Below are 115343 nucleotides of genomic sequence, written 5' to 3'. Positions count from 1 at the left end.
CTGCAGGATGAGCAGGCGACTCGTTGTTGTCGTGGCGTGCTCGGTGTTGATGTTCTCGGCGGGATGCAGCGGATCCAAAGCTCAACACTCCGGCGCAGGCGCGCGCGCGGCCGAGCGGCCGCCGGGAACCTCGCGTACCGATCCGGCCAGCGAGCCGGCGCCGGCGGGAACTATGACCTTCCGCTACGAGGACGCCACCACCCCCGAGGCGCAGAGTGGTCGCCAATTGATGTCGGGTGCAAAGGTTTTGGAGAGTGTCGCCGCCCACGTCAACGACACCTTGAACCTGCCGCACGAGGTGGGGGCCGTCGGCAAGCAATGCGGAGAAGCCAACGACTACTGGGATCCCAACGTCAACGAAATCCAACTGTGCTACGAGGACATTGCGCAGAGCCAACAGCGGTTCGCCAATGCCGGCAACCCCGATCCGGCGCAAGCCGCCGTCGATGCGACCATTTCGGGGTTCTACCACGAACTCGGTCACGCGACGCTGAACATCTACGAGCTCGCCTTCACCGGGCGCGAGGAGGACGTCGCCGACCAGCTGTCCGCGTTCGAGCTGCTGGCCCCCGGCGCCGACGGGAAGGCATACCCCAACGGCGTCCGGATCGCCATGGACACCGCCCAGGACTGGAAGTTGAGCGCCAAGGATGCCGGTGACGCCAACGAACTACCGTTCTGGGACGGGCACTCGATGGACATCACCCGGATGTACAACTGGGAGTGCTGGATCTACGGGTCGGACACAACGGCCAACGCCGGCATGGTCACCTCCGGCGACTTGCCCGAAGACCGCGCCGGCAATTGCGAAGAGGAATTCCAGAACATGTCCAGGGCGTGGCAGCAGATGTTGGGGCCGCACCTGAAGAAACCGAGCTGAACGCGAGATTCATGCACTGTTCAGGCGGTGGTGGGCCCGCGCTCGGCGACCGCACATCCCAGACCGTTTCTCTCACGGTATGCGGGTGGTTCAGGTCGCCAATTTCTACGGGCCCCGGTCCGGGGGGCTGCGAACGGCGGTTGACCGGCTGGGTGCTGAATACTGCGCCACCGGTCACGAGGTCTTCCTGGTGGTCCCGGGACCGCGCGCCGAGCGCAGTCGGCTTGACAGCGGTGTTGTGCGAATCATGTTGCCGGCCATGCGGCTTCCGTTCACGGGTGGCTACCGCGCGATCATGCCCGCGCCGGTGCGGGCGTTGTTGGTTGGACTGAACCCGGACGCGCTGGAGGTTTCCGACCGGCTCACCCTGCGCTGCCTGGGACGGTGGGGGCGTGCACACGGCGCCACCACCGTGATGATCTCTCATGAGCGCCTGGATCGCCTTGCGGGCCAGATCCTTCCGCGGCGAACCGCACAGAAATTCGCCGACTTCGCCAATCGGCGCACCGCCGCCGACTACGACACCGTGGTGTGCACCACCGAGTTCGCCCGCGAAGAATTCGACCGCATCGGCGCGACCAACACCGTGACCGTGCCGCTCGGTGTCGACCTGCGGACCTTTCACCCGCGGCGACACAGCGCAGACCTCCGGCGTCGATTCGCCGCGCCGGGTCAGCTCCTGCTGGTGCACTGCGGGCGCCTGTCGGTGGAGAAGCGCGCCGATCGCAGCATCGACGCGCTCGCTGCATTGCGCGACGAGGGCGTCGACGCCCGATTGGTCATCGTCGGTGAAGGCCCGCTGCGGGCCCGGCTGCAACGCCAAGCTGCCCGCCTGCCAATCGAATTCACCGGCTTCGTCGGCGACCGACATGTGGTGGCGGCACTGCTTGCCACCGCCGATGTGGCTTTGGCTCCGGGCCCGCACGAAACCTTCGGGCTGGCCGCCCTTGAATCGCTGGCATGCGGCACCCCGGCAGTGGTATCACGCACCTCGGCTCTGACGGAGATCATCACCGCCGATAGCGGAGCGTTGGCCGACAACGATCCGCTTGCCTTCGCCGGCGCGGTCCGTGACCTGGCCGGCCGGCCGGAGCGCCACCGTCGGGTGTGCGCGCGGCACCGGGCCGAGGTGTTCACCTGGCAACGATCGGCGGCGGGCATGCTGACGACATTCGGCTGAGCCCAACTTCTTCACCACGTTTGCTCGGCCGCCCGTATGAGCACATGGTTGACCGCGACACGGCGAGCCCGAGTGACCATGTAGACGACCGCGTCCGCGACGTCATCCGGTCGCAGTTTGACCATCTCGGCGGTCTGCCGCTCCACCGCCTTCATCGACCGTGCGTCCAGATGGGAAAAGATCTCGGTGTCCACGATGCCCGGTGCCACCACGCCCACCCGAACCCTCTTGCCGACAAGTTCCTGGCGCACCGATTCGCTGAAGGCGTTCACCCCGAACTTGGTCAGCGAGTAGACCGCGGTGCCCGGCCGGGCCACCCAGCCGGCGGTGGAACTAATGGTCACCAGATCAGCCACACCGCGCGGAGAGTCAGCCGCAGCGGCGACCAGATGCGGCAATGAGGCCCGCGTGACATACAGAACTCCGTGTATGTTCACCGCGACCAGATCGTCCCAATCATGCAGCACCGCTTCGGTTGCCGCCCCGGTCCGGATCAGTCCGGCATTGTTCACCACGGTGTCCAGCCGGCCCAGTTCGTTGACCGCGCGCTGCACCGCCGCCGACGCCTGGTCGGCATCGCGGACGTCGGCCACCAGGGCAAGCGCGGTTCCCCCGGCACCTTCGATCGCATTCCGCAGTTCGTGCAGGCGATCCGCCCGACGGGCCAGTAACGCTACCGCGGCACCTTGCGCGGCAAGCGCTTCCGCGGTTGCCGCGCCGATACCGCTGCTGGCACCGGTCACCAACGCGACGGTGTCGGCCAGTATCCCGGTCATCAGGGTTTCAGGCGCCCCGAACGGCTCAGACGCCACTCCGGCGGGAAGTTGAGGTCGTTGTCCTTGACGACATTGTTGAGGCCCTTGCCGAAAGTGTCTTCGGTGAGGTCAACGTCGTTGTCCTGGTCGTTGGCGATGAGCGGCAACATGCCCTCGACCATCCCGGTGAGCAGACTGCCGAAGTACTCGCCCTTGTGCTGCTTGTAGAGCTCGAGGAAGGTCTTCTGTACCGCGACGGTGTCGGTCGGCCGGCACCGCGCGCATGCCAGCGCGTACTTCGCCGTCTCCTCTTCGAGTTTGTCGCGCGGCACGACACTGTTGATGAAGCCGCATTCGTACATCTCCTTGGCACTGAAAGGCCGCCCGGTGAAAAGCATCTCGGAAAATTTTCGTATGCCCATGGTCTCGGCCCACCACCACAGGCGCGGCCCCCAGCCCACGTAGCGAAACGCGGGGTGCCCGAACAGCGCGTCGTCTGAGGAGATCACCAGGTCGGCGTCGCCGGCCTGATAGAAGTGCCAGCCGTAGCAGTAGCCCTTGGCCTCGATGATGCTGATCTTTCGAAGTTCTTGCAGTGGCCGGTTTCCCGAACGAGCCTTGGCGTAGAAGTCGGTGACGGTGGACAGATAGCGGTAAGAACCTCCCGGCGGATACTTGACCTCGTCGTCGTTGATCGCCAGTTCGTGCAGCAGCGGCATCCCAGGGTTCTCCAGCATTCCGCGCTGTTCGGGCAGGTCTCCCCCACTACCGAAATCTTCACCCTCGCCCCGGATCACCACGACCTTCACCTCGTCGTCGACGTTGCATTTGTGGATCAGGTCGGCGTAGTTCTGCCGCATGCCCAGCGTGGTGGAATTCTGCGCGTCGGGGCGGTCGAAGGTGATGTAGGCGATTCGGTTCTTGACGTCCTTCTCGAACTTGATGTACTGCTCGGCATCCCTTTTCAGCTCTTCGTAGTCGTATTCAGGCATGTGACTCTCTCCCTCGTTGAGCTAGCTGCCCGCAACGATCGGAAGCGGGTAATGAGATCCGATATCGGTGCCCAGCCATTCACTATCCCGGGTTGCCGGTCAGGTGTCCTCTGTTCGGGCTCTTCAGTATTCCGCCGGCGATGGCCGCCAAGATCCTGTCGAGTTGTTCTGGGCTGTCGATGATCCGGTCGCCGTGGGCGAACCGCAGCAGCAGGCCGTTGATGAAGGTCAGGGTGACGTTGCTCAGGTCTTCGACCACAGCGGACTCCAGCTCGGCACCTCGGGGCATCAGCTGAACCAGAATCTCGCGGTGCAACTTGGTGAACGCCTCGGTGCCGTGCGCCAGGGTAGCGGCCAGGGCCGGGTCCCGGGCGGCCTGCATCGTCAGCTCGTACCTGGCCCTGGTTCGGGATAGCTCTGGCTCACAACCGGATTGAATCACCACTTGCGACAACAGCGATGGCGAACGGCGGCCCTTGGCGGTATTGGCGGGACGTGCGTTGTCGGCGACCGACTGTAGGTTCGCCAGATCCAGCTCGGCCAGCCGTTCGGCCACGGCGAACAGCAGCGCCGATCGGGTCCGGAAGTAGAACGACGTGGTCCCGTCCGGAACACCGGCCTTTCGGTCGACCTTGAGGTGGCTCAAACCCTTGGCGCCGTCGTCGGCCAGCAGTTGAATTGCCGCGTCGCACAGGTCACGACGGCGTTCAGCCGGGTTGGGCTTGCGTCGTTTGTCCACGGTCAACCCCTCTCGGGTCTGGCCATCGACATTACTCTATATGTGTAGTGTCAGGCTAGCCACGAGGGCCGGCGTTCAGCCGTAGACCCGTGCGTAGAGCGCCTCGATATCAGCCGGTTCGGGGATCAGTGGATTGTTGGCCGGAGAGCCGGACGCCACCGCTTGCCGAGCCATCAATGGGATCAGCGATTGCCAAGCGGCACTGTCGATGCCGTAGGCCCTCGGGGTGGGCACGTCGAGGTCGGCGCACAACGCGCCGAGGGCGTCGACGAGCGAACCGGCGGCAATCTGGTCGCTCGTCGACGAGTCCGCTACCCCGTAGGCCCGGGCGCAGTCGGCGTAGCGCCCCGGCGCGCCGGATACCGAGAAGGCTGTGACCGCTGGGAAGAGCATGGCGTTGGACAATCCATGTGCGACGTGAAAGTGGGCCCCGATCGGTCGGCTCATTCCGTGCACCAACGCGACGCTGGAATTGGAGAACGCCATCCCGGCCTGGGTGGCGGCCGCCATCATCCCCGCCCGCGCCTCGACATCCGCGCCGTCGCGGTACGCCCGCTTGAGGTGCGTCGCGATCAGCGTGATCGCCGAAAGTGCCAGCCCGTCGCTGATCGAATTGGCACGGCGGCTGACGTATGCCTCCACCGCGTGCGTCAGAGCATCGACCCCGGTGTCGGCGGTCAGTCGTGCCGGCATCGTCATCGTCAGTTCGAAGTCGACGATTGCGGCGATCGGCAGGAACGACGGCCCCGGGCACAGCATCTTCTCGTTCGTTTCGCTGTCGCTGATCACTGCGAATTGTGTTGCCTCCGAACCGCTTCCCGCCGTAGTAGGGATCGCGATGATCGGTAGGGCGGGGCCGGCGTAGCTGCTCGGGGCCTTGAACCGGCGCATCGGCCCGGGTTGTAATGCCAGCACCCCCAGCGCCTTGGCGGTGTCTATCGGGCTGCCTCCGCCGAAACCGACGACGCAATCCGCGCGGTGCTCGATCAGCGCTTGCACACCGGCCTCGAGCGAGGCGGTGGTGGGGTCGGCGACCGTGCGGTCGAACAGCGCTGCTGCCTTGCCTGCCTCGCTCAACAGGCCCATCACCCGGTGCGCACCGCCACTTGAGGTGAGGTACGGGTCCGTGACCACCAGCGGCCGCTGCACATGCAGCGCATCGATCACAGCGCCCAAGTCATTGAGCGCGCCACCGCCCATGCGAATGTGCCGGGGAAATGCGGCGGATATCGGCATTCGTCACTTTCCGGTGATCTGGGCCGCCCGTCGCGGCAGTAATTCACAACACTACTGCCGGTGGCCGGAGCGACCCAGTCGCCCGATCAGGTGCAGGGAATGCCGTGCGGGCCGCCGATCCACTGTCCCGGCGGGGATTGCCCCGGGCAGAACTGCTTGATCTGCCCCGGTGCGGGACGCCAGGTGTTGTCGTTGATCCGGGGCACCGGCGGTCCGGGCGGACCCGGGATGCTGGGCCCGGGCTTGGCCTCAGCGGGGCCGGCAGCGGCGCCCAGCGCACCCACGCCGAGGGCACCCGTCATCAGCGCCGTTCCGATGAGCTTCTTGATGTGCATTACGTTGCCTCCTCTTCTCAGCGCGGCCAGCGCCACTTCAGCGCCTCACCCGCGAACTGAGGAATATCAGCGAGAGAGGGAATACCCAATTTTACCGGCCGTCAATCAGGGGCTCCTTGTAACCTGCGACACAACATGGACCAACTCGGCATCGGCTACCTGAGCGTTCTTGGGCTTCCACCTGCGGAATTCGCGGACGTCGCCGCCGCCTTGCGGTGCCGTTTCAGCTAGCTGTTTGCGCGGGGAGCTCCGCTGGCACCGTTAGGCTATCCCCCGTTCTCGCTGATAAAGGGTCATGCGCTGCGCCACAATCTTGTCGCGGCGCTGAGGCATCACGACGTCAGCATCACTCTGGGCGACGACTTCCTGGTGATCCCCGGGTGACATGTCGCGCGGGTGCCGCCGATCTCGACGTCGTCGCTGAACTCGCGATTCCCCGGATCAACGTGGTCAGCCTGGATACCGACCTCGGGCGCACCTTCGATGAGTTCGCGGTATCGGCTGAGCTTGCCGCGCAACGCGGTATCAGCACGGTGTGGAACCCGTACCGGGCCTAGCCGTGGCCGACATCCCCACCGCGCTGGCGGCGGTACGGCACGTGGGCCGCTCCGACTTCCGGCTGCTCATGGACACCAAGCATGTGTCGCGATCCGGCTCCACCCCGGCCCACATCGCGGCGATCGATCCCGGGCAGATCGGCTACGTCCAACTCAACGACACCACGCGCCGGCCGCGCAGCGCCGACTACTTGGAAGAGGCGATGTACGAACGTTTGTCTCCTGGCGAAGGTGAGCTTCCGTTGTGCGACATGATCCGTGCGTTGCCGTCGGACCTGGTGATCGAACTCGAAGTCCCGCGGCGATCGCTGGCGCTGGCCGGTGACAGCTCGATCGACCGCCTTTGGCCGTGCGTGGCTGCGGCGCGCCGGATGCTGGCCGACGCCGCCCGCTGATCATCGGGTCGGCTCGCGCAGCGGAAGTCCTGCCGCGCGGTAGATTTCGTCGATGACGGTCATGTTCTCGACGGCGTCCTGCGCAGTCGTCTTGACCGGCCGCCCGCGCAGCACCGCGGCCACGAACGCGTCCAGTTGGTATGCATACGATGCCCGGCGCCCGAAGCGCTCCACCCTGTGGCCGTCGGCGGATCTGACAGCCAAGCGGTGAAAGATCTGCGGCACAACCGGATTGAGAACTCGCAGCTCTCCCTCACCGCCGATCACCGTGGCGCTCATCCGCAACAGGTCCGACGACCACATCGAGGTGCGGACACGTCCGGTATGCCCACCGTCGAACCGCAACTCGGCCGTCATCGCGCGGTCGACCCAGGGATCGCGTAGCTTCGCCCGCGCCGATACCACCTCGGGTGTGCAACCGCCGAACATGCGCACCATGTGCACCGCGTAGCAACCCGCATCCATCGTCGCCCCACCGGCCAGCGACTAGTCGTAGCGTATGTCGGAGAACTTGGGCAGCGGGAAACACATGGCCGCCTCGACATGTTGCACCGGCCCCAGTTCGCCCGAGGCGATGATCTGCTCGATGCGCAGGGCCAGCGGATGATAGCGGTAGTGGAATGCCTCCATCACCACCTGGTCGGATTGCGTTGCCAAGACGGCGATTTCGCGCGCTTCCGCGGCATTGGCGGTGAACGGCTTCTCGCACAGCACATGCTTTCCCGCGGCCAGCGCGGCACGCGTCCAGCGACCGTGCAAGCCGTTGGGCAACGGGTTGTAGACGGCGTCGATCTCGGGGTCGTCGATCAAGTCCTGGTAGCTGTGGTGCACACGAGCGATGCCGTGTGCAGCCGCGAACGCGTGTCCGCGAGAGACGTCGCGGGCCGCGACCGCGGCGACGACGACCTCGCCGTTCTCCTTAGCGGGTTTGACAAGCGCCAATGGCGCGATGCGCGCAGCGCCCAGAATGCCGATCCGGACCTGTGGCCGTTCGCCAGACATCGCTCGACGCTAGCAGCGCCGGGCGAATTCAGGGGCGTGCTCTGGTCGAACCCCGACCCCGATGAAGTACGCCGGCACCAGTGAGAGCCACGGCAGCCGCTCCAGCACCCGCAGTAGGGCCGCGGGCGGAGCGGGGTCCTGGCCGCGGAACAGCGGCCTGAGCAACCCTCGTTGCAGCATCCGCTGCACGAATTGAGTTACGGCGGTCGGAAATACGCGGCGTCTGCGGACAGCCGCCAGATCATGATCGGTGACGTGGTGGCGCCGTAGCGGTTCGGCCAGAATGGTTGCCGCCGCCACAGCATCCTGCACCGCCAGGTTGATGCCGACGCCGCCCATCGGCGACATCGCGTGGGCGGCGTCGCCGATGCACAGCAGGCCGTCGCAGTGCCACCGACGTAGTCGATTCACCTTCACGTCGAGGTGCTTGACGTCGTCCATGGACGCCAGCGCCCCGACCGACTCGGCAGCCTCGGGCACCAGCGCCGCGACGTCACGGCGGAATGCCTCGATGCCCTGCGCCCGCAATTGCGCGTCGGTGCCTTTTCTCCCGATGTAGGCGATCTGGAAATAACCTTTCCGCGGGATGACGGCCAATGCCTTGCCCGGACCCGTACGCGGCAGGAAGGAGAACTCCGTCTCGTCGTGACGTGGCAACTTGAACCACCACACGTCGAACTTGGCCGGATAGTCGTGGGCGCGTAGACCGGCGGCCTGCCGAGCGATCGACCAGCGGCCGTCGCAGGCGACGGTCAGTTCGGCATGCAGTTCCCCGGGGCCGTCGGTGCCCTGATAGCGAACCCCGGTGACCCGACCGCCTCCCCTGAGCAGGCCGGTGACCTCGGTATTCATCCGCAGGGTGAAAGTCGGCTCGGCAGTGGCGGCCTCGGCCAGCAAGTTGAGCAGATCCCACTGCGGCACCATGGCGATGAACGGGTGGGGCTGGTTCAGTCGCTCAAAATCGATGTAAGTGATCGAGCGCCCGTTCGATTCGAAGGCCGCCTTGCGGACCTCGTTGAACGGCAGCCGCGAAAACGGCTCCCACAGGCCCAGTTCATCGAGTAGCTGCATGGTGGAGCAGTGCACGGTGTCGCCACGGAAATCGCGCAGAAAGTCACCGTGTTTTTCCAGCAGTGTGACGTCCACGCCGGCCCGGGCCAGCAACAGCCCCAGGACCATGCCGGCCGGGCCACCTCCGATGATTGCGCACGTCGTCTTGTCGGCCATTCGGGCAAGCATAGGGCCGCATTCAGCGGGCGGTGGCCGGGACCGCGCGAGTGTCGATCCGTCAGGTGAGGAGCTCGGAGAACGCTGTGCCGATCTGTTCTCCCTGAGATGAAGACCAGCATCTCGACACCGCCGGCGACGGCGAGAAGCGCCACGTCGGCCGCGATCGGATATCCGATTGCGTTGATGAGCCCGATCGGATCACCGTGGAGAGCTTGCTGGATGCCATCCAAATAGAGGTTGATGTTGTAGACCGGCGCAGTGGTAAGGAGGGTATTGACCACATCTGCGGTCGGCAGCAATGTTCCATAGCTCACCGCCGCGACCTCGGTGATCGTGTGGGTTACCTTGGTGCCTGCAACCTGAAAGCCGTCGATGGAAATCGCGGGGGTGGACGGGCGTGACTCGTTGCTGGATGGCGCGGAGGAGCTGGGCGCCAACAGGCTCGGAAGATCCGGCGCCTGCAGTCCGAGATGGGCGATGTAATAGGCGAAGTCACCGATGCCCTGTTGGGTCGCGACGGCGAAGGCGTTGAGCAGGGTCTGCGGCGCAACGTCGGGGACCAGCCCGAACGGGGGCGCGACATTTGGCGGAGCCGTCGAATAATCAAATCTTGGATCGCCATAGCCCAGGTTGACGATCACCCGCAGATTCGGCTGGACGAGGTCGGCGAGCGGATCGCCGAGGACGGGTACGGCCCGCAGCGGTTCCAGTAGCGGCAGGTTCTCGGTGGCGATGAGGTAGTACTCGGTCATCGTGGGACCGACGGTGTTCGTCAAGGGATGGCCGCGTCGATTTGCTGCGGGGTTAGGAATAAATAGTTTGAATGCACGTAGTTGGCTCCCAGCACTGCGTTCAGCACCGACAAGACGTTCAGCGGGTAACGCGGAAATCGGCGATGCCGTCGTACTCGAGGGTGTAAATCCTGGTTGGATACAGATTGTCGGGCGTCGGGAGGCGGACGCCGCACCGCGGCCGGAGCGGCGGTCTATAAAGGGACTATTTGGCAAACGATCCGATTTGTCAACTCGCAGACTTGTGTGAGAATAATGAACATCACCTCGTCAATGAATGTGGCGTCCCGTTGATGTCCACGTATTTGACAAATGCCGCTCTGCTGCTGGTGCTCGAGCCCTTGGCCTGGCTCTGACTCATCGTGCTGCGATCCCGCGGCGCGATCAGCCGACCAACAACGACAGTGCGTCACCGATCTGCTGCGCGGCGACCGCCACGGTCAGCACCTCCAGGGCTACCGCCATGGTCGATAGCGTGATGCTCGCCGCGAAGGGATATCCGACCGCGTTCACCAAACCCATCGGGTCGCCGTGAACTAGTTCCCTGATTCCCTGCAGGAACAAGTTGAAGCTGTATGACGGCGCGGCGGTCAACATGGCATTGAACAGGTCGGCAGTCGGCAACAGCACCTGGTAACCGGCCCCGGAAGCCGTCGAAACAGCGACGGCGACCTCCGAACTCGCGTCCTGCATGCCATCGATGACGCCGTCGATGGAGATCGCGGGATGCATGCGATCGCCGCCGGAGGACACCGGCCTGTTCAGCAGGCTCGACATGTCGAGCGCGGGAACCTCAAGATGAGTCATGCCATAGCCGAAGTCGTCGATGCCCTCCCGAGTTCCGGCCGCAAGCGCCCGCAACACCGCGCCGGGATCGATCTCAGGGAACACACCGAACGGAGTCGGCACGTTCGGCGGAGAAGTCGAATAGCCGTAATTCGGGTCGCCGTAGCCGAGATTGACGATCACCCGCAGATCCGGCTGAATGAGGTCGGCAAGGGGGTTGCCGAGGACCGGCAACGCGCGCAACGGCTCCAGCAGTGGCAGGTTCTTCGTCGGAATCATGTAGTACTGAGTCGTCGTCGGGCCCCTCGTGTCCGTCAGCGGTATTGCCCCGGCTATCTGCTCCGGGGTGAGCAGCAGATAGTTCTGGTGCAGGTAACCCATGCCGGCAAGGGCATTCAAGGTCGACACGATATTGAGCGGATACCGCGGGAAGTCGGCTACGCCGTCGTACTCGATGGTGTAGACGCGGGTCGGGTACAGATTGTCAGGCGTTGCGCCCGGGCTGGTCACTCCGAGGCTGGGCACAGAAATCCCCGGAAAACGAGCGGCAAGCCCGCCGTTGGGATTACCCGGATCACCGACGAGGGTGAACGAAACCTGTCGAGGCGTAGGTGGATTGAGCGACGTCGCGAGCTTCTTCATTTCGATTGCGGCAACGGTGGCGCTCTGGGAGTAGCCGAAGATCGAGACGTTGTCGCCCGCAGCGACGTGCGCCCGAACTGCGCTGTCCAGGATCTTCACGCCTTGGGTCACCGACGCATCGAACGTCAGGCTCTTGATTCCGACGACAGGGTAGAGACCTTGTGGAGTGAAAAGCGACCGCAGGCTGGCATCGGGGGCAATGTCTCGGATGAAGAGATCGAAGGACCGCTGCACGTACCAGGGCGACGGGGCCGGAACGCCGCTGCTCCCCATGACCTCGGCGATAGTCTGCGCTTCGGCGGCGCCGCGGGAAGCGCTCGACCCGGAACCCGCGGATGTCAGGGTATTAAGTGAGGTCTGCAGTCGCTGCCGCCACGGGCCCAATTCCGCTATCAACTCGCTGATTCCGGCGTGGTAGGCCACCATCGCGGTCGCATCCCGAGCCCACATCTCGTCGTACAGGGATTCAACGGCCGCAATCGCCGGAGCGTTCTGTCCGAAGAGATTCGACGCCACCAGTGATACTGCCGCCGAGCGGTTCACCGCCACGATCGTCGGATGCACCGCCGTGGCCAACGCCGTCTCGAACTCTGCGGCAGCAGTTCGCGCCATGGCCGCCGCCGCATCGGCATGCGCCGCAGCGGTCCTCAACCAGCAGCGGAACGGTATGGCGGCGGCAGCCATCGCCACAGCTGTCGGCCCCTGTCACGCGCTGGTGGCTAATCCGGTGATGGTCGACTCGAATGAGGCTGCCGCGTAGGACATTTCGGATCCGAGTGCGTCCCAGGCAGTTGCCGCCGCGAGCATGGGAGCTGCGCCCGCGCCGTTGTACAGTCGCGCGGAATTGACTTCCGGGGGGAGCGCCGAGAAGTTCGGCAACATCGTCTTGTGGCCTTCGTGAAGCGGGACGGTACACAAACGGCCGCGCTCCCGCCCAAAGCTGTGTGGCCGGCTTTCGGGCGGGAGCGCGGTGTCAGAACGCTAGCCGCCGATGTGGGACCAGCCGACGGCGGGCTGACCGACGGGCACCGCTTGGGCTCCCGGCCCCTCATATTGTTTGGTGCATCCCGCCAGCGCCGCCGCAGCGAACAGCGCCGCTGCTACCGCAGCCACCCCGCGGGCGACACGCTTGTTCCCAATCCCCCTCATTCGATGGTTCCATTCTTTGTTGGGTTTCGAGAAGTAATGCGTGACGATGATAACCATATCGCGTCATCCATAAAAAGGCTTCGGAGAAACTTGATCAACCAATCGTTCAATGGCGTTTCAGAGTCGCAATCGGACTAGCAAACGTCGCGGACGACTCAGCGAAGATGTACTGAAATCACTTCGTATGCCAGATGATTCAGCAACATTACGCAAATTCAGACCGCCGTGAGAGACAAAGCGGTGCGACCGGATCGGCAGTAAATTAATTGGACGCATGGACGTGTATTTCATTGACACCGCCAGCCGGGTATCCGCGAACAATTGTCCTTGTAAATGCGGTTGACAATTGCTAGTCAGACGATCGTGGTGGCGAGTCAATTCGCGCGGTTCCGGCGGGGTGCACGTGCCATCCGCCGGGGATGGCATAACCTAGCGGTCGCAATGTTTTAGTACGACGGGGAGTCCATCCCGCATGACAAGTAGGTGATCTCGTGACAATGTCCGGACGAGTTGCTCCGACGCGGCCCGCCCACGGCAATCAGCTCCGGGCCGAGCGGACACGCGCCCAGGTGATCGACGTGACAGTTCAGATCGTGCTCAGCGAAGGCATCGCCGCGGCCAGCGGACGCCACATCGCCGACACCGCGGGCGTCACCTGGGGCGTGATCCAATACCACTTCGGTGAGCGCGACGGCCTGTTGATGGCGGTGGTGGACCTGGGCTTCGACGAGTTGCTGGACGCGTTGAACTCACTGCCTGCCCCGACGGACACAACCACGACGCGAGAGCGGGTCGAGTCGGCCGTGACCGCTGCCTGGCAGGCCATGTCGACACCCACCGCGCGTGCGGCGACGGAGATCCTGATCGGTACCCGGGCCACCCGCGGAGCGTCCACGGATGAGCACGTCACGCGCCTCGGCAAGGCGTTCAACACCCTGATTGCCGGCATCAACCGCGATCTGGGCCCGACACAGAACGCGGCCATCGCGGAGCTGATGCTCACCACGCTGCGCGGCATGATCGCCAGACAGCTGTTTACCCACCGGCCCGTCGACACCACCAGGGAACGTCGACTGCTCGTCGACATCGTCAGCAACTACCTCGACACAGCAGGGACATCAGGTTGATGACCGAGACGATCCAGGCGCTTCTTCGCCGCCGGCAGTCGGATTCCGCGATCGCGCTGAAATGTGATGGGCGGCAATGGACTTGGCGTGAATACCTGACACGGGCAGCGGCGCAGGCGGCGGCGCTGCTGGGCAGCGCCGACCAGGCCCGCCCGATGCACATCGGCTCGTTGCTGGGGAACACCCCCGACATGCTCGTCCAGATGGCGGCGGCCGGTCTAGGCGGATATGTCCTGTGCGGACTGAACACCACCCGGCGAGGCGAAGCGCTGGCCGCTGACATCCGCCGCGCGGATTGCCAGATCATCGTGACAGATGCCGAACACCGCGCGCTGCTGGACGGGCTGGACCTGCCCAACACGCAGATCTTCGACACGTCGACATCCCCGTGGGCCGAACTCGTCGCGGGCGCCGGTCCGCTGGTCCCGTATCGGCAGGCCGAAATGATGGACCCGTTCATGATGATCTTCACCTCCGGGACGAGTGGGAACCCCAAAGCCGTGCTGGTGTCACACCTGATGCCGGCATTCGCCGGGATCAATTTGGCCGAGCGGTTCGCCCTGAGCGAGCGGGACACCTGCTATGTCTCGATGCCGCTGTTTCACTCCAACGCGGTGGTCGCGGGCTGGGCGCCGGCGGTGGTCTCCGGTGCATCGATGGTGCCGGCGAAGTTCTCGGCGAGCAATTTCCTCGCCGATGTCCGCCGCTACCAGGTCACCTACATGAATTACGTCGGCAAACCACTGGCCTACATTCTGGCCACCCCGCGCCGCCACGACGACGCGGACAACACGTTGCGGGTGGCTTTCGGCAACGAGGCCAACGAGAAAGATATCGAGGAGTTCGCGCAGCGCTTCGGAGTACAGGTCGAGGACGGCTTCGGGTCCACCGAGAACGCCGTCATGGTGTTGCGCGAACCGGGCACGCCCCGCGGCTCGATCGGCAAGGGGGCCGTCGGGGTCGCCATCTACAACAGCGAGACCGTCACCGAGTGCGAACTTGCCCGATTCGACGAGCACGGTGCGCTCAGCAACGCCGATGCCGCGGTGGGTGAGTTGGTCAACACCACCGGATCGGGTCTGTTCACCGGTTACTACAACGATCCGCAGGCCAACGCCGAACGCATGCGCCACGGCATGTACTGGTCGGGAGATCTCGCCTTCAAAGACGCCGAGGGGTGGATCTATCTTGCCGGACGCACCGCCGACTGGATGCGGGTGGACGGCGAGAACCTCGCGGCAGCGCCGATTGAGCGAATCCTGCTGCGCCACAGCGCGATCAATCGCGTCGCGGTCTACGCCGTGCCCGATGAACGGGTGGGCGACCAGATCATGGCTGCTGTGGTGCTGCAACAGGGAGTCCCGTTCGACCCCGAATCGTTGGAATCCTTCCTCGCCGCGCAAGCCGACCTCTCCCCCAAGGCCCGTCCCCGATACTTCCGAATCTCAGCAGATCTGCCCAGCACCGCCACGCACAAAGTGCTCAAGCGCCAGTTGATCGCCCAAGGAACCGCCGTCGATGCGGACGATGCGCTCTGGGAGCGCGACGAACGCGGCACGGCGTACCACATCAGGTCCCAGGCTGGCCGTTGACGAGGCGATGCCGGACGATGTCGGCATGACCGACTCCAGCGCGACCCGAGTGGCCGTCTACTTCGACTTCGACAACATCGTGATCTCGCGCTACGACCAGGTACACGGTCGCAACTCCTTCCAGCGAGACAAAGCCAAGGGCCTGGACAAGGACCGCCTCCGGGCAGCCACCGTAGACCTGGGCGCGATCATGGACTTCGCGTCCTCGTTCGGCACACTGGTGCTGACCAGGGCGTACGCGGACTGGTCGGCGGAGGTCAACGCCGCCTATCACGGACAACTGGTCGGCCGGGCCGTCGACCTCGTGCAGCTGTTCCCGGCAGCCGCCTACGGGAAGAACGGCGCGGACATCCGGCTGGCCGTCGACGCGGTCGAGGACATGTTCCGGCTACCCGACCTGACACATGTCGTGATCGTGGGCGGCGACTCCGACTACATCGCGTTGGCGCAGCGGTGCAAGCGTCTGGGCCGCTATGTCGTCGGTATCGGCGTGGCGGGCGCGAGCAGCCAGTCCTTGGCTGCCGCCTGCGACGAGTTCGTCACCTACGACGCGCTGCCCGGGATCTCGACCACCATGGCGAACCCGCCGCCCAAGAAACGTGCGCGTCGCGCGAATTCCGGTGAACCCGACGACGAGCCGCCGGGACCCGACCCGCAGGTCGCCGCGACCGGGCTGCTCGAGCGCGCGCTGCGTATCGGGCAGGAAAAGGACGACGTCGAGTGGCTGCACAATTCCGTGGTGAAAGCGCAGATGAAGCGGATGAACCCGTCGTTCAGCGAGAAGTCGTTGGGATTCAAGTCGTTCAGTGACTTTCTGCGGTCCCGCAACGATCTCGTCGAGCTCGACGAGAGCACCACGACGCGCATGGTGCGCCTGAAGAACTAACGGCCGATCTCACCGAGGATGCCGCGCTCGATGCTGGTTCGGGTGTTGTCGGGCAGCACGATCAGGCCATCGAGTTCGGCCCGCGCCAGTTGATATGCGTGCTGGCGTTCCTGGGTCGTTGCGGCGGTGTCGGCGGCGATGCGCAGCAGATTCTGTGCCCGCGCCAGTCGCTGCCTTTCCTCTTTGGAGAAGTCGCTGTTGCGCCTGCGCATCGCCTCGGCTTCCGCGGTGTTGAATGCGGTCACGTAATCTTCCACCGCTTCGAGGTACTCGCGCGCCGCGTCGCGATCATCGAAAAGGTCTTCGGCCCGCAGCGGGCGGTGCAGGTCAGCTCGCAATTTGGCGCGGTGGAAGCGGGTGGTCAGCGGCTCGCGCATATCGGTCATGACCGGGAAGTCCAGCAGCCGGGTGGCATCGAGTTCGTACTCCAGCCAGCGGGCATCGGTCTTTTCATGAGCGTCTATGGCGCGCTTGATCGCCTGCCAGTGGGCCGCGGGGTTTCCGGGTGCCGACGGCCGCGCCGGCGCGCCGGAGATGCCGTCCGGCGAATCAGCGGGTCCCGCTGTCCGCCGGTTCATGGCCGAGATCGCCTTGATGCCGGCCGCGATCAAGCCGATCAGCGGCAAGGCCAACAGCAGCAGTTCGACCAACCGGAACAGGACACCCACGAACGCCAGGATGCCACTGATTTCTCAGCGCTTGTCGATCTGGCCGGCGGCGATCTCATCGGCCGCCTTCGCCGCAACGCCCCCGACCAGGCGGGAGGCCAGTTCAGGCACGTTGGCCGCGAACCGCGCCAACGCGCGCTGTCGCAGCGGCGCCACGGTGACCTCGCCTCGGTTGCGTTCGATCGCGCTCACCACCGCGGCCCCGACCTGCTCGGGTGTCCCGGTGCCGATCAGCGGGGGTGCCGAAGCACCGGAATCGGCGAACATCCCGGCGCCACCGATCGCTCCCGGGCTGACGACCGAGACGCCGATCCCCACGGGCCGCAGGTCGTCGCGCAGGCATAGGGCGAAACCACGCAGACCGAACTTCGTCGCCGCATAGAGCGACGCGCGCGCCGTCGCGGTCTTGCCGGAGATCGACGAGATGTAGACGAAGTGCCCCGATCCGCGTGCGGTGAATGCCGGGATGAGCTCCCGGGTCATCTGCACGGGCACCTCGAGATTGACCCGCAGCGCCCGGTCGACCTGCTCGGCGGTGAAACTGTCGAGCTTGCCCGAGGCCGGCAACGCCGCGTTGGCGACCAACACGTCGATCGGACCGGCCTCGGCCAGCAGCGCAGGGCCCTCCCCGGGCTGCGCGAGATCGCTGACGATCGTCCGGTGCCCGCTGCCGGGCAGCGAGGCCACCAACTCGTCGAGTTCCCGGGGTTTACGGGAACTCACGATCAGCCGCGCTCCGCGCCCGGCGAGCGCCTTGGCCATCGCTCTTCCCAGACCGCCGGTCGCACCGGTGAGCAGAACAGTCTTACCCGCTAAGTTCATTGGCAAGACGGTAGTCGAATCGTGAGGGTCATGACGCGGCGGCGGCGTCCGGCAGCCCATAGCGCATCGCCCAGCTTGCCGCCGTCCACGCGGGATTCCGGTGCAAACCCATGGCGCGGTTGATCGCGGTGGTGACGCAATGTGGAGCCTCGAGCAGCAGCATGTGCCCGGCGCCGGGTTGCTGGACGTACATCGCCCCGGGGATCGCCGCAACCAGATCCCGGGCATGAGCATCCGGGGTGGTGATATCTGCGCCGCCACTGACGACGACGGTCGCGGCGTCGATGGAAGGTAGTGCATGGTAAACGTCGTATTCGCCGAGATTGAGCAGGAAACCGGCTGCCGTCGCGGGTGCCACGGCGCGGGTCGATTCCGTTGCCAGGGAGGCGAATCCGGTATGGCCGATATCGCGGCCGCAATACCTCGCCAGGGCCGCGCGCAGGGGGCGTATCACACACCGGATGGTGGACTCCGTCGGTCGTCGCGGCATGCGGTTGACGAGATCGAACAACACCCGCGCGGTCGGACTGGCCAAAAGGCGACCCAGCCCCCGCTCCGATATCCGGCCGGCCGCGGCAGCGACCAGGACGAGGCTCTCCGGCTGCACTGGCCGTGCGGCGGCGGGCAGGCTCAGATACGCCAGCGCGGTCATCCCGCCCAGGGAATGGCCCGCCAGGGTGACCGGCCCGGTAACCCGCAATGCCTGAAGGACATCGGCGAGATCGGCGGCCAGCCTCTCGACACGATAGGTGTCCGTGGGGGCGCCGGTCGAGCGGCCATGGCCACGGTGGTCGTAGGACACGATGCGCAACGCACTGCCCCACCGGCTGGTCAACTGCCGGATCTGAATGGCCCAGCTGTCCTGGGTCAGGCACAGGCCGTGCATGAGAACCACGGTGTGCAGCGGCTGACGCCGGCCGTAATCACGGACCGCCAGCCGCACCCCGTCGCGCGTCAGCACCGATCGTTCGGTGTAATTCGACTGTCCCACAGTAGCATTCGGATCGGGCACGGTGTACTCCTGACGGATGTCCTGGTCGGGCAGATGGTTGCCCGCTGCTTGTCGCGGTTGAAGTTACGGGCCTTCGGTGGTTGCCGCGCTCTTGTGCGCAATAGCCACGCAAGAGGTGATCTGCAGGTTTTGCGCGTTGTGCGCAGGGCCATACGAACAGGTGGACGATGTATGGTGATGCGAGCTGACCTCCGGACAACGAGGTGTGCCACCATGGACGATGCGCGCAACAGTCAGGAGATTCAATGCCGAACCGGTTGGCCGACAAAGTCGCTCTCATCAGTGGCGGGGCCCGGGGCATGGGCGCATCCCACGTTCGGGCACTGGTCGCTGAAGGTGCCAAGGTGGTGTTCGGCGACATCCTCGACGACGAGGGCGCCGCCGTTGCTGCCGAAGTCGGCGATGCGGCGCGTTACCTGCACCTTGATGTCACCGATCCCGCGCTGTGGGACGCAGCTGTCCAGACCGCCCTGACCGAATTCGGCCGGCTCGACATTCTGGTGAACAACGCCGGCATCATCAATGTCGGAATCCTCGAGGAATACGAGCTTTCCGAATGGCAGCGGATCCTGGACATCAACCTCACCGGCGTCTTTCTCGGTATCCGTTCGGTCGTCAGGCCGATGAAGGCCGCGGGCCGGGGGTCGATCATCAACATCTCCTCCATCGAGGGACTGGCCGGTACGATCGCCTGTCACGGTTACACCGCAACAAAATTCGCGGTTCGGGGTCTGACCAAGTCGGCCGCCCTGGAGCTCGGTCCCAGCGGGATCCGCGTCAATTCCGTCCACCCGGGGCTGATCAGGACACCGATGACCGAATGGGTGCCCGAGGATATCTTCCAGACCGCGCTGGGCCGCATCGCCGAACCGCAGGAAGTCTCGAACCTGGTGGTGTACCTCGCCAGCGACGAATCCAGCTACTCAACCGGATCGGAGTTCGTCGTCGACGGTGGCTGCGTCGCCGGTCTCGGCCACAAAGACTTCTCCGCGGTCGACACCGCTGAGCAGCCGGATTGGGTTACCTGAGCGCGTCGCGCAGATGCTGGCACTGACTGGCGAAGAACGACAACGAAATCGGCGAGCTAGGCGCGAGCAGGTCGAAGGCATGGAACGCTCCGCCGGCGATGTGTTCGTGCACATCCACGCCCGCACCGCGCAGGCGCTGCGCATAAGAGACGCATTCTTGATAGAAGAGGTCGAGGGTTCCGACCCCGATCCAGGCGGGCGGCAGCCCCGATAAGTCGGCACGCCGTGCCGGCACCGCCTCCACGGGGTCCGCCCCGGCCAGATACCACTTCCAAGCCAGCTGATTGTCCCGCTCGCTCCACATAATGCGTTTGCGGCCATCGGGTTTCGCGCCGGTGCGGTCATCGAGCATCGGATAGACCAGCAACTGGAACACCGGCCGCACGTCTCCGCGGTCGTGTGCGCGCTGGGCCAGCGCGGCCGCGAAGTAGCCGCCGGCGCTCGCGCCCCCCACCGCGATCCGGGCCGGGTCGACCCACGGTTGGCGCTGTAGCCACAGCAGGGCCGCGTAGCAGTCGTCCAGCGGAACCGGATAGGGATGCTCGGGCGCCAGGCGGTGCTCCACCGCGACCACCGCCACCCCGGCCAGGTGGGCGAGCTTGCGGCAGTACCGATCCTCCTGCGCGGCACCGCCCATCACGGTTGCGCCGCCGTGGATCCACAGCAGCGCGGGCGCCGGTCCGGGCAATGCGGCCGGCCGGTGCACCCGCACGGTCACGTCCGCGTCGACCGCGGCCACCGGCACGTCGCGCTCCCGTCCGGTTACGGCCGCCAGCCTCATCAGCGCGCGGGGAACCCCCAGGCCACGATGCAGCCCGTATCCCCGGGGCAGGATTCGGGCAATCGGGCGCAGGCCGGGGTCGACCGCTTGCCGCGCGGTGAACGCGTCGGCGGGAAACTGATTGCTCATCGCCGTCGACCATACATTCGCCGGTAGTCGTCGGTCCGTGGGAGCAATGGGCCACCGGTAACCAAGGCCACCAGATTTAGGGACTGAAGTCACTAGAGCCGGCGGGCGTGCCGTGACGAACATGGTGACGTGACTGCCTTCTCTGCTGTTGGGAACTTACCGATTTCCACTGTGACCGGCGATCCGGTGTCGCGCGTTGCCGCCGACGCGAGCCTCGCCGACGCCGCGCGAGCAATGGTGACCGACAACGTCGGCGCGATGGTCATCGGCGACGGCGACAAGCCCGGCGCGCTGGTGAGTGAACGCGACATCGTCCGCGCGGTGGCGGCAGGAATGGACCTTGCTGCCGTCCGGGCCGTCGAGGTGGCCAGTACCAAACTGGTGTGGTGCGATGCCGACGCGACCATCGACGAAGTCGCGAACCGGATGATGGAACGCTACATCCGCCACATCCTCGTGGAACGCGACGGCGAACTGGTGGGCATCGTCTCTGCCCGCGATGTGCTCGGCGTCTACTGCTCGGAAGCCGAACTCGACAACAGTTAGAACGCGTCGGGATCCCGCTGCACCGCGGCTGGCACCGGGTGCCGGTAGAGCCGAGACGCGTTCTCCCAGGTTAACTTCCGGATCACGTCGGCCGGCAGGGCGCCGATCTCCTCGTGGACGGTCTGCTGGGTGTGCGGCCACGTCGAATCGCAGTGCGGATAATCGGCTTCCAGCATGATGTTGTCCACCCCGATGCGCTCGTACTGCACGAATGACGACTTGTCCTCGACCGCGCAGAACCAGAAATTGCGCTTGAATACCTCCGCGGGCGTGAGTGTTTCGCCCAAGGCGCGCCAGGTGCCGTACATCTCGTGATAGCTCAGCATGTGATCCAGGCGGTCCAACAGGCCGGCGACCCAGCCGATCCCGCCTTCGGACAAGCAGATCTTGAGATCGGGGAACCTGCTCGGCAACCCCGAGTACAGCCAGTCCACCGCGGCCGAGATCGCGTAGGCGAAGAACAGCACTCCCTGCACATCGGGCGGCGCGTCCGCCGTGGTCGACGGCGACGAGCCGGAGGAACCGATGTGCAGATTGACCACCGTGCCGGTCTCGGCACAGGCCGCCATCATCGGCTCCCAGTGAGCCGAATGAATGCTTGGAAATCCCAGCATCGCAGGGTTTTCGCTGAACGTCATCGCGTGGAAGCCGCGCTCGGCATTCTCATAGATCATCTTCGCGCCCAGCTCGGGATCCAGCAGCCAGGGCAACTGACAGGGAATGATCCGGCCTGGATACGCCCCGGCCCACGCTTCCAGGTGCCAATCGTTCCAGGCGCGGACCGAGGCCAGTGCGAGCTCCCGGTCGTTGGTCACCTGCTGCAGTCGCTGGCCGGCGAATCCGGGCAGGAACGACGGGAAATTCAGCGAAGCATAGACACCGTTGAGGTTCATGTCGCTGATCCGGTCGTGGATATCCCAAGCACCCCTGCGCATTTCGTCGAACCGGACGGGTTCGAATCCGTACTCCGACACCGGCCGCCCCACCACCGCGTTGAAGCCGACGTTGGGCAGCACCTGCCCGTCGTACACCCAGGTCTGGCCACCTTCGGCGGTGTCCACCACGGTGGGCGCGCGGTCGGCGAATTTGCGTGGGAGACGCCCGGCGAAGGTATCCGGCGGTTCGACGATGTGGTCGTCAACCGAGATCAAGGTGTAGCGGCGGGCGGCCCGGGGCGGGTCCGGCAGCAACGTGACCGTGCGTTGATCGCCGGTCTTGGCGGTGGTGAAGTTGAGGTCGGCGGCCAATTCGTCGATCGATTTCATGCCGGGTCTCCTTACTTTGACGAGCAGACGCAAAAGCCCGCCGGAGCGTCCGCTCCGGCGGGCTTTTGCGTCTGCTCGCGGGGGCTAGGTGAGCACATCGGGGTCGGCCTTGATCGTCATCCGCGCCGCGCCCGACCAGTACACGTCGGCGGCGCGCTCGATCAGCGAGGCCCGCATGCCCACCATGTCCGACCACTTCATCCGCGACGGTTCGGCACCGGTCAGCATCACGTCGTAGGCCAGCCGGCACACCCTCTCCACTGATGCCGCCCGGTATACGGCTTCGGGCAGGGTACGGCCGGTCGCAATGACACCGTGATTGGCCAGCAAGGTCAAATTCGCGCCACCGATGCGGGCCGCCAATTCGGCTGCGCGAGAGGGCGTATCGATCTCACCGTCGTATGCCTCGACCAGGCACATGTCGTCCAGGAACAGTGATCCGGTCTGATGTACCAACTCGGGAAGCCGGCCGAGCGCAGCCAGCACACAGACGTAGTAGGGGTGGTTATGGATGACCACCCGGGCGTCCTCGCGGACGCGGTGCAGTTCGGTGTGGATGTGGATGGCCGGCGTGACATCCCAGCGGCCCCGCACCACGCGGGCATCGGCGTCCACCTCGCAGATGTCCGACGCGGTCAGCTCCTGCCACCACAGGCCCCAGGGATTGACCAGCATGTCGGTCTGGCCGTCGCGCTGCCACGTGATGTGCCCGGCCAGGTTCTCGGCGAAACCGATCGAGGCCAGGTGACGAAACGCCACGGCGAGCGCCTGCTCGTCAGACAGGTCCGCCCCGATCGGCGGCACTACCGACGGCGCCCACACCTCCAACCCGCCGCGCCGCGCCCGGGGAGCGTTCATAGGCCGGCCTCCATATCGGCTCGAAGATTCTTGCGCAGTTCACCTTTGGCGACCTTGCCGCCCGACGACCGGGGCAGCTCGTCGACAACGATGAGCCGCTCGGGCAGCAATTCCTTGGAGACCCCCAGCGCCAGTAGATGATCGACGAGTTCGGGCAGGTCGAGGGTGCGGGCATCGACGAGTTCGGCGTACAGACAGACTCGTTCACCGAACACCGGATCGGGCATCGGCACCGCAGCGGCCAACCCCAGCGCCGGGTGCGTCATGGCGGTGTCCTCGACCTCGGCGGCACTGATGTTCTTGCCGCCCCGCACGATGAAGTCGGACGTGCGGCCGGTGACGCTGAGGTAACCGTCCGCATCGATCTCGCAGAGGTCGCCCATCCGCATCCACCCGTCGCGGGTGAACAAGCTGTCGTGGTCGGTCCCCCCTTCCAGCCCGGTGAGGTAACCGAGGCTGGTCGCCGGACCCCGGCAGGCGGGTTGGCCGCACCCGCTCTCCGTCACGTCGCGATCGCCGTCGAAGAGGCGAACCTGCATCTCCGGGACGATCCGCCCGCCGGTGCGCAGGCGGCGATCCAGGGTGTCGTCCAGCGTGGTGCCACTGAGTAGGCCGGTTTCGTTGGAGCCGTAGAACTGCAAAATCGTGGCTCCGGTGAGTTCCTCGAATGCCGAGGCCGACCGGTACGGCAACGATTCGCCACCGGTGAACACCACCCGCAGTGAGCTCAGGTCCGTCTCGCGGACCACCGGGTCGGCCATCAGCATCGTCAATTGCGAACTGACACAGAATAATACGGTGATCCGGTGCCGTGCGATCGCCTCACACGCCGCCTTGGCGGTGAATCGCTGCAGCAGTACCGTGGTGGCTCCTAGATATATCGGGCTGGTGTGGCTGGTCCAGATTCCGAAGCCGAACGGCATCGGTACGACGGGCAGGAAGATGTCCCCGGATGTGAGCAGCCCGTTGGCAACCGCCTTCTGGTGGAAATAATGCCAGCGGTTCTGGGTGTGCACGACGCACTTGGGCAGCCCGGTCGTGCCGGATGTCGAGTTGATCAGGAAGACGTCGTCGGGACCGAGTTGTACCTCGGCGCTCGGTGGCGCCGGCGCCGCGTCGACGTCGAGGCGAAGCGCCGCACCCACACCGCTGAGCTTCTGCACCGCTGTCGACAGCGCCGCGGCCACCTTCGCCGCGGCAGCGCTGCGATCCTGATCGGTGATCAGCAGTGTCGGTTCGGTGCTGCGCAGCAGGTGATCGACCTCGCGCGTGCCGGCGCGAGCGCCGATGCCGACGACGACGGCACCGCAGCGTTCGACGGCGACGAACAGGACATGGATGGCGGCGGTGTCACCATGCCAGACCGCGACCCGGTCACCGCTGGTGACACCCCACCCGGCCAGCTGACCGGCCAGCGCGTCGGCCGCTGCGTCCAATTCGGACCAGGTCAGGGCGCCGACGGGATGGTCGATGTAGGCCATCCGGTCCGGTGATCGCCGCGCGTTGGCGCGAACCGCGTCCGACAGCGTCGTATCCGTCCACCAGCCCGCCGCGCGGAAAGCCGCCGCATCCGCGCCCGTGAACGCCGGCGATCGCAAGATGCTCAGTGCGCTGGCGGTCATAACGGAATGATAGGAAAGCCGGCGATGACGCAGGTCACCGGCTGCTGCCGGGCCACCGCGCTGACCAGCATTCCAAGAATCCTTGGAGAACCTTTCAAGGGTTGCTGCCGATCCTGATATCGCCCAGCATCCGCCCGGGCGCAGACCGACTTCAGGAGTCCAGCGACCGTCATGGCCATTGTCGATTCACCGACCCACTACCACCCGCACCCGCCGAGCGGCTTCCGCGACCAACCGAGGCGCCACCCGTGGGAGATCGCACTGCTCGTCCTGGTGATCGCTTCCAGCGTCGTGCTGTATCTGATCGCGTCCGCGGTGGTGCTCTCCGGCAAAGCCAGCCTGCTGTGGCTGTCTGTGCTGGCCACGCCGCTCGTACTGTTCCTCGCCCGCGGGCTGAACTATGGGCGGCAGCGGACGAACGGCGTGAAGATGTCGCCCACCCAGTTCCCCGAGGGCTATTGGCTGGTCGTCGAGGCGGCCCAGCGGTTCGGCCTGCCCGAGGTGCCGGATGCCTACGTCGTGCTTGGCAACGGCCAGATCAACGCCTTCGCCAGCGGGCACGGCTTCCGCCGCTACGTCGTGGTCTACAGCGACCTCTTCGAGGTCGGCGGTCAGGCTCGCGATCCCGAGGCGCTGGCCTTCGTCATCGGCCACGAGGTGGGCCACATCGCGGCCGGCCACGCGTCGTATTGGCGCCAGCTCAGTCAGCTGGCCATGAAAATTCCGTTCCTCGGACAGGCCCTGTCCCGATCCATGGAGTACACGGCCGACAACTACGGCTATGCGTTCCGCCCGGAAGGCGCCCGCCGTGCCATCGGCGTGTTGAGCGCGGGCAAATACCTATTGCGCTGGGTCGACTTCGACGGCATGGCCGACCGCGCCGGCTCGGAGACCGGCTTCTTCGTGTGGCTGTCCAACGCGCTGGCGTCACACCCGGTGAACACCTGGCGCGCATCGGCCCTGCGCAACCGCGCGGTCGCGGGCGCCTTGTTCTTCCGGCCCCGGCAACCGGCGCCGGCACCGCAGTGGCCAGCACCCGCCCACTCCCCCTGGCCCAGGTAGGTGCGCCCGGCAATGAAGACGAAAGTCGTCGTGCTGCTGGCCGGCTGGGCCGTCGCGGTGGTGCTGCTCCTGCACTACGTGATGCTCAGCCGGGCCGGCCTTCCGGGAGGCTGGATGCTCTACCTCGGCCTTCCGGTCACCGCGGCCGGAGTGCTGTTCGCGCTGCTGCTGGCGAACGTCGGGTCAGAATGGGAGACCAAGACCCTCAGCGGTGGTCAGCCGCTCTTGAGGCGGATCTTCCAGCGCACGAAGCTGAGGTAGAAAATGCTGAGCACCACCAGCATCGCCATGTCGAACGTCCACGCCCCGGCCGTGTGTTTCCAGTGCGCATCCTTGGGGACCTGCGGCACCGGACAGAGTTTGGTCAGGTCGATGGTCGACGCCGATGTGGCGAAACCCCACCTCGCCGGGGTCACCCACGACATCTGATCCAGCCCGAAGCGGTTCGTCACGGGAATCATGCCGCCGGAGAACACCAGCTGGGACATGACCGCCACCACCAGCAGCGGCATGATCTGCTCACTGGTCTTGGCCAGCGACGACAGCACCAGCCCGAGCATGGCCGAGGCGACGGTCGTCGCCGCGATGTCCACATACAATTCCAGAGCTGGACTTCCCAGCACCACGGCGCTGGCCTTCGGACCGGGCTTGCCGAGTAGCGCGATCACCGTCACGATCGCGGACTGGACGAGCGCCAGGATGGTGTAGACGCACACCTTGGCCAGCAGGTAGGCGGTGGTAGACAGCCCGACCGCCTGCTCGCGCAGGAAGATCGCCCGCTCACCGATGAGGTCGCGGATGGTCAGCGCCGTCCCCATGAAGACCGCTCCGACGTTGAGCAGCACCAGAATCTGCGCCGGCTCGGTGGGTGCGTCACTCGTCAGTGGCGGCGCGTTGAATCCGACGTCGCCGGGCACCGACATGGACAACGAACCCATGATGAACGGCAGTATCGCCAGGAAGATGAAGTAGCCGCGGTCGGAGATGATCAGCCGTAACTGCCGTCGGGCAATCGTGGAGAACTGCCGGACCAGGCTGGTGTGCGCCGCCTCGCCCAACTCGGCGGGTTTCTCCGTCGGTGGTACCGGGGGCGGCGGACCCGTCTGCGCCAGATACCGGGCCTTGGCACCATCCGGGTCTTCGGCCACCGAGCTGAAGATGTCGGCCCAGTTGGTGGTTCCCATCGACGGACCGATCTGGCTGGGTGGCCCGCAGAACGCCGTCTTGCCCCCGGGCGCCAGCAATAGCACCTGGTCGCAGACGTCCAGGTAGGTCAGCGAGTGCGTGACCACCAGCACCACGCGACCGGCGTCGGCCAGCTGGCGCAGCATGGTCATGACCTGGCGGTCCAGGGCCGGGTCCAGGCCGGAGGTCGGCTCGTCGAGGATCAGCAGTGACGGCCCGGTGAGCAGCTCCAGCGCCACCGAGGCACGCTTACGCTGACCGCCCGAGAGCTTGTCGACTCGCGTCTCGAGGTGCTTGGTCATCTCGAGTTCCTCGAGCACCCGGGCAACCACCTGTTCGCGGTCCTCTTTGGTGGTGTCGGGTGGCAACCGCAGCTCGGCGGCGTACATCAGCGCCTGCTTCACCGTCAACTGCCCATGCACCACGTCGTCCTGCGGGACCATACCGATCCTGCTCCGCAACGAGGCGTACTCGGCGTGCACGTTGTGTCCCTCGAACGACACGGTGCCGCTGGTCGGGTGCGTGTATCCGGCGACCAGTTTGGCGAAGGTCGACTTGCCGGCACCGGAGGGACCGATGACGGCCGTGAGCATGCCCGGCCGCGCGGTCAGCGAAATGTTGTCCAGCAGGGTCTTGTTGCCCTCGATCGTCCACGTCACGCCGCGGACGTCGAGACCGCCGGTGCGAGTCTCCAGCAGGCTCTCTTCACGGCGGGACAGCGCGCCGTTGGCGAAGACGAGGTCGATGTTGCCGATGGTGACCACGTCGCCGTCACGCAGCATCGCCGATTCGACCCGGGTGCCGTTGACGAACGTGCCGTTGATGCTGCGGTTGTCGCGGATCTCCGTACCGCCAGGGGTCGGGATCAGCGTGGCGTGGTGCCGGGAGGCCAGCACCTCGGGGATGACGATGTCGTTGTCGTCGGCGCGCCCGATCTTGACCGCACCGGGTGGCAGGTCGCCCGCCTTGCCCGGGCGCAGGATCTTCATCATCGAGGTCCGGCTGCCCGCCTCGGCGGTGCGACCGATCACCGGGGGCGGCTGTTGTTGCGCCGAGGACCGGTAGATCTGCGGTGCCGGCTGCTGCATCGGCTGGGGGCCCGACGGGTAACGGGGCTGCGGACCCGACGGTGGCTGGCCCGGGGTCGCTGCCGGCATCCGCGCGGTGGACGGATGTTGTTGCGGGGGGCCGCCCCAATTGGCGCCGCTCGGCGGCCCGCCTTGAGCTGGAATGGGTCCGCTGGGTCGCGACGGGATCGCCATGGCAGTCGTCGCCGGGGGGCGTCCGACCGAGCCCTGGTTGCGCCGGCCGACTTCGAAGTCGAGCGCCGGTCCGTCCGGGTTGCCGATGTTGACGCGCTGACCGTCCTGGATGTCGACGACCGGCACGCGGCGGTTGTTGACGTACAGGCCGTTGAGGCTGCCGTTGTCGATAGCGACCCATCGACCCTGGTCGTAGCGAAGCAGGAGGTGCACGCGCGAAATCAAAGGGTGTGCAACACGGACATCCGCGCGCAGATCACGGCCAATGACGACGTCGTGGCCTGCTGCGAAGGTGCGTTCGGCTCCGTCGTACCGCACGGTCAGCACAGGCGGGGCGGCTGTTTGAGTCATCGCAACCAACTTTATCGGCAGGGACGCCAACTAAAGAAGCAGGACGTCGTATGTAGCCGGGCGGGTAACCGGGCGGGGCTCGTCAGCCGCACGCGGTGGCCCCCGAAGCCGCTGCGAACGCTGACATTTCGATCTGCTGAGTTCTATCCTTCAATCCGCTGGCGCATCCGGCCGAAGGAGAGAACTTGACCACCTTATCCGACGATCTGCGCACCTTGAGCTACGAAGCGTTCGTGTATTTCTACCCGCTGGTCACCATGGACGTCACCCGGTTGCAGGCGTTCAACTCGGCACCCGGCTCGCGGCCCGGTTTCGGCCCGCCCAACCAGTTCTCCCACTTGCGGGCGTTCCCGCCTGCGGAGTTCCGTTCGGTGGTGCGGCCGAACTTCGACACGCTCTACTCGATCGCCTGGCTCGATCTGAGCAACGGCCCGGTCAGCCTGCACGCCGACGACACCGACGATCGCTTCTACATGCTGCCGATGCTGGACATGTGGTCCGATGTGTTCGCCAATCCCGGCAAGCGGACCACCGGCACCGGACCCCTCGATCTGGTGATCATCGGGCCGGGTTACACCGGGCAGCAGGCTGCGGGCGCAACCGCCATAATTGCGCCGACTCCCTACGTCTGGCTGATCGGTCGTACCCAGACCAACGGTCCGGACGATTACCCCGCGGTGCACAAGATTCAGGACGGCTACCGCATCACCGGCCCGCAGTCTGCGATCGAGCCCGATCCGAACTACGACGTCAACACCGAACCGCTGAAAATAGTCAACGGCATGAGCGCCGTCGACTATTTCTCCTATGCCGCCGAACTGCTGCGGGTCAATCCACCCCATCCGACCGACTTCTCCATCCTCGCCCGGCTCGCCCTGCTCGGCATCCGATGCGGCGAGCCGTTCGACGCCCAGCGATTCAGCGCCGAGCAGCTGGTGCAGATCGAACAGGGCCGACACGACGCCCTGGCGGACATGCTGGCGGCGGGCCCCCGGCTGGCGGCCAGCGTGAACGGCTGGATCAGCCTCGGCGAGGGCATGGGGGTATACGGCAACAACTACTTCCGCCGAGCGGTGGTAGCCCTGATCGGTCTGGGGGCCAACCCGCCCGAAGACGCGGTCTATCCCCTACTGGGCGCCGATGCCGACGGGAGCCCGGTCACTGGTGACAACGACTACGTCATCCACTTCGACGCGGGCAAGCTACCGCCCGTGGACGCTTTCTGGTCGATCACCATGTACGACGCGGACGGATTCCAGGTGGCCAACGAGCTGAACCGGTTCGCGATCGGCGACCGCGACCCACTGCGTCACAATGACGACGGCTCGCTCGACATCTATATCCAGCACGAGAACCCCGGACCGGAGCGGGCGGACAACTGGCTACCCGCTCCCCGCGGCCCCATTGGAGTGACAATGCGGCTGTACGCACCCCGGCCGGAGGTCATCACCGGCCGCTGGTCCGCGCCGCCGGTTCGCCGGGTCTGACACGCCGCACGCGAATATGCTGTACGCCCACCGGAAGGAGATCTGCATGCGCCCGCAGCACCTGAGTTCCTGGCGGCGAACCGGCGGTGCGATCGCCATCACGGCGCTCGCCATCACCGCTGCGCCAGAGGTGTTCGCCGCCATCACGGTGCCATCCGGAGCGGCGGTGGCCGATGTGTGCGTCAATGCCGGACGGCGCATTTCGGTCAGCGGATGCACCAACATCGCCGACGCCGTCGCCCCCTATGCCCCACCGCCCACGGACTACGCGCCATTGCCGGAGGACTACCCGCCGCCCCCGCCGCCGGCCCCGAACATCAACGTGTGCGCGAACGTAGGCCGGCGCATCAGTGTCAGCGGGTGCGTCTAGCTCCCCTTTCAGGGCCGGCCGTTGCCGCGGCGGATTTCCTGCAGGCACTGCAACCGGGTCTGCCCGGTTTGTTCCATGCAGACGCGAACCGGCGTCTCCTGCTCACTGGGCGCCGGCGTCTCATTCGGTTCGAGAGTGGCGCTGACAGTCGGGCTGGCCGCGGTGCCTTCGGTCAGCGACCAGATGCTGGTGTTCGTGCCCTGGATCATCGAGCAGTAAGCCGTCGCGCCCGTCTTCGTGGTGCCGAGGCTGCCGAGCGGGAAACAGTCGGCGCCGATTGCGACGACCGGGATCTCCGGAGCGGACGTCACGGTTGGGGCGACCCCCGCCCCCGTGGTGGAAGCCGGCACCGAGGTGCTCGCCGGCGGTTGCGAGCGGGGCGTCGCACGCTCTTCCTGATCCGCACGCAGGTACTCCTGGAGTGCGAAGACGACCGCAACGACCAGCAGGATCCCCAGTAGCGCCGGCACGATGACAGCGGGACGCAGCAGCGAGCGCTTGGACGCGGGCGCTCCGGCGGCGGACAGGGACAGGCTCGTCTCGTCTGGATCTCCGGCTCCGCCCAGGTTGTGGCTGAGGGCACGCGCAAAATCGATGCAGCGCAGGTAACGATCCTTGGGGTCCTTGGCGAGCGCCTTGGCGAAGACCGGGTCGAGATTCGACAGTTCAGGACTGCGCTCGCTGATGGCGGGGGGCGAGGCGCTGAGGTGTTGGCTGATCACCACCGCAGGATTGGTGTGCTGAAACGGAGGCGAACCGGTGAGCAGCTGATACGCCGAGGCGGCAAGCGCGTACTGATCGGCCCGCCCGTCGAGGTCGTTGCCCATCAACTGCTCGGGCGCCGCGTAGGCCACGGTTCCCACCGTCATGTTGGTCGCGGTCAATCCCGTCGATTCCCCCACCAGACCCGCGATGCCGAAATCGGCCAACAGGATCCGCCGGTCCGGTGAGTCCGGTTGGGCGATCAGGATGTTCGCGGGCTTGACGTCGCGATGCAGCAGCTTGTGCAAATGCGCATAATCGAGCGCCTCGGCGACCGCGGTGATGATCTCGACCACTTCCGGGCCGGGCATCCCGTTCGGGTAGCGCTCCTCAAGCAACTCCCCCGCGTCGGTGCCGTCGACGTAGTCCATGTCGATCCACAGCTGACCGTCGGCCTCGCCGCGGTCGTGCACCGCGACGATGTGCGGGTGCCACAGCGTGGCCGCGGTGTCGGCTTCGCGGTGAAACCGGTCGCGGTACTCCGTGTCGGCCGACACCTCCGCCTTGAGGACCTTGAGCGCGTCCTGGCGGGGCAGCCGGGGGTGCTTGGCCAGATAGACCTCACCCATCCCGCCGGATCCCAGCCGCTTGATGACGGTGTACCCGGCAAACGTCGATCCTTCGTCGAGCGCCATGGCCGCATAGTAGCCCGCACGACGATCCCGGAAACCGACGATGGGCCTGTGCACGGACATGCTTGGCGTTTTCACCGCCGGACAACGGGTAGTTTGGCGTCCATGCCCGAGCGCGACGACACCTTCCCCGACGACGTGCCCATCGCCGACGCAGCTGAACAGCTGCGGTCAACGGTGGATTCGCCCGAGGATGACGAATATGCGGGCCAACCCGGCGAGTTGCCGCTGGAAGCGAGTCCTGCGGACTGGCAGGAGCAGCAGGAAACGGTGGTGATCGATGACGAGTTGGAGGCATCCGACTGAGTTGCCGCGTCGGGCCGCCGCAGGCACCCTCAGCTAACAACCGTCTGAGCGACCGCGGCGCGTCGGGTGTCGTCGGGTGGCGCCGAACAAGTCCGGGCTGTAAATGAGCCGTCAATGTCTGGTAAACACCGCGCCGCCCGCGTCGCGGACAACGCCGACGAGAGCATAGATTCGAGGAGGCCGGTGATCAGAGGGGTGCCCGGACCAGTCCCACCACTAGGAGGCGTCATGCCGACAATCGAGACGCGACTCCGCCAGCAGTTGCGCAACTACGCCGTCGAATTGCGTCAAGTGGCCTACACGCTGCCGAACGGAGTCGGCGAGCACGATTTACTTCGGCTGTCCGACCAGATGCGGGCCGCGGCAGATCAGGTGATCAGCAAACGCGCTTAGCGCTGCGCGGACGTGGTCGCAGGCCGTCCGGCCGAGCTGTTGCGGGAGTACCGCGCAACTGGTCTACCGCGATCAGCTGACGGTGACCGGGATCCCATTGAGAACGCCGTTGCCCGACGGCTCGTCGACCAAGGTCGGCGGGGCGAGCACGTTGGTGTTGACCCCTGGTGAGCTGTTGGCCACCGACAACCGGGTCCCCGGCTTACCGTGACCCCAGCCGTGTGGCATCGACACCACCCCCGGCTTGATCGCGTCGGTGATCTCGACCGGCACCTTGATCTCACCGGACTCCGACTTGACGGTGACGATGTCCTCGTCGGTGACGTGGCAGCGCGCCGCATCCTGCGGGTGCATCAGCAGCGTGCAGCGATCTCTGCCCTTCATCAGCGCTGGCACGTTGTGCAGCCATGAGTTGTTCGACCGAAGGTGCCGGCGATTGACAAGCACCAGTGGATCGGCAGGGCGGTGCAGCCGCTCGGCCAGCCTGGACAGATCGTCCAACAGGTACTGCGGTGCGAGCCTGATCTTCTTGTCCGATGTGCCGAGAATATCGGGCAGTTGCGGCACCATCGGGCCGAAGTCGATCCCGTTCGGGTTGACCTTGAGCCGCTCGAGGGTGAGGCCGCCCGGGTTATCGCCATAGCGGTCGCCGAAGGGACCCGTGCGCAAGGTCAGGTCCAGCATCCGCTCCGGACCGCCGTGATCATAGAGCCGGCGGATGGTCGCGCCGTCCAGCCCCTTGGTGAACGCCAGATAGTCGAAGAAGCCGTCGTCAATCGCGGCGACGTCGACATCCTCTGCCGGAGTGCCGGTGCACAGTCCGGTCAGGCGGATCAAGATCTCCCACTCATGCGGCCGCTCACCCGGATCGAACACCGGGGCGGAGTAGTTGGCGAAGCTGCGAATCGCGAACTGCAGCAACAGATCATCGTGATGCGGCTGCTCGAGAGGTGACAGGCCAGGCAGGATCACATCGGCATGACGAGTGGTCTCGTTCAGCCAATTATCAACGGAGATCATGGCGTCCAGCATCGGCAGCGCCTCGTCGAGCCGGTCGCCGCCGGGCGAGGAGAGCACTGGGTTACCGGCGATTGTGATCAGCGCCTTGAGCTGTCCCTCCCCCGGCGTCGCGATCTCTTCGACCATGCACGACACCGGGACCTGCCCGAGCACCTCCTTCGCGCCGCGCACCCGAGTGTGCCAGCGGCCGAACTCGGGCGCGCCGTCTTCGAGGCCCGGCAGTGACTGGGTGGTGATGGACCAGGCCGCCGGCCGCGGGAACATCGCGCCGCCCGGAGTGTCGAAGTGTCCGATCAGGATATTGACCACGTCGACCAGCCAGCTGGCCAGACTGCCGAATTCCTGATTGCACAGACCAATACGGCCGTACACGACCGACTTACCGGTACCGGCCAGTTCCCGGGCCAACTCCCGAATGCGGTCTTCGTCGATGCCGGTGACGGCGCTGACCCGGCGCGGCGGCCACTCCGCGGCGACCCTGCGCATGGTCTCCACGCCGTCGACGTGGGGACCGGGCGCGACCAGATCCTCATCGAACAGTGTGTGAGTGACGGCAAGCAGCAGCGCCGCGTCGGTGCCGGGCACGATCGGTAACCACTCATCGGCGTGATCGGCAGTGCGGGTCCGTACCGGATCGATCACAATCACCTTGCCGCGCTTACGAATCGCGTCGATCAGCCCCATCACATTCGGTGCCGCCAGCAGTGAGCCCTGTGATGCGGCGGGGTTGGCGCCCATGATGACCAGCAGGTCGGTGCGTTCGACGTCGGGCACCGGGAAGTTCCACCAGCCGCCGTACATCAGGTGTGACGACAGGTTCTTCGGCCACTGGTCGACCGTGCCCGGCGAATAGGTGACCGGGATGCCCGACATGCCCAGCAGCACGCCGGCATACCGGGCCAGCGAGAACGAGTGTGCCAGCGGATTGCCGGTGTAGGCCGTGACGGCACCGATCCCGTGTGCGCGGATCACCGGTGTCAGCAATTCGGTGCAGCGCCGAAAGGCGACGTCCCAGCCGACCTCCTGCCACTGCCCACCGACCTTGACCAGCGGCTGGCGAATCCGGTCGGGGTCGTCATGCAGAGCCGCCAGCGAAGCGCCCTTCGGGCAGATGTGCCCGCGGCTCCACACGTCTTCGCGATTGCCGCGAATGCTGGCGACCTTCCCGTCCTGAATCCGAACATCCAAGCCGCACATCGCTTCACACAACGGGCAGGTATGCAGATACCTGCCGTCACCCACGCTCGTCATCCGCATAGCTTATTGCGCTACGGGCGGTAGCGGAAGTATCGGCCGAGCAGGCCACGGTGCAGCGGAGAGGCCGCGGCGTCGATGCCCGGGTGGCAGATTCAGTTGCGCTACCGGCGCCCCCTCTACTTTCCCATCTGTTACGTTGAATTATGGGTGTAGCTCATTACGTCCGCTTGAAGAGAGAGAAGTTTATATGACACAGGGCACTGTGAAGTGGTTCAATGCGGAGAAGGGCTTTGGTTTTATCACCCCTGACAGCGGCGAAAAGGATGTGTTCGTCCACTATTCCGAAATTCAGGGGGGTGGCTTCCGTTCTCTTGAGGAAAATCAACGAGTTCAGTTCGACGAAATCACCCAGGGGAACAAGGGCCCACAGGCGGTCGGCGTAACCGCCATCTAGCGGCAGACCACGAAACCTCCGGACTGAACGAAGATCTTCCCGCGTTTCAGCTTCCGGAGTTTTTGTGGCGCAACGCTTCTGGTAATCGCAAAAAGCTCGTCTGCTAATTGGACCAAGCACCATGGCAGTCGGCATCGGTGCGGTCGCTCGCTCGCGACATCCGCTGGGCCGCCGATAGAGTAAAGTAATTGTTGTCGGGCGATTTCCTGTGAGCGACTGCGCTCGACGGAACAGGAAAAACATGCCATCTAAGTCAACACTTCGCACGCCCTACGACGTCCGCGTGAATCTTGTCGAGGAAACGCTCAAAAAGAACTCGTCGCTGGACGAGGACGCCGCGCACAAGCTTGCCGTCGAGGTACTTCGTGCACTGAACTCGATCCCGGAGACGATTCGCTGATCTGGCCGCCAGGCCCCTCGATGGATGGCGAAATGCCTTGATTGGCAAGAAAACCGGTGCACGCTCTCGCCGGCAAGAAGCTGTGCCGACATACGTGAAGCGCCGGCTGAGCCAGCAGCGCATGTCGCCGATTGACGCTTCGCGCCAGCAGCGCCGACTCGGCAGGGTCGCAGAATCGGCCTAGGTGGTCCGCGAGCTGCGACGCCACCGGTGTATCGCGGCAATCGCTGTTTTGAGGCCACGACGGCGCCCTGTCGCTGGGTCGTGTCCGGCGAAACCGGCTCCCAGTGGCGCGAACATCTGCTCGCTGCGGGTCTCCGGAGCGTCGTCGGCCGTGTCGCGCAAAAAGTGGTCAGGCAGAGACAATTTGGCAATGGTCCGCCACACCTTTGCGTACTGCATCAGGAACGAACCCGTGGTGTAGGGAAGGTCGTACTTGTCGCACAGCTGCCTGACCGGCACCGAGATCTCGTGCAGCCGGTTGCTCGCGAGGTCCGGGTACAGATGATGCTCGATCTGGTAGCAGAGGTTGCCGCTCATGAACCCAAGCACCGGGCCTGCCGCAAAGTTGGCGCTGCCCAGCATCTGCCGCAGATACCACTGACCTTGCGTTTCCGCGGTCATGTCGGTCTCCGCGAACTTCTCTGCGCCGTCGGGGAAGTGCCCACAGAAGATCACCGCATTCGCCCACACGTTGCGAATGAGGTTCGCGACCAGGTTGGCCTTGAGGGTCGATCGGTACGTCGCCGCGGGCGAGAGCGAGGTCAGCGCCGGGAACGCGACATAGTCTTTGAAAACCTGCCTGCCGGCCTTCACTGCGAACTCGCGGATCAGTCGGACCGTCAACTCACGCTCGGGGCCGCCTTTGAACGTCTTGCTGAGTTCTATGGGCTGCAAACCGATTCCCCATTCGAATCCGAGCGCGAGGACGGCGTTGAACAGCAGGTTGCCGATGTTGCGCCGCTGCCAGGGTTGGTCGCGGGTCACTCGCAGAATGCTGTAGCCCACGTCGTCATCCAAATCGAGGATGTTGGTGTACTTGTGATGCTGGAAGTTGTGGGTGGATCGCCAATGTTTCGACGCACCGCTCATGTCCCACTCCCACGTCGAGGAGTGAATCTCAGGGTCGTTCATCCAGTTCCACTGGCCGTGCATGACGTTGTGAGCGATCTCCATGTTCTCGATGACCTTCGCCAGACCTAGTGTCACCGTTCCCGCCCACCAGGCCGGACGCTTCGAGCTACCGGCCAGCATGAGTCGGCCCGCCACGTCGAGGAAGCGTTGTGCGGCAATCGTGCGGCGGATGTAGCGCGCGTCGCGTTCCCCAAGCGAATCCTCGATGTCCAGCCGGATCGCGTCCAGCTCAACACCCAGATTGTCGATATCCGTGTCGGTCAGGTGAGTGAAGGCCGCGATGTCGGTGATCGCCATGATTTCCTCTTCGGTGGGGTTCAGATCCAGGTCGCCCGGCCGTGATCGCACCCACTAACCGCATCGGCGAACAGGATCCACGAACTCGTGGCTGTAACGACTGCAGGACAGGGACGGTCGGTGCACTACTGCTTCATTGCGGTGTACCGGGCCGGTGCACGAAGGGCGGGCGGAATGATGCATCCTGCCTGCCCGGAACGGCGTGAAAGGAGTGTGCGGCGTTAGCAACTGCTCATCAAGTTCGGCGGCGTACAGCTGAACTTTCTCCGCACTGGCTGACGTACTCAGCAACTACCACGCTACACGCCGGGAGCGCGCCGAACTCGTTGACGACCGCCCGCCGGCCCAGATCGTTACCCGAGGGGATTTCGAATGCTGTCACTGCTAGCTGCGTCCAGGATGAGCATGGCGGCGGTGTTGCGGTCGGTGCCCGCGGCATCAGTCAAAGCATCGAATTCGCGATGAGCGTGCGCCGGCGTGTGGCCGCGACTTATCAGCACTCCGATGGCTTGGTTGAAGGCGGAAGCCGCGCGCAGCCCTATCCCGGCATGCGACTCCTCCACCACCCTGACGTCACGATCGAGCGCGAAGGCGCTGGCCGGCCGCCCGGTCAGCCACGCCAGATCCGCAGCGAGGTCGACAAATGATCCCGGCGTACCCGCGTATAGGACGAGGTCGACCGACGGCGATGCCCGGCCGCCACCCCCACCAGGCATTGTCATCGTCAGCGAGGCGCGGACGCCTCCGGCTGCACCGTCGGCCAAAGTGGTGAATGTGAAAGGTGGCTCCGCGGCATCGACAGTCAAGCCCAGACCGAGGTAGCTGGAAACGGCCGCTTCGACCTCAGTGGCCAATCGGAGGACATTGCACAGCACGTCGGACCCGGGCTCATCGAGAGCGGCGGTGAGGATGTCCAAATCGGCGGCCAGAGCCGAAACGATCTTCATGACGGGTGCTCCGCCGGGCGCTCCCGAGCGCTGGTCAAACCTACCGGTGCCAACGCAAGCAAGTCGCGTGCGCGGTGGGGAATCCGCGATGCAAGCCAGGACCCGTCGCGTCGATCATCACCCCAACGTCCAACCTACGCTGCCGGCGCCTCGTGGTCCGTACGCCAGCGATGTACCGGCCCCGGTAGTCTCGCAACCCATGCAATACCGGATGCTGCAGAGGGCGCATCGACGGTGATGCTGCCCATCGGCGATAAACGGCCCCGTCTATCGTGAACGCTCCGGCGGTCGGCCCCAGCACCTGGTTGACGCGCAATGTGTGGGTGTTGTCAGCGGTTTCGTTTCTCCAAGACACCGCAAGCGAACTCCTGTACCCGCTGCTGCCGATCTACCTCACCGCCGTTCTCGGTGCCCCGCCGGCCGTCGTAGGAGCCGTCGAAGGCGCTGCCGAGGGGGCGGCGTCGTTGTCGAAACTGACGGCGGGTCCACTCGGCGACCGCTTTGCGCGGCGGCCTCTGATCGCGGCGGGTTACGGCATGGCTGCGCTCGGTAAAGCCATCGTCGCGGTCGCCGGTGCATGGCCCGGGGTGCTGGCGGGACGCGTGGTCGATCGAATCGGTAAAGGTGTTCGGGGCGCGCCGCGCGACGCACTCCTGGTGGCCGGAATCGACGAGTCCAGCCGCGGTCGCGTCTTTGGCTTCCACCGCACCATGGACACCCTCGGCGCCGTCCTCGGACCCCTCATCGGGCTTGCCGGATATGAGTTCTTCGACCACAGCATCTCGCCGTTGCTCTATATCGCGATCATTCCCGCCGTCCTGAGCGTGGCCCTGGTCGCGTTGGTGCGGGAACGTCCAGCACCGGTTGAGCGTTCGGACAGCCAGTCGCGGGCGGCTCGCCTGCGTGAACTGCCGGGTCGGTATTGGCGCACGGTTGTCTTCCTGACAGCTTTCGGCGTCGTCAACTTTCCCGATGCCCTAATCCTGTTGCGCCTCAAAGAAATCGGATTCTCGGTCGCTGAAGTGATACTGGCCTACGTGGGGTACAACATGGTGTATGCCTTGGCCAGCTACCCGGCCGGCGCACTCGCTGACCGCATCCCCAGGCCTGCGGTGTTCGGGATCGGCGTGGCGTTCTTCGCCGGCGGCTACCTCGGGCTCGGACTCACCACCGACAAGGTCGCCGCGTGGCTGATATTGGGGCTGTATGGGCTATTCACGGCATGCACCGACGGTGTCGGAAAGGCGTGGATCTCTGGACTCGTCCCGGCCGACCTGCAGTCGAGCGCCCAGGGCATCTTTCAGGGCATGACCGGATTCGCGATTTTGTCGGCCGGCCTTTGGGCCGGTCTGCTCTGGGGGGCCAATGGCCGAGTTCCGCTGCTCCTCTCAGGAGCTGTCGGCGGCTGCATTGCGGCGTTGGTGCTCCTACAGTCCGTCGGGGGCTGGATACGCACTAAATCCTCTGGTGCAGTGAGTAATTGATTGACAGTGGCGCGCATCACCGCGAGCCAGGTCCATCGGGGCCGGTGAGAGTCGCGGTTATGCCGGGAAGCAACAGATCGAGGAAGCGGTCTAGCTCAGCGGCGCCGTCGTAGGACGCCAGCACAGGTGCCAGCGCACGCAATTGCGGGAATTCGCCGATAGTGAGTCGGTGCAGCCCGAGCCGCAGTACATCGTCGTTTTCCTCCGGTCGCTCAACCACCTCTTGCAACTCGTTGAGAATGTGGCCGTAAAGGTAGCCGAACAGCACTCGGTAGATGTGCAGTGCATCCTCGCCGGTGAAGCCGGCAGAGGTGAGTAGCGCGAGGACATCCTCCAGTGGCCGCAACATTCCCGGTGGTCGCTGACCGAGTGGCGTGACCAGAGGCCGAGTCACCAGTAGCGGCACCACGTTGGGATGCGCCAGGGCCAATTGGCGGAAGTCACGGGCCACGGCGCGCAGTTGGCCGGCCCAGTCCGGGTCGGCAGTGTCCACGGACAGCTCGGCGAGCACTGTTTCGACGACGCCGTCAAGCACCGAAGCTTTGTTAGGAACATGCCGGTAGAGCATCACCGGATCTCGGCCTACCGCTTGACTCAGGCGGCGCATCGACAGTCCGTCGACACCGTCTCGGTCCACGATCTGCAGCGCAGCGTGCAGGATCGAGGACCGGTTCAGCTGGCCGTTGCCTCGGCCGGCAGCCGCCGCGTCCGCACCGTCAGCTCCGGTGTCAGGCTCGATCGACCGTCTTGTCATACCTCGGCGCTCCCTGTCTGGCTCGATATAGCGGCACCCGATCCTAAGTCAACACTGACAACTAACACCAGCAGTCATCATTTTTGGTCAACAGTGTTGACACCGTCCTCCGCTGCGCTTCTAATGGACTTAAGCACTGCAATCGGAGACTTCGACATGATTGTCATTATTGGGTTGGTGGTATTTCTCGCCGCCGTGATCGTCGGGTTACTCGGCGTGCTGAACAACGCAGGACCCGCACACCCGTTGAACGAGAGCTTCTCGGTGTTGGGCTACCACGTCACCGGGTCAACGGGCACTTTGTTCCTCTTCGGGATAGTGATCGGCGCGCTGGCGATGTTGGGTATGAGCGTGTTGCTGGCCGGCGCCCATCGCACCGCGGGCCGCGGGCGCGACGCTCGCCGCGAACTCAAAAGATCGCAGCGCGAAGTGGAATTTGTGAACCGAGACCGCGATTTTCAGAACCGGTCCGCCGCGGCCGCTGACTCGACGATGGACTCGGAGTTGGACACGACCCGACCGGGGAGGATGAGGGGTGCCCTCCTCGGTCGCCGGTCGTCAGACCGAGAGCAGGCGGCCCCACAAGCTGGGGGCGGACGCCGTTAGGGTGTCCGCAATCCTTCGCCAACGCAAAAGAATTCAGGTAATGCCATGATCGTTTTGGGAATCGTCCTTATCGTCCTTGGGCTCCTACTCCCCAGTGTCGCCCCCACCTTCGCCTTCGCCCATCTCGTTGTGGTTGTCGGCGTCATCCTCCTGGTTGTAGGGCTGATACTGATGGCGCTGGGACGGATGGGCCGCGCCGTCGGCGGCCGTCGTCACTACTACTGACCGGCACTTCATCCTGGCCGGCACTCGCTGCCGCGCCAGCAATGTTGTTCTAACGCGTTGCGCGACAACGGGTCTGCTCCGGTGCGTCGAGCGCACGCGACGCCGCACCGGCTAGCCGCCGCCTACGTCCGAGCACCGGCGTCGCCGACTACCCGCCCACGGCCAGCCCAATCAGGGTGAGAGCAATTTCTCAGAAGCCGCGGAGCCGCGACGAATCCAGGTAAAATCGGTGATTGGTTGATAGTCCAGCCGGCCCGGAACACCCTGTCCCTCCGGCGACAGGGTGAGAGTCATTCGCTCGCAGCCGGGCACTTCGGTGATCTCCGCCTAGGAAGTTCCCCCAATATGCATAGTGCCGATCGGACTGTCACGCAGCACATCAAAGCAGGGCCTGTCTTTGCCGGAAGGACGCCGACGGTGCCCAAGCGGTCCCGGATGCGGCTGAACTCGGGCACCGTCTCTTTTACGAAGGCCGGAAGCGGACCCGCCGTGCTACTCATCCACGGTCTGGGCAGCACGAGTCAAACCTGGCGGCACCTCCTCCCGGGACTGGCACGCACGCATACGGTTATTGCCCCCGATCTTCCTGGCCATGGCCGGTCAGGTCCCCCGGCCGGTGGGTTTTCGCTGGGAGCTCACGCGTGCACGATGCGTGATCTGCTCCTCACGCTGGGCTTTTCCCGGGTAAGTATCATCGGTCACGGACTCGGCGGCGGTGTCGCGCTGCAGAGCGCGTATCAGTTCCCGGAGCGTATCGAGCGTGTCGCCTTGATCAGTGGTGGCGGTCTCGGCGCCGACGTCGCTCCCATCCTGCGGGCGGCCGCCCTCCCGGGTGCCGACAAGGTCGTCGCCGCACTCAGCGCCGTTCCAGCGGGTTTGACTCAGCGACTGTTCGCCATCCTGCCGATACTTATCGGACACTCCGATGGCAACGTGCTCGCCGGCACGTTGCGCCGATTGACCGACGATTACCAACGGCAGGCGTTCCTGCAGACGGCACGCACAATCACCGACTGGCACCGGCAGTCGATGGGCGCACATTGCCAACTGGGTCTGCTCAGTGAGGTCCCGATGCTGTTCGCCTGGGGTGCCGATGACAAGGCCGTGCTCCCGATACACCATCGCGCCTTCGCCCGCCGCGTCCGCCATGCGATCACCGTTGAGATTGCCGACGCGGGGCACTACCCACACGAAACCGCACCGGCCCAGGTGCTCTCGGCGCTCCAGACGTTCTTGGCCGCGACCCAGCCTTTCCGCTACGTCGAAGATCACTGGGTTCGACGACTCGTCTGCGCCGAGCCGATTGGCGTCGGCCCCGAACCGCTCCGAAAAGCGCCCGCATCCGACGAACTGGTGACGACCTGATGGCCATCACCAACGTAGCCGAGTACGCCCATTTGAGCGCTGCGGATCTCGAGGCGCTCGCCACCGAGTTGGACGCGATCCGCCGTGACGTCGAGAATTCGCGCGGCGCCGACGACGCAGCTTACATCCAGCGCGCGATCGTGTTTCAACGCTGCCTCGATCTCGTCGCCCGAGCGCTGATCGGCGGCAGTCGCAGCAGGGCAGGGCTGGCTGTCGGCACGCTGGCACTGGCCGCGGCAAAAAGCATCGAGAACATGGAACTGGCCCACAATATCGGCCACGGGCAATGGGATTGGATGAATGACCCTGAAATCCACTCCACCACATGGGAGTGGGACATGGTCGGGCCGTCCTCCCAGTGGCGGTATTCCCACAACTACCGGCATCACGTCTTCACCAACGTGGTCGGCGTCGACGACGACCTCGGGTACGGGGTACTCCGGGTTGCCCGCGACCAGCAATGGAAGCCCAGCAATCTGCTGCAGCCGCTACGACATCTGTTGCTGGCGGTCACTTTCGAATGGGGTATCGCGCTCCACGATCTCTACTCCGAGCAAGACCGCTCCGAGACCGACGCTCAGAAGTCCGCGCAGACTCGGCGCCTGCTTCGCAAGATCGTGCGCCAAGCGGGCAAGGATTACCTGCTCTGGCCCGCGCTCTGTGGGCGGCACTGGAAGCAAGTCCTTTTCGCCAACGCGTTGGCCAACCTGTTCCGTAATCTATGGGCCTACACCGTGATCTGTTGCGGCCATTTCGCCGATGGCGCCGAGAAATTCACGCCTCATGCACTTGAGGGTGAGACCAAGCCGCAATGGTATCTGCGACAAATGTTGGGTAGTGCTAACTTTCGCGCCGGCCGGGTGATGGCATTCATGAGCGGGAACCTTTGCTATCAGATCGAGCACCACCTGTATCCCGACCTGCCCAGTAACCGCTATGCGCAGATCGCCCGGCGGGTAGAGACGATCTGCACGAAGTACGACCTGCCGTATACCACTGGATCGCTGGCCCGCCAGTACCTGCTCACCGTACGCACGATCGTCAAACTCGCCCTGCCGGATCGATTCCTGCACGCCACGTGTGATGACGCCCCAGAAACCTCGTCCGAGAAGAAATTCGTCAACTCCGCGCAGCGACCAGGTCTGCGCGACAACCGAAACGAAGCATTACGCGGACTCGCGAGCACAATAGGCAAGCGCAAACCTCATCAACGCCGCGTCGCCAGGAGGCGTTGGCAATTGGCCGCGGTGATCAGCTGAGCCGGGCGGCCGCACTACTGCATGGTCCCCTCGCTACTCCCCCGTGCTGATTGCCCCACCTTCGGAATCCCACCTCGAGTGTGCCGCGTCCTTAGCTTTGCGGCCGGCGTCCCGGCGAACTCCCGCCGCGCGGCGCATGCCGGCAAGAATTACCTGGCGACAGGTCAAGTACGGGCGGTCGGTAGCCGTTGGCGTCGATCCGCCGATGGCGGCTTGATCCGCGCCAGCAGGCTGTTCTGTGTGCGTCATAGAGTCTTCCCTCTGCCCGCTGAAGCGGGCTGGTGATTGTTGTGTGTAGTCCGACGGGCACTGTCGAACGGGCCCGCCTAGTGGCGGATTGTCTTGCTGTTGCGCCGACGGCCGCTCATGGGGTCGTTCCCTGACTTCTGATGTTCCAGCTGTCGGATCAGCTCGCGTTTGACTTCGCCCAACGCGTGGGTGATATCCGGATTCTCCGCGACGGCGACCAGTGGCGGATGGCCGGGCAGACACGTGCGTAGCGTGACACGCTGCTCCTTGCCGCCGCGATTCTGCAATGAGACGTCCACATCGATGTCCCGAGCATCCCATCGTCCCAACAGATGCGGCGCGAGCGTCGACAGTGTCTGCACAATGTGCTGGCCTTCGCGCGCCTTGAATCCAGCGCCGACGTGGAGGACATTCTGCGCGAAGACATTTTGCTGTTCGTCGGCTTGCTGTTCGTCGGCTTGTGGTTCGTCGGCAGGTGTGTTCATGGTGTGTCTCCTTGGGGTGGTCCCCGTGCCAGAGTCGGCGGGCGCCGATCGGATCCCACTTCGGAGGAATAGGCGGAATGTCGATCTCACAGGGGTTTGCAGATGAACTCCGCCAACGGCCGAATTCCGTATGGCTTCAGTCAACGCCCTTATCCGCGTTATGTCAACACTGTTGACCAACGGCGTTCGCGGCCGGTGCGCCTGGGAGCTGATCTTGGACGGAAATCATTGCCGCACAATCGACAAGCGCCGGGTGTGCTGCATCGTCGAGAGCACTGCCAGCGTCGCCTCCGCGCCTTGGTTCTGGTCCACGCCGTCGGCGAGCAGTGCGTCGAACCCGCCGCCGGTCTCCGGGTCCCACATGAGCTGTTGCGCGTCATTGGCACCGGAGAACCAGGCCGCGGCGGCCAGGATCCCGTCGCGCCAGATCGAACCCTTGTCAACAGCGCAGGCACGCGCACACGCGTCGGCCAGCGTGGACACTTCGATCGGGCGCTGATCAAACGCGGGCCGAAGGTCGGCGGGGCCTCGGCCGGCCGCCGGGGTGGGCGATAGATGCCCCCCTGCTGTCTCGTGTCCAAGCAGCCAACCCAGCAGATCCAAGCCCTGGTTCAGCAGGGTCGAATCGCCGAACGTGACAGCCGCCGCGATGATCGCCTCCGGGATCACCGCGTTCGCGAAAGTAAGTCGCGGCTCAGGCCACGGCCAGGCCGCATTTCGCTTCGGCGCGGCTGCCGCGGCGGCGTAGTCGGTGAGAAGTTCACGAGCGGGGCGGTGCCCGGGGTCGACGGACAGGAGTTCGGCGGCGCCCAACGCCGCGAACGCCATCGACCGAGGCCGGGGTGCTCGCACCTTTGCCGCACGTTCGAATTGAATGACAGCCAATCGGCGGATCAGCCCGACGTCACTGTGCGCCGCGGCAGTTCCCAGTCCCCAGATGCAGTGCCCCCAGGCGTCCCCCACCGAGGGCTCATCCTCCCAACGGCCCTTACTATCCATCCGGTTGCGGCAGGGTCCGGCGTAGGACTGCGCATCGTTGAGGAACTGCATGGCAACGCGCGCAAGGCCATTGACCGCCCCACCAGAGTCGGCCTCTCGAGAAGCCACGACGAGCATCCGGGCCATATCGTCGGTGCGGTAACCATGTTGGGTGCAGGGTACGGCCAGACAGGCACGGTGGACCGCGCCGCGCCGGTCGGTCAGACGCGACAGGTGGTCGAATCTCGGCTCCGGTGGGGACATGATCATTGCAGCGCTGGCCGTTCGGTTAGTAGTGGGCGCTGCCGCAAGAAGCGGGGCGATCGAGGGGTCGGAATCTGTCAAAGTTATTCCTGGAGCAGGCTGTCACCGGCATGTCCGGCGCGAGCGACTGCTCTGTGAAATCAGCGGCGGACGGCTGACGTCAGTCCGGACTGGCTGGATTCCCAACCACCTTTGACGTTACACCCGGTCACCGCTTACCGCGGATTGAGCAAAGACCGGATGAACGCACGCCGCAGACAGACCTAGGACCCCTCATAACGCAAACTTTCTGGCGGCAGCACCGCTTTCCGACTCGTTACACCGGGTTATCGGGATCAGCGCGTGAATGAGCGTGCGCGCGGCGCACGGCTTGGTCAACAAGCTGCCGCGCCACGTCAGCCAACTTCCGGTGCTCGGATTGGCTCATCACCCGCAATTGTGCGAAAGCCTCGTCAGCGGTGCGTCCCGTACGTCCGCGGATGATTCCGATCGCCTGATCGATCACGGGACGGGTGGACAGCGCCGTCTGCAACTGAACGGAGAGCGCAAGGGCGTCCGAGAGGATCTGCGCGTTGTACACGGCGACGGCCGCGGGTTTGGCGAACAACTCACCGAACTCAGCGGCATGTTCATCGAAAACGTCTCTGCCGTAAGCATATACATTGATCGCCCCGACGACCCGATCAGGGAGCAACAGCGGCAGCGACAGCGCGCTGTGCACCCCCAGTCTGCCCACCCGCGGACCGAATCGCGGCCACATTTTCTCCCCGCCCAACGAACCGGAACGGACGGTGCGACGTTCCAGCGCTGCGGTGATGCAGGGCCCCTCGTTGACGGTCACGTATTGAATTTCATCGATTTCGGCAACGAAGGGAGCGCTGGCCGCCAACGCGGCAACCATGTTGTCCGCTTTGTCCACGTTCAGCAACGTGACTCCGGCGCCGTCGGCCCCCGGGATCGCGCGCACCGCGAACGCCGCGACCTCCGCCAGCAACTCAGGCAATCGGCGATGGTTGGTGACCAGGCTCGCGAGGCTGGCGATCGCCTCGCGCAGATCGGTGTCGTCGGGACTGAGTTGCTCCGACCTCAGCGGGGCTCCATGAGGGCTGTCGGTGAACTCCACTACGCCGGTACCTGCTCCATAATCTCTTGGAACCCGCACTCTCGGTGACCCCAGGCATATTTCGGGACACACCCGCCGCGAGCTGATTCCCATCTTAGAAGGAACATGAGCGGCCATGCCAACGGCAAGCTCGGCCGATGCTCCTGCCGTCGACCGCGCCAGGCTCTTCACCTGTGCGGAACCCGCCAAACGGTGTAGTGTCAAAGCTGCTGAGAATCTCAGCTGGTTCGGGATAGGTTTCAGCCGTACGCTGCGGAACCTCAGGGGTAGTTGGACCCCGCGCCCTGACACGTCGGTGATCGTCCATATGACTGGATCACTATGATAGAAAAGCTTTTTGACACTGCGGCCCAGCCCGGTCGCGCGACTTTCGCCGTACCGAACAGCGGGCGGCACGATACCCAACTGGCGCGATGGGACACCCACCGGGCGAAGTCGTCGGTCACCATCGTCACGGCCCGAGGCGAAATCGACGGTTCGAACGCAAAGGCACTCACCAAGTACCTACTCGCCGAGATGCCACAGTGCCGCTCGCTCATCCTCGATATTAGCCGCCTGGAATTCTTCGGTGCCGCAGGATTTTCCACGTTGAAGGCGACAGCGGATAGCTGTACGGAGGCTGGAATACGGTGGGCATTGGTACCTAACGCCACCGTCGCAAGGGTGCTAGACATCTGCGATCCGAAAGGCTCGCTGCCGGCCGCCGATACCGTCGATGCGGCCCTGATCCTCATCCGGCATCTGGTTCCGATGCCGCACATCGGCAACCGTGACAAGGTATCGGTGTGACATGTGGTACTGGTGACGTGGGGTAGCGGCCTGATAACCGCTCCCACGAACCGGGTGATCGCGACCATCCACAATAGCGTCGAGGTGCTGCGCTACGGAGGTCTGAAGACTGGATCTCTTCCGTCACCGTTCCAGATCGTCCAGCGGTGTGAAATGTACCGGCTGAGAAGGTACTTCCCCGACACCGTCAACCAATCCGCGCGGCCGCCGGTAATACTTGTTCCGCCGATGATGATGTCGGCCAACGTCTTCGACGTCACCACCGACCAAGGCGCCGTTGGGATATTGCACGCCCTGGGCCTGGATCCGTGGGTGGTGGATTTCGGCTCTCCAGATCGTGAGACCGGTGGCCTCGAACGCACGTTGAGCGATCATGTCGTCGCGTTAAGCCGGGTCGTCGATTCGGTATGCGAACGCACCGGGCGGACGGTGCATTTGGCGGGCTACTCCCAGGGTGGCATGTTCTGCTATCAAACCGCGGCCTACCGCCGTTCCGAAGGCTTGGCCAGTGTGATCACGTTAGGAAGCTCGGTCGATTCGCTCAGCGGCCTGCCGTTCGGGATTCCCGTAGCCTTGGCGGGCCGTGGCGCACAATTGATTGCCGATCATGTCTTCAACCGTCTGTCCGTATCCGGATGGATGGCCCGCACCGGGTTTCAGCTTCTGGACCCCGTCAAGACGGTTCGGGCACGATGGGACTTTCTGCGACAACTCCATGACAGAGAGGCGTTACTGCCCAGAGAGCAGCAACGTCGGTTCCTTCAGGTGGAAGGCTGGGTGGCGTGGTCGGGGCCGGCGGTCGCTGAACTGTTGCGGCAATTCGTGGTTCATAACCGCATGATGGCCGGTGGCGCGGTGATTGATGGCAGGTTGATCACACTCGCCGAAATCACCTGTCCGGTACTTGCTTTCATTGGTGAGATCGACGACATAGGCCAGCTCGCGTCGGTGCGAGGAATCCGGCGCGCCGCACCTCGTGCCGAGGTTTCCGAGATAGTTTTGCGCGCGGGTCATTTCGGGCTCGTCGTGGGATCTACCGCAGCCAAACAGACCTGGCCCACCGTCGGCGAATGGATTCTCTGGCAGGAGGGCCGAGGACCCAGGCCCGCAAGCGTGCATCGGATGGACGCCACCCCGGGCGGCGAGATCGATGGCGCGCCCGGGCTTTCCTCGCGGGTGGCTCACTCGGCGGGTGTGCTGGCCGATCTTGGCGTCGGAGTGGGCCTGGGGTTGGCCGACGCTGTGACCGGAGCAGCGCGCAGCAGCCGGGAGATCGCGGGTGCGGCCGTGCGAACACTGCCCCAACTGGCACGACTCGGAAGGCTGCAGCCCCATACCCGGGTGTCCTTGGGCGCCTTGATGGCCGAACAGGTGACCAGAGCACCCGAGGAAGAATGCTTCCTCTTCGAAGATCGGGTCCTCACCAACAAGGCCGTTGATCGACGCATCGACGAGGCGGTGCGCGGACTCATAGAAGCCGGAATCCGCCAGGGCACCCACGTCGGTGTGTTGATGGACACCAGTCCCGACGCGGTAACCGCGATCGCGGCGCTCTCGCGGTTGGGCGCCGTGGCGGTGCTGCTACCCCCGGATGCCGACCTGGCCACTGCCGTGCGACTGTGCGAGGTGGTCGACATTGTCACGGACACAGGTCATCTGGTGGCTGCCGCCGCGACCGGTGCCAGGGTCCTGGTCCTCGGTAGTCGTGCCACAGACGTCGGGCGAACGGTGCCGGGGCGCGTCGTCGAACTGGGCCGCCCCGACCAGCCTCGCGCACGGCCGCCAAAGTGGTATCGACCCAACCCTGGCAAGGCGAGCGATCTCGCCTTCGTGTTCTTCAGTACGACCGCGGGGCGCGCAATGGTCAAGGAGGTCACCAATCATCGATGGGCACTGTCTGCCTATGGCACAGCCACCGCCGCCGCCCTCGACCGCGGCGACACAATCTATTGCCTGACGCCGTTGCACCATCCCTCATGCCTGATGGTCGGCCTCGGCGGCGCGATCGCCGGCGGGTCGCGCATCGCCTTGACACGCGGCGTTCACCCGACACGGTTCGCCGACGAAGTCCACCGATATGGCGTCACGGTGGTGAGCTACACCTGGTCCATGCTGCTGGAACTGGTAGAGGCCGCGTCGCCTGAACTCGCTGAACATCACCCGATCCGCCTTTTCATCGGTTCCGGCATGCCAGTTGGTCTGTGGCGAAAAGTCACCAAGCGATTCGCGCCGGCTCGGGTGCTGGAGTTCTACGCCTCGAGCGAGGGGGATGCCGTGCTGGCCAATGTCACTGGCACGAAGATCGGGGCCAAGGGGAGGCCGCTGCCCGGCAGTGCCCAGATTCGGCTCGCGGCCTACGATCCGGCCACGAGCCTGTTCATCCAGGATGACGACGGGTTCGTACGCGCTTGTGCCCAGGATGAGATCGGCGTGCTGATGGCGAAGCCGCGCTCCGGGCTCGATGCCGCACATGTGTCGATGCGCTCGGTCTTTGCTCAGGGTGACACCTGGATCAGCACAGAGCATTTGTTCCGCCGCGACGGCGATGGCGACTACTGGTTTGTCGACAACCGGAATACCGTGATCCATTCGGTGCGCGGACCCGTCTTTTGCCAGCCGATTTGCGACGCGCTCGGCAACATCGCCGCGATCGAACTCGCCGTGGTCTACCCCGTTGCCGGTGATACCCACGACCTCGCCGTCGCTGCGGTGACCCTTGGCAAGGGCGGCATCCTCACCGCGGAGCTGCTGACCTCCGCGTTAAGCGGCCTCCCCCGGAATGAGCGTCCCGCCATCGTCCACATTGTCGACCGGCTAACACTGACGCCCTCATACCGCCCATTGTCAACCGTTCTGCGCCGGGCCGGACTGCCCAGGCCGGGGAAGAAAATCTGGTACCACGACCTCATCAGCGGTCGCTACCGACGATCCCAAGTCACATCTGGCCAAGCCACCCCGTCCTCGCGTTCGTGAATTCAGGCTGCCCCGCGAGCGCCCGCGTTTGTGCGACAACACGCCGTTGCAGTTGGCTTGCCGCGGACTCCGGCACTGCCGCTTTTCGGATTCGATTGGCGCTCCGGACATATCGCTATCGGTCAACTCGCCCATCGCCGAGCAGTGTGCTGCACGCCAGTGAAGTCCGGCAAATCATCCGAGCGCGGGCCCGCTTACGCTATCCTTTGTCCCGGTTGACTCCCCAGCCTCCCGGAGGTGTCCGGCGGCGACTTTTGGTCCCTGCCGTCCCGCCTCCGCCCTCCCCGGTTTGCCGACGATTGTCGGCGTGTGCAGTCGGATCTCGGACCGACTCGGACGGAGTCCCATGCTCAGGGCGTCAGGGTGATTGCCGCAATTTTTGTCGAAATTGGCCCGTTTCCATGCCGTGTGGCACGTGAATGCCTGCCCCCATCGCGGCTTCGGTATTCGACACGATTGTCGCAACGACACCAAATATGCTTTCCCAAAGGGATTTTCGCGTCAGCACCGGTTGTCCGCGTGCGGCGATCAAGCAATTCACAATCAACGGTGCTCCCGCTGTCGCGCTCAGCGCTGCACGGTCGGAGCACGATCGAGGCGCGGTCACGTCGAGGCTGAAGGAACGACCATGAGCAGATTCACCGAAACCATGTACGCCACCGCTCAATCGAGTTCGAATGGCCTCATCACCGGAGAGCCGGACTGTCCTGTCCGGCATATGTGGGGCGAGGTGCACGAGCGGGCCCGCCAGATCGCGGGCGGCTTGGCCGCCGTCGGCGTCGGGCCTGGTGATGCGGTCGCGGTCCTGGCCGGCGCCCCGGCCGAGATCGCTCCGACGGCGCAGGCCATCTGGATGCGCGGCGCCTCCCTGACCATGTTGCACCAGCCCACCCCGCGCACTGATCTGCGACGCTGGGCCGCCGAAACCACCTCCGTCATCGAGGTGATCGGTGCGGCGGCGATCGCGATCTCGGACCCGTTCATGGCCGCCGTGCCGTTGCTGTCCGAGCTGGGGCTGACGGTGCTGGTGATTTCCGAGCTTCTCGACAGCCGCCCGATTGATCCGGTGGAGACCGGCGATGACGACCTAGCGCTACTGCAGCTGACGTCGGGCTCCACCGGCTCACCCAAGGCCGTCCAGATCAGTCATCGCAACGTCGTGTCCAACGCGCAGGCGATGTTCACCGGTGCGCGAATGAATATCGACACTGACGTGATCGTGAGCTGGTTGCCCCTGTTTCACGACATGGGCATGGTCGGATTCCTCACCGTACCAATGTTCTTCGGCGCCGAGCTGGTGAAGTTCACGCCACTGGACTTCCTTCGCGACAACCTGCTCTGGGCCAGGCTCATCGACAAATACCGGGGCACCATGACGGCCGCGCCGAACTTCGCATACAAGATGTTCGCCAGACAGCTTCGCACGCAGGCCGCCGCCGGCCAGTTCGACCTCTCCAGCCTGCGCTGGGCACTGTCGGGCGCCGAACAGGTCGAGCCGGCCGATGTCGAAGACTTCTGTAAGGCGGGACGGCCATTCGGATTGCGGCCGGAGGCGATGCTGCCCGCGTACGGGATGGCCGAAACGACCCTCGCGGTGTCGTTCACCGAATGCGACACGGGACTTCTGGTCGACGAGGTAGACGCGGACCTTTTCGCGGTACTGAACCGCGCCATTCCGGCCAAGAGCGGTAACACTCGTCGGTTCGCCACGCTGGGGCGTCTGCTGGACGGAATGGAGGCGCGCGTCGTCGATGAATTCGGCAACCTGCTTCCCGACCGGGGCGTCGGGGTATTCCAGTTACGCGGAGAGCCGGTGACGTTGGGCTACTCAACGATCGCCGGTTTCGTGTCGGCCCAGGACGACCAGGGCTGGTACGACACCGGCGATTTGGGTTATCTCACCGAGGCGGGGCGCGTCGTGGTGTGTGGCCGAGTAAAGGACGTGATCATCATGGCCGGCCGAAACATCTACCCGACCGACATCGAACGTGCCGCCGGTCGTGTCTCGGTCGTCCGGCCCGGGGGTGCGGTGGCCGTGCGCCTGAATAGAGGCCACGCACGCGAGACATTTGCTGTCGCTGTGGAATCCCGCTGCTGGCAGAACCCGGTCGAGGTGCGACGGATCGAACAGCAGGTGGCCCACGAAGTCGTTGCCGAGGTCGATGTCCGGCCACGCAACGTCGTCGTGCTCGAGCCAGGGATGATCCCGAAGACTCCCTCGGGCAAGCTGCGGCGGGCCACTGCGTCGGTGCTCCTGGCCTGAGCTTGCGGACGTGACCGCGGAGTAGATTTGTCGCTTGATCGACGGTGCAAGCAAGGAGAGATCGTTGGCAGAGTTCGACGCCCAGCCCGGTCGCGAAACAGCGCCGCAGCCCGAACTCTCCCCTGCCCAGCTGGAAGCAGACGAGGCCGAACTCTATGCCGGGCTTCGCGGAGTGGCCGGGTTGGTGGCCGGCGGCCACGGCGTGATCGAACTGCTCGGAGACGTCGCGCAGTTCGCTGCGCAGGCAATTCCGGGTGCCGACGGCGTGGGTGTCGCCCTGGTCGATAATCAGCATGCGTTATCCAGCATCCGGACCTGGGCGGCCACCGAGATGCTGGTTCACGACATCGACACCGTTCAATACGAAGAGCTCAACGAGGGGCCGTGCCTGACCTGTATGCAATCGCGGCGGCCCGTAGTGAGTGGGTCACTGGGCAGCGACAGTCGATGGCCGCACTTCGGTGGCCGGGTAGCCCGGATGGGAGTCCACTCTGCCCTGGCGTTGCCGTTGATCGTCGGCGATCACGTGATCGGCTCGATCAATGCCTATGCCAAACGCCGGGACGCTTTCGGGGAACACGCCGTTCAGTTGGGTTCGCAGTTCGGTAGACCTGCCGCGGTATCGGTGTACAACGCGCAGTTGTTGGCCAGCGCGCAGGAGCGGACGATGCGGTTGAAGCGGGCGCTGGACAGCCGCTCTGTGATCGATCAGGCGATCGGCATCCTTCGCAGCCGGTCGGGCGGCAGCGCGGGTGAGGCGTTCGACCGCCTCACCGAAATGAGCCAAGCCCAGAACGTCAAGCTGCACACCCTGGCCGAGCGACTGGTCGAAGAAGCCGCGCGGCGCGCCCGCGCACGGCGGACCTGAACTCGTTACTCCGTTGGGGCCGAGAGTATTTCGGCTAATCCCACGATGATCAGCGGCCGGGCATCCCGATCGGTCATCAACCTGCGCGCCAGGTTGCTCAGGTGCTCGCCGTTGGCCCGCGCGTACGTCCGCATAAGCTGAAACGCCTCCTCGACAGAAATATCCAGCATCTCCCGGAGTAAGCCTTTCGCCTGCTCGATAACGACCCGGTTGGTCAGCGCGGAGCGTAACTGCGGTAGCACAGTGACGGGGGTGGGTGGGTGTTCTTGGAGTATGGCGACACAGGCGATGTGGGTGAGGGTCTGCCCGACGAGCAAGTCGGCTTCGGTGAGCTCGCCGGGACGGGTACCGAACAGATTGAGCGCCCCCAGAACGGTTCCAGCCGCGCGCATGGGGACCGCGTGAACGGAGGCGAAGCCAACCCGGATCGCGGCCGGAACGAATTGCGGCCACCGGTCGGCTTCCTGCCGAAGGTCGGCCACTGACACTCGTTCACCGGTGGCGTAGCAATCCAGGCAGGGGCCATCGTCGGCCAGTAGCTGGAAGAGTTCGAGTTCGCGGGCCTGCTCCGAGGTGGCGGCCAGCAGGCGGAGCTGGTGCAGGGGGTCCACGAGCAGGATGCCCGCCGCGTCGATATCGAGCAAGTCGGCGCAGTGTTCGGTGAGGTCCGTTAGTAGATCCACGACGTCAAAGTCATCAAGCAGACTGTCAACCAGCGAAACGACGGCGTCCAGCACGCGTGTTTCCCGGGGAATATCGGTCACGTTTGCCTTCTTCCTGAGTTCTTCCCAGAGTGCACGTCGCGCATCAGTCGGCCTCCAGCCGCAACCGGCGGTCGAGGATGTCGCGCGCGACGTCGGTAGCGCTGCGGCCCGTGGCGTAAGCGTGGGCGCGCAGCCGAACCAGCGCCTCGGCGGGCTCAACTCCCAACTGGGCGACGAGCATTCCCGTGGCCTGGCTCACCTCTGCCCGGCTCAGGTTGTTCAGTTCGGCCCACGCGTTGCTGCCTGGATCGGCCATGCCGGCCTGGATGTCGTCGTCCAGGAGATCCAGAACGGGGACGGCCGCGAGTTCGGCGGCGACGGTTGCGCCGGTCAAGTCGTTTTGCAGCAGTTGACCTGGCCGCATGCGGAACAGGTCCAGGGCGCCGATATATTCGCCTGCTACAAGGACGGGTAGCGCATATACGCCCCTGATTTCATGAGCCAGCATGGCTGGCCCGTACGCAGGCCAGCGCGACTCTTCTGGATCGGCGAGGTCGCAGACCAGGACCGGCGAACGCCGCGCCACCGATTCCAGGCATGGCCCCTCGCCGAGGGTGAACTGCAACTCGTCGTAGATGCGCGCGCTCCTGCCACTGGATCCCAGGGTCGCACTGTTCACACCGTCGAAGACAAGCGAAATCGCCGCTGCATCAACGTCTAGGAGAACTACGCACGCCTCGCACAGGCGGTCAGCGGCTTCGACTCCGTGCCGGCCGTCGACGGCCGCGAGGAGTTCCTCGTAGATTTCCACATCTAGCCGAACGGAACCCGCGGCGACAACGTCATGCCCCCACCCTGTCACTAATTCGGAGATATGACGAACGCTACCGGACTACCACGGCCGGTGAATCGCCGATTCCGCCGATTCGCACAGCATCGATGACTATCGGACATCGGCTGTATCTTGTTACGCATCAATAGGTTACGCGCCTTCGGCCGCTTTGCGTACCCGCGATTCGTAGCCCGAGCGCGCGTCAGCGTCCAGCGTCCGCAGGACACGCTTGCGGGTGAGGCGACCACGTACCGCGGCAACCAACCGGTCCGGGACAGTGGCGGCAGCGGTCTCATAGACCCGCATCCAGCCCGGAACCGCGACGACCGCGCGTCGGTGGGCGCATGCCGCAACGACCGCGCGAGCGATGTCTTCCGGGTTGACGGTGGGCAGCATGCCACCGAGCTTCACGCCGGCCGTCAACTCGGTGCGCACGGCGCACGGCAATACAACGGAGACCGTGACACCCGAACCGGCGAGCTCATCACGCAGGGCTTCGCTGAACCCAACGACCGCGTGCTTGCTTGCACAATAGGTAGCCAGTCCGGCCGCGGGCACCTTGCCCAAGTAGGAGCTGACATTGACGACGTGGCCGCGGCCACGCGCCAGCATGCCTGGCAGGGCAAGCTTGGTGCCGGTCAGCACGCCTCTGGTATTGATGTCGAGTATCGCGTCGGTGACCGCGTCGTCTTCACCGACGAAGGCGCCGGCCGGCATGATGCCTGCGTTGTTCACCAATATCGCCAGCGGGCTCCCGGCCGCATCGACGGCATCCAGAAATGCGGCGAATGATTCCCTGGACCGTACGTCCAGACCCAGTCCGTGCCCGCCGATCTCAGCGGCGGCAGCGTCGGCCAGGTCGGCGTCGAGATCACCGATGAAAACGCGAGATCCTTTGGCCGCAAAGGCTCTTGCGGTGGCCAGTCCGATGCCGCGCGCGCCGCCGGTGATGGCCACGGCAGCACCGCTGAGCCGGATCGGCGGCATCGTCAGGATCCGTATGCAAGTTCGGCGACCAGGTGGGTCGTCCGCGGATCGTCACGCACGCGATCTACCACCCGGCGGACATCGCTGACGATCATCGTCTTCAGCCTCCCATCACTCACCTGCTCGGCGCTTGCGGCAGCCCCAACATATGCCTGGCCAACTTCCCCCGGGTGTACGCAACGCCGGCTACGGCGAACACGAGCGATCCGAGCGCGACGCCGAGAAAATCTTGGCCGCCAGGTTTGAAATGCTCGAGGCCGGGCACTTCGTGGCCAGACCCGGGTAGCGCAGCGCGGGCCGGTTTGTCGCGCGTTCATGCTTCAGTGAACATTAGTTTTCGTAAGTGCTGACGTGCTGATGCGTAAATACGAAGTAATACAACTTGTTTGCTTGTATGTAGAAGTTTGAGTGAACAGTTGTGTACCATTTAGACATGGCAGAGCGCGGCGCACAGCCTCAGGTACCTCGAGGCCGCAGATGGTTCCTGCGGGCGGTGCGGCAATTGTTCAAGCCGCTGCAGCCCGACGATTACATCGAGATGATCAACCCCCTGTGGACGACGAAGGAGCTGCGCGGCAAAGTCGAGCGGGTCGAACCGCAGGGGTCCGAAGCGGCGAGCGTTCTCATTCGGCCGGGTTACGAGTGGCCGGGCCACAAGCCCGGGCAGTACGTACGGCTCGGACTGGTGATCGACGGCGTGTACCACTGGCGCGCGTACTCGTTGACCTCGGATCCGGAACCCGCAGACGGCTTGATCAGCGTGACGCCCAAGAATGTCGACGGCGGTGTCGTCTCGCCGTATCTGGTCGAGAAGATTCAGCCCGGAGAGTTGGTCCGGCTCGGCGAGATCGAAGGTGTGTTCACCCTCCCCGAGCCGTTGCCCGCCAAAATGCTGTTCATCAGCGCCGGCAGCGGCATCACGCCGATCATGAGCATGCTGCGCAGCCTCGATCGTCGCGACGAGGTACGTGACGTGCTGGTAATCCACTCGGCCCGGACCCGCGAGCAGGTCATGTTTCTCTCGGTACTAGAAGATCTCGACAGCCGCCATCAGGGAATGCGCCTGGACCTGCGCCTCACCTCCGACCGGGGTCGGCTCAAGCCGGGCGACCTGGATGAGATATGTCGGGACTGGCGAGATCGCGAGTCGTTCTGCTCGGGGCCGGAGGAAATGCTTGATGCGCTGATCGAACACTGGGAGAACAACGGTGATCCGGATCGTCTGCACTACGAACGGTTTCAGCCCAAGATCGGCGGTGACGCCGCAGCCGGTGAGGGTGGCGAAGTCCGCTTCCTAGAGAGCGACAAGAGTGCCGAATGTGACGGCGGCACATCAATTCTGGAGGCCGGCGAGAAGGCCGGTCTGGAACTCGCATTCGGATGCCGAATCGGCATCTGCCACACCTGCACGGGGACGCTCAAATCGGGCAAGCTGCGTGACCTGCGCTCGGGTGATGTCACCGAACCCACCGGGCAGGACGTCCGGATCTGCATCAACGCCGCCGAAGGCGATGTCGAACTCGAACTTTGATCGAAAGGAAGCGCAGTGACCTCAACTCTGCAACGTATCGAAAACCCGTTCGCCCATCTGGGAGAGCAGGAACGGGAGAAAATCGGAAAAGAACTCGACGCCATTCATGATGAGGTGTTCGCTGATCTCGGCGCACGCGACCGCCAGTACATCAAAACGGTGATTTCGGTGCAGCGGCAGATCGTGGTGGTCGGCCGCGTGCTCCTACTGGCCTCGCGATCGCGGACCTCGTGGATCCTCGGCACTGCGTGTCTAGGCATGGCCAAGATCTTGGAGAACATGGAGATCGGCCACAATGTGATGCACGGCCAATGGGATTGGATGAACGATCCCGATATCCACTCCTCCGTGTGGGACTGGGACACCGCCTCGACGGCGGAGTCGTGGCGGCATTCGCACAACTTCATTCACCACACCTATACCAATATTCGTGGCAAGGATAAGGATCTCGGCTACGAGATCATGCGGATTGACCCGAACCAGAAATGGCGCCCGGCGTATCTGGGTCAATTCTTTTACAACGCACTGCTCACCGTGTTGTTCGAGTGGGGCGTGGCGGTGCACGACATGGACATCGACGCCATCCGCTCCGGTGAGAAGCCCTGGTCTGAGGTGCGGAAGGATCTCAAGGGCATCGGCGTCAAGGCCCGCTCGCAGGTCATCAAGGACTACATCGGCTGGCCGTTGATCAGTGCCGGTGCATTTGCCTTGGTACAACTGGCTTCTGGCGGTCGACTCGACCAGCCGGCGGAGTCCCGCCTCGCGCGCCGACTACGGAAGATATCGCGCGGAGGCCGACTCGGTGCCACGGCAACATTTTTCGACAAGACACTGCCCGGTGCCGAAAGCACCTACCTGCGTACTCTGGCCGCTGACGCGCTGGCCAACGTCATTCGTAATGTGTGGGCGCACGCCATCATCTTCTGTGGCCACTTCCCCGACCAGACCTACACATTCAGCCCGGAAGAAGTCCAGGACGAATCGCGCGGGGAATGGTATCTCCGTCAGTTGGTCGGCGCGGCCAACATCGAAGGCAGCCCGCTGTTCCATGTGATCAGCGGCAACCTCGGATACCAGGTGGAGCATCACCTGTACCCGGATATGCCCAGCAGTCGGTATTCGGAGATCGCACCGAAGATCAAGGAGATCTGCGAGCGCTACGAGCTGCCCTATAACACCGGGCGTTTTTCGAAGCAGTGGTTCATGGTGCATCGCACCATCTTTCGGTTGGCGTTCCCGGGCGGCAAACCCCGGCCGAAGCCCGGACCCTACCGCAGTGCCGACCGGTCCACCCCCGACCAGAGATCCAGTGAGGCGAGCCGGTACCGCGAGCGAGTGCCCGCCGAGCACCCCGACGCCGGCCCCGAGCACGAATCAGGCGGGGTCGAAGTGCAGCCGCCGCCACGCGGCAAGGACTGAACCGGCAAGCACTGAACCGGCAAGGACGCCGGCCTCACGCGAACAGTGTGGGGTCGGCGTCGAATACCGATATCGGCTCCACGATCACACCGTTGTCCTCGACGTAGCGGTCCCACAACGCGACGAGTTCGGAAAGTTTGTCAGGATGCGCGGCGGCCAGATCATGGATCTCGCCCGGATCCGCCGACAGGTCATAAAGCTGCCAGGCGCCGGGACCGTACGGCGCGGGTAGGTGCAACGCCTTCCAGTCACCCTGGCGAATCGCGCGGCGGCCGAACAACTCCCAGCCGGTGCCGGTCTGCTCGTCGTGCACGCTGCCCGCCGCACCCGAGAGATACCCCATCATGGAGCGGCCTTGCATCGGTTCCACCTGGCGGCCGCGGTAGCTGGCTCCCGGATGCTCGACGCCGGCAAGTTCCAGCACGGTAGGCGCGATGTCCATGGCGGTCGCGAATGCCGTGCCGATTTCACCCTGGCGCCCGAAGCCCGGCCAGGTGGCGAAGCCGACCACCCGGATACCGCCCTCGGTGGTGAAGGCCTTGTGCAGCCGCGACGGAGCGGTGGCGGCCTGGGCCCATCGCGGCCCGTACCAGATGTAGGAGGTGGGGCGGCCGAGGTTATCCGGGCTGTTGTCGCAGTACTTTTCGATCTGCGCGGCGATCTGGGGACCACGCAGCGGCATCGCCTCGACGATCGCGCCCTCAGCGCCATTGTCGGACAGGAAGATCACCACCGTGTTGTCCAATTCGCCCGTCTCGGCCAGATAGTCGACGACCCGGCCGATGTTCCAGTCCATCCGGTCCACCATCCCGGCATAGACCTCCATGCTGCGCGCCGAGCGGGCCCGCTCATCGTCGGTCATGTCGTCCCACTCCGGGGCGCCGTCGGCCACCACAGGATGCGCCTCGACATCGGGTGGGCACAGCCCCAGCCGCTTCATTGCGGCCAGCCGCTCTTCGCGCAGCACGTCCGGACCGGCATCGTAGCGGCCGCGGTAGGCCGCGATGGATTCGTCAGGTGCCTGCAACGGCCAGTGCGGGGCCTGGAACGGCAGGTACGCGAAGAACGGTCGCTCGTCATCGGCGGAACGTTCGCGCAGATAGCGCAGGAGTGTGTCGGTGTAGTAATCCGAGGAGTAGAAGTCCTCACCGACGGTGACGAATTGGTCGTCTTCGGTGTAAAGCGTCGGCACCGAGAGGAATCCGGCTCCGCCACCTCCGTAGTGGCTGGCGCCTGCCGGCAAGAGCGCGAACGAACGCTCGAAACCGCGCGCCCACGGCGACCTTTCGATGGTGGCGCCCAGATGCCACTTGCCCGACATCAGCGTCAGATAGCCCGCGTCGCGCAACAACTCCGGCAACGCAACCACCCGGTCGTTCAGATACCCTTCGTAGCCCGGTGCACCCTGAAAGCCGGGGACGGCCACCTCCAGCATGGTGCCGATGCCGGCGACATGATGATCGGTTCCGGTCAGCAGCATCGCCCGCGTGGGCGAGCAGGCCGGCGCCGAGTGGAAATCGGTGAACCGGATCCCCTGATAGGCCAGCCGGTCCAGATTTGGGGTCTTGATCTCACCGCCGAAGGCGCCGAGATCGGAGAAGCCGAGATCGTCGGCCACAATCACCAGAAAGTTGGGTCGCGTCACCTGGAGCATCCTGTCAGCTTCGGCACAAGATATGACCATGGCACAGGCTTATGGGTTGTTGACGGGTCGTGTCGCGGTAGTCACCGGCGGAGCCGGCGGCATCGGCGCGGCCACGTCGCGGCTGTTCGCCGAGCACGGCGCCCGAGTCGTCATCGCCGACATCGACGACGAGCGCGCGCAGCGCACCGCCGACGAGATCGCCTCCTCCGGTGGGACGGCGCGGGCAGTCGCCACCGATGTTCGAGACGAGGAACAGGTCGCCGCGCTCGCGGCTACGGTGCGCGACCGCTACGGCGGTATCGACGTGCTGGTGAACAACGTCGGGCACTGGGTCCGGCATCCCGGCAGCTTCGCCGGTACCGACCCGGATCTGTGGGACGAGCTGTACCGGGTGAACCTCCACCATGTCCTCCTGGTCACCCGGGCTTTCCTGCCGATGATGATCGCTCAGCGAGCCGGCGCGATCGTGAACGTCTCCTCCGTCGAGGGACTGCGCGGCTACCCGGAGGATCCGGTCTACGCAGCGTTCAAGGCGGCCGTCATCCAATTCACTCGCAGCTTGGCGGTGCAGGTCGGCGGTGACGGTGTGCGGGTCAATGCGATCGGTCCCGATGTCACCGAATCGCTGCAGGTGCCCTACTCACAGTGGCTCTCCCCCGACGAGCAGAGCCGGTGGCCGCACTGGGTGCCGGTCGGACGCATGGGGCTGCCCGAGGACCAGGCCCGGGTCATTCTGTTCCTGGCCTCGGACCTGTCGTCATTCGTCACCGGCCACACGATTCCGACGGATGGCGGGACGGGTGCGGCGGGCGGATGGTTCCGTTCGTCGCGACGCTCCGGGCGGGACTGGACCAATCGCCCGTTCGACCCCTAACCGAGTCCCTAACCCAGCGAAGTGTGCATCAACATCACGTCGTATGCCGACCACAGCGACAGGTTGAAGTACACGTCCTTGCCCGTCGTCCAGGGATGCATCATCGGTGCATAAACGCCGCCCGGCATCTGGAAATTCGACACCAGCAGGTGCTCCGGGCCGTAGGGCCCCTGCGGGGTGGGCGCGGTCCGGGCCACCACGTCGTTGGCGCCGTTGGTGTACATCACCAGGTACTGCTTGAGGTAGGTGTTGTACTGGGCCGACATCTCAGCGACCGGGCCGGGGATGACCGGAGTCGCCGCCGACGGCTTGTTCGGCACCCAGGAGTTCGAATCGCCGTTCCAGTACTCGTATTTCGTGAGGTCCGGAATGAACCGCGGCTGCACACGTGACAGGTGCGCCGCACCGCCGCGCCCGTTCGGGGTGCCGAAGGAGTACAGGTAACCGTCGCTGCCCTTGAGATAGGCCCCCATCTGGAAATTCTCGTTGCCCTCGACGTACGGAACCCGCGCAGCGTCGGGACCGTTGGCGCGGATGGTGCCCGGGTACACCGACCAGGTCTGCCCGTTGTCGGTCGACATTGCGACACCGGAGTAGTTCGTCCACCATTCGCCGTCGCGACCCCAGTCCTTGATGGACATGAAGTTGATGTACTGCGTCTTGCCGACGGAGATAGCAGCTGTTGGGATGATTCCGGTCTCTTCCCTGGCGTACTTGATGCTGTTGATGACCTGCCGGGAGAAGCCGGGCTGCTGGGTCGGCGAACCGGCGTACCTGTTGCTGGGGTCGCCGGCGGCCACGTGCAGTCCGTGGGACAGGTCTTGGTCGTTGCTGCGGAACAACACGTTGTAGCGCCACTGGTCACCCTTGACTGCGCAGTAGCCGAACGTGTCACCGAAGGCCATCAGCACCTGGTGGTTGGCGGGATCGCCGTTGTCCCAGAGGATTCCGAGATCGGTCCCGGAGATGCCGAACCGCTCGAGGGTCTTGTTCGGGCCGTCCGGTCCGGTCACCCATTCGACCAGCGAGGTGTTGGAGCCGCCGAGGGCGCCGTCGGCGTCCGGTGACCCGGCCGGCGGTGCCGGCGCCGGAGCCGGTGGTGGAACGGCCGCCTCCGGCGCCGGGGCCAGCTGGTCGGCCGCAGGCTGCTGCCCCGCAGCAGGCGGAGCCGGAACCGGGGGTGCGGGATTGGCGCCCGGGACGAGCGCCTGCTGTTGCATCGGCGCGGAGTAGCGCTGTCCCGGTTGCAGCACCCGCTGCAGCGGACCGAGCCGGGGCAGCGGTGCACGGTCGTTGGCGCCTCGCGGCCGCTTGTTCATCGGGCCGAGCACCTTGCCCCCCGGATTGGTCACCACCGCGTTCGCCGGAGGCGGGACGTTCGCTTCCGGGGCGCTACACGGCAGCGCATGCGCCTGCGGGGCGAGGCCGGGCACGAGGCCGATCGGAAGGATGAGTCCGACAGCGGCCGTCGCTGCCAGCGATACCGAAACAAAGCGAGGAATCGCCGACATGTCACACCTTTCCAGCGGCCGGACGTGAATTGACGTCCGCATGGGTTGATGTGACGATAGTGAGCAATGAGGTTCTTGTGACCGTTGAGCAGTCAATAGGTATGCGTCCGTGACCGTGTCGCAACCCGCTCCGGAATCCCGAAAGCAACGTTGACCGAGCCTTTTTCGGCCTAACGCGCCAGACCGCGCAGACTGAGAGCGATCTCATGCTTAACCCGGGGTGGCAACGGATATACAGAGCCCGACCGCCGATGTTCCCAGTTCGGTCAATCCGTCGAAGTCAGGAGGCACGGTGGTTAATGTCAGCACAGAGCAGGGCGCGACACCGGATAGCACGAACGGATCGGGCCGCCCCGAAGACCGCCCCGAAGTGTGGCCGGGCAAGGCATACCCGCTGGGATCGAGCTATGACGGGTCCGGCACGAATTTCGCGGTGTTCAGCGAGGTGGCCGAGCGGGTCGAGCTCTGCCTGTTCGACGACGACGGCACGGAAACCAGAATCGCGCTGCCGGAAATGGACGGATTCGTCTGGCACGCCTTCCTGCCCAGCGTCCAGCCGGGTCAGCGTTACGGGTTCCGGGTGCACGGCCCCTACGATCCCGCCAACGGCCACCGGTGCAACCCGAACAAGTTGCTGGTGGACCCGTATTCGAAGGCGATCGACGGGTCATTCCAGTGGGACCAGTCGTTGTTCAGCTACAACTTCGGCGATCCGGACAGCCGCAATGACGAGGACTCCGCGGCCAACATGCCCAAGTCGGTAGTGATCAACCCCTACTTCGACTGGGGCGTGGACCGCCCGCCCGGCCATGAGTACGCCGACAGCGTCATCTACGAGGCGCACGTCAAAGGCCTCACTCAAACCCATCCCGCGATCCCCGATCGGATCCGCGGCACCTATTCGGCGATCGCGCACCCGGCGATCATCGAGCACCTGACCACCCTGGGAGTGACGGCGATCGAGCTGATGCCGGTGCACCACTTCGCCAACGACTCCACGCTCATCGAGAAGGGGCTGTCGAACTACTGGGGGTACAACACAATCGGGTTTTTCGCTCCCGACTTCAAGTACACAGCCAGCAACACACCCGGTGGCCAGGTCCAGGAGTTCAAGGCCATGGTACGGGCGCTGCACGAGGCGAACATCGAGGTGATCCTCGATGTCGTCTACAACCACACCGCCGAGGGAAACCACATGGGTCCCACGTTGTCGATGCGCGGCATCGACAACGCGGCCTACTACCGGTTGGTCGACGACGACAAGCAGTACTACATGGACTACACCGGCACCGGAAACAGCCTCAACGTCGGTCATCCGCACACGCTGCAGCTGATCATGGATTCGCTGCGGTACTGGGTCACCGAGATGCATGTCGACGGATTCCGCTTCGACCTGGCCTCCACCCTGGCGCGCGAGTTCTACGATGTGGATCGGCTGTCGGCGTTTTTCGAACTGGTGCAACAGGATCCGATCGTCAGCCAGGTGAAGCTGATCGCCGAGCCGTGGGATGTCGGGCCGGGCGGCTATCAGGTGGGCAATTTCCCGCCGCAGTGGACCGAGTGGAACGGAAAGTTCCGTGACACGATCCGCGATTTCTGGCGCGGCGAGGACGCAATTCTGAGCGAATTCGCCTCCCGGATAAGCGGATCAGCCGACCTCTACGAGCACACCGCACGCCGGCCGGTGGCCTCGATCAACTTCGTCACCGCCCATGACGGCTTCACCCTGCGGGACCTGGTGTCCTACAACGAGAAACACAACGAAGCCAACGGCGAAGACAACAACGACGGCGAGTCGCACAACCGATCCTGGAATTGCGGGGCCGAGGGTCCGACGGACGACCCGGAGATCGAATCGCTCAGGGCCCGCCAGCAACGCAACTTCCTCGCGACAACAATCCTGTCGCAAGGGGTTCCGATGATCTGTCACGGAGACGAACTCGGCCGCACCCAGAACGGCAACAACAATGGCTTCTGCCAGGACAGCGAATTGACCTGGATCGACTGGGACAACACCGACAGTGACCTCATCGAGTTCACCCAGACGGTGGCGGCGATCCGGGCCGCACACCCGGTCTTCCGCAGGCGCCGTTTTTTCACCGGAGCCCCGGTGCGCCACCGCGGGTCCGAAGGTCTACCGGACATCTCCTGGTTCCGGCCCGACGGTTCGGAGATGAGCGACGAGGACTGGGACTCCGGCTTTGGCAAGTCGGTAGCGGTCTTCCTGAACGGTCAGGGGATCCCGGGCACGGATACCCGGGGGCAACGCATCACCGATGACTCGTTCGTGTTGTGCTTCAACGCTCACCATGAGCCGATCGAATTCGTTCTTCCTCCGGACGATTTCGGGCCGGGTTGGACCGCCGTGCTGGACACCGCGACCGGCACCGGAGAGGTGCAGACCGGTGATGCGCTGCCTCCGAAGGGCAAGATCACGGTCGAGGCCCGCGCGGTGGTGCTGCTGCAGCAGACCCAGCACGACGAGTAACCGGAAGGCGCCAGGGACCTGTTCCCCGAGGCGCAGACCGGCAGTATGCTCAGGCCGCCAATTGCGGCAGGCGCGCCGGGGAGTCGCGGATTGCTTGCAGATCAACGAAACAAGCAAGAAGGACAGGTTATGCGCTCCCTCACCGCAGCCGTCTGCGTCACCGCCGCCGGGATACTGGTCGCCGCATGCGGTGGCGACAACGACCACGGCACCCAGTCAACCGGGTCGGCGAGTTCGGCAACGAGTTCGTCCAAGCCACCGATCGCGCAGGCAGCGCTGGCCAATTCGCTGCTTACCCCCTCAGAGATCGACAGCACCCTGGGCACCATGGGGATGGCGATCAAGGACAAGTCCGACAAGCTGGCGGACGACGGCAACAAGCAGTACCCGCAGGGCTGGAAATGGCCCGCCGAATGCCTCTACGCCTACGGCCCGGGCGAGAACCCGGTGTACGCCGGCAGCGGGTTCACGGCGGCTCTCGGTCGCGACGACAGCGCCTCCCCGGCCACCCCGGGCTCCAAGGATATGGACCCCGAGGCTGTGCAGTACCTGGTGGTGTTCCCGTCGGCGACCGAGGCGAAGGCATTCTTCGAGGCGTCGGCCAAAGCCTGGCCCGCCTGCGCGGACCGCACCCTCGTCGTGCCCGCCGACCCCGGCGGTGCTGAGATCACCTGGAAAGTGGGACAGGTGAATTCGTCCAACGGCGTGCTGACCACCACCATCTCGGTCAGCACCACAGACAACGGCACGCCCGTCGGCGGCGCCTGCCAGCGGGCGCTGACCGTGCGCAACAACGTGGTGATCGACGTCAGCGGCTGTGGACCGAAGGACCCGGGCGACGCCGGCGTGAAGCTGGCCACCCAGCTCGCCGGCAAGGTCGAAAAAGCTTAGCTACCCCAGCAGGGGCCGGATGTCCACGTGGAAGCTGCCGGGGCCCGCGGTCGCGAACAGTCGGTCCCCGGCGGCGACCGCGAGGTTGATGACACCGTTGAACGCCTTGGCTCCGGCGCCGTTGGCGGTGACTATGGCAAAGTTGCCGCCCGCCAGTCCCCCGGACTGGTCACCGGCCAACGCGACGTTGCTGCCACCGGCTGTCACGGCGATGTTCAAGACACCGGCCCCGCCGGCCCACACGTCGTGGTTGCCGTCGCCGACCACGGTGGCGATGTTGGCGAAGTTGACCGGGCCATGGCCGCTGGCCGCCACGAGGTTGTTACCCGAGCCGACGACGGTGGACACGATCGCGAAGTTGGCCGGTTGATGTCCACGGACCGTGACGCCGGTGTTGCCGTCGCCGACAGCGGTGGCGACACCACCGACGCTCAGCCCAGCAACACTGGCTGCGACCGTGCTGTTGTTGTTGCCTACCGCGGTAGCGGCGACGGCGATGTTGCCACCCACGCCCCCGGCCGTAGCCGCGACTTCCGTGTTGCCGTCCCCGATCGCCGTGCCGAGGGTCGCGATGTTCGCGCCGACACCCGATGCGGTGGCTGAGACTCCGTTGCCCGCTCCGGCCGCGGTGGCCAGGGTCGCGTAGTTCTGCACACCCGTTGCCGACGCGGTGGCGGTGTTACCGCCACCGATGAACGCGGTCGCCACCGTCGCGATGTTGCCGGCGCCGTTGGCGGTGGCCGAGACGGCGTTGCCGTCGGAGATGGCGGTGCCGAGCGTGGCGATGTTCCCGCCGATGCCCACGGCCCTGGCCACGGCCGCGGTGTTGTTGTCACCGAACACGGTGGCCAAGGTGGCGATATTGCCGCCCGCCCCACCGGACTCGACCACGCCGCCGGTGTTGCCGTCGCCGTACACCGTGCCCAGCGTGGCGATGTTCTCCACGCCGAAGGCGCTGACCTTCATCGAGTTGCCGTCACCGATCACCGTCGAGGCGACCGGCACGTTGCCCACACCGGTCACGTCGACGGTGGCTGTGTTCTGGTCGCCGATTGCGGTGGCGATCGAGACGATGTTGCCCGAACCGGTCGCACTCGCCGACACCGCCGCGTTATTGTCACCGATCACGGTGCCGAGCGTGACGATGTTGCCGCCGACACCGATCGCGTGCGCCCCGGTGAGGGCGTTGCCGCTGCCGAACACGGTAGCCAGGGTGGCGATGTTGCCGCCCACGCCGCCGGCCTCGGCCACCACCGCGGTATTGCCGTCCCCGTAGGAGGTGGCCACCGTGGCGATATTTTCCACCCCGAACGCGGTGGCGACCAGGCCGCTGTTGTCACCGATGCCGGTGGCGATGGTGGCGATGTTGCCCACGCCCGTCGCGCTGACTTTCGCGGTGCTGTTGTCACCGAACACGCTGGCCAGGGTGGCGATGTTGCTGCCACCCCCGCCTGCCTCGGCAGAGACTTGAGTGTTGCCGCTGCCGATCGCGGTGGCAAACGTCGCGATGTTGGCGCCCACGCCTGGCGCGCCGGCGCTGACGCCGTTGTTGTCGCCGATGGCGGTGGCGACGGTGGCGATGTTCTCCACGCCGAACGCGTCGACCTTGGCGGTGTTGTTGTTGCCGATCAGGGTGGCGATGTTGGCGGTGTTGCCCAGTCCAGTCGAGCTGACCGCCGCCGAGTTGCCATCGCCGATCACGGTGGCCAGCGTCGCGGTGTTGCCACCACCGCCGCCGGCTGAGGCGGATACCTGGGTGTTGCCCTCACCGATCGCGGTGGCGAAGGTGGCGACGTTGAGCCCGACACCGGGCGCGCTGGCCGCGACATTGTTGCCGTTGCCGTATGAAGTGGCGACGGTGGCAATGTTCTCCACGCCCAGGGCGCTCGCCGAGGAGGTGTTGTTGTTGCTGAACAGAACGGTGGACAGGGTTGCGGTGTTGCCCGCTCCCAGCGCACTGGCCTGCGCCGTGTTGTTGTCACCGAACACTGTGGCCAGCGTGGCGATGTTGCCGCCCGCGATGCCGGCGTCGGCATCGACCTTGGAGTTGCCCTGGCCGATGGCGGTGGCGATGGTGGCGGTGTTTCCGCCGACGCCCTTGGCCTCGGCGGAGACGTTGTTGTCATGCCCGTAGGAGGTGGCCAGGGTGGCGATGTTTCCGACACCGATCGTCTCGGCCGCCGAGTTGTTGTTGTTGCTCAGCAGCACCGTGGACACGCTGGCGATGTTGCCGGCGCCGAACGCGCTGGCTTTGGCGGTGTTGTTGTCGCCCAACGTCGTGGCGACGGTGGCGATGTTGCCGCCGGCGCCGCCGGCATCGGCGCTGACCTGGGTGTTGCCGTTGCCGAACGCGGTGGCGATCTGTGCGGTGTTGGCCCCGACCCCGACGGCGCTGGCGCCCACCCCGTTGTTGTTGCCGCCCGAGGTGGCGACCGTGGCGATGTTGCCCGCCCCGATCACCTTCGAGGTGACCGTGCTGCCGTTGCCCAACGAGGTGGCGACGTTGCCAATGTTGCCGGCGCCGAGCGCGCTGGCCGCGACGGTGGGATTGTCGGCGCCGAACGCGGTGGCCACCGTGCCGATGTTGTCGGAGCCGCTGGCGTCGGCCGAAACGGCGGTGTTGCCGCTGCCGCCGACAGTCGCGACCGTGCCGATGTTGTTGAGGCCGAAAGAGCTCGCCTTGACGCCGTTGTTGTCGCCGAACAAGGCGGTGGCCACGGTGCCGAGGTGACCGCCGCCGGTCGCGTTGGCATTGATGGTGTTGTTGTTGCCGATGACGGAGGCCGCGACGGTACCGAGGTTGCCGCCAACTCCCGTTGCCGTTGCCGCGACCGCGTTGTTGTTGCCCAGCGCGGCTGCCACCACTCCCTCGTTGCCGCCCGCGCCACCGGCGGCGGCAAGCACGTTGATGTTGCCGCTGCCGGCGACCGCCGCCACGACGGCGTTGTTCTCGACGCCGAACGCGTCGGCCGACACGTTGGTGTTGTTGCTGCCGAAGACCGCGGAGACGATGCCGGTGTTCTCCACGCCGGTCACCTTGGCCGCCACGCCGTTGTTGTTGTTGCCGAAGGCGGCCGCGACGGTGGCGTTGTTCTGCACACCCTCGGCCGTAGCTGAGACAATGTTGTCGTTTCCGAAGGCAGCCGCGACCGTACCGATGTTGCCGACGCCGATGGCGTTGGCGAGCACAGTGTTGTTATTGCCGAATGCCAGCGCACCGGTGCCGATGTTGACCGCGCCGGTAGCGTTCGCGATCGAGTTACTACCGATTACCCCGGCGATGTTGAGCACGCCGCCGGTCGCTGAGGCACTGCTCCCGCCGCCGAAAGCGAACGCGATATCGGCCAGATCGGCGCTCGCCGAACTGTTGGCGCCGCTGGCAACGGCCAGGCCGCCGAAAGTGGTGTTGGCATGGGCGGTGCCGGTCTGTAGCAGTTGCAGCCCGAAGATCGAGATGCTGAAATCCACGCTCGCGCCCGGCAGAGCCAGCGCCTGCTGCCACGGTGCCAACGCCTCGGCCACCGCCGATGCCCCGGCGTGGTAGCCCGCCATCACGGAAACGTCCTGGGCCCATAACTGTTCGTAGACGGCCTCGGTGGCCGCGATCGCGGGTGCATTCTGGCCGAAGAGATTCGAAATCACCAGCGCGACAAAGTCATTACGATTAGCCGCGATGAGTGCCGGATGCACAATCGCGGCCTGCGCGGCCTCGAAGACCGCGGCTGCCGCCGCCGCCTGAACCGCGGTGCCCGCGGCCTGTGCCGCAGCCGCGCTGAGGTAACTTCCGTAGGGAACGGCCGCGGCGGCCATGGCCGCCGACGCCGCACCCTGCCAGGCGCCGCCTACCAGCCCCGAGGTGACCGCGCTGAACGACGATGCCGCGGACTGCAACTCGCCGGCCAAACCCTCCCATGCGGTGGCCGCTTCCAACATCGGCCCCGGACCGGCACCGGAATACATCAGCAGCGAGTTGATCTCGGGGGGCAGCACCGAAAAGTTCATCGAACCTGTCCATTCTCAGCGTCTGGGCTCATTGGGCCGACCGTCGCTCGCAACAGGAGCGGCCGCCGGACACTACACCGCTCCACAGTCGCTCACCGGTGGACTGAGTCGACCGCTTCGCGCGCCACTACCCACCATGCACGCGCCTCCCGCCAACCAAGATTGAGCAACCACCGGAAACAAACTGAGCAGCTTGGCAAGCAAAAACATAGCTGGCAACCGCCGAACCTGCGCTGGATTTCGCCAAATGAAAATCGACTTTCGCTGGAAGCGTTGGAGAACGGGCGGATTCGGGAACACGGGTATCAACAACCGGACGAGAACAGGACCGCTATGAGCGCAAAATCCAAAGCCCTTTACCTTCCGCTGTCGATGGCCACCAGCGTCACCGGCGGCCTGCTGGCCGGCGCCCTCTTCAGTCAAATCTGGAAACGCGTCAGCGACGACGACCAGGCACCGCCCGACCCTAAAGATCTGCGCAACTCCGCCCGCAGCGCATTGATCGGCGCGGGCCTGCAGGGACTGATTTTCGGAGTGGTCAAGGCGGCGGTCGACCGGGCGGGCGCCCGCGGTTATCGAGCGGTCACCGATGAGTCCCCCGCACCCTGATGCGGGCGGTGGCCACGCCGGTAGAACGTGTTACAGTTTGCCGACCGTGGCCGGCAGCCTGGGTCGACCGGGCACTGCGCTGAAGGAGACCCGGATGACGCGCGCTCACCCAATAGTGCTGTGGCAGCAATGAATCCGGTTTCATGACGGCGGCGATGGGCAAGACGCGATCGCTGGCGCTGGTCACCCTCGCGTACCTGGTGGCAATCGGCGCGGCCGCCGCCTGGTTGGTCCGGGGCCCCGCAACCGGCCGGCTGTGGCTGGACACCTTGATCGCCGACGTGGTGGCCACCCTGGTGGTGTTCGTCTTCAGCCGCCTCTACCGCAATTCGAGTTTCTATGACGCGTACTGGAGCGTCATCCCGCCGCTGCTGGCGTTCTATTGGTGGAGCCAGTCCGGGCCGGGAGTAGACCAGCTGCGTTGTTGGCTGGTGGCTGCGCTGATCACGGTTTGGGCGGTGCGTTTGACCGCAAACTGGGTATATGGATTCCCCGGTCTGCACCACGAAGACTGGCGATACCCCATGTTCAAGGAACGCGCCGGGCGATGGGAATTCGTCGTCGACCTGATCGCCATCCACCTCATTCCCACGCTGCAGGTGTTCGCCGCGATGTTGCCGGTGTATGTCTGTGTCACCCGCCCCGGCGCAGGGCTGCGCTGGCTCACCTTCGTCGCCTTTGTGGTCGGACTGGCCGCAGTCATGCTCGAACTCGTCGCCGACGTGCAGATGCACCGATTCGTTCGCGAGGCAAGCGCCGGCACGGCGATGGACCGCGGATTGTGGAGTTGGTCGCGGCATCCGAACTACTTCGGTGAGTTCGGCTTCTGGTTTTCCCTCGCCTTGTTCGGAGTGGCGGCCGCTCCGTCGGATGCCTGGTGGTTGTTCGCCGGAGCGGCGGCGATGCTGGCTATGTTCCTCGGCGCCAGCATTCCGATGATGGAGCAGCGCAGTTTGCAGCGCCGGCCGCAATATCAGCACGTCGTCGATCGGGTCTCGCGATTCGTGCCCCGGCCACCGCGCAAAGCGGCGGCATGAACCCCCGTCGGGTGGTGATCGCGGGTCTGGGCGACGTCGGCATACTGACCGCAATCCACCTGGCGCCGCATTTCGAGGTAGTCGGAATTTCTGCCAAACCCGGTTTGGTCAGTGGCCAGGAACTCGGTGTGCGGCTCGCTCGCCCCGACGACTGGGCACGGGATTACTGGATTCCTTTCGACCGATTCCGCAAATTGGACCGGGTACGGACGGTGCAGGCCGAAATCACCGGAGTCGACCTCGATGGGCGGACCGTCTTCGGGCGCCTCAAGGACGGCACGACGATCGCCGAGCCGTACGACGCGCTGGTCATCTCTACCGGTGTCAGCAACGGCTTCTGGCGCCAGCCCTGCATGCAGTCATCGGCTGAAATCGGTGCCGGCCTCTACGCGGCACACGAGCGGCTCGGCACGGCCAAGTCGGTGATCATCGTCGGTGGCGGCGCGGCGGCGGTGAGCAGTGCTGTCAACCTGGCCACCACCTGGCCTGATCAGCAGATCGATCTCTACTTCCCCGGAGACCGCCCGCTGCGGGAGTACCATCCGCGGACCTGGAAACGCATCGCGACGCGATTGGGCGAACTCGGTGTTGGCTTACACCCTGGCCATCGGGCGGTGATCACCGACGACTTCAGCGGCGACGAGATCACCAGTGACCCGGTGCGCTGGAGCACCGGACAACCACCGGCCGTGGCCGATGCCGTGCTGTGGGCGATCGGGCGGGTGCGCCCCAACACCGAATGGCTGCCGCCGGATCTGCTCGATGAATGCGGATTCGTCCGCGTGACCCGACAGCTTCAGGTACCCGGCCACGCCGATGTGTTCGCGGTCGGGGACGTTGCGGCGACCGATCCGCTGCGCAGCTCAGCGCGTAATCGCGGTGATGGTCTGGTCGCACGGAACGTCCGCGCCACCTTCGCCGGGCGCCCGCTGCGCGCCTTCAAGGCGCCGGGGCGCCGCTGGGGTTCTCTGGTCGGTATCCAGCGTGACGGGTTGGAGGTCTTCTTCCCGACCGGCCACGCCTTCCGATTCCCGCTCTGGTCGGTCGAGCGCGTGGTGATGCCGCTGATCGTGCGCTGGGGCATGTACCGCGGCATCCGTGAGAACCGTCCTTTCGGGTGAGCAGCCACCGTGCAGAGTTGGGAACTTGTTGCGCGCGAACAGATTCGCGACACGCTGGCCCGCTACAACTGGTCGGGTGACTTCGGGCGGGTCGACGACCTCGCCGCGACATTCTGCGCCGACGGCGTACTGGAGGTACGCGGCCGGTCGTCGCTGCACGGCAGAACCGAGATCGCCCGCTTCCTCAACGGCGTCGCGGCCGGTGTGGCCGGCCACGCGGGCGCGGACAGCAAGCCCGTCGTCCGGCACATCCTGACCAACGTGCTGTTCGCCGAACTCACTAAGGACCAGGCGCACGTCCGGTCATATTTCACCGTGCTCACCGGCATCGGGCTCGAACATTTCGGTCGCTACCGCGACGTGTTGATTCCCGCCGAGGGCACCTGGCTGATCAAGCAGCGGACGGTGTCGACGGACTGGGCAGCTCCGACCTCGCAGATGGCGCGCGGCTGACCAGCCGGGCGGCCGCCGCCGCCGCAACGAAGCCGCCCAGCGCCGCCCAACCGTCAGCACCGGCCAGACCGTTCTTGGCCATCAGCACCAGCGCGACTCCCGCAACGCAGGTCAGCGCACCGGCCACCATCAACCGGGTGCCAGCAGAGGAGCCGACCGGCCCGTCCCACCAGGGCAGGCGCCGATGCTCAAGCGGTGAGAGCAGCCGGAACATCACAGCCATGACGGCGGCGAACACCACCGCCCGCAGCGCGAGCAGCGCCCAGAACCAGGGCGCATGCACGTCATACGCGTCCAGGCCGACGGCATCCAGACCGACGGCGGCGATGGCGATCGCCGGAATGTGCCACAGATACAGCGTCATCGCTCCCCCGTTGCCCACTGCGACGGCACGCCAGACCCGGGGACGCTGCGCCCAGCGCCCAACCGGCCCCGCAGCGGCCACGAACGCACACGACATCCAGGTGCAGTGCAGCGCCAGCAACAACGTCGGGGGCGACACGTTGGACACCCGCTCCGCACCGGTCACCACCAACGAAACCTCATATGTCCCGGCGAGGGCGAGCAGCACCTGCGCGGTGAACGCGCACACGGCCGCGGCCAGCGCCGCCCGCACACCGATCAGCCGGCGGGCGTAAGCCACCCCGATCACCACCGGAATCAACCACACGACCAGGAAATTGGCGACACCGGATTCGGGTGTTCCCACCTCGAACCGGATCCCGTCGACGGTAGCTGCGGTCACGAGCAGACCGGCCACTGTCAGTACGACCGCGCGTCCCGTCCGCAAACGGGTGAACGCCGGGACGAACGCCAGCACCACCAGGTAGACGCCGAGAAACCATAGCAACGCGACACACTCGCGCCCCAGCCCATCGGCGGATTCGTCCCCGACCGTTAACCGCACCACGACCAGCGCCACCGTCCACGCCGCCAGGTACCAGAACACCGGCCGGCACAGGCGCTGCGCCCGGGCGAACAACCAGGAACCCCAGGCGGTGTCCGGGTGCCAGCCGTAGGCGCCCGCGGCGCCACCGGCCAGGAAGAACAGCGGCATCACCTGAACAACCCAGGTCACCGGGGCGATCGCGGGAATCTCACCGAGCAGGTTGCCGATTCGTACGCCGCCGGAGTCGATGGTGGCGAGCAGCAGCGCGCAGTGCCCGAACATCACCACGAGCAGTGCTGTCAAGCGTGCGACGTCGACGGCACGGTCGCGCTTGTGATGGGTGGAAACCGCAGACGGAGAAGGCATGAAGGTAGCGGGGGGCATTCGTCCAGCATGCCCAGCCGGCCCGACGGTGTGATGAGTAGTACTACCCGTCCGGGTTCACCGCCCGAAGCCGGCGTCGCGCAATGCCTGCGCCATGGAGTTCCCGGCCGGTTCGGGTGCCCTGCGGCCGCCGTTTCGCGCGTGCGGCGAATTACGTTGCTGGGGAGCACTTTTGCCCCCGGCACGGGACGCCGACGAGCGATCGGGACGTTTGTCGCGCTGCGGCTGATCGCCGAGTCGCAGGCTAAGCCCGATGCGCTGGCGTTCGACGTCGACCTCCATCACCTTGACCCGGACTACCTGACCGGACCGGACCACCTCATGCGGATCAGAGACGTAACGTTCGGCCATCGCGGAGATGTGCACCAAGCCGTCCTGGTGCACGCCGACATCCACGAAGGCGCCGAATGCGGCCACATTGGTCACCACGCCTTCGAGGATCATGCCCGGCTTGAGATCGGCGACCTTTTCCACACCGGCTGCGAACGTTGCGGAGGTGAAAGCCGGCCGCGGGTCACGGCCCGGCTTCTCCAGTTCGGCGAGAATGTCGGTCACGGTGGGGATGCCGAACCTGTCGTCGGCGAAGTCGGCGGGTCGAAGCTTGCGCAACGCACGTGCGTCGCCGATGATCTCGGCCAGTGTTACCCCCGAACGGTCCAGGATCCGCCGGACCACCGGGTATGCCTCAGGGTGGACCCCTGACGCATCGAGCGGATCCTCGCCGCCACGGATGCGCAGGAAGCCTGCGCATTGTTCAAATGCTTTCGGGCCCAAGCGAGGAACGTCAAGCAGCGCACGACGGTTGGCGAATGGGCCGGTGTTGTCGCGGTAGGCGACGATGGCCTCGGCGAGGGATTCGGAGATGCCGGACACCCGTGCCAACAAAGGCACCGACGCGGTGTTCAGATCAACGCCCACGGCGTTCACGGCGTCCTCGACCACCGCGTCCAGGCTCCGGGCGAGAATCCCGGGAGTGACGTCATGTTGATATTGACCGACACCGATGGATTTCGGTTCGATCTTCACCAGTTCGGCGAGCGGGTCTTGCAAGCGCCGGGCGATCGACACCGCCCCGCGCAGCGTCACATCGAGATCGGGCAGTTCGTGCGCCGCGTATGCCGAAGCCGAATACACCGAGGCGCCAGCCTCGCTCACCATCGCCTGCGCCGGCGCCCGCACGCCGGTTGCCCGTATGTCGGCGATCAATTCGCTTGCCAGCGCGTCGGTTTCACGTGATGCCGTGCCGTTACCCACCGCGATCAACTCCACACCGTGGCGGGCGACCAGCGCGGCGAGGGTCGCCTTGGCGACATCCCACTGCCGTTGCGGTTGGTGCGGGTAGATCGCGCAGGTGTCGAGCACCTTGCCGGTGCCGTCGACGACGGCCACCTTGACGCCGGTGCGGAAACCGGGATCGAGGCCCAACGTGGTGCGGGCACCGGCCGGCGCGGCGAGCAACAGATCCTTGAGGTTTCTGGCGAACACCGCCACGGCTTCCTCCTCGGCCCGCTGTCGCAACCGCATGCGAGCATCGACGGTCGCGGAGAACATGAGTCTGGCCCGCCAGGCCAGGCTGACGGTGGTGGCCAGCCACCGCTGGGCCGGGTGCGCCGCGGCCCCGGCCGACAGATCGACATCGAGAGTGCGCGCGATCATCGCCTCGTAGACATCGTCGGGCCCGGCGTCGAAGCTGAACGCCAGAGCCTTCTCCTTCTCGCCACGCAGCACAGCCAGCACCCGGTGCGACGGCATGTCCTCGAGCTGCTCGGAAAAGTCGAAATAGTCGCGGAACTTCTGGGCGTCAGCACTTTTCGCAACGTCCTCGGACCACGGCGTGGTGCGCAGCGCAGCCCGCCCCCAGAACGTCTCACGAACCGCGCCGACCAGTTCGGCGTCCTCGCCCGCCCGCTCGATGAGGATGTGGCGGGCACCCTCCAGCGCGGCCGCGGCATCCGCGACATCAGGGAAATCGGTGCCGGCGAACTCCGCTGCGACGGTTTCGGGGACCAGGGTCGGGTCGCTGATCAGCCGGTCGGCCAGCGGCTCCAGGCCCGCTTCGCGGGCAGCCTGCGCCTTGGTCCGGCGCTTGGGCTTGTACGGCAGGTAGATGTCTTCCACCCGCGCTTTGGTGCCCGCGGACAGCAACGCGGCCTTCAGCTCATCGGTCAGCTTGCCCTGTTCCGCGATCGACGCCAGCACCGCGCCGCGACGTTCGTCGAGTTCGCGAAGGTACCGCAACCGCTCTTCGAGGGTGCGAAGCTGCCCGTCGTCCAGGCTGCCGGTGACCTCTTTGCGGTAACGGGCGATGAACGGCACGGTGGCGCCCCCGTCGAGCAGCTTGACCGCCGCGACGACCTGGGGCAGTTCGATCGCCAGTTCCTCAGCGAGACGGGCGTTTACGGATTTGATGGCGGCTGTCGGAGTCACCCGGAGGACCCTACCGAACACCCCCGACAGCACCCGTCAACCGGGTCCGGCGCGCCCCCGCACGGTGCGGTCCAGGATGCCCAACGTCGCCCGGAGAGCACCCTCGGAGATGACGGGAAAGATGCCGGCGTCGCGCCACTGCTGGTCGATGTTCGACCAGTCATAGAACGACGTGACCACGGTGGCCGCGCCATCGTCGGCCGGCTCGAGGCGATAACCGTAGGTGTGGCCGATTTGTGGACGGATCTGTCCGAGGATGGTCCAGGCGATCGCCCGGTCCGCTTCGAACTGCGTGATCTCGACCGTGACGTCGTACTTTCCCAGTTGCGGGAAGTCGTTGAGCGATTCGCGGTCCATGTGGACCACGAAAGTGTCGCCTACCGCGGATACCGGGTCGCCGTCGGCGTCCTGCAGCATCCCCGACGAATCGATTGCGACGTGCCCGTGCGGGTCGCACAGCACGGCGAAGATCTTCGCCGGGGGCGCCGAAATGGTGCGTTGGGTTTCGAGACGTTCGGTCATCGGATCATCCGATCAATTTCGTCAGCCAGTTGGGATTCTGCAGGTCCACACCGCCGCTGCCATCCCATACGAACGGCGTGCCGTTGGCATTGAAGCCGGCCAACGACACGCTTGCATTGCTGGCCTTGGTTTGGGCAGTGCCGAGGTCGGCGCCCGACTTAATGCAGTTGGTGGCGGTGCTGTTGGCCCCGACGGTTTGCGCCAGGTGTGCCAGTTCCGCGTCGGTGCGATCCGCCGGTGCGTTCTCCTGCGGCTGAAAGTCACTGCCGAACAGGGCCGAGTAGAAATCGGTGTAAACCTTCGGATCATTCTGCGCCGCGACACAATACGAGGCGGCGATGGCGCGGGTCGAATAATTCTTGGTGTGCGACTGCTCGTCGAGGAAGTTCAGCAGGTGATAGCGCACCGCGAGTTTCTTGTTGTTCACCGCGGTGTCGATGTCGCTGGCGTAAGACCTGATGAACGCGCCGCACGGCGGGCAGATCGGTTCGTTGAAGACGTCGATCGTGGCGACGGCCGCCGAGCTGCCGATAAACACGCCGTCATTGAGCACATTCAACTGCACCGCGTCAGGGGCCGGTGGCGGCGTCGACGATTTGGACGGTGAGGCTCCGTGCTTGGGCTGGGAGAAGCCGATGATCAGCCCGCCCGCGACCGCCACGATCACGGCGATGGCGAACCCTGCCCACAACCAAGGCTTGCGCAGCAGGCCAGTCCCGCGGGGCGGCGGCGGTTGTCCCCACGGCGGTGCGCCGCTGCTGCCGGCGCCCGCGGCTCCCCAGCCGTGCGTACCGGCCCAGGGCGCCGCCGCGGGGCCGCCCTGGGCCGCGGGCTGGGTCCCCGGAACCTGGGTCGGCCACTGTGCTGCCGGTGCCATCGGGGGCGGCGGCGTGGTGGGGAAACTTCCGGGCGTCTGACCGGCGAACTGGGGTGGTGGCAATTGTCCGACCTGACTGCGCTCCAAGATGTCGGCGGCGCGGTCCTGGTCCGGCGTGGCCAGCGCCGCGTATGCCGCCGCCGACAGGTCGCCGCAGGTGGGATAGCGATCGGCCGGATTCTTGGCCATGCCACGTGCGATCACCTGGTCGAAGGCCGCCGGGATACCTGGGCGCGCGAGGCTGGGCCGCGGAATAGGCTGGTTGAGATGCGAGCCCATCACGCTGAGCTGGTCGCCCCGGTACGGCGGGGAACCGGCCAAGCATTCGTATAACACGCAGGCCAACGCGTAGATGTCGGCCCGGTAGGTCACTTCTTCGGCCTCGCCGAACCGCTCCGGAGCCATGTAATACAGGGTTCCGACCGTGCTGCCGATCTGGGTGAGCTTCTCGTCCGAACCCGCGCTGGCGATGCCGAAATCGACCAGATACGCGAAGTCGTCGGCGCTGACGAGGATGTTCTCCGGCTTGACGTCGCGATGCGTCACTCCGTCGGCATGTGCCGCGTCCAGCGCCGCGCCGATCTGCCGGATGATCGCCACCGCGCGCGGCGGGGTGAGTGGGCCGAACCGCTTCAAGATGGCGGCCAGGTCTTTGCCGTCGATCAGACGCATGTCCACATACAGCTGACCGTCGATCTCTCCGTAGTCGTGGATCGGCACGACATGCGGTTCCTGCAACCGCCCGGCGGTACGCGCTTCGCGTTGCATCCGGGTACGGAAAACCGGGTCCTGCGACAGCGATTGCGACATCAGTTTCAGGGCGACGACGCGCTCGCGCACCGTGTCCTCGGCCTCGTAGACGTCGCCCATGCCGCCGCGCCCCACCAGGCGCCGCAACCGGTATGGCCCGAACTGCGTCCCCACCCGCGAACCCTCGGACGTGTCACCCATCGCCGACTTCTCACCCACCTTTCGCGCAGCCGTAGATCCGAGGTGCCTTCGCGCCCCGACCATGATCCGCGCCGGACACGAGTACGCGGTTGCGTGCCAGGCATAAGGCTAATGGTTTCGGCTACAGCGAGGCGCGCTTTGCCGGCCAGGTGGGCGACGCGCCTAAGCACTTCCTCTGAATAGTGGATAGGTCACCCTAATTTAAGTTAGGTTATCCAACACTAACTTCCGATGGCGGGAGTGATGACATCGATCGAGGAGGTACCGATGACGGCGTGGATGGCGGCCCCTCCGGAAGTGCACTCGAGCCTGCTGAGTTGTGGTCCGGGCGCCGGATCCCTCCTGGCCGCCGCATCGGGATGGCAGACCCTCAGCACCGAGTTCGCCGCGGTCGCAACCGAGTTGTCAGCGACGATTGCTGCGGTCCACGGCGGGGCGTGGGACGGCCCGAGCGCCGAGCGCTACGCGGCGGCGCACCTGCCATACCTGGACTGGCTCATGCAGACCAGCGCCAAGAGCGCCGGCGCCGCGGCCCAGCACGAGGTGGCAGCGGCCGCGTACACCGCTGCGCTGGCAGCGATGCCGACCCTGGCCGAACTGGCGGCCAATCATGCCGTACACGGCGTGCTGGTCGCGACGAACTTCTTCGGCAGCAACACGATCCCGATCGCGCTGAACGAAGCGGAATACGCCCGCATGTGGTTGCAGGCCGCCACGATAATGACCGTTTACCAGGCAGTTTCGGCTTCCGCGCGGTCGGCGGTGGTGCCCACGCAACCGTCACCACCGGTCCTGGCCGCAGCGGCCACGACCGTCACTCCCACCGATCCCATCGAAGAAGTGCTGGCCTGGTCCGAGCATTTCTCGAGCATGTACCGGGTACTCAAGGCACTGGTCACCAATCCGTTCGGCACCCTGGTGCAGATCGTCGCCGACTTCGTCACCAATCCCGCGGTCGCATTGACCACCTGGCTTCCGCTGATCTACGTCTTCGCCTACGCCGCCACGTTCGCCCTGCTGGGGTCACCCATCTACACCGTCATCTCCGCGCCCGGCTTCGCCGCGATTCCGCTTGCACTTGGACTTTCCGCGCTGTGCGTCCTCCCGGCAATAGCGGAAGAAGCTGCCGCTGACGTGCCTGTCGCTGTCGCAGATGCTGTGATGCCCGTCGCCGGTCTTGACGTATCGGTCACCGCGACAGCCGGCACGACACCGACTTCCGGGCCCGTCCATCAGGCGCCCCCGGCAAGTGCCACGGCAAGTGCGGCCCCGTCAATCCCGCTGCACGGACCCGCCTACCTTGTAGGCGGAGCGGGGCCCGGCCCGACTTTTGGCCCTGCCCAGCACAATCGGGCGACCGCCAGCGCACCCGCGTCGCAGACGGCCGCGGTGCGCGCCGACGCACCCAGCGGCACCGTCCCGGTCCGCAGACGCCGACGCGCCCAACTCGACCGCCGCGGCTACCGCGACGAGTTCCTGACCCTCGATGACGCCGCGAGCCCGGAGGAGCCCCTGGCCGGCCACTCGAAGGCGGGGGCCGGATCGCTCGGATTCACCGGCACCGCAACGCTTCCCCACATCGACACCGCCGGTGGGTTGACCAGGCTCGCCGGTAGTGCATTCACCGACGCGCCGACGGTGCCGATGATGCCCGCGACCTGGGATGACGGGAGTCGCCGGACGTGAGGGCCGGGAATCACCGGGTCCGCTGTTGCGGCCGGCCCTCACGCCCGACGACGGTCTGCTACAGGATGTAGAGCATCTCCTGGTAGGTCGGCAACGGCCAAAGGTCGTCAGCCACAATGCCTTCCAGCACGTCAGCCGCGGCGCGCACCGCCTCCATCGCCGGCAGCAGTTCCTTCTGCGCGTGTGTCGCCTCGTCGAGCGCCGAGGTCGCCGAGTGGTCGGACAACGCTGCCTTCAACGTCGACAGTGCTGCCGTCAGGTCGGCTAGCGGAGCCGAAACAGCCTCCAGCGCAACGGTGTTCGGTTCTACACCGGCGGCCTTCAAGGTGGCGACATTCTGCGCGAGCTCCGTCTGGTAGCGCACGGCAGCCGGCAGGATGACCGTCGTGCCCATCTCCAGCGCCAGCTTCGCCTCGACCGCGATGGTCAACGCGTACTGCTCGAGGCGCACCTCGTACCGGCTGTGCAACTCGCGCTCGTTGAAGACCCCGTACTTCTCGAATACCGCCACGGCTTCGGGCTTGATCAGCTCCGGGATGGCGTCCAACGTGGTCTTGAGGTTAGGCAGCCCGCGCTCGGCGGCCTCGATCTGCCAGTTCTCCGAGTAGCCGTCGCCGTTGAACACCACGGCACCGTGTTCGGTGATGACATCGGTGAGCAACTTCTGCACCGCGGCGTCGAAATCCTCACCGTCGGAGACGGCCTGCTCAAGGATCGTCGCCATGTAGTCGAACGAGTCGGCCATGATCGTGTTCAGCACGATCATCGGCACTGCGACGGTCTGCCCCGAACCCGGTGCCCGGAACTCGAATCGGTTGCCGGTGAACGCGAACGGGCTGGTCCTGTTGCGGTCCCCCGCGTCGGTGGGCAGGTGTGGCAGTGTGTCGACACCGATGATCATGGTGCCCTTGCCTTTTGACGATGTCGCCGCACCCTTGGCGATCTGCTCGAACACATCGGCAAGCTGCTCGCCGAGGAAGATCGAGATGATCGCCGGCGGCGCCTCGTTGGCACCCAGCCGATGATCGTTGGTGGCCGAGGCGACCGACACCCGGAGCAGGCCGGCGAACTTGTGCACGGCGCGGATCACCGCCGCGCAAAACACCAGGAACTGTGCGTTCTCGTGCGGTGTGTCGCCCGGCACCAGCAGCGAACCCAGCTCGGAATTGCCCACCGAGAAGTTGACGTGCTTGCCCGAGCCGTTCACACCGGCGAACGGCTTCTCGTGGAACAGGCATTCCATGCCGTGCTTCTTGGCGATGGTCTTGAAGATCGTCATCAGCAGTTGCTGATGGTCGGAGGCGATGTTGGCCCGCTCGAACATGGGTGCCACCTCGAACTGGCCGGGAGCCACCTCGTTATGGCGGGTCTTGGCCGGAATGCCGAGTTTGAACAACTCCCGCTCGGTGTCCATCATGAAGCCCAGGACGCGCTCGGGCACCGCGCCGAAGTAGTGGTCGTCGAACTCCTGACCCTTGGGCGGCTTGGCGCCGAACACCGTGCGTCCGGCGTTGATGAGGTCGGGCCGGGCCAGGAAGAAGTGGCGGTCGACCAGGAAGTACTCCTGTTCGGGCCCGCAGAAGGACACGACTTTGTTGAGGTCTTTGTGCCCGAACAGGGTCAGGATGCGTTCGGCGTGAATGCCCATTGCCTGCTGGCTGCGTAGCAGCGGGGTCTTGTAATCCAGCGCCTCACCGGTCATGGAGACGAAAACCGTTGGAATGCAGAGCGTATTGCCGTTCGGGTTTTCCAAGATGTAGGCCGGGCTGGTGACATCCCAGCCGGTGTAGCCGCGCGCCTCGAAGGTGCTGCGCAATCCGCCGGAGGGAAAGCTGGAGGCATCGGGCTCGCCTTGGATCAGGGTCTTGCCGGCGAACTCCGCCAGCGTGGCCCCGTCGGATACCGGTTCGAGGAAACTGTCGTGCTTCTCAGCGGTCAGGCCGGTCATGGGGTAGAAGACGTGCGCGTAGTGGGTGGCGCCTTTCTCCAGCGCCCAGTCCTTCATCGCCACCGCGACCGTGTCGGCGACGGCGGGGTCCAGGGGGGCACCTTTCTCGATTGTCGCCACGATCGACTTGAATACCGCTTTCGGCAGCCGCGCCTGCATCTCGGCCTTGGTGAAAACGTTGGAGCCGAAGATCTCTCCCGGGCTTCACCCGGTACAAAACTGATCGCCGGGGGTACATAAGCCTCGACATTGTTGATCGCCTGCAGGCGGACCGCGTTTCCGCTCAATTTGAGTTCCTATCGCTTCACTATCCGGCTCACAAGCCGGCCCTGGGGGGTCCGCGGCTGATCGCTTGACGGACGCTAGACCGCCTCACCGTAGGTAGGTTCGATGGCGAACTTGTTACGCCGGCGTCAACGGTGGCGCAGCATTGGTTGCGAACGTGAGTCGCGACGCACAGCGGGGGCCTGACGTGCAGCAGCTGAGTTGGAGCGACGACATGATGCTGCGGGCCGAGGGTCCGGCGACACCGTTGCAGATCCAGATGCTGCTGATCTACGACCCGTCCACCGCGCCGGGCGGAAAGGTCACGTTCAAGGGCATCTTGGAGGAGCTGGACGCCAGGCTGCATCTGGCCGACGTCTTCCGCCGGCGGCTGACTGAGCTTCCGGGCGGCCTGCATTTGCCGTACTGGGTGGAGGACCCGAACTTCGACCTCGAATACCACGTGCGCCTACCCTTCGCCAGTATCTCGCCGGGCATGACGAGCTTCCCGAGGAGTCCCTCGTCGCCGCGCGCCCGATTTCCCTCCGCGACGCCGGTGATTGGAGTGGTAAAGGGAACATGCTGGCCGGCTGCATACGCTGGCAACCGACATCGCCGATCCTTTGGAGCGACCGACCGCCATCGCCGCGCCGACCGCGCAGAGCCGCACCGACGTCGAGCAGGCCACCAGGACGCGGATGCTCGAGCTGGTGGCGACATTGCCGACCGCACTGCTCGGGGTCACCGCCAAAGCCGCCAGCGTGCTGCCCTTCTCCGGACCGACCGTTGCTAAGACGACCGTCACCAACGTGCCGGGTCCCGCTGATCGGCGGCTTGAACCTGTGCCACGTGGTGGCCAGCTACAACGGGACGCTGTCCATCAGCGCCACCGCCGATCGCGATGCGCTGCCCGATCCGGCCCGCTACGCGCAATGCATGGACGACGCCTCCCGGGAACTGCTCACCGCGGCGGCCCGGCCCGGTAGCGTGATCGGGTGACGACCGGCGGCCAACCCTCCGAGCAACTGCGACGCACCCTCGGAGTCGGCGACGCCGTGGTGATCGGCCTGAGTTCCATGATCGGTGCCGGTATCTTCGCCGCGCTGGCGCCCGCGGCGCGCGCCGCCGGGGCCGGGCTGTTGATCGGCTTGGCGGCGGCCGGTGTGCTGGCGTACTGCAACGCATCCTCGTCGGCGCGATTGGCGGCGCTGTATCCCGCGTCCGGCGGCACCTATGTCTACGGGCGTGAGCGGTTGGGTGAGTTCTGGGGTTACCTCGCGGGCTGGGGCTTCGTCGTCGGCAAGACCGCGTCCTGCGCCGCGATGGCCCTGACCGTCGGAACGTACGCGTGGCCTGCCCACGCGCACATCGTTGCGGTGACGTCGGTGCTGGCGCTCACCATCGTCAACTACCGAGGCGTACAGAAGTCGACATGGCTGGCGCGCAGCATCGTCGCGGCGGTGTTACTCGTGCTGGCGGCCGTGGTGGTTGCCGCGTTCGGGTTCGGCGCGCCCGACCTCGTGGCCAACCTTACGACGTGGCATGGCATTTCGACGGGCGGCGTATTGCAGTCGGCTGGACTGCTGTTCTTCGCGTTCGCCGGCTACGCCCGAATCGCCACTTTGGGCGAAGAGGTTCGCGACCCGGCCCGCACCATCCCGCGGGCGATTCTCATCGCGCTGGCCGTGACACTGGCGGTATACGCCGGTGTCGCGGTCGCCGTGCTGGCAGTGCTCGGACCGAAGCGGGTTGCGTCGACGGCCACGCCCCTGGTGGATGCGGCGCGGGTCACCGGTGCCGGGTGGCTGGTGCCGATCGTCGCCGTCGGGGCGGTACTCGCGGCGCTGGGTTCCCTGTTGTCACTGCTGTTGGGGGTTTCCCGGACCACCTTGGCGATGGCGCGCGACCGCCATCTGCCGCGTCAACTCGACGCGGTGCATCCGCGGTTCGCGGTGCCACACCGGGCCGAACTCGCGGTCGGAGTGGTAGCCGCCGCGCTAGCGGCCGCCGCCGATCTTCGTGGTGCGATCGGGTTTTCGTCGTTCGCGGTGTTGGTCTACTACGCGATCGCCAACGCGGCCGCCTTCACCCTGCGCCCAGAGGAAGGTGCGCTGCCGAAGATCATTCCGGTGTTCGGCACCCTGGGCTGCGTCATCGTGGCATGTGCGCTACCTGCGACGTCGGTGATCGCGGGTGCCGCGTTCCTGCTCGTAGGCGCGACGGTGTTCTGGGTGCGGCGCCTGTTGTGACGGCGTTGGTGAGCCTGCGCTTGCTGGCGGGACTCGCGCCGGTACGGTTGGCTTTACCCGTGGTTGACGAACAACAGAGCCGACACGGACGCCATCCTTCCGAACCGCACCGCGCAGGCGCGGCCGGCAGGTTGAACTGGTTGCGGGCCGCGGTGCTCGGCGCCAACGACGGCGTGGTTTCCGTGGCCGGCATCGTGGTCGGCGTCGCCGGAGCGACCGCCGCCCGCGGCCCGATCTTCACCGCCGGATTGGCAGGTCTGGTGGCCGGCGCGGTGTCGATGGCGCTGGGCGAGTACGTTTCGGTATCCAGTCAGCGCGACAGTGAACGTGCCCTGCTGCACAAGGAACGTCACGAACTGCGCGATACTCCCGAGGCGGAATTGGCCGAGCTCACCAGCATCTACGAGGCGAAGGGTCTGTCGCCGGCGACCGCCGCCAGGGTGGCGGAGGAGCTGACCGCCCATGACGCGTTCGCCGCCCATGCCGAGGCTGAACTGCGGATCAATCCCGAGGAACTGACCAATCCGTGGCAAGCGGCGGCGGCGTCGGCCGGCTCGTTCATCGCCGGAGCGATGCTGCCGCTGGCGGCGATCCTTCTGCCGCCCGCACCCTGGCGGGTCCCGGTGACGTTCGTCGCGGTGTTGATCGCCCTGGCTCTGGCAGGTGCGATGAGCGCGCGAATCGGCGGAAGCAGCGTGCGCCGCGCGGTGCTGCGGGTCACCATCGGGGGCGCTGTGGGACTGGCATTCACCTACGGGGTGGGCCACCTCTTCGGTACGGCGGTCACGTGAGCCGGATACTGCTTTGGTCCCCCGCAGGAGAGGACCTTTGGCAGGCGCGATGGTCGTCGCTCGTTGCATAACCTGATGCTTATGACGTACGAAAGCCAAGATCACGTGGGCGCCACCATCTTGTCCGCACAGGAATGCTGGCAGCTGCTGGCGAGTATGACGTTGGGCCGACTCGTGACGGCCGTCGACGGTCGCCCCGAGATCTTTCCGGTGAACTACGTCGTGCAGCGAAAGACCATTTTGTTCCGGACGGCGGGGGGGACCAAGTTGGTCAGCACCGCGATCAACAACAACGTGGTGTTCGAAGTGGACGACCACAATGTCGCCGAAGGCTGGAGCGTGATCATCAAGGGCACCGCCCGCTCAGTACGCAGTGACGATGACATCGCCGAGGCCGAGCGCGCTCACCTGTTGCCGTGGACCGACTCGGAGAAGTCCCACTATGTGCGGGTTGTTCCGGAGTCGGTGACCGGGCGGCGATTTCAGTTCAGCCCGCGAGCACAGCAGCACATCGCCGGGAGCGCGGTCCATCAATAGGCGTCGCAAAATCTGGTGGCGGACAACATCTCCAAGAGCTCATCGCGCGACCTTCGATCGGTCAGTCGCCGGTGCGGGTAAAGGTCACCTGGACGTCGGTGCTCGAGCAGGCACCGCTTAGTTCCTCGTGACCATTCCCGCTCAGCGTCATGATCGGATCTTGTAGCGGCTGCGGAAGGGCAAAGGGCACCACAATTCTCACGTGCGTTGTGCCGCCCCGGCCGCAGGTGCCGTCGAATTCCCGGTCGTAGTTCCACGTGCCGTCGGCGTAGAGCAACACCATCGCGGTAGCCGGCGCGGTGTGCAGCAGGCTCACGCATCGGGCTCCGGTGCGTAGGCAGTCAGTACGGACAACGTAGTCGCGTTGTTCCTTGAAACCGTTCGGCTGGACGGACAGTTGGTGGTAGCGGCCATGCAGCGCCGCCGCCGGTGACGTCACCCGGGGCGGCAGCGCGGCCGGGTCGGGCAGGCTGTTGACGTCGACGTCGCCGGTGCGGGTGAAGGTCACGCTCCGCTTGTTGGCGCAACCCTTGGCCATCGTCTGGGTGGCTTCACCGGCGAACGTGCCATCCGGCCGCGCCTGCAAGGTGACGGTCTCCCAGACTTCACCCTCGGCGCCGCCACAGGTACTCGTCCCGACACTGACCGCCACCCAGCTCCCGTCGACCTGATCCAGCACCATCGACGGCACCTGCATGGTTTCGCCGCCGTACCGCGACGCGGTTGCCACGCATCCGGCGGACCCACACGTAGAACGCACCGACCACGTCTCGGAAGTCGGGGTCACCGCAATCGGCGCCCGCTGGCCGTCGACGCCGGTCACCACGCCGAATTCGACCTGGTAGGAGCCGGTGAACGGCCCGGTGTTGGGTACGGCGGTGGTGCTGGGTGCGGAGTCGGCAACCGGGGTCTTGGCGGTGGCGCTCGAGCGATAGTGGGAGATCAGCCTCTCCCCCGCAATGATGCCGCCGGCGATGAGCAACACGATCGAGGCCAGCGCGGCGATCAGAACGCGGCTACGTCTGCCTCGTCCCTCGGCAATTGCCGGCCGGGGCAGCGTCGGTAACGTCACGCTCGGCGAGGTGGGCGGGTACTGCAAGGTCGCGCCACCCGGAATCTCGCCGGCGTACGCGAATCCCGGAGCCGCATGTCGGGCCAACTGGTCGGCGAACTCCTGGCAGCTGCCGAACCGGTGTGCCGGATCCTTGGCCATCGCGGTGGCGAAAACCCAGTCCAGTCCCGCCAATTCGGGACGCAAGGCCCCGATCGACGGAGGTGGGGCGCCAACATGGTGGGCGATCACCACCGCCGAATTCGAGTCGTCGAAGGGCGGCGCGCCGGTCAGTAGATGAAACGCGGTGCAGGCCAACGCATACTGATCGGCACGCCCGTCGATCGTCTCACCGCGGAGTTGTTCGGGGGCGGAATAGCTCACGGTGCCCACTGTCATGTTGGTCGCGGTGAGTCCGAGGGCGTCGTCCATGCGCCGCGCGATGCCGAAATCGGCCAGGAAGATCCCTTGCGGTTGCTGACCTTCCGCTTCCAGCAGGATGTTGGCCGGTTTCACGTCGCGGTGCAGCAAGCCCCGATGATGAGCATGGTCGAGGGCCGAAGCGACCGCGGTGACGATCGGCAGCACCTGGTCGAAAGGCATTCCGCCGTTGAATTTCTCCCGCAGCAGCCGGGCCGCGTCGGTTCCGGGCACATAGTCCATGGACAGCCAGAACCGCCCGTCCTGCTCGCCACGGTCGTGGACCTGGACGATGTGGGGGTGCGAGAGACCCGAAGCCAACTCGGCTTCCCGCGCGAACCGGGCGCGATACACTGGGTCGGCACTCCACTGCTCCGGCAACACCTTGAGCGCGTTCTCCCGCGGCAACCGCGGGTGCGTCGCCAGATACACCGTGCCCATACCGCCGGCACCCAGCACCCGGACGATCCGGAATCCCGCGAAGATCTGCCCGGTCGTCAACGTCAGTGGGTGAGTGGTGTCCACGATGTCTGTCCTCCTGCGTTGCGGGTGAAACCCGGCCGGACCGCCCGATCGGGCGACACGCTTACCCTGCCGCGCAACGCTTGCCGCATCTTGTCGCAATTCTTGCGAAATTCTTGCGGCGGATCAGCCTCAACGACTGTGGCTCTGCGCCTCCCGCAGCCCGAACCGCTGGTGCAGCCGGGCCATCGGTTTGGGTGCCCACCAGTTGATCCGGCCGAGCACGTGCATGAACGCCGGGACCAGCAACATACGCACCAATGTGGCGTCGGCAAGCACCGCGACTGTCAAGCCGAATCCGAACAGCCGCATGAACGACACCTGAGCGGCCATCAACGCCGAGAACGAGATCGCCATGATGAGCGCCGCGGCAGTGATCACCCGAGCCGTGTGTGCCACCCCGAGCGCCACGCTCTCGTCATTGGCGCCCGGCCCCTGATCGGAGGCGAGCCAGTACTCCCGGATCCGCGAGATCAGGAATACTTCGTAATCCATCGACAAACCAAAAGCGATGCAGAACAACAGAACCGGCAGTTGCACGCCCAGAGTGCCGGTGGCAGCAGTACCCAGGCCCCCCAGGTGGCCCTCCTGGAATACCCACACCAGTGCGCCGAATGCCGCGGTCAGTGACAGCGTGTTCATCAGCAGCGCCTTGACGGGCAGCACCACACTTCCGGTCAACAGGAACACCAGTGTCAGCGTGATGAGGGCGATCAGTGTCAGCACCAGCGGTAACCGGGATGCGATCGCGTGCACGCTATCTCGATTGCTCTGCGCCACACCGGTCAGCCACGCAGGCGTGCTTTTCGGAGTGGGGACGGCGTGCAGGCGGTCCAGCTGGGTAATCGACACGTCGGAGTACAACGGCGCGGTGGTGCCGACCGTCAGAAAAGCACTGCCGTCCCTGAATCCGTAGGGCGCCGAGGGCGGACCGAACCTCTGGCCGTCGACGAACGTGCCGTCCAGCCAGGACACCCACTTCACCTCGGGAACCCGGGACAGCGCGGCGGCATACGAATTCAGTTCCGAAGCGCTCAGATTGGCCGCGTCCGGCAGCACGACCGTGATGTCGGGCACTCCCCTGTCCGGGAAGTCGTTGCGTAGCAGATCGCCCACTTGGCGCGCCGAGGCCGAGGTGGGCAGGATACGGTCGTCCGCGAAGCCCCACCGCACCCGCTGGAACGGAGAGCCCAACAGCAAGAGCAACACGATGATCGCGATTCCGACGGGCAGCGCGTGGCGCATCACCGCCTTCGTCCACAGATACCAGGACCACCCCTGCATCGAGCCGCTCGGACCTGCCGAGCCCCAGAAGATTCGGCGCAGCAACGGGCGCACGTCCCAGGAATCCAGTCGACTGTCCAGCAGCACGATCGCCGCGGGGGTCACGGTGATCGCCGCCACCGCGGCGAGCGCAACCACCGCTGTTCCGGCATAGGCGAAGGACTTCAGGAAGTACGGCGGGAAGAGCACCATCGTCGACATGGACAGCGCAACGGTCATCGCCGAGAACAGCACGGTGCGGCCGGCGGTGGCAATCGTGCGCATCAGCGCCGCCTCCCGGGTCTGCCCGTCCGCGATCTCATCTCGGAATCGGCTGAGGATCAGCAAGGTGTAGTCCACCGCCAGCGCCATGCCCATGGCGACGGAGAGGTTGAGCGCGAAGATCGACACGTGGGTGAATAAGGCGATCGCGCGCAGCGCTGCCAGCGAACCCACGATTGCGAACACTCCGACGGCCACCGGCAACGCCGCCGCGACCAAACCGCCGAAAACCCAGACCAGCACCACAAAGCTGAGCGGCAACGCGACCGCCTCCATGAGAAGCAAGTCTTGCTGCGTCTGGGCGTTCACCTGCCAAGCGACGGCGGCATCACCGCCGGCGCGCACGCTGACCCCGTCCCGGTCGTGGACGAGTTCGTCGGATAGTCGCATGGCGTTTCGCTGCGCGTTGCTCTCACCGCCGGAGATGGCGGCCACGATCAGCCCGGTCCTGCCGTCCTTGCTGAAAAAAGCAGATGCCGCTTCCGGCGGCGCGGTCCACCCCGATTGCACCTCACGGACGTCTGGGGATGCCTTCAGGCGCCGAACGAGATCGGTGCCGACCGCCGTGGCTTGCGATCGGTGCGCACCGTCCGGGGACGTCACCGCGATCACCAAGGTCATATCGCCCTGGTCGAATTTCTGCGACAGCAGCGCGGTGGCTTTGGCGGATTCGGAACCTGGGTCGGTTCCGCCACCCCCCGAAAGGTGCTTGATCACTGGGACACCGAAGATCACGGCGGTGACCATCGCCAGGATCGCCACCGCGATCACCCGGCGTGGGAAAGCGAGGGCCAGGCGACCGATCAAATGCAACAACGTTTTTCCCCTCTAGTGCCGCACGAGTTCATGTTCGATCAACTCGCGATAGAGAGACGTGCGCAGCAACTCCGTATGCGTTCCGGTGGCCTGGATGCGACCCGCCTGCAGAACCAGGATCTGGTCGGCGTTGGTCACGGTGGAGAGTCGGTGGGCCACCACGAGCAGGCTGCGCTGCCCGCGTGCGTGTAGCAGATTGGTCATAACGTCGTACTCGTTGGCCCGGTCGAGATGCGAGGTCGGCTCGTCCATCAGGATGAGCGCAGACCGCGACAGCAACGCCCGGGCCAGCGCCAGGCGCTGCCGCTGACCGCCGGAAAGGCTACGACCACGCTCGAGCACCGGGCTGTCCAAACCATCTGGCAGGCGGCCGATCTCGTCAGCGATGTTCGATTGTTGGAGCACGCGCCACAAGTCGGCGTCGGTGGCCTCGGGGTCGGCGATGAGCAGGTTGTCGCGGATCGTGCCGTGCAGTACCGGCGCGTCCTGTTCCAGCAGTCCCAGCCGGCCGCGCAGGTCCCGCAGCGGCAGCGTCCGGATGTCCTGGCCCTCCCAGCGGACCGTCCCGGCATCGGGATCGTGGAAGCGGCACAGCAGTGCGAGGACCGTGGATTTTCCCGCGCCGGACGGTCCGATCAGCGCGGTGATCTGATCTCGTTGCAGGGCGAAGGAAACATTTTCGAGGACAACGCCTTCGGAGCCGTACGAGAACGACACGCGGTCGAATTCGACCAGTGGGGCGGAAATGTCCGCCGGTCGCCCGGCCGGCCGGGCGACGTCCGACCGCGATGGTGGATCGCCTTCTGGCAGCTCGCTCATAGTGGCGACCAGGTGTTGGTAAGCCCCTGCTGCGGTGCGGAACGTGGCCAGTGCCGCGAAACCCGCGGTGATCGGGAAAACCGCATACATGGCGAACGCGAACAGGCTGACGAACTCGCCCACGGACAGTCCACCGTCGGCCACGCGACGCCCGTTTATCACCATGATGGCCAGAAAGGACACCGTGACTCCGAGGCGGATCGCCAGGATATTGATGGCCGTTGACGACGCAACCCGAACGCCAGCCCGGTAAGCGACCCGTGCGCTGTCGGCGATGAATTTCACTTCGCGGTCTTCGGCGCCGAACAACTTGACCGTACGGGCGGCGCCCAACACCCGGTCCAGCCCGGCGGTGTAGTCCCCTAGCGCCGCTTGGCGGTTGACCGAATCACGTTGGATCCGCGACAGAAACGGGCTTCCCGCACCAAACGAGATAGCCATGACAACGACCACCACAACCACCGTGACCGCGTCAATCGACAGCATGAACGCACTGGCGCCGAGCAGTGTCAGCGTCCCGAACGCGATGTCACCGGTGGCGCGCGGCATGTCACGCAGCTGACTGGCATCGCTGGTTCCGCGGGCCAGGAGGTCACCCGTGCGACCCCGATCCAGCAGTCCGATCGGCAGGCGCACCACATGGTCGGTGAAGTCGGCACGCAACCGCACCACGATCTCTTCACCGGTGCGGTCCAGCCGGAAGTGCCCCAGGGCCTCCAGCGATAGCTGGCACACCAGGACAGCGAGCAACATCAGCGCGGCACCGACGTTCACTGTGCCGGCGGTTGCCCGGTCGACAAGCCCGCCGACGAGCAGCGGCTGCCAGAGGATGAGTGCGGTCGCGGCACACAGCAGCGACATGCTCATCGTCATCGAGACCCAGTGCGGGCGAAGCAGCGTCAGCATATGACCGGTCCGGGACCGAGTAGTCCGAGCAGTTGCAGGTCGGTTACGTACTTGACGATGATCGGCGCCGATATTTGCGGAATGTCCGGGTTGTTCTTATCGGGACCGATCTTAGCTTCGCGCACCGCGGCGCGGAATCGATCGGTCGGCGCGTACGACCCGTGCATCGGCTGAAGTGGTTCGACGGTCCCGGAATTGCGCGTCAGCAGCATCGGCAGCACGGAATGCCGGCGCTGCCTATCGGGCAGCGCGCGCAGGGCCGTCTCGAATTGCCGCACCCACTCGCTGAAGTCGGCGATCCGCCGTAGTGGGTAGCCGGCCTCGACCAGCCAGTCGACGTACTCGTCGAGTCCGATACCGTCGTCGTGCGGATTCATCACATGGTAGGTCTGGACCGCGGGCATTCCGGGGCCGAGAACCTGCGCGCCGAGAGTGGTGATCGCCTCGGCGACGAATGTGACTGGCAATCCGTCGAAGTGGGCGCGCTGCCGGTTCCCGTCGCGGTCGGGCGGGTAGAACGAAGCCGGCGCGATGCCGGTCGACACCAAGCTCAAAACCATCCTGCTGAAGGTGTCCGACAGGTTGAGTTGGCCCGCATACGTGGTGTCCGCCAGGATCATGCCGCAGCGGAAGACCGCGACCGGAAGCCCACAGAGGTCGTTGGCCTCACGCAACAGCACCTCGCCGGCCCACTTGCTGTTGCCGTAGCCGTTGGCAGGTTCGGCGGAGATGACACGGCTGGGGCTGACGACGCGAATATCGGCGTCTTCGGTGAATACGGACGGGTTGACTTGCCTTCCCACGTCGGCGGTGGACACGAAGGCGTAGGCCTTGAGCTTCGTGGTGAGCGCCAGCCGGATGAGTTCCGCGGTACCCACCACATTGGGTCCGAACAGCTCGCTGTAAGGCAGCACCGCGTTCACCACCGCCGCCGAATCCACGATCAGGTCAACGGTATCGGCGAGGCGTTGCCAGGCGTCTTGGTCCAGTCCGAGATCGATCTGGGCCTTGTCTGCGGCGATGACTTCCAGATGATCGGCCGCCAACTCCCGGTAGAGCCGCAGCAGCTGGGGGTCGCCGCTGTCGAAAACCTCATCCAGCCGGCGTCGCGCATCCTGGTCGGATCGACCCCTTACCAGGCAAATCAGTTTGCCGTCTTTCAGCTCCAGCTGCTGCAGCCACTCCAGCACCAGGTAGCGCCCGACAAAACCGGTCGCACCGGTCAGCAGCACCGTGCGCACTTCGGCGTTCGGACCCGGCAGGCCCGGCGCCGCCTCCAGCGTCGCGGTGTCGATGAATCTGTCCAGCTTCAGATCTCGCGCGTACACCTCGGTGCCGGACCGCCCGTGCACAACCGCGTAGCGCGGATCGGCGCCGGCCTCGTCACCCACCACTCGGGCCAACCCTTCGACCGTCGGCGTATCGAACAGGCTGCGGACCGCGAGCCGGACGTTAAGGGCGTTGTTGATCGCCGCGATCACCCGCATGGCCGAGATGCTGTCTCCGCCCAGGTCGAAGAACGACTCGTCGACGCCGACCCGTTGCAGGCCCAGCACTTCGGCGTAGCGGTCGGCCAAGAGCTGTTCGACGGGAGTGGCAGGAGCGCGGTAACGCGCCGTGTCGTGGTAGTCCGGCGCCGGAAGGGCACGGGTGTCGAGCTTCCCGTTCGCCGTCAACGGGATCGCGTCAACGTTGACCACTGCGGCCGGCAGCAGATATGCCGGCAGCCGTCCGGCTAACTGCGCACGCACCCGCGCCGCGTCGGCCGTTCCGGTGACGTAACCCACCAGACGCCGGTCCCCAGGACGGTCTTCGCGGACGGTGACCGCGGCGTGGTCGACGCCGTGGAGGGCGGCCAACGCCGTCTGCACTTCGCCGAGTTCGATGCGGTAACCGCGGATCTTGACTTGTTCGTCGGCGCGCCCCACATACCGCAACTGCCCGTCGGCGCCCCAGTAGGCGAGGTCTCCGGTGCGATACATCCGGGTGCCGGTGCCGCCGAACGGGCATGCCACGAACCGCGACGCGGTCAATTCGGCTCGGCGCCAGTACCCTACCCCCACACCGCGCCCGGCGATGTAGAGCTCGCCCACCACACCGGCTGGCACCGGACGCATTCGCTCGTCCAGCACGAACAGCGCCGCTCCCGACACCGGTGCACCGATGGGCGGCGTGCCCGCTCGCAGCGGCGCACTCCTTGCCGCGTCCACTGTGGTCTCGGTCGGCCCGTAGGCGTTGATCATCAACCGGCCGTCGGCGGCCCACCGGTCCACCACCGTTGCCGGGCAGGCTTCGCCACCGACCACCAACGCCATATCCTCTAGACCTTGTGGCGAAAGCAGCTGCGCCGCGGACGGACTCAGATCAAGGACACTGACGCGTTCGGAAACCAGCAGATCGTGAAAGTCGGCCGGGGCGGCCATCACGTCTTCGGGTATCACCACCAGCCGGGCGCCGCGCAACAGCGCACCCCAGATCTCCCATACCGAAACATCGAAAGAGTAGGAATGGCACTGGGCCCATACCCCGGCACGCGGCAACGCGTCATCCAGGGACGCCGCCAGTTGCACAACGTTGTGATGAGTGACGGCAACGCCTTTGGGGACCCCGGTGGTTCCCGAGGTGTAGATGAGATAGGCGATGTCCTGCGCCGAGGGGGGCGGAATAGCGGTCACCGGACCGGCAGCGATGTCGGGATCGTCGGCGTCGATGACCGTCAGGCCGTAGGCGCCGAGGGTGTCGATCAGGGCCGTTGTCGTGAGGGCGGCAATCGGTTCGGCGTCCCGGATCATGAACGCGATGCGCGCCTCCGGCAGCGCCGGGTCGATCGGCAGATACGCCGCGCCGGTCTTGAGCACCGCCGCGATCGCCACGATCGCTTGGCTGCAGCGGCCGAACAGCAGCGCCACGCAGGTGCCCGGGGCCGCGCCCCGTTGCAACAGGTCCTGCGCCAGCCGGTTCGACGCGTCGTCGAATTGCCGGTACGTCATCGACCGCCCGTTGCAGGTCACCGCCTCGGCATCCGGAGTACGCGCGACCTGGGCGGCCAGGACGGCCGGAATCGACGTCGCCGTGGCTGCGGGGGCGGTCAACACCGAGTGGTTGCCCCACGCATCGAGCCGGCTGCGCTCCCCGGCGTCGAGCAGCGATACCGACGACACCCGCGCGCCGGGCTCGGCGGTCATGGCTTCGAGGACAGCCTGTAGTCGCTGGACGAGTCTTTCGATGCTGGCCGGGTCGAACACGTCGGTCCGGAACTCCACTGCCCCGCCGATCCCGGCCGGTTCACCGGCACCGGTGCATCGTTCGGCCAGTGAAAACGCCAGATCCATTCGGGCGGTGTGGGTTTCAATCGGCACCGGGCTGACCGCCAGATTGCCGAGGGTGGTGGGCGGCAGCGAATTGTTCTGCCAGGCCATCAGCACCTGGATCAGCGGGTGATGGGTCAGCGAACGAGTGGGGTTGAGTCGCTCCACCAGCAGTTCGAAGGGCACATCTTGGTGTTCGTAGGCGGCCAGGCTACGCTCGCGCACCTGGCTCAGCAGTTCGCCGACTGTCGGATCGCCATCGAGATCGACCCGCAGGACCAGGGTGTTGACGAAGCAACCCACCACGTCGTCCAACGCCGAATCACCGCGGCCGGCGATCGGAAACCCGATCGCCACATCAGAACTCGCGCTGAGCTTGGCCAGCAGCACCGCCAGGGCGGCCTGCACCACCATGAATCCGGTCGCATCGTGCGCCCGGGCCAGATCGCGTACCCGCCGGTGTAATTGCGCGGGCCAGTCCACCGCCACACTGGCCCCGCGATAATCGGCGACCGTCGGGTAGGGGCGGTCGGTGGGCAGGGCAAGCCGCTCGGGCAGGCCGGCCAGCGTGCCTTCCCAGAATCTCAGCTGCTCGGCAAGCCGACTGCCCGGATCCGCCGGGTCACCGAGGCAGTACCGTTGCCACAGTGTGTAATCGGCATACTGCACGGGCAGCTCTGCCCATTGCGGCGGGCGCCCCGCGCGGCGGGCAACATAGGCCAGTCCGAGGTCACGAGCCAGCGGGGCCACCGACCAGCCGTCTCCCGCAATATGGTGCACCGCGATCGCCAGCACGTGCTCGTCTTCCGCCAGCGCGAAAAGCTCTGCGCGGAGCGGAATTTCGGAGGTCAGGTCGAACGCGTGCCGTCCCACCGCCTCGATGGCGTCGGTGAGTTGCCGGTCCGTCCACGCCGTCGCGTCCACAGTGCGCCAGCCGGTGTCGGCCGTTTCGACCGGCACGATCACCTGCTGCGGTATTCCCTGCGACGTCGCGAACACCGTGCGCAGGCTCTCGTGTCGAGTGAGCACGTCGACGAACGCCGCGCCCAGCGCGTTCCCGTCCAGCCGCCCACGCAACCGCAACGCCACCGGAATGTTGTATATCGCTGACGGACCGTGGAATTGGTGCAAGAACCACAACCGACTCTGCGCGAACGACAGGGGAATCGCCGCGGGCCGCGGGCCGGCAATGAGCGGGTCCCGTCCGGCGCCGGCCGAACCGACGCGCGCCGCCAGCAAGGCAACTGTCGGCGCCTCGAACACCGCGCGCACCGACAGCCCAGCATGCAGGGCGGTATTGACCGCGGCGACCAGACGCATCGCCGACAGCGAGTCCCCGCCCAGATCGAAAAACGACTCCTCGACACCTACCCGCTCCAGGCCGAGGACCTGGGCCTGAATACCGGCCAGGATCTCCTCGATGGGATTGGCGGGAAGTCGAGAGACACCCGCGCCGTAGTCCGGCATCGGCAGGGCACGTGGGTCGAGTTTGCCGTTGACCGTCAACGGCATCGCGTCGACCACCACGAGCGCGGCCGGCACCATATAGGCGGGCAGCAGCTGACCGAGCGCATGCCGCGCCTCGGCCACGTCGACCACACCGGGGGTCGACTCGGTGAGGTATCCGACCAGCCGTTTGTCACCGGGACGATCCTCGCGCGCGATCGCCACCGCCTGCTCGACCCCGTCCAGCCCGGCTAGAGCCGCGCGGATCTCACCGAGTTCGATTCGGTAGCCACGGATCTTGACCTGATGGTCCACTCGCCCCACATACTCCAGCTGTCCGTCCGAGCCCCACGACACCAGGTCCCCGGTGCGATACATGCGGGTGCCCGGAGCGCCGAACGGGCACGCCAGAAACCGTGCAGCCGTCAACCCGGGCCGTCGGACATACCCGGTCCCCAGTCCCGCACCGGCAACATAAAGCTCACCCACCACGCCCACGGGCACCGGGCGCAGCCAACCGTCCAGCACCAAGAAGCCAAGGTGGTCCAACGGCACTCCGACCGGGCTGCCGGTAGCTTCGAGATCCTCGGCCACGATCTCCCGTAGCGAGGCGTGCACCGTCGTCTCGGTGATGCCGTACAGATTGAGCAGTTGTGGTGCGCCTTGGTGGTTGGCCAGCCAGGCGCCCAGACGCTGTGGTTCGAGCGCTTCGCCACCGAAAACCACCGTGTGGAGATGTGGCCGAAGTGTCGACTCGGGGCTCAGCCCGTCGGCGGTCTGCAGCGCATAGAACGCGGACGGGGTTTGGCTCAACACGCTGACCTGCTCGGTGACCAGCATGGCATGCAGCTCTTGCGCCGAGCGGACCACGGCGTCGGGCACCACCACCAGCCGCCCACCCCTGAGCAGCGCGCCGAAGATCTCCCATACCGAAAAGTCGAATGCCAGCGAATGACACTGCGACCACACTCCCTGGCGCGGCAGCCGGTCATCCAACGATCTGAGCATCGCGACCACGTTCTGATGCGGTACGGCAACCCCTTTGGGAGATCCGGTAGTACCCGAGGTGTAGATGAGGTAGGCGATGTCATCGGGCGCCGGAGAGGGCAGCACCGCGCTCGGGTATTCGTCAAGGCGGACGTCGCCGACATCGATCACCACACCGGTGAACCCCTCGAGCCGCCCGGCCAACGTCCCGGTGGTGATCGCGGCCACCGGCGCGGCGTCGTCGATCATGAACCCGATCCTCGTCGCCGGCAGACCGGGATCGATCGGAAGATAGGCGGCCCTGGCTTTGAGCACCGCAAGAATCGCCGCGATCGCCTGCGCGGACCGCGAAAGCAGTAGAGCCACAATCGTTCCCGGGCCGACACCACGTCCGGCCAACAGCTGCGCCATCCGATTTGCGGTGTCGTCGAGTTGGCGATAAGTCACCGAGTCGCCGTCTGCGCACACCGCGACCGCCTCGGGGGTGCGGGCAACCTGCGCGTCCCACAGCACCGGAATCGACGTTGTCGCGGACGGCGATTGGCTCAGCACCGCCCGGTTGCCCCACGCGGCGAGCCGGGCATGCTCAGCGCCCTCGAGCACATCTATCGAGACCAACCGGCGCGTCGGGCCGGCGGTCATCGCCGCCACCGCACGTTCGAACCGGCCGATCAGCGTGTCGACGTCCTCGTCGTGGAACAGATCGGCGTCGAATTGGACCAGCAGGCCCAACTCGGCGCCGGGGGTCACCCGAATCGTCAACGGGTAGTGAGTTATATCGCGGGTGGGACCTTGCGTGATGCTCAGATCGTGCGCATCGAGCAGCGCCCCGGTGTCGACCGGATAGTTCTGGTACACGAACAGCGTGTCGAACAGCAGCTGTTGACCGGCAATGCGATGAATTTCGTTGAGCGCCAGGTGTTGATGTTCCAGGGTGTCGTGGTAGTCGCTTTGCAGCCGGCCGACGAGTTCCACAGTGGTGGTGGCTGCGGTGATGGTGGCGCGTAACGGCACGGTGTTGATCAACAGCCCCACCATGGTCTCCGCGCCGGTGAACTCGGACGGCCGTCCGGAGACGACGGTCCCGAAGACCACGTCGCGGCTGCCGGTCAGCCACATCAACAGCTGTGCCCACACGCTCTGCAGCACGATATTGGCGGTGGTGCGGCAGGATCGCGCCAAATCACTGACCGCCCCGGTCAATTCGGCGGACAGAGTGAAAGAGGCGGCGCCTCGCCGCCCCGCCCGCAACTGTTGTCGGGGAGCGACCAGTGTCGGTACCTCGAACCCGGCCAGCATCTGCTGCCATACCCGGCGGGCGGCGGCGATATCCCGATCGGACAGCCAGGTCACAAAACTGCGCAAGGGCACCGGAGCAGCCAGTGGGTGCCCGTGATAGCTGGCGAAGATCTCCTGCAACAGGATCGGCATCGACCAGCCGTCGAGCACGATGTGGTGGTTGGTGAGCACGAAGGTGTGCCGGTGCCCACCGGTGCGGATCAACATCGCCCGCAACGCCGGCGGATTCGTCAAGTCGCACACGGCGGCACGTTCGGCGGCACACACCGACTCGATCTCGTCGGTCTCGAGTTCCAGGTACTGCCACGGCACGTCCGGTTCGGCCGGGATGATCTGCACCGGTTCGTCGAACTCTTCGTTGAATCGGGCGCAGAGGTGGGGATGCCGGCAAACCACGGTCTGGACCGCGGCGTGTAGTCGGGCGGTATCAAGGGGGCCACTGACGGTGAAATTCAGTTGTACCGCGTAGACATCGTCCTGCGCCGTGTCGGCGTGAAAGAGCAGCCCGCGCTGCAGGGGAGTCAGCGGCAACACATCGGCGACGCGGTACCGCCGTTCCAGCCCGTCGATCTGCTGTCGGCTCAACCGGGCGGGGAGGATGTCCGACGGCGTCAGGCCGCCGCCACCGCCGTGCACATGCGTGCAAACCCCGGCCAGTGCCTCGAACCACAGTCGGCTCAACCGGGCGACCTGTGCCTGGTCGAGGACCGACGTCGCCCAGGTCCAGTCCACCTGCAAGCGCGGCCCGTCCTCGGTGTCAAGGGTGCCGGCGTTGACCTCGAGGGTGTGCATCATCGGCATGGCCACACCGATGGCCGGCAACTCGCGGCGCACCGGCCGCCATCCGCCGGTCATCGCGTCGGAGGTCCAATTACCCAGCCGCCCCAGGTAGTTGAATCCGATAGCCGGGTCGGAGCCGGACAAACCGGCGTCTGCGTTCAGGTAGCGCAGCACCCCGAAGGTCAGGGGATGCGGCAGGGCGCGCAATTGTTCCTTGGCGTCTTTGATGACCGCGCCCAGGTCGGCCTGGCCGGCGATCACCCGCGCCCAATCCAATCCGGCTACCGTCAACGCAACCGGGTACTTGGTGGTGAACCAGCCGACCGTGCGCGACAGGTCGATGTCCGCGGCGAGCTCCTCATGGCGCCCGTGGCCCTCGACATCGATGCCGATCGACACCCCGGTGGCGCCGCGAAACTCAGCCCACGCCAGCCCGAAAGTAATCACCAGGATGTCCTGTATGCCGGCATGAAACGCCGCGGGCACCGCACCGAGCAGCATCCGGGTGTGCTCCGCATCCAGCGATACCGACAGGTGGCCGGCGGTGGCAAGGGTGTCCACCTCCGGGTGCGCCGCCGGCAACGCGGCGGGAGCCGCGAGCACGCGCCGCCAGCTGGCCGCCTGGTCGACTACCTCGGGCCGGTTTGCGTATTCGCTCAGCACGGACGCCCACCGCCGAAACGACGTTCCCTCCTCGGGCAACGCCACCCGCTGCCCGTGGCTGTGCTGGGCCCAGGCGGTGATCAAGTCGCTCAATAGGATTCGCCACGAAACCCCGTCCACGGCCAGGTGGTGAATGATCAACACCAGCTGCCGGGCACCGGCGACCCACAGCGCGCTCATCATCGCCCCGGTAGCCGGCCGCAGCCGCGCCCGTGCCGCCACCACCGCGTCGTCGGACCACTCGGCCACGGCCCGTAGGCAACCCGTCGCGGTCACCGCGCCCGGTTCGGGTACCGCCAGCGACCATCGCCCGGCGTCGTCGACGACCAGCCGCGACCGCAGCATGGGATGGCGGTCCAACAGCGCCTGTAATGCCGCCGCCACGTCAGCCTCGGCGACACCGGCAGGACCCTGCACCACCACAGCCTGGCTGAACTGGTCAACGCAGCCGTCAAGGCTGCGCAGCGACCACATGATCGGGGTGATCGGGACCTCACCGACTCCGTTGTCGGCAACGACGCCCTTGCCGTCGGCCAAGGTGGCCACCCTGGCCACGCCGGCAACGGTCTGTTGGGCGAATATGTCACGGGGCTTGCAGACCAGCCCCGCCGCACGCGCTTTCGCCACAACCTGCATCGACAAGATGCTGTCGCCGCCCAGCTCGAAGAACGATTCGTCCACGCCGACCCGCTGCAGCCCCAGCACGTCGGCATAGATGCCGGCGAGGAGTTCTTCGATCACGTCGGTCGGGGCCCGATAGCGTTTTCCGCCCTGAGACTCCGGCTCCGGCAACGACTTTCGGTCCAGTTTACCCGAGGAGGTCAGCGGGAACCGGTCCAGCACCACGATGTGAGCGGGCACCATATAGGCGGGCAATCGCGTGCTCAACTGTTGGCGCACCGCGCTGATCGCGCTGATGGTGTGTGGCTCGTTGGCGTAGGCGCCGCGCGGGTGTGTCTGGCCGGCGGACAGGTAGACGTCGGTCAGCGGTGACCGGCCGGTGAGGAATACGGCATCGACGGTGCCGGGCTGTGCCCCCCAGGTGACCGCGACGCGGTACCCGGTGCTCGCGCCGAGGCGATGCAATTGTTCGGGGGCGACCCCCTCGTCCGGGGACATCGTCTGTGTGTCAGGCACCGGGAGCCCCGCGGCGAGGGTGCGCTCGGTTTCGACGTCGGTGATCAGTCCGGCGCGGGGAATGCCGGTAACACGAACGGCGGCAGGGCGATCGGAGTCCAACCGGGCCCGCAGCCCGGCCGCGTCGCTCCACGACCACGTAGGCGTGGCAGCCAGCGACCGCACCGGTGTCGGAGTCTTGAAGACGACGACGTCGTAGCGGTACCGGTTGAGTTCGTTGTCGGCCAACCCGCGTTTGACCTGAAGGTCGAGCCCTGCCGCCGCATGGTGGTCGGCCGCCCAGCTGACGAAAAACTCTGGGTCCAGTAAGAGTTCGGATTCGCTGACGATGGCGCGGCGGACACGGCGGCGGATCTCGCCGGCATCGGCGGCGGGATCGGCCAGCGCGACCGACGTTTGGAACGCGGCCTGCAGAGTGTGGTTGCGGACGTCGCCGATGAACAGGGCGCCACCCGGCGCCAGTAGGTCCAGGGCGCTGTCGAGGACCTCCGTCAGATATCCCGCATTGGGGAAGTACTGAATGATCGAGTTGAGAATGATGGTGTCGAAGTGGTTGTGCGGTAATCCCGATGTCACATGGGCCGGTTGGGCCAGCACCCGGACGCGGTGACGCCACTCGAGTTGCGCCTGCTCCATCGCGCGGGCGAGGTTGCCAACGGCAACCTGCGACATATCCGTAGCGACGTATTCCTCACAGTGCGGCGCGATGTGGGACAGCACCAGCCCCGAACCGGCGCCAATCTCCAGCACGCGCCGCGGCTGCAGGGCCAGTACCCGGTCGACGGTGGCCGATCGCCACTCCTGCATCTGATCGAGGGGAATGGGATCACCTGTGTAGCTGCTGTTCCAGCCACGGAAATCCATTCCGAAATCCGGCTCCGCGGCAGCGGTTCCGTACAAGTCGTCGTAGAGGTGCTGCCACTGTTGGACGATGTCGGCGTCTTGCCCGGCGTCTCGATCGGCTGCTGTGGTGGGCGCCAGGGTGAGGTAGGCGACCAGTTGGGAGCCCCCGGAGCTGTTGTCCCGGGTGGTGGCCACGGCCTGATCGACCTGCGGGCAGGCCAGCAACGCGTTCTGGATCTCGCCGAGCTCGATGCGGTAACCGCGCACCTTGACCTGCTCATCGGCCCGTCCCACATAGCGAAGCTGACCGTCCACGCCCCAGGACACCAGATCTCCGGTCCGGTACATCCGGGTCCCCGCAGGCCCGAACGGGCACGCCACGAAGCGCGCCGCCGTCAACGGTGCCCGACGCCAATACCCGACTCCCACAGCGCTACCGGTAACATACAGCTCCCCCACCACACCGGGGGGCACCGGACGCAACCAGCTGTCCAGGACCACAAAGGCCAGATGGCTCAACGGCACGCCGACGGGGCTGATCGTGCTCTCAAGATCGCCGGCGACGATGTGCCGCAGGGACGCGTGCACCGTCGTCTCGGTGGTGCCGTACAGGTTCAGCAGGCGCGGCGATTCTGGGTGAGCCTTGAACCAGGCCCGAAGGCGTTGCGGTTCCAGCGCTTCCCCGGCGAACAGCACGGTTTCGAGTCGCAGCGCCTGCCCCTGGTCGGTGACCGCCTGCAGCGCGTAGAACGCCGACGGGGTTTGACTGAGCACGGTGACCTGTTCGGCGGCCAGCAGCGTGTGGAATTCTTCGGGTGCGCGGGTCACCGACTCGGGCACCACCACCAGGCGGCCGCCGGACAACAGCGCCCCGAAGATCTCACACACCGAGACGTCGAAGGCCAGCGAATGCCACTGCGACCACACCTGGCCCGCCGGTTGCAGGTTGTCGCCAAGTGACGCGAGCAGCTCTGCGACGTTGCGATGCGTCACCGCAACACCTTTCGGCACGCCGGTGGTGCCCGACGTGTAGATGAGGTAAGCGATGTCATCTGCCGCAGGCACGGGTAACGCAGAGTCCGGTGCGGGGCCGGTAACGGCGGGCTCACTGATATCGATGACCGGCAGGTCGTGCCCGTCGAACCTCCCGGCCAGCGCGGCGGTGGTCAACGCCGCGACCGGGGCGGTGTCGTCGAGCATGAACGCGATGCGAGCCGCCGGTAGTGCCGGATCGATCGGCAGATAGGCGGCCCCGGTCTTCAGCACTGCCAGAATCGCCGCGACTGCCTGGGCGGAGCGGGCAAACAGCAGCGCCACAAAGGTTCCCGGGCCGGCGCCGGTGGCGGCCAACTGCTGCGCGAGCCGGTTGGCGGTGTCGTCGAGTTCCCGATAGGTCATCGAAACACCCTGGAAGCGCACCGCCACGGCCTCGGGGGTGCGCGCAACTTGAGCACCCCATAGCACCGGAAGCGACGCCGCCGCGGGCCCGGGCCGGCTCAACACCGCCAGGTTGCCGCACTGCGCGAGCCGCCGGTGCTCACCGTCTTCAAGGAGATCCAGCGACGACAGCGGCTGTCCCGGTTCGGCGGTCATGACCCGCAGAATCCGCTCGAAGCGCCGGATCAGCGTGTCGATGGCCCCGGTGTCGAACAGGTCGGTGTCGAACTCGACGCGCAGGCCGAATTCGGGGCCCGGGAGGGCCTGGACAGTGAGCGGGTAGTGGTTGTAGTCGTGTCTGGACATCTCGGTGATGTCCAACCCGTCGGCGACCGACAGTGCCGCAATATCGATCGGAAAGTTCTGGTAGACGAACAGTGTGTCAAAGAGTATGTCGTGTCCGGTGATTCGGTGGATCTCGCTGAGTGCCAGATGCTGATGCTCGAGGGTGTCGTGATGGGCACGGTGCAATCGGCCGAGCAGGTCTGCGGTGGTGGTGGTCGGCGTGAGCGTGGCGCGCACCGGGACCGTGTTGATGAACAACCCCACCATCGAGCCGGCGCCGGACACCTCGGCCGGCCGCCCGGAGACGGTGGTGCCGAAGGCGACGTCATGGTGACCGGTCAGGCACCTCAGCAGCTGCGAAAACGCTGCTTGCAGAACCATGTTGACGGTGGTGTGGCACGAACGCGCCAACTCGTTGACGGCCCGTGTGGCGGCGGCGGGCACCCGGACCAACGTCGCGCTCCGCGGGCCTAGTGCTGAGCGGGCCGGTGGACCGATCAGCGTGGGGCTGTCGAAGCCGCTCAATGCGTGCCGCCAGGCGTCCTGGGCGGCCGCCCGGTCGCGGTCAGCCAGCCAGGTCACGAACCGCCGGTAGGGCGCGGCCGCAGGTAGCCGCTGTCCGTGATAGGCGGCGAAGATCTCCCGCAACACGATCGGCATCGACCAGCCGTCGACGACGATGTGATGGTTGGTCAGCACGAGCCGGTGCCGGTGTTCGCCGGTGCGGATCAACGCCGCCCGGAAGGCCGGTGGATCGGCCAGGTCGCACACCGCGGTACGTTCGGCGGCGCACACGTGCCGGATCTGCTCGTCGGTGTCCAGCTGCAGGTATTGCCAGGGCAGCACCGGATCCGTCGGTACGAGCTGCACCGGTTCGTGGTCGCAGAACCGGGCCGCCAGATTCGGGTGCCGGGTGAGGACCGTCTGCACGGCAGCACGCAGCCGCTCCGGAACCAGCGCGCCGACGATCGCGAAATCCAACTGCACCGCATACACGTCGTCGCCGGTGGCGGTGGCGTGAAAGAGCAGGCCCTGCTGGACGGGGGTCAGCGGCAACACGTCGGCGATGCTGTACTGCGACTGCAGCTCGTCGATCTGCTGCTGAGTCAACCGGGCCGGCACGATGTCCGACGGCGTCAACCCGCCCCCGCCGCGGCGCGCCTGTGCGCAGATGCCGGCCAGAGCTTCAAACCACAACTGACTCAACCGATTCACCTGCGACTGGTCCAGGGCCGACGGCGCCCACATCCAGTCCGCATGCAGCTGTGGGCCGGCCTCGGTCTCGACGGTGACGGCGTTGACCTCGACGGTGTGCATCAGCGCCATCGACAGGCCCGCGTTGCTGTCAGCGATTCGGGGACCGATGGACCAGACCTGGCCATCCGAGTTCGCGGGCGCGCCCAGGCGCCCGAGGTAGTTGAATCCGATTGCCGGCTCGACGCCGGACAGATCGACGTCACTGTTGAGGTAGCGCAACAGGCCGTAGGTGAGGGGATGCGGCACGCTGCGCAGTTGTTCTTTGAGGTCCTTGATCGCGGACCCCAGCGCCGCGTCGCCCGCCACCACCTGGGCCCAGTCCGGCCCCACGACAGCCAGCGCCACCGGGTACCTGGTGGTGAACCAGCCCACCGTGCGCGACAGGTCCACACCGGGCGCGATGTCGTCGTGGCGCCCGTGCCCCTCGACGTCAATCAGAGTCGGCGTTCCGCGGGAACCGAGAAACTCGGCCCACGCCAAGCCGAATGCGATCAGCAGAATGTCTTGCACCCCAGCGTGAAACGCCGCCGGCACCGCCCCGAGCAACATCCGAGTGGTGTCGGTGTCGAGGGCCGCCGAGAGGTGCCCGGCGCTGCCCAATGTGTCCACGTCGGGTCGTACCGGTGGCAGCGCGGTGGATGCGGCCAGCACCTGTCGCCACGCGTCGGCGGTGTCCATCACCGACGCGGCGTGGGCGCGTTCGTTCAGCAACGATGCCCACCGCTGAAATGATGTGCCCGCCGGTGGCAGCCCCACCTCCCGCCCCTCGCGCAGTTGACGCCAGACGGTGTCGAGGTCGTGCAGCAGGATCCGCCATGACACGCCGTCTACGGACAAGTGGTGTATGACCAATGCCAGCTGCCCCGCCTCTGGGCACCACTGCGCGCACAGCATCCGACCGGTTGTCGGATCCAACCGGGATCGGGCCTGTGCCAACGTCTTCGGCGTCAATGCAGCTACCCGTTGCAGACAGCCGGCGACATCCATTCCTAGTCCGGGCACCCACCAGTCGTCACCGCCGCCCCGCAGCCGCAGCATGGCGTGCCGGTCGATCAGGGTCTGCAGGATCGTCAGCACGTCGGTCTCGGTGACCCCGGCCGGCGCCTGCAGCACCATCGTCTGGTTGAACTGATGTACCGCGCCGATCTGACTCTGCAACCAGCGCATGATCGGGGTGGGCGCCAGTTCGCCGATGCCTTCGTCGACCGAAGCGGCGTCACCGTCGGCCGCAACCGCGATGCGGGCCAGCCCGGCGACGGTCTGTTCGACGAACACGTCACGCGGCCGGCACATCACGCCCGCGGCCCGGGCCCGAGCCACTACCTGCATCGCCAGGATGCTGTCTCCACCGAGATCGAAGAACGGTTCGTCGACACCGACCCGATCGAGTCCGAGGACCTCGGCGTAGATCACAGCCAGGATCTCCTCGACCGCGCCCTCCGGCCCCCGGTAGCGGTCCGCGTCCTGGTACTCCGGTGCGGGCAGGGCGCGGGTGTCGAGTTTGCCGTTGACCGTGAGAGGCAACGCATCGACTTTGATTACGGCGGCCGGCACCATGTACGGCGGCAACCGCTGGGCCAACAGGGCACGGATGCCGGTCACCTCCCGGGCCCCGGTGACATAACCCACCAACCGCTTGTCGCCGGGACGGTCCTCGCGCGCGATCACCACCGCCTCGCCGACGCCGTCGATGGCGGCGAGTTCGGTTTGTACCTCACCCAACTCGATGCGGTAGCCGCGGATCTTGACCTGCGCGTCGGCGCGGCCGAGGTAATCCAACTGCCCATCATCGCGCCAACGCACCAGGTCACCGGTGCGGTACATGCGTGACCCCGGTCCGCCGAACGGACACGCCACGAAACGTGCCGCCGTCAGGGCGGTCCGACGCCAGTACCCGACGCCCAGTCCCCTGCCCGCGACGTAGAGCTCGCCCACCACGCCAGCCGGCACCGGACGCAGCCACCGGTCCAAGACGAACAGCGCCGCTCCCGACACCGGCGACCCGATCGGGGGCGGACCCGAATCCGGCTGCAGCGGTGGGCTCATCGCCGCATACACCGTGGTCTCGGTGGGCCCGTAGGCGTTGACGACCACCCGGCCGGGCGCCCATCGCGCCACCAGCTCAGGCGGGCATGCTTCACCGCCCACCACCAGCGCCGTCGAGTCGAGTCCCGCAACATCCAAGATGCCGACCGCAGAGGGGGTTTGAGTGAGCACATCGATGCGTTCGGCGGTCAGCAGGTCGTGGAACTCGCTGGGCGAGGCCGCCACGTCCTCGGGCACGATCACCAACCGCCCGCCACGCAGCAATGCGCCCCAGATCTCCCACACCGAGACGTCGAAGGAATACGAATGCCACTGGGTCGCTGCGAATCGCGTTGCCGAGGAGAAATTTTGGTCCCGGCGGCTGAAGAATCCGGTGATCCGCAGGAGCTGCGTGACGTTGTGATGGGTGATCGCCACACCTTTCGGAACACCGGTGGTGCCGGAGGTGTAGATCAGGTAGGCGAGGTGGTCCGGAGGCGGCATCGGCCGCGGTGTCATCGGGCAGGCGCTAATGGCGGGGGCGCCGACGTCGATCACCGGTACGCCGTGTATCTCGAGGCGGTCGACCAGCCCGGCCGTGGTGATCACGGCCACCGGTGTGGCGTCGGCGAGCATGAAGTCGATCCGCGCCGACGGCAGCGCCGGGTCGATCGGAAGGTAGCCGGCGCCGGACTTGAGTACCCCCAGCATCGCAACGATCGCTTCGGCGGAGCGCGAAAAGACCAGTGCAACCAGTGTTCCGCTGTGGGCGCCGCGGGCGGCCAGGTGGTGCGCCAACCGGTTCGACGCCTGGTCGAGTTCACGATAGGTCCACGAGCGCGGTCCGCAGGTCAACGCGACTGCCGTCGGGGTACGCGCCAGTTGCGCCGCCCATGCTTCGGGAATCGATATGGCCGGTGGTGCGGGTTGGGTCAGGACGGCGCGGTTGCCCCACTTGTTCAGCCGGCACTGCTCCTCGGCCGCGAGCAGATCCACTGACGACAACGGTTGCCTGGGGTGGGTCGTGACGGCGATCAAGACCGTCTGCAGCCATCCGGCGAGTGCCTCGACGGTGGCGGCGTCGAACACGTCGGTGCGGAACTCCACTGTTCCGCCGATGCCCGAGGGCTCGCCACCGTCGGCGTACCGCTCGGCCATCGAGAACGCCAAATCCATTCGTGCGGTGTGAGTGTCGACCGGTATGGGAGCGACGTCGAGGTCGTTGAGGGCGAGACTGGGCGCGATGTTGTTCTGCCACGCCAGCATCACCTGGATCAGTGGGTGATGGGTCAGTGAGCGGGCCGGATTGAGACGCTCGACCAGTACCTCGAAGGGCACATCGCGGTTCTCGTAGGCGGCCAGGCTGCGCTCTCTCACCTGGGCAAGCAGGTCGGCGAAAGTCGGATTCCCATTCAGGTCGACCCGCAGCACCAATGTGTTGACGAAGAATCCCACCACTCCGTCTAGAGCCGGGTCGCCGCGCCCGGCGATCGGAAATCCCACCGCCACATCTCGACTGCCGCTCAGCTTGGACAGCAATACCGCCAGCGCGGCCTGGACCACCATGAAGCTGGTCGCACCGTGGGCACCGGCGACATCGCGCACGCGCCGCGCTACCGCGGCCGGCCATTCGAGGACAACCTTGTCGCCGCGGTGCTCGGCCACCGGCGGATACGGTCGATCGGTGGGCAACTCCACGTGCGGTGGCAGCTCGGCCAGCGTCTGCTCCCAATACCGCAGCTGACCCGCCATCGGGCTGTCAGGATCGACCAGGTCACCAAGGGTCTGGCGCTGCCAGATCGTGAAGTCGGCGTACTGCAAGGGCAATTGAGCCCACCCCGGAGCCCGCCCGGCAGAACGTGCCACGTAGGCCGCGCCCAGATCGGCCGCCAGCACGCCAACTGACCATCCATCGCCGGCGATGTGGTGGACCACCACCACCAGGATGTGTTCCTGCTCGGAAACCTTGAAAAGGACCGCACGTAGCGGGATCTCGCTCGACAGGTCGAAGTGGTGGCTCGCCGTCGCGGCGACTGCATCGGCGAGCCGGTTCGCCGGCCACCCCCTCGCATCCACGATCTGCCAGCCGAAGTCGGCCTGTCGCAACGGAATTACCTCTTGACTCGGCACTCCCTGGGCTGAGGAGAACACCGTGCGCAGGCTTTCATGGCGGCCGACCACGTCGCTCAGGGCGACACCCAGCGCCTCGACATCCAGCGTCCCACGCAGCCGCAAGGCGACCGGGATGTTGTAAATCGGTGACGGCCCCTGGAATTGATCGATGATCCACAGCCGGTTCTGGGCGAACGACAACGGAACAACGGCTGGCCGTGGGACAGCCGCGACCGGCTTCATCCGGGTGACACCCACACCGACACGGGGTGCCAGCTGCGCAACCGTCGGCGCATCGAAGAGCATGCGGACCGCAAGGCCGGCATCCAGGGCACTGTTGATCGCGGCGACCACCCGCATTGCCAGCAGCGAATCGCCACCAAGGTCGAAGAACGACTCGTCGACACCGACCCGCTCGAGACCGAGCACATGAGCGTAGATTCCGGAAATGATCTCTTCGACCGGCGTGGCAGGGGGCCGGTAGTGATCGTCGGCGACATACGTCGGTGCCGGTAACGCCTTGATATCGAGTTTTCCGTTGATGGTCAGCGGCAGCGCCTCGAGCGCGACGACCGCGGCCGGCACCATGTAGGACGGCAACCGCTTCGCCACCGTCGCACGCACCCCGGGCAGGTCCAGGCTCCCGGCGACCGTCTCGGTGACATAACCCACCAGTCGTTTGTCGCCGGGGCGGTCCTCGCGGACCGTGACCACCGCCTGCCCCACCCCTTCGACCTCGGCCAACGCGGCGGCCACCTCACCGCACTCGATCCGGTGCCCGCGGATCTTGACCTGCTCATCAGCACGCCCGACATAGACCAATTGACCGTCAGCACCCCAGCGCACCAAATCCCCGGTGCGATACATGCGTGTCCCCGGTTCGCCGAACGGACACGCCACGAACCGGGACGCCGTCAACCCGGCCCGGCCCACATACCCGACGCCGACCCCGGGGCCGGCCACATACAGTTCGCCCACTACCCCGACCGCGACCGAACCCAACCACCGGTCCAGCACAAACAGGGCGGTGTCGGGCAACGGCCGTCCGATCGGGCTGACCATGCAGTCGACGTCGGCTTCGACGATCGTTCGCACCGAGACGTGCACGGTCGTCTCGGTGATCCCGTAGAGGTTCAACAGCCGCGGGGGCCTCCCGGCGTGGTTCAGCCATGTCGCGAGGCGCTGCGGCTGCAGCGCTTCTCCCCCGAATATCACCGCCTGCAGCTTGAGCTGGTCGCCCCCATCGCGTTGCTGCGCGTCAACGGTTGCCAGCGCATAGAACGCCGACGGGGTTTGGCACAGCACAGTGACCTGGTCGTCGACCAGCAGCGCCCGGAGGTCGTTGGGTGAGCGCACCACCTCGTCGGGGACCACCACCAGGCGACCGCCATGCAGCAATGCACCCCAGATCTCCCACACCGAGAAGTCGAAAACCAGCGAGTGGCACTGGGTCCACACCGAACCCGGCGCCAGTTGCAGGTCGGCGTCCAGCGACCCCATCAGCCGGATGACGTTGTGGTGGGTGATCGCGACGCCTTTGGGGACGCCGGTGGTGCCCGAGGTGTACATGAGGTAAGCGATGTCCCCGGGGGCCGGACCGGGTTCAGACGTGTAGGAAAACGACTGCAGCTCAGTGGAATCGAGGTCGCTGACATCGATGGTCGGCAGCGCGTGCCTGCTCAGCGTGGCGGCGAGGCCGGCGGTGGTGACGGCCGCGCAAGGCGCGGAATCGTCAATCATGAAATCCAGCCGGGAGCCGGGCAGACCAGGGTCCAGCGGCAGGTAGGCAGCGCCGGTCTTGAGCACCGCCAGGATAGCCATCACAGCCTGCGCAGAGCGTTGCATCAGCAACGCCACGACTGCGCCCGGACCTGCCCCGTATCCAGATAGCAGGTGCGCCAACCGGTTCGAGGCCTCTTCTAGCTCGAGATAGGTCCACGACCGGTCGCGGTAGGTCAGCGCGACCGCGCTGGGAGTGCGTCTGGCCTGTGCCGCCCATGCCGACGAAATCGACATCGAGGGAGGCGATGGGCGGGCCAGCGTCGCGTGATTGCCCCACCCGGCCAGCCGCGCCTGCTCGCTGCGGTCCAGCAGGTTCAGCGCCGACAACCGCCGTCCCGGGTGGGTGGTTACCGCCGCCAGCACCGTTTGCAGTCGCGCGATCATTGCCTCGATCGAGGTCGCCTCGAACACATCGGTGCGAAACTCCACCCGCCCACCGATGCCTTCGAGTTCTCCATCCTCTGCGACCCGGTCGATCAGGAAGAACGCAAGATCCATTCGGGCGGTGTGGGTGTCGACCGCGACTGGGGTGATCTGCAGATCGCCCGCGACAAGGCCGACCGTGGGATCGTTGTTCTGCCAGTTCAGGATCACCTGGATCAACGGGTGATGGGTCCGTGAGCGGGGCGGGTTGAGCCGGTCGACCAGCAGCTCGAACGGCACGTCCTGGTGCTCGTAGGCGGCCAGGCTACGCCGGCGCACCTGGGCGAGCAGTTCGGCGAAGCTCGGGTCGCCGTCCAGGTCGACTCGCAGCACCAGGGTGTTGACGAAGAATCCCACCAGGGCATCGAGCGCGGGGTCACCGCGGCCGGCAATCGGAAATCCCACCGCCACATCAGAAGTGGAAGTCAGCCGGGACAGCAGTACGGCGAGTGCAGCCTGCACGACCATGAAGCTGGTGGCGTTGTGTTCGCGGGCGAGCTCGTGGATCTGCTGCTGCAGTATGGCCGGCCAGTCCACCTGGACTTGGTCGCCGCGGTGGTCGGCCACGGGCGGATAGGGGTGGTCGGTGGGCAGTTCCAGCCGATGAGGCATTCCGGCCAAAGCCTCTACCCAGTAGCCCACCTGAGCCGCCAGCGGGCTCTCCCGATCGGTCAGATCACCGAGATTTTCCCGCTGCCAGAGGGTGTAATCGATGTACTGGACCGGCAATTCGGCCCAGTCGGGGCTCTTCCCGGCGCACCGGCTGATGTAGGCCGCGATCAGATCACTGGCCAGCACGCTGATCGACCAGCCGTCGCCGGCGATGTGATGGACCACGACGACTACCACGTGGTTCTGCTCATCGACTCTGAAAAGTCTTGCCCACAAGGGAATTTCACGGGCAAGATCAAAGGGGTGACGTGCCGTCTCGGTGATGGCCGCATCGAGGCGGTCGGCCGGCCATTCGGTTGCGTCCACGACCTGCCAGCCGAAGTCGGCACGCGCGACGGGCAGCACGACCTGTCTCGGTATACCGTCGACGGCCGGAAACACCGTCCGCAGGGCTTGGTGCCGGCGAACCACGTCGCTGAGGCCGATGCCCAACGCCTGCTCGTCAAGCTTCCCGCGCAGCCGCAACGCCACCGCCCGGTTGTATACGGGTGAGGCGCCCTGCAATTGGTCGATGAACCACAAGCGACTCTGTGCATACGACAACGGCACGACCGCGGGCCGTGGGACGGCGCGCAAGGGTTTGAGACATCCCGAATCGCCGGCGATGCGCGACGCCAACTGGGTGATCGTCGGCGCGTCGAACAACGCACCCACTCGCAGATCGGCGTTCAGGGCGGCGTTGACGGCGACGACCACCCGCATCGCCGCCAGCGAATCCCCGCCGAGGTCGAAGAACGATTGGTCGACGCCCACGTGCTCCACTCCGAGCACCTGCCGGTAGATATCGATCAGAACCTGTTCGACCGACCTGCCATCGGAACCGCGCTGCTGGAGTTCGCCCTCAATTGTTGTCATAGTGCCGCTCTTGCCTTAAGACGGCCGGTGAGTCAGCGGCCCGCGTCCTGCGCCAGCCTTTCGCGCAGGCTTTTCGGCCGGATGTCGGGCCAGTTCTGCTCGATGTATTCCAGGCACGCGGCCCGATCCGACAGGCCGTACACCACCCGCCAGCCGGCGGGCACGTCGGCGAACTCCGGCCAAAGGCTGTGCTGCTCCTCGTCGTTTATGAGCACGAAGAAGCGACCATTGTCGTCGTCGAATGGGTTGGCACTCACTCGTACTCCTCACTACCGAGCGGGAATGGATCACGGTCAAGTCCGACAGCGTCGTCAACATAGCACCAGCAACCTTCACCTCGGGGCCAGACGGAGCTGCGATATCTGGCTCGGGCCG

The 115343-nt window shown here is 65.8% G+C and carries 78 protein-coding genes and 6 pseudogenes; 41 read left to right on the top strand and 43 right to left on the bottom strand.

All coding sequences use genetic code 11. From position 1 onward, the window contains the following. The first annotated feature begins 7 nt into the window (after positions 1–7). A complete protein-coding gene (locus tag JX552_RS15085; RefSeq protein WP_205872895.1) occupies positions 8–880 on the top strand; it encodes a DUF4344 domain-containing metallopeptidase in 873 nt (290 codons plus the stop codon). Between the two features lie 79 nt (positions 881–959). Beyond that, positions 960–2060, top strand: coding sequence for a glycosyltransferase (locus JX552_RS15080; RefSeq protein ID WP_205872894.1), 1101 nt, complete (start codon positions 960–962; stop codon positions 2058–2060). An 11-nt stretch (positions 2061–2071) separates the two neighbouring features. On the opposite strand, the gene JX552_RS15075 is transcribed toward JX552_RS15080, so the two are convergent. The 5 genes from JX552_RS15075 to JX552_RS15055 form a co-directional block, all read right to left on the bottom strand. Then, positions 2072–2836, bottom strand: a complete 765-nt coding sequence (locus JX552_RS15075; protein WP_205872893.1) for an SDR family NAD(P)-dependent oxidoreductase — start codon at positions 2834–2836, stop codon at positions 2072–2074. Beyond that, positions 2836–3807 (bottom strand): enoyl-CoA hydratase/isomerase family protein, encoded by a 972-nt coding sequence (locus JX552_RS15070; protein WP_205872892.1) that lies wholly within the window; start codon positions 3805–3807, stop codon positions 2836–2838. The genes JX552_RS15075 and JX552_RS15070 overlap by 1 nt, the downstream gene beginning before the upstream one ends. 82 nt (positions 3808–3889) lie before the next feature. Then, the gene (locus tag JX552_RS15065) at positions 3890–4546 is read right to left on the bottom strand and encodes a TetR/AcrR family transcriptional regulator (RefSeq protein WP_205872891.1); all 657 of its coding nucleotides are present in this window, start codon (positions 4544–4546) and stop codon (positions 3890–3892) included. Positions 4547–4621: 75 nt separating this feature from the next. Next, on the bottom strand, positions 4622–5782 hold the full coding sequence (locus JX552_RS15060) for an iron-containing alcohol dehydrogenase (RefSeq protein WP_205872890.1): 1161 nt from the start codon (positions 5780–5782) through the stop codon (positions 4622–4624). A gap of 86 nt (positions 5783–5868) precedes the next feature. After that, positions 5869–6117, bottom strand: a complete 249-nt coding sequence (locus tag JX552_RS15055; protein ID WP_205872889.1) for a hypothetical protein — start codon at positions 6115–6117, stop codon at positions 5869–5871. A 380-nt stretch (positions 6118–6497) separates the two neighbouring features. On the opposite strand from JX552_RS15055, the gene JX552_RS33725 reads away from it, so the two are divergent. Further along, positions 6498–6674, top strand: a complete 177-nt coding sequence (locus JX552_RS33725) for a hypothetical protein (RefSeq protein WP_346779279.1) — start codon at positions 6498–6500, stop codon at positions 6672–6674. Further along, on the top strand, positions 6653–7069 hold the full coding sequence (locus tag JX552_RS33720) for a TIM barrel protein (protein ID WP_346779278.1): 417 nt from the start codon (positions 6653–6655) through the stop codon (positions 7067–7069). Before JX552_RS33725 ends, JX552_RS33720 begins: the two co-directional genes overlap by 22 nt. Here JX552_RS33720 and JX552_RS15045 read toward each other — a convergent pair. The 6 genes and pseudogenes from JX552_RS15045 to JX552_RS15025 form a co-directional block, all read right to left on the bottom strand. Further along, a pseudogene (locus JX552_RS15045) lies at positions 7070–8071 on the bottom strand (Gfo/Idh/MocA family protein). A 9-nt stretch (positions 8072–8080) separates the two neighbouring features. Further along, a complete protein-coding gene (locus tag JX552_RS15040; protein WP_205872888.1) occupies positions 8081–9298 on the bottom strand; it encodes an FAD-dependent oxidoreductase in 1218 nt (405 codons plus the stop codon). 95 nt (positions 9299–9393) lie between these two features. Beyond that, positions 9394–10249 (bottom strand): annotated as a pseudogene (locus JX552_RS33715) (PE-PPE domain-containing protein); the annotation flags it as partial. 227 nt (positions 10250–10476) lie between these two features. After that, complete coding sequence (locus JX552_RS15030) at positions 10477–11793, bottom strand: PE-PPE domain-containing protein (protein ID WP_241011146.1); 1317 nt, start codon at positions 11791–11793, stop codon at positions 10477–10479. 168 nt (positions 11794–11961) lie between these two features. Beyond that, positions 11962–12402: pseudogene (locus tag JX552_RS32360) on the bottom strand (PPE family protein); the annotation flags it as partial. Positions 12403–12501: 99 nt separating this feature from the next. Then, the gene (locus JX552_RS15025; protein ID WP_205872887.1) at positions 12502–12669 is read right to left on the bottom strand and encodes a hypothetical protein; all 168 of its coding nucleotides are present in this window, start codon (positions 12667–12669) and stop codon (positions 12502–12504) included. Positions 12670–13247: 578 nt separating this feature from the next. Here JX552_RS15025 and JX552_RS15020 point away from each other — a divergent pair. The 3 genes from JX552_RS15020 to JX552_RS15010 are packed head-to-tail and all read left to right on the top strand — an operon-like array spanning position 13248 to position 16274. After that, positions 13248–13796 carry a TetR/AcrR family transcriptional regulator gene (locus tag JX552_RS15020; RefSeq protein ID WP_241010567.1) on the top strand — a complete coding sequence of 183 codons (549 nt, stop codon included), beginning with the start codon at positions 13248–13250 and terminating at the stop codon, positions 13794–13796. Then, positions 13796–15388: a fatty-acid--CoA ligase FadD1 gene (gene fadD1 / locus JX552_RS15015; RefSeq protein WP_205872885.1), complete on the top strand. Its 1593-nt coding sequence runs from the start codon at positions 13796–13798 to the stop codon at positions 15386–15388. The genes JX552_RS15020 and fadD1 overlap by 1 nt, the downstream gene beginning before the upstream one ends. 25 nt (positions 15389–15413) lie before the next feature. Further along, a complete protein-coding gene (locus JX552_RS15010; RefSeq protein ID WP_205872884.1) occupies positions 15414–16274 on the top strand; it encodes an NYN domain-containing protein in 861 nt (286 codons plus the stop codon). Here JX552_RS15010 and JX552_RS15005 read toward each other — a convergent pair. The 3 genes from JX552_RS15005 to JX552_RS14995 are packed head-to-tail and all read right to left on the bottom strand — an operon-like array spanning position 16271 to position 18776. Then, positions 16271–16942, bottom strand: coding sequence for a hypothetical protein (locus JX552_RS15005; RefSeq protein WP_205872883.1), 672 nt, complete (start codon positions 16940–16942; stop codon positions 16271–16273). The two genes, JX552_RS15010 and JX552_RS15005, sit on opposite strands and share 4 nt — an antisense overlap. Positions 16943–16966: 24 nt before the next feature. Next, complete coding sequence (locus JX552_RS15000) at positions 16967–17764, bottom strand: SDR family NAD(P)-dependent oxidoreductase (protein ID WP_205878107.1); 798 nt, start codon at positions 17762–17764, stop codon at positions 16967–16969. Positions 17765–17792: 28 nt separating this feature from the next. After that, complete coding sequence (locus JX552_RS14995; protein WP_241011059.1) at positions 17793–18776, bottom strand: alpha/beta fold hydrolase; 984 nt, start codon at positions 18774–18776, stop codon at positions 17793–17795. Positions 18777–19021: 245 nt separating this feature from the next. On the opposite strand from JX552_RS14995, the gene JX552_RS14990 reads away from it, so the two are divergent. Further along, the gene (locus JX552_RS14990; RefSeq protein WP_205878106.1) at positions 19022–19804 is read left to right on the top strand and encodes an SDR family oxidoreductase; all 783 of its coding nucleotides are present in this window, start codon (positions 19022–19024) and stop codon (positions 19802–19804) included. Here JX552_RS14990 and JX552_RS14985 read toward each other — a convergent pair. After that, positions 19797–20714, bottom strand: coding sequence for an alpha/beta hydrolase (locus tag JX552_RS14985; RefSeq protein ID WP_205878105.1), 918 nt, complete (start codon positions 20712–20714; stop codon positions 19797–19799). The genes JX552_RS14990 and JX552_RS14985 overlap by 8 nt on opposite strands. 171 nt (positions 20715–20885) lie before the next feature. Between JX552_RS14985 and JX552_RS14980 the strand changes: the two genes are divergently transcribed. Then, positions 20886–21260 carry a CBS domain-containing protein gene (locus JX552_RS14980; RefSeq protein WP_431195955.1) on the top strand — a complete coding sequence of 125 codons (375 nt, stop codon included), beginning with the start codon at positions 20886–20888 and terminating at the stop codon, positions 21258–21260. Here JX552_RS14980 and JX552_RS14975 read toward each other — a convergent pair. From JX552_RS14975 to JX552_RS14965, 3 genes are all read right to left on the bottom strand, one after another. Next, entirely contained in the window at positions 21257–22525 is a 1269-nt protein-coding gene (locus JX552_RS14975; RefSeq protein ID WP_205878103.1) for an amidohydrolase family protein, read from the bottom strand. The two genes, JX552_RS14980 and JX552_RS14975, sit on opposite strands and share 4 nt — an antisense overlap. Before the next feature lie 84 nt (positions 22526–22609). Then, the gene (locus JX552_RS14970) at positions 22610–23383 is read right to left on the bottom strand and encodes a class II aldolase/adducin family protein (protein ID WP_205878102.1); all 774 of its coding nucleotides are present in this window, start codon (positions 23381–23383) and stop codon (positions 22610–22612) included. After that, on the bottom strand, positions 23380–25005 hold the full coding sequence (locus JX552_RS14965; protein WP_205878101.1) for a class I adenylate-forming enzyme family protein: 1626 nt from the start codon (positions 25003–25005) through the stop codon (positions 23380–23382). Before JX552_RS14965 ends, JX552_RS14970 begins: the two co-directional genes overlap by 4 nt. Before the next feature lie 171 nt (positions 25006–25176). Between JX552_RS14965 and JX552_RS14960 the strand changes: the two genes are divergently transcribed. Next, positions 25177–26067 carry a M48 family metallopeptidase gene (locus tag JX552_RS14960; RefSeq protein ID WP_205878100.1) on the top strand — a complete coding sequence of 297 codons (891 nt, stop codon included), beginning with the start codon at positions 25177–25179 and terminating at the stop codon, positions 26065–26067. 12 nt (positions 26068–26079) lie between these two features. Further along, positions 26080–26328 (top strand): hypothetical protein, encoded by a 249-nt coding sequence (locus JX552_RS14955; RefSeq protein WP_205878099.1) that lies wholly within the window; start codon positions 26080–26082, stop codon positions 26326–26328. Here JX552_RS14955 and JX552_RS14950 read toward each other — a convergent pair. Beyond that, complete coding sequence (locus JX552_RS14950; RefSeq protein WP_205878098.1) at positions 26283–28865, bottom strand: FHA domain-containing protein; 2583 nt, start codon at positions 28863–28865, stop codon at positions 26283–26285. The genes JX552_RS14955 and JX552_RS14950 overlap by 46 nt on opposite strands. Before the next feature lie 185 nt (positions 28866–29050). Here JX552_RS14950 and JX552_RS14945 point away from each other — a divergent pair, with 185 nt between their 5' ends. Continuing rightward, entirely contained in the window at positions 29051–30352 is a 1302-nt protein-coding gene (locus JX552_RS14945; RefSeq protein WP_205878097.1) for a DUF1254 domain-containing protein, read from the top strand. A 46-nt stretch (positions 30353–30398) separates the two neighbouring features. Continuing rightward, positions 30399–30722 carry a hypothetical protein gene (locus tag JX552_RS14940; protein WP_205878096.1) on the top strand — a complete coding sequence of 108 codons (324 nt, stop codon included), beginning with the start codon at positions 30399–30401 and terminating at the stop codon, positions 30720–30722. 8 nt (positions 30723–30730) lie between these two features. Here the strand turns inward: JX552_RS14940 and JX552_RS14935 are convergent, their stop codons facing one another. Beyond that, positions 30731–32119, bottom strand: coding sequence for a serine/threonine-protein kinase (locus JX552_RS14935; RefSeq protein WP_205878095.1), 1389 nt, complete (start codon positions 32117–32119; stop codon positions 30731–30733). A gap of 102 nt (positions 32120–32221) precedes the next feature. Here JX552_RS14935 and JX552_RS14930 point away from each other — a divergent pair, with 102 nt between their 5' ends. Together JX552_RS14930 and JX552_RS14925 are read left to right on the top strand one after the other, a co-directional pair. Continuing rightward, entirely contained in the window at positions 32222–32422 is a 201-nt protein-coding gene (locus tag JX552_RS14930) for a hypothetical protein (RefSeq protein ID WP_205878094.1), read from the top strand. A gap of 228 nt (positions 32423–32650) precedes the next feature. Continuing rightward, on the top strand, positions 32651–32815 hold the full coding sequence (locus JX552_RS14925; RefSeq protein ID WP_205878093.1) for a hypothetical protein: 165 nt from the start codon (positions 32651–32653) through the stop codon (positions 32813–32815). Positions 32816–32887: 72 nt separating this feature from the next. On the opposite strand, the gene JX552_RS14920 is transcribed toward JX552_RS14925, so the two are convergent. Next, a complete protein-coding gene (locus tag JX552_RS14920; RefSeq protein ID WP_205878092.1) occupies positions 32888–35086 on the bottom strand; it encodes a molybdopterin-dependent oxidoreductase in 2199 nt (732 codons plus the stop codon). A 193-nt stretch (positions 35087–35279) separates the two neighbouring features. Here JX552_RS14920 and JX552_RS14915 point away from each other — a divergent pair, with 193 nt between their 5' ends. Both JX552_RS14915 and JX552_RS32355 read left to right on the top strand, forming a co-directional pair. Beyond that, positions 35280–35486, top strand: coding sequence for a cold-shock protein (locus JX552_RS14915; RefSeq protein WP_205878091.1), 207 nt, complete (start codon positions 35280–35282; stop codon positions 35484–35486). A gap of 241 nt (positions 35487–35727) precedes the next feature. After that, positions 35728–35886, top strand: coding sequence for a DUF6307 family protein (locus JX552_RS32355; RefSeq protein ID WP_241011058.1), 159 nt, complete (start codon positions 35728–35730; stop codon positions 35884–35886). Between the two features lie 180 nt (positions 35887–36066). Here JX552_RS32355 and JX552_RS14910 read toward each other — a convergent pair whose 3' ends face one another. Further along, a complete protein-coding gene (locus tag JX552_RS14910; protein ID WP_205878460.1) occupies positions 36067–37317 on the bottom strand; it encodes a fatty acid desaturase family protein in 1251 nt (416 codons plus the stop codon). A 353-nt stretch (positions 37318–37670) separates the two neighbouring features. Further along, positions 37671–38264, bottom strand: coding sequence for a hypothetical protein (locus JX552_RS14905; protein ID WP_205878090.1), 594 nt, complete (start codon positions 38262–38264; stop codon positions 37671–37673). Between the two features lie 272 nt (positions 38265–38536). Here JX552_RS14905 and JX552_RS14900 point away from each other — a divergent pair, with 272 nt between their 5' ends. Continuing rightward, positions 38537–39748: an MFS transporter gene (locus JX552_RS14900; RefSeq protein ID WP_205878089.1), complete on the top strand. Its 1212-nt coding sequence runs from the start codon at positions 38537–38539 to the stop codon at positions 39746–39748. Positions 39749–39764: 16 nt separating this feature from the next. On the opposite strand, the gene JX552_RS14895 is transcribed toward JX552_RS14900, so the two are convergent. Then, positions 39765–40502 (bottom strand): TetR/AcrR family transcriptional regulator C-terminal domain-containing protein, encoded by a 738-nt coding sequence (locus tag JX552_RS14895; protein WP_205878088.1) that lies wholly within the window; start codon positions 40500–40502, stop codon positions 39765–39767. A 156-nt stretch (positions 40503–40658) separates the two neighbouring features. On the opposite strand from JX552_RS14895, the gene JX552_RS14890 reads away from it, so the two are divergent. The 4 genes from JX552_RS14890 to JX552_RS14875 all read left to right on the top strand — a co-directional run bounded on the left by JX552_RS14890 (position 40659) and on the right by JX552_RS14875 (position 43957). Further along, entirely contained in the window at positions 40659–41108 is a 450-nt protein-coding gene (locus tag JX552_RS14890; RefSeq protein ID WP_241011057.1) for a hypothetical protein, read from the top strand. Positions 41109–41153: 45 nt separating this feature from the next. Next, entirely contained in the window at positions 41154–41333 is a 180-nt protein-coding gene (locus JX552_RS14885; protein ID WP_205878087.1) for a DUF6131 family protein, read from the top strand. Between the two features lie 345 nt (positions 41334–41678). Continuing rightward, positions 41679–42698 carry an alpha/beta fold hydrolase gene (locus JX552_RS14880; RefSeq protein WP_346779306.1) on the top strand — a complete coding sequence of 340 codons (1020 nt, stop codon included), beginning with the start codon at positions 41679–41681 and terminating at the stop codon, positions 42696–42698. Beyond that, the gene (locus JX552_RS14875; protein WP_205878086.1) at positions 42698–43957 is read left to right on the top strand and encodes a fatty acid desaturase family protein; all 1260 of its coding nucleotides are present in this window, start codon (positions 42698–42700) and stop codon (positions 43955–43957) included. The genes JX552_RS14880 and JX552_RS14875 overlap by 1 nt, the downstream gene beginning before the upstream one ends. 326 nt (positions 43958–44283) lie before the next feature. On the opposite strand, the gene JX552_RS32350 is transcribed toward JX552_RS14875, so the two are convergent. The 3 genes from JX552_RS32350 to JX552_RS14860 form a co-directional block, all read right to left on the bottom strand. Then, positions 44284–44691, bottom strand: a complete 408-nt coding sequence (locus JX552_RS32350) for a hypothetical protein (protein WP_241011056.1) — start codon at positions 44689–44691, stop codon at positions 44284–44286. 225 nt (positions 44692–44916) lie between these two features. Next, positions 44917–45939 carry a glycosyltransferase gene (locus JX552_RS14865; protein ID WP_205878457.1) on the bottom strand — a complete coding sequence of 341 codons (1023 nt, stop codon included), beginning with the start codon at positions 45937–45939 and terminating at the stop codon, positions 44917–44919. 310 nt (positions 45940–46249) lie between these two features. After that, a complete protein-coding gene (locus JX552_RS14860) occupies positions 46250–47056 on the bottom strand; it encodes a GAF and ANTAR domain-containing protein (protein ID WP_241011055.1) in 807 nt (268 codons plus the stop codon). 321 nt (positions 47057–47377) lie between these two features. On the opposite strand from JX552_RS14860, the gene JX552_RS14855 reads away from it, so the two are divergent. The 4 genes from JX552_RS14855 (at position 47378) to JX552_RS14840 (ending at position 53949) form a co-directional block, all read left to right on the top strand. Next, the gene (locus JX552_RS14855; protein ID WP_205878084.1) at positions 47378–47845 is read left to right on the top strand and encodes an anti-sigma factor antagonist; all 468 of its coding nucleotides are present in this window, start codon (positions 47378–47380) and stop codon (positions 47843–47845) included. Between the two features lie 3 nt (positions 47846–47848). Next, on the top strand, positions 47849–50818 hold the full coding sequence (locus tag JX552_RS14850) for an AMP-binding protein (RefSeq protein WP_346779305.1): 2970 nt from the start codon (positions 47849–47851) through the stop codon (positions 50816–50818). Positions 50819–51446: 628 nt separating this feature from the next. After that, positions 51447–53081 carry a fatty acyl-AMP ligase gene (locus JX552_RS14845; protein ID WP_205878082.1) on the top strand — a complete coding sequence of 545 codons (1635 nt, stop codon included), beginning with the start codon at positions 51447–51449 and terminating at the stop codon, positions 53079–53081. Positions 53082–53145: 64 nt separating this feature from the next. Next, positions 53146–53949, top strand: coding sequence for a GAF and ANTAR domain-containing protein (locus JX552_RS14840; protein ID WP_205878081.1), 804 nt, complete (start codon positions 53146–53148; stop codon positions 53947–53949). Positions 53950–53954: 5 nt separating this feature from the next. Here the strand turns inward: JX552_RS14840 and JX552_RS14835 are convergent, their stop codons facing one another. The 3 genes from JX552_RS14835 to JX552_RS14825 all read right to left on the bottom strand — a co-directional run bounded on the left by JX552_RS14835 (position 53955) and on the right by JX552_RS14825 (position 56472). Beyond that, positions 53955–54713 carry a GAF and ANTAR domain-containing protein gene (locus JX552_RS14835; protein ID WP_205878080.1) on the bottom strand — a complete coding sequence of 253 codons (759 nt, stop codon included), beginning with the start codon at positions 54711–54713 and terminating at the stop codon, positions 53955–53957. A gap of 43 nt (positions 54714–54756) precedes the next feature. Further along, the gene (locus tag JX552_RS14830; RefSeq protein WP_205878079.1) at positions 54757–55464 is read right to left on the bottom strand and encodes a GAF and ANTAR domain-containing protein; all 708 of its coding nucleotides are present in this window, start codon (positions 55462–55464) and stop codon (positions 54757–54759) included. Between the two features lie 171 nt (positions 55465–55635). After that, positions 55636–56472 carry an SDR family oxidoreductase gene (locus tag JX552_RS14825; protein WP_205878078.1) on the bottom strand — a complete coding sequence of 279 codons (837 nt, stop codon included), beginning with the start codon at positions 56470–56472 and terminating at the stop codon, positions 55636–55638. Positions 56473–56905: 433 nt separating this feature from the next. Between JX552_RS14825 and JX552_RS14820 the strand changes: the two genes are divergently transcribed. Next, the gene (locus tag JX552_RS14820) at positions 56906–58003 is read left to right on the top strand and encodes a ferredoxin reductase (RefSeq protein ID WP_205878077.1); all 1098 of its coding nucleotides are present in this window, start codon (positions 56906–56908) and stop codon (positions 58001–58003) included. A 15-nt stretch (positions 58004–58018) separates the two neighbouring features. After that, positions 58019–59422, top strand: a complete 1404-nt coding sequence (locus JX552_RS14815) for a fatty acid desaturase family protein (protein WP_205878076.1) — start codon at positions 58019–58021, stop codon at positions 59420–59422. 34 nt (positions 59423–59456) lie between these two features. Here the strand turns inward: JX552_RS14815 and JX552_RS14810 are convergent, their stop codons facing one another. Further along, positions 59457–61067 carry an arylsulfatase gene (locus tag JX552_RS14810; protein WP_241011052.1) on the bottom strand — a complete coding sequence of 537 codons (1611 nt, stop codon included), beginning with the start codon at positions 61065–61067 and terminating at the stop codon, positions 59457–59459. Between the two features lie 37 nt (positions 61068–61104). Between JX552_RS14810 and JX552_RS14805 the strand changes: the two genes are divergently transcribed. Then, entirely contained in the window at positions 61105–61941 is an 837-nt protein-coding gene (locus JX552_RS14805) for an SDR family NAD(P)-dependent oxidoreductase (RefSeq protein ID WP_431195954.1), read from the top strand. An 8-nt stretch (positions 61942–61949) separates the two neighbouring features. Here the strand turns inward: JX552_RS14805 and JX552_RS14800 are convergent, their stop codons facing one another. After that, positions 61950–63452 (bottom strand): glycoside hydrolase family 183 protein, encoded by a 1503-nt coding sequence (locus tag JX552_RS14800; protein WP_205878073.1) that lies wholly within the window; start codon positions 63450–63452, stop codon positions 61950–61952. Between the two features lie 370 nt (positions 63453–63822). Between JX552_RS14800 and glgX the strand changes: the two genes are divergently transcribed. Then, positions 63823–65940, top strand: a complete 2118-nt coding sequence (gene glgX, locus JX552_RS14795; RefSeq protein WP_241011145.1) for a glycogen debranching protein GlgX — start codon at positions 63823–63825, stop codon at positions 65938–65940. A gap of 129 nt (positions 65941–66069) precedes the next feature. Then, entirely contained in the window at positions 66070–66831 is a 762-nt protein-coding gene (locus tag JX552_RS14790) for a sensor domain-containing protein (protein ID WP_205878071.1), read from the top strand. Here JX552_RS14790 and JX552_RS14785 read toward each other — a convergent pair whose 3' ends face one another. Further along, positions 66832–70833, bottom strand: a complete 4002-nt coding sequence (locus tag JX552_RS14785) for a PPE domain-containing protein (protein ID WP_205878070.1) — start codon at positions 70831–70833, stop codon at positions 66832–66834. A 333-nt stretch (positions 70834–71166) separates the two neighbouring features. Between JX552_RS14785 and JX552_RS14780 the strand changes: the two genes are divergently transcribed. The 4 genes from JX552_RS14780 to JX552_RS14765 all read left to right on the top strand — a co-directional run bounded on the left by JX552_RS14780 (position 71167) and on the right by JX552_RS14765 (position 74053). Further along, positions 71167–71442 carry a DUF4235 domain-containing protein gene (locus JX552_RS14780; RefSeq protein ID WP_205878456.1) on the top strand — a complete coding sequence of 92 codons (276 nt, stop codon included), beginning with the start codon at positions 71167–71169 and terminating at the stop codon, positions 71440–71442. Positions 71443–71585: 143 nt separating this feature from the next. Next, positions 71586–72479, top strand: a complete 894-nt coding sequence (locus tag JX552_RS14775; RefSeq protein WP_205878069.1) for a DUF1295 domain-containing protein — start codon at positions 71586–71588, stop codon at positions 72477–72479. After that, the gene (locus JX552_RS14770) at positions 72476–73600 is read left to right on the top strand and encodes an FAD-dependent oxidoreductase (RefSeq protein WP_205878068.1); all 1125 of its coding nucleotides are present in this window, start codon (positions 72476–72478) and stop codon (positions 73598–73600) included. Before JX552_RS14775 ends, JX552_RS14770 begins: the two co-directional genes overlap by 4 nt. Positions 73601–73609: 9 nt before the next feature. Next, positions 73610–74053, top strand: coding sequence for a nuclear transport factor 2 family protein (locus JX552_RS14765; RefSeq protein ID WP_205878067.1), 444 nt, complete (start codon positions 73610–73612; stop codon positions 74051–74053). On the opposite strand, the gene JX552_RS14760 is transcribed toward JX552_RS14765, so the two are convergent. Genes JX552_RS14760 through JX552_RS14745 form a run of 4 tightly spaced genes read right to left on the bottom strand, consistent with a single transcriptional unit; the run spans position 73992 to position 80103 of the window. Continuing rightward, positions 73992–75326 carry an acyltransferase family protein gene (locus tag JX552_RS14760; RefSeq protein ID WP_205878066.1) on the bottom strand — a complete coding sequence of 445 codons (1335 nt, stop codon included), beginning with the start codon at positions 75324–75326 and terminating at the stop codon, positions 73992–73994. The two genes, JX552_RS14765 and JX552_RS14760, sit on opposite strands and share 62 nt — an antisense overlap. Positions 75327–75383: 57 nt before the next feature. After that, positions 75384–77753 (bottom strand): Tex family protein, encoded by a 2370-nt coding sequence (locus JX552_RS14755; RefSeq protein ID WP_205878065.1) that lies wholly within the window; start codon positions 77751–77753, stop codon positions 75384–75386. Between the two features lie 36 nt (positions 77754–77789). Next, positions 77790–78275, bottom strand: a complete 486-nt coding sequence (locus JX552_RS14750) for an SRPBCC family protein (RefSeq protein WP_205878064.1) — start codon at positions 78273–78275, stop codon at positions 77790–77792. Between the two features lie 4 nt (positions 78276–78279). Beyond that, the gene (locus JX552_RS14745) at positions 78280–80103 is read right to left on the bottom strand and encodes a serine/threonine protein kinase PknE (protein ID WP_205878063.1); all 1824 of its coding nucleotides are present in this window, start codon (positions 80101–80103) and stop codon (positions 78280–78282) included. Between the two features lie 267 nt (positions 80104–80370). Here JX552_RS14745 and JX552_RS14740 point away from each other — a divergent pair, with 267 nt between their 5' ends. Further along, on the top strand, positions 80371–81789 hold the full coding sequence (locus JX552_RS14740; RefSeq protein WP_205878455.1) for a PPE family protein: 1419 nt from the start codon (positions 80371–80373) through the stop codon (positions 81787–81789). A 58-nt stretch (positions 81790–81847) separates the two neighbouring features. Here the strand turns inward: JX552_RS14740 and JX552_RS14735 are convergent. Beyond that, a pseudogene (locus JX552_RS14735) lies at positions 81848–84024 on the bottom strand (glutamine synthetase III family protein). 212 nt (positions 84025–84236) lie between these two features. Between JX552_RS14735 and JX552_RS32345 the strand changes: the two are divergent. The 5 genes and pseudogenes from JX552_RS32345 to JX552_RS14715 form a co-directional block, all read left to right on the top strand. Continuing rightward, positions 84237–84413: pseudogene (locus JX552_RS32345) on the top strand (WS/DGAT/MGAT family O-acyltransferase); the annotation flags it as partial. A 211-nt stretch (positions 84414–84624) separates the two neighbouring features. After that, positions 84625–85000, top strand: a pseudogene (locus tag JX552_RS32340) (WS/DGAT domain-containing protein). Next, positions 84997–86250: an APC family permease gene (locus JX552_RS14725; RefSeq protein WP_277396082.1), complete on the top strand. Its 1254-nt coding sequence runs from the start codon at positions 84997–84999 to the stop codon at positions 86248–86250. The pseudogene JX552_RS32340 and the gene JX552_RS14725 overlap by 4 nt, the downstream one beginning before the upstream one ends. A gap of 59 nt (positions 86251–86309) precedes the next feature. Further along, a complete protein-coding gene (locus JX552_RS14720; RefSeq protein WP_241011049.1) occupies positions 86310–87041 on the top strand; it encodes a VIT1/CCC1 transporter family protein in 732 nt (243 codons plus the stop codon). Positions 87042–87122: 81 nt separating this feature from the next. Further along, positions 87123–87578 carry a pyridoxamine 5'-phosphate oxidase family protein gene (locus tag JX552_RS14715; protein ID WP_205878061.1) on the top strand — a complete coding sequence of 152 codons (456 nt, stop codon included), beginning with the start codon at positions 87123–87125 and terminating at the stop codon, positions 87576–87578. Positions 87579–87639: 61 nt separating this feature from the next. Here the strand turns inward: JX552_RS14715 and JX552_RS14710 are convergent, their stop codons facing one another. The 5 genes from JX552_RS14710 to JX552_RS14690 all read right to left on the bottom strand — a co-directional run bounded on the left by JX552_RS14710 (position 87640) and on the right by JX552_RS14690 (position 115225). Beyond that, complete coding sequence (locus tag JX552_RS14710; protein ID WP_241011048.1) at positions 87640–89574, bottom strand: serine/threonine-protein kinase; 1935 nt, start codon at positions 89572–89574, stop codon at positions 87640–87642. Between the two features lie 129 nt (positions 89575–89703). After that, positions 89704–91932 carry an MMPL family transporter gene (locus JX552_RS14705; RefSeq protein WP_205878060.1) on the bottom strand — a complete coding sequence of 743 codons (2229 nt, stop codon included), beginning with the start codon at positions 91930–91932 and terminating at the stop codon, positions 89704–89706. 12 nt (positions 91933–91944) lie between these two features. Then, positions 91945–93657, bottom strand: coding sequence for an ABC transporter ATP-binding protein (locus JX552_RS14700; protein WP_205878059.1), 1713 nt, complete (start codon positions 93655–93657; stop codon positions 91945–91947). Further along, on the bottom strand, positions 93651–114968 hold the full coding sequence (locus tag JX552_RS14695; RefSeq protein ID WP_205878058.1) for a non-ribosomal peptide synthase/polyketide synthase: 21318 nt from the start codon (positions 114966–114968) through the stop codon (positions 93651–93653). Before JX552_RS14695 ends, JX552_RS14700 begins: the two co-directional genes overlap by 7 nt. A gap of 32 nt (positions 114969–115000) precedes the next feature. Next, the gene (locus JX552_RS14690) at positions 115001–115225 is read right to left on the bottom strand and encodes an MbtH family protein (protein ID WP_205878057.1); all 225 of its coding nucleotides are present in this window, start codon (positions 115223–115225) and stop codon (positions 115001–115003) included. Positions 115226–115343: the final 118 nt, after the last annotated feature.

Source organism: Mycobacterium gordonae, from assembly GCF_017086405.1.
Classification (GTDB): domain Bacteria; phylum Actinomycetota; class Actinomycetes; order Mycobacteriales; family Mycobacteriaceae; genus Mycobacterium; species Mycobacterium gordonae_D.
Note: the sequence above shows the minus strand (reverse complement) of the source record. Positions and strands in the feature narration are given on the sequence as shown.

Coding starts and splice junctions, on each gene's coding strand:
- JX552_RS15085 (WP_205872895.1), top strand. CDS start 8: ATGAGCAGGCGACTCGTTGTTGTCGTGGCGTGCTCGGTGTTGATGTTC.
- JX552_RS15080 (WP_205872894.1), top strand. CDS start 960: ATGCGGGTGGTTCAGGTCGCCAATTTCTACGGGCCCCGGTCCGGGGGG.
- JX552_RS15075 (WP_205872893.1), bottom strand. CDS start 2,836: ATGACCGGGATACTGGCCGACACCGTCGCGTTGGTGACCGGTGCCAGC.
- JX552_RS15070 (WP_205872892.1), bottom strand. CDS start 3,807: ATGCCTGAATACGACTACGAAGAGCTGAAAAGGGATGCCGAGCAGTAC.
- JX552_RS15060 (WP_205872890.1), bottom strand. CDS start 5,782: ATGCCGATATCCGCCGCATTTCCCCGGCACATTCGCATGGGCGGTGGC.
- JX552_RS15055 (WP_205872889.1), bottom strand. CDS start 6,117: ATGCACATCAAGAAGCTCATCGGAACGGCGCTGATGACGGGTGCCCTC.
- JX552_RS15040 (WP_205872888.1), bottom strand. CDS start 9,298: ATGGCCGACAAGACGACGTGCGCAATCATCGGAGGTGGCCCGGCCGGC.
- JX552_RS15030 (WP_241011146.1), bottom strand. CDS start 11,793: ATGGGGAGCAGCGGCGTTCCGGCCCCGTCGCCCTGGTACGTGCAGCGG.
- JX552_RS15025 (WP_205872887.1), bottom strand. CDS start 12,669: ATGAGGGGGATTGGGAACAAGCGTGTCGCCCGCGGGGTGGCTGCGGTA.
- fadD1 (WP_205872885.1), top strand. CDS start 13,796: ATGACCGAGACGATCCAGGCGCTTCTTCGCCGCCGGCAGTCGGATTCC.
- JX552_RS15010 (WP_205872884.1), top strand. CDS start 15,414: ATGACCGACTCCAGCGCGACCCGAGTGGCCGTCTACTTCGACTTCGAC.
- JX552_RS15000 (WP_205878107.1), bottom strand. CDS start 17,764: ATGAACTTAGCGGGTAAGACTGTTCTGCTCACCGGTGCGACCGGCGGT.
- JX552_RS14990 (WP_205878106.1), top strand. CDS start 19,022: ATGCCGAACCGGTTGGCCGACAAAGTCGCTCTCATCAGTGGCGGGGCC.
- JX552_RS14985 (WP_205878105.1), bottom strand. CDS start 20,714: ATGAGCAATCAGTTTCCCGCCGACGCGTTCACCGCGCGGCAAGCGGTC.
- JX552_RS14975 (WP_205878103.1), bottom strand. CDS start 22,525: ATGAAATCGATCGACGAATTGGCCGCCGACCTCAACTTCACCACCGCC.
- JX552_RS14970 (WP_205878102.1), bottom strand. CDS start 23,383: ATGAACGCTCCCCGGGCGCGGCGCGGCGGGTTGGAGGTGTGGGCGCCG.
- JX552_RS14965 (WP_205878101.1), bottom strand. CDS start 25,005: ATGACCGCCAGCGCACTGAGCATCTTGCGATCGCCGGCGTTCACGGGC.
- JX552_RS14960 (WP_205878100.1), top strand. CDS start 25,177: ATGGCCATTGTCGATTCACCGACCCACTACCACCCGCACCCGCCGAGC.
- JX552_RS14955 (WP_205878099.1), top strand. CDS start 26,080: ATGAAGACGAAAGTCGTCGTGCTGCTGGCCGGCTGGGCCGTCGCGGTG.
- JX552_RS14950 (WP_205878098.1), bottom strand. CDS start 28,865: ATGACTCAAACAGCCGCCCCGCCTGTGCTGACCGTGCGGTACGACGGA.
- JX552_RS14940 (WP_205878096.1), top strand. CDS start 30,399: ATGCGCCCGCAGCACCTGAGTTCCTGGCGGCGAACCGGCGGTGCGATC.
- JX552_RS14935 (WP_205878095.1), bottom strand. CDS start 32,119: ATGGCGCTCGACGAAGGATCGACGTTTGCCGGGTACACCGTCATCAAG.
- JX552_RS14930 (WP_205878094.1), top strand. CDS start 32,222: ATGCCCGAGCGCGACGACACCTTCCCCGACGACGTGCCCATCGCCGAC.
- JX552_RS14925 (WP_205878093.1), top strand. CDS start 32,651: ATGCCGACAATCGAGACGCGACTCCGCCAGCAGTTGCGCAACTACGCC.
- JX552_RS14920 (WP_205878092.1), bottom strand. CDS start 35,086: ATGACGAGCGTGGGTGACGGCAGGTATCTGCATACCTGCCCGTTGTGT.
- JX552_RS14915 (WP_205878091.1), top strand. CDS start 35,280: ATGACACAGGGCACTGTGAAGTGGTTCAATGCGGAGAAGGGCTTTGGT.
- JX552_RS32355 (WP_241011058.1), top strand. CDS start 35,728: ATGCCATCTAAGTCAACACTTCGCACGCCCTACGACGTCCGCGTGAAT.
- JX552_RS14910 (WP_205878460.1), bottom strand. CDS start 37,317: ATGGCGATCACCGACATCGCGGCCTTCACTCACCTGACCGACACGGAT.
- JX552_RS14905 (WP_205878090.1), bottom strand. CDS start 38,264: ATGAAGATCGTTTCGGCTCTGGCCGCCGATTTGGACATCCTCACCGCC.
- JX552_RS14895 (WP_205878088.1), bottom strand. CDS start 40,502: ATGACAAGACGGTCGATCGAGCCTGACACCGGAGCTGACGGTGCGGAC.
- JX552_RS14890 (WP_241011057.1), top strand. CDS start 40,659: ATGATTGTCATTATTGGGTTGGTGGTATTTCTCGCCGCCGTGATCGTC.
- JX552_RS14885 (WP_205878087.1), top strand. CDS start 41,154: ATGATCGTTTTGGGAATCGTCCTTATCGTCCTTGGGCTCCTACTCCCC.
- JX552_RS14880 (WP_346779306.1), top strand. CDS start 41,679: ATGCATAGTGCCGATCGGACTGTCACGCAGCACATCAAAGCAGGGCCT.
- JX552_RS14875 (WP_205878086.1), top strand. CDS start 42,698: ATGGCCATCACCAACGTAGCCGAGTACGCCCATTTGAGCGCTGCGGAT.
- JX552_RS32350 (WP_241011056.1), bottom strand. CDS start 44,691: ATGAACACACCTGCCGACGAACCACAAGCCGACGAACAGCAAGCCGAC.
- JX552_RS14865 (WP_205878457.1), bottom strand. CDS start 45,939: ATGATCATGTCCCCACCGGAGCCGAGATTCGACCACCTGTCGCGTCTG.
- JX552_RS14855 (WP_205878084.1), top strand. CDS start 47,378: ATGATAGAAAAGCTTTTTGACACTGCGGCCCAGCCCGGTCGCGCGACT.
- JX552_RS14845 (WP_205878082.1), top strand. CDS start 51,447: ATGAGCAGATTCACCGAAACCATGTACGCCACCGCTCAATCGAGTTCG.
- JX552_RS14825 (WP_205878078.1), bottom strand. CDS start 56,472: ATGCCGCCGATCCGGCTCAGCGGTGCTGCCGTGGCCATCACCGGCGGC.
- JX552_RS14820 (WP_205878077.1), top strand. CDS start 56,906: ATGGCAGAGCGCGGCGCACAGCCTCAGGTACCTCGAGGCCGCAGATGG.
- JX552_RS14805 (WP_431195954.1), top strand. CDS start 61,105: ATGGCACAGGCTTATGGGTTGTTGACGGGTCGTGTCGCGGTAGTCACC.
- JX552_RS14800 (WP_205878073.1), bottom strand. CDS start 63,452: ATGTCGGCGATTCCTCGCTTTGTTTCGGTATCGCTGGCAGCGACGGCC.
- JX552_RS14790 (WP_205878071.1), top strand. CDS start 66,070: ATGCGCTCCCTCACCGCAGCCGTCTGCGTCACCGCCGCCGGGATACTG.
- JX552_RS14785 (WP_205878070.1), bottom strand. CDS start 70,833: ATGAACTTTTCGGTGCTGCCCCCCGAGATCAACTCGCTGCTGATGTAT.
- JX552_RS14780 (WP_205878456.1), top strand. CDS start 71,167: ATGAGCGCAAAATCCAAAGCCCTTTACCTTCCGCTGTCGATGGCCACC.
- JX552_RS14775 (WP_205878069.1), top strand. CDS start 71,586: ATGACGGCGGCGATGGGCAAGACGCGATCGCTGGCGCTGGTCACCCTC.
- JX552_RS14770 (WP_205878068.1), top strand. CDS start 72,476: ATGAACCCCCGTCGGGTGGTGATCGCGGGTCTGGGCGACGTCGGCATA.
- JX552_RS14760 (WP_205878066.1), bottom strand. CDS start 75,326: ATGCCCCCCGCTACCTTCATGCCTTCTCCGTCTGCGGTTTCCACCCAT.
- JX552_RS14750 (WP_205878064.1), bottom strand. CDS start 78,275: ATGACCGAACGTCTCGAAACCCAACGCACCATTTCGGCGCCCCCGGCG.
- JX552_RS14745 (WP_205878063.1), bottom strand. CDS start 80,103: ATGGGTGACACGTCCGAGGGTTCGCGGGTGGGGACGCAGTTCGGGCCA.
- JX552_RS14740 (WP_205878455.1), top strand. CDS start 80,371: ATGACGGCGTGGATGGCGGCCCCTCCGGAAGTGCACTCGAGCCTGCTG.
- JX552_RS14715 (WP_205878061.1), top strand. CDS start 87,123: ATGACGTACGAAAGCCAAGATCACGTGGGCGCCACCATCTTGTCCGCA.
- JX552_RS14700 (WP_205878059.1), bottom strand. CDS start 93,657: ATGCTGACGCTGCTTCGCCCGCACTGGGTCTCGATGACGATGAGCATG.
- JX552_RS14695 (WP_205878058.1), bottom strand. CDS start 114,968: ATGACAACAATTGAGGGCGAACTCCAGCAGCGCGGTTCCGATGGCAGG.